At 67.2% G+C, this 113,558-nt stretch carries 101 protein-coding genes (2 of these 101 running past the window's edge); 62 read left to right on the forward strand and 39 right to left on the reverse strand.

The features are described 5' to 3' along the window. From AC24R4_RS02535 to AC24R4_RS02590, 12 genes are all read left to right on the forward strand, one after another. A protein-coding gene (locus tag AC24R4_RS02535; protein WP_487522150.1) for a glycoside hydrolase family 18 protein crosses the window boundary here: on the forward strand, positions 1 to 376 show its end. It extends 2,357 nt beyond the left edge of the window; only the last 376 of its 2,733 coding nucleotides appear in the window; the start codon falls outside the window, past its left edge; its stop codon occupies positions 374 to 376. 107 nt (positions 377 to 483) lie between these two features. Continuing rightward, positions 484 to 924, forward strand: coding sequence for a type II secretion system major pseudopilin GspG (gene gspG / locus AC24R4_RS02540; protein WP_487522151.1), 441 nt, complete (start codon positions 484 to 486; stop codon positions 922 to 924). A gap of 9 nt (positions 925 to 933) precedes the next feature. Continuing rightward, positions 934 to 2,112 carry a type II secretion system F family protein gene (locus AC24R4_RS02545; RefSeq protein ID WP_487522152.1) on the forward strand — a complete coding sequence of 393 codons (1,179 nt, stop codon included), beginning with the start codon at positions 934 to 936 and terminating at the stop codon, positions 2,110 to 2,112. Beyond that, positions 2,109 to 3,806, forward strand: coding sequence for a GspE/PulE family protein (locus AC24R4_RS02550; protein ID WP_487522153.1), 1,698 nt, complete (start codon positions 2,109 to 2,111; stop codon positions 3,804 to 3,806). Before AC24R4_RS02545 ends, AC24R4_RS02550 begins: the two co-directional genes overlap by 4 nt. A 58-nt stretch (positions 3,807 to 3,864) precedes the next feature. Beyond that, positions 3,865 to 4,557: a hypothetical protein gene (locus tag AC24R4_RS02555; RefSeq protein WP_487522154.1), complete on the forward strand. Its 693-nt coding sequence runs from the start codon at positions 3,865 to 3,867 to the stop codon at positions 4,555 to 4,557. Further along, positions 4,554 to 5,072, forward strand: a complete 519-nt coding sequence (locus tag AC24R4_RS02560) for a hypothetical protein (RefSeq protein WP_487522155.1) — start codon at positions 4,554 to 4,556, stop codon at positions 5,070 to 5,072. The genes AC24R4_RS02555 and AC24R4_RS02560 overlap by 4 nt, the downstream gene beginning before the upstream one ends. Beyond that, positions 5,069 to 5,590: a hypothetical protein gene (locus AC24R4_RS02565; protein ID WP_487522156.1), complete on the forward strand. Its 522-nt coding sequence runs from the start codon at positions 5,069 to 5,071 to the stop codon at positions 5,588 to 5,590. The genes AC24R4_RS02560 and AC24R4_RS02565 overlap by 4 nt, the downstream gene beginning before the upstream one ends. Next, positions 5,587 to 6,114: a hypothetical protein gene (locus AC24R4_RS02570; RefSeq protein ID WP_487522157.1), complete on the forward strand. Its 528-nt coding sequence runs from the start codon at positions 5,587 to 5,589 to the stop codon at positions 6,112 to 6,114. The genes AC24R4_RS02565 and AC24R4_RS02570 overlap by 4 nt, the downstream gene beginning before the upstream one ends. A 27-nt stretch (positions 6,115 to 6,141) precedes the next feature. Then, entirely contained in the window at positions 6,142 to 7,962 is a 1,821-nt protein-coding gene (locus AC24R4_RS02575; RefSeq protein ID WP_487522158.1) for a secretin N-terminal domain-containing protein, read from the forward strand. Further along, positions 7,959 to 8,465: a type II secretion system protein gene (locus tag AC24R4_RS02580; RefSeq protein ID WP_487522159.1), complete on the forward strand. Its 507-nt coding sequence runs from the start codon at positions 7,959 to 7,961 to the stop codon at positions 8,463 to 8,465. Before AC24R4_RS02575 ends, AC24R4_RS02580 begins: the two co-directional genes overlap by 4 nt. After that, on the forward strand, positions 8,466 to 8,885 hold the full coding sequence (locus AC24R4_RS02585) for a type II secretion system protein (protein WP_487522160.1): 420 nt from the start codon (positions 8,466 to 8,468) through the stop codon (positions 8,883 to 8,885). Beyond that, complete coding sequence (locus AC24R4_RS02590; RefSeq protein ID WP_487522161.1) at positions 8,860 to 9,345, forward strand: type II secretion system protein; 486 nt, start codon at positions 8,860 to 8,862, stop codon at positions 9,343 to 9,345. The genes AC24R4_RS02585 and AC24R4_RS02590 overlap by 26 nt, the downstream gene beginning before the upstream one ends. A gap of 12 nt (positions 9,346 to 9,357) precedes the next feature. On the opposite strand, the gene AC24R4_RS02595 is transcribed toward AC24R4_RS02590, so the two are convergent. Next, positions 9,358 to 10,362 carry an L-threonine 3-dehydrogenase gene (locus AC24R4_RS02595; protein WP_400396226.1) on the reverse strand — a complete coding sequence of 335 codons (1,005 nt, stop codon included), beginning with the start codon at positions 10,360 to 10,362 and terminating at the stop codon, positions 9,358 to 9,360. Next, positions 10,359 to 11,561: a glycine C-acetyltransferase gene (gene kbl / locus AC24R4_RS02600; protein WP_400396227.1), complete on the reverse strand. Its 1,203-nt coding sequence runs from the start codon at positions 11,559 to 11,561 to the stop codon at positions 10,359 to 10,361. Before kbl ends, AC24R4_RS02595 begins: the two co-directional genes overlap by 4 nt. Before the next feature lie 98 nt (positions 11,562 to 11,659). Between kbl and AC24R4_RS02605 the strand changes: the two genes are divergently transcribed. Then, positions 11,660 to 12,262 carry a helix-turn-helix domain-containing protein gene (locus tag AC24R4_RS02605; RefSeq protein ID WP_487522162.1) on the forward strand — a complete coding sequence of 201 codons (603 nt, stop codon included), beginning with the start codon at positions 11,660 to 11,662 and terminating at the stop codon, positions 12,260 to 12,262. A gap of 43 nt (positions 12,263 to 12,305) precedes the next feature. On the opposite strand, the gene AC24R4_RS02610 is transcribed toward AC24R4_RS02605, so the two are convergent. Genes AC24R4_RS02610 through AC24R4_RS02620 form a run of 3 tightly spaced genes read right to left on the reverse strand, consistent with a single transcriptional unit; the run spans position 12,306 to position 14,740 of the window. Beyond that, complete coding sequence (locus AC24R4_RS02610; RefSeq protein WP_153948028.1) at positions 12,306 to 12,941, reverse strand: flavin reductase family protein; 636 nt, start codon at positions 12,939 to 12,941, stop codon at positions 12,306 to 12,308. A gap of 22 nt (positions 12,942 to 12,963) precedes the next feature. Continuing rightward, entirely contained in the window at positions 12,964 to 13,728 is a 765-nt protein-coding gene (locus tag AC24R4_RS02615) for a GntR family transcriptional regulator (RefSeq protein WP_487522163.1), read from the reverse strand. 31 nt (positions 13,729 to 13,759) lie between these two features. After that, positions 13,760 to 14,740, reverse strand: a complete 981-nt coding sequence (locus AC24R4_RS02620) for a polysaccharide deacetylase family protein (protein ID WP_487522164.1) — start codon at positions 14,738 to 14,740, stop codon at positions 13,760 to 13,762. A gap of 236 nt (positions 14,741 to 14,976) precedes the next feature. Between AC24R4_RS02620 and AC24R4_RS02625 the strand changes: the two genes are divergently transcribed. From AC24R4_RS02625 to AC24R4_RS02645, 5 genes are all read left to right on the forward strand, one after another. After that, the gene (locus AC24R4_RS02625) at positions 14,977 to 16,152 is read left to right on the forward strand and encodes an ABC transporter substrate-binding protein (RefSeq protein WP_400393793.1); all 1,176 of its coding nucleotides are present in this window, start codon (positions 14,977 to 14,979) and stop codon (positions 16,150 to 16,152) included. A gap of 80 nt (positions 16,153 to 16,232) precedes the next feature. Then, positions 16,233 to 17,111 carry a branched-chain amino acid ABC transporter permease gene (locus tag AC24R4_RS02630; protein WP_400393795.1) on the forward strand — a complete coding sequence of 293 codons (879 nt, stop codon included), beginning with the start codon at positions 16,233 to 16,235 and terminating at the stop codon, positions 17,109 to 17,111. Next, positions 17,108 to 19,720 carry a branched-chain amino acid ABC transporter ATP-binding protein/permease gene (locus AC24R4_RS02635; RefSeq protein WP_400393797.1) on the forward strand — a complete coding sequence of 871 codons (2,613 nt, stop codon included), beginning with the start codon at positions 17,108 to 17,110 and terminating at the stop codon, positions 19,718 to 19,720. The genes AC24R4_RS02630 and AC24R4_RS02635 overlap by 4 nt, the downstream gene beginning before the upstream one ends. Next, positions 19,717 to 21,306 (forward strand): gamma-glutamyltransferase, encoded by a 1,590-nt coding sequence (ggt, locus tag AC24R4_RS02640; RefSeq protein ID WP_400393799.1) that lies wholly within the window; start codon positions 19,717 to 19,719, stop codon positions 21,304 to 21,306. Before AC24R4_RS02635 ends, ggt begins: the two co-directional genes overlap by 4 nt. A gap of 292 nt (positions 21,307 to 21,598) precedes the next feature. Further along, entirely contained in the window at positions 21,599 to 21,823 is a 225-nt protein-coding gene (locus AC24R4_RS02645) for a hypothetical protein (RefSeq protein ID WP_249641007.1), read from the forward strand. Here AC24R4_RS02645 and AC24R4_RS02650 read toward each other — a convergent pair. Continuing rightward, positions 21,820 to 23,247: a cytochrome-c peroxidase gene (locus AC24R4_RS02650; RefSeq protein WP_487522165.1), complete on the reverse strand. Its 1,428-nt coding sequence runs from the start codon at positions 23,245 to 23,247 to the stop codon at positions 21,820 to 21,822. The genes AC24R4_RS02645 and AC24R4_RS02650 overlap by 4 nt on opposite strands. 252 nt (positions 23,248 to 23,499) lie before the next feature. On the opposite strand from AC24R4_RS02650, the gene acpA reads away from it, so the two are divergent. The 6 genes from acpA (at position 23,500) to AC24R4_RS02680 (ending at position 29,996) form a co-directional block, all read left to right on the forward strand. Then, entirely contained in the window at positions 23,500 to 25,623 is a 2,124-nt protein-coding gene (gene acpA, locus AC24R4_RS02655; RefSeq protein ID WP_400395742.1) for an acid phosphatase, read from the forward strand. 159 nt (positions 25,624 to 25,782) lie between these two features. Then, entirely contained in the window at positions 25,783 to 27,213 is a 1,431-nt protein-coding gene (locus AC24R4_RS02660; RefSeq protein WP_400395744.1) for an MFS transporter, read from the forward strand. Between the two features lie 232 nt (positions 27,214 to 27,445). Next, positions 27,446 to 27,739 carry a helix-turn-helix domain-containing protein gene (locus AC24R4_RS02665; protein ID WP_487522166.1) on the forward strand — a complete coding sequence of 98 codons (294 nt, stop codon included), beginning with the start codon at positions 27,446 to 27,448 and terminating at the stop codon, positions 27,737 to 27,739. Further along, positions 27,736 to 29,043, forward strand: coding sequence for a type II toxin-antitoxin system HipA family toxin (locus AC24R4_RS02670; RefSeq protein WP_153948036.1), 1,308 nt, complete (start codon positions 27,736 to 27,738; stop codon positions 29,041 to 29,043). The genes AC24R4_RS02665 and AC24R4_RS02670 overlap by 4 nt, the downstream gene beginning before the upstream one ends. A gap of 126 nt (positions 29,044 to 29,169) precedes the next feature. Continuing rightward, on the forward strand, positions 29,170 to 29,604 hold the full coding sequence (locus AC24R4_RS02675; RefSeq protein WP_487522167.1) for a hypothetical protein: 435 nt from the start codon (positions 29,170 to 29,172) through the stop codon (positions 29,602 to 29,604). After that, positions 29,601 to 29,996 carry a type II toxin-antitoxin system VapC family toxin gene (locus tag AC24R4_RS02680; protein WP_487522168.1) on the forward strand — a complete coding sequence of 132 codons (396 nt, stop codon included), beginning with the start codon at positions 29,601 to 29,603 and terminating at the stop codon, positions 29,994 to 29,996. Before AC24R4_RS02675 ends, AC24R4_RS02680 begins: the two co-directional genes overlap by 4 nt. Positions 29,997 to 30,010: 14 nt before the next feature. Here AC24R4_RS02680 and AC24R4_RS02685 read toward each other — a convergent pair whose 3' ends face one another. After that, positions 30,011 to 30,730, reverse strand: coding sequence for an SDR family NAD(P)-dependent oxidoreductase (locus tag AC24R4_RS02685; RefSeq protein WP_487522169.1), 720 nt, complete (start codon positions 30,728 to 30,730; stop codon positions 30,011 to 30,013). A 205-nt stretch (positions 30,731 to 30,935) separates the two neighbouring features. On the opposite strand from AC24R4_RS02685, the gene AC24R4_RS02690 reads away from it, so the two are divergent. Further along, a complete protein-coding gene (locus tag AC24R4_RS02690) occupies positions 30,936 to 31,802 on the forward strand; it encodes an EamA family transporter (protein ID WP_400397465.1) in 867 nt (288 codons plus the stop codon). A gap of 38 nt (positions 31,803 to 31,840) precedes the next feature. On the opposite strand, the gene AC24R4_RS02695 is transcribed toward AC24R4_RS02690, so the two are convergent. Beyond that, entirely contained in the window at positions 31,841 to 32,464 is a 624-nt protein-coding gene (locus AC24R4_RS02695) for an N-acetyltransferase family protein (protein WP_487522170.1), read from the reverse strand. Positions 32,465 to 32,552: 88 nt separating this feature from the next. On the opposite strand from AC24R4_RS02695, the gene AC24R4_RS02700 reads away from it, so the two are divergent. From AC24R4_RS02700 to AC24R4_RS02740, 9 genes are all read left to right on the forward strand, one after another. After that, positions 32,553 to 33,038 carry a winged helix-turn-helix transcriptional regulator gene (locus tag AC24R4_RS02700; protein ID WP_400394337.1) on the forward strand — a complete coding sequence of 162 codons (486 nt, stop codon included), beginning with the start codon at positions 32,553 to 32,555 and terminating at the stop codon, positions 33,036 to 33,038. Positions 33,039 to 33,373: 335 nt separating this feature from the next. Continuing rightward, positions 33,374 to 34,687: an MFS transporter gene (locus AC24R4_RS02705; protein ID WP_400394335.1), complete on the forward strand. Its 1,314-nt coding sequence runs from the start codon at positions 33,374 to 33,376 to the stop codon at positions 34,685 to 34,687. A gap of 47 nt (positions 34,688 to 34,734) precedes the next feature. After that, positions 34,735 to 37,296, forward strand: coding sequence for a nitrite reductase large subunit NirB (gene nirB, locus AC24R4_RS02710; protein ID WP_400394333.1), 2,562 nt, complete (start codon positions 34,735 to 34,737; stop codon positions 37,294 to 37,296). 15 nt (positions 37,297 to 37,311) lie between these two features. Further along, complete coding sequence (gene nirD, locus AC24R4_RS02715; protein ID WP_400394331.1) at positions 37,312 to 37,710, forward strand: nitrite reductase small subunit NirD; 399 nt, start codon at positions 37,312 to 37,314, stop codon at positions 37,708 to 37,710. Between the two features lie 74 nt (positions 37,711 to 37,784). Next, the gene (locus AC24R4_RS02720; protein WP_400394329.1) at positions 37,785 to 39,044 is read left to right on the forward strand and encodes an NAD(P)/FAD-dependent oxidoreductase; all 1,260 of its coding nucleotides are present in this window, start codon (positions 37,785 to 37,787) and stop codon (positions 39,042 to 39,044) included. A 46-nt stretch (positions 39,045 to 39,090) separates the two neighbouring features. Then, on the forward strand, positions 39,091 to 41,838 hold the full coding sequence (locus tag AC24R4_RS02725; protein ID WP_487522171.1) for a molybdopterin-dependent oxidoreductase: 2,748 nt from the start codon (positions 39,091 to 39,093) through the stop codon (positions 41,836 to 41,838). 154 nt (positions 41,839 to 41,992) lie between these two features. Then, a complete protein-coding gene (locus AC24R4_RS02730) occupies positions 41,993 to 42,619 on the forward strand; it encodes a helix-turn-helix transcriptional regulator (RefSeq protein WP_153948046.1) in 627 nt (208 codons plus the stop codon). Further along, positions 42,609 to 43,586: an ornithine cyclodeaminase family protein gene (locus AC24R4_RS02735; protein WP_400395351.1), complete on the forward strand. Its 978-nt coding sequence runs from the start codon at positions 42,609 to 42,611 to the stop codon at positions 43,584 to 43,586. The genes AC24R4_RS02730 and AC24R4_RS02735 overlap by 11 nt, the downstream gene beginning before the upstream one ends. 48 nt (positions 43,587 to 43,634) lie before the next feature. Further along, positions 43,635 to 44,603 (forward strand): threo-3-hydroxy-L-aspartate ammonia-lyase, encoded by a 969-nt coding sequence (locus AC24R4_RS02740; protein ID WP_487522172.1) that lies wholly within the window; start codon positions 43,635 to 43,637, stop codon positions 44,601 to 44,603. Between the two features lie 128 nt (positions 44,604 to 44,731). On the opposite strand, the gene mdtD is transcribed toward AC24R4_RS02740, so the two are convergent. The 4 genes from mdtD to AC24R4_RS02760 all read right to left on the reverse strand — a co-directional run bounded on the left by mdtD (position 44,732) and on the right by AC24R4_RS02760 (position 51,427). Further along, positions 44,732 to 46,138: a multidrug transporter subunit MdtD gene (gene mdtD / locus AC24R4_RS02745; RefSeq protein ID WP_487522173.1), complete on the reverse strand. Its 1,407-nt coding sequence runs from the start codon at positions 46,136 to 46,138 to the stop codon at positions 44,732 to 44,734. 132 nt (positions 46,139 to 46,270) lie between these two features. Continuing rightward, positions 46,271 to 48,301, reverse strand: coding sequence for a TonB-dependent receptor family protein (locus tag AC24R4_RS02750; protein WP_400395774.1), 2,031 nt, complete (start codon positions 48,299 to 48,301; stop codon positions 46,271 to 46,273). A 233-nt stretch (positions 48,302 to 48,534) separates the two neighbouring features. Next, the gene (locus AC24R4_RS02755; RefSeq protein ID WP_487522174.1) at positions 48,535 to 49,593 is read right to left on the reverse strand and encodes a bifunctional UDP-4-keto-pentose/UDP-xylose synthase; all 1,059 of its coding nucleotides are present in this window, start codon (positions 49,591 to 49,593) and stop codon (positions 48,535 to 48,537) included. Between the two features lie 70 nt (positions 49,594 to 49,663). Continuing rightward, positions 49,664 to 51,427, reverse strand: a complete 1,764-nt coding sequence (locus AC24R4_RS02760) for a glycosyltransferase family 39 protein (protein WP_487522175.1) — start codon at positions 51,425 to 51,427, stop codon at positions 49,664 to 49,666. A gap of 220 nt (positions 51,428 to 51,647) precedes the next feature. Here AC24R4_RS02760 and AC24R4_RS02765 point away from each other — a divergent pair, with 220 nt between their 5' ends. Genes AC24R4_RS02765 through AC24R4_RS02780 form a run of 4 tightly spaced genes read left to right on the forward strand, consistent with a single transcriptional unit; the run spans position 51,648 to position 55,649 of the window. Further along, complete coding sequence (locus tag AC24R4_RS02765) at positions 51,648 to 52,373, forward strand: response regulator (protein WP_400397106.1); 726 nt, start codon at positions 51,648 to 51,650, stop codon at positions 52,371 to 52,373. After that, entirely contained in the window at positions 52,370 to 53,755 is a 1,386-nt protein-coding gene (locus tag AC24R4_RS02770) for an ATP-binding protein (RefSeq protein ID WP_487522176.1), read from the forward strand. Before AC24R4_RS02765 ends, AC24R4_RS02770 begins: the two co-directional genes overlap by 4 nt. Continuing rightward, positions 53,752 to 54,942 carry a chromate efflux transporter gene (gene chrA, locus AC24R4_RS02775; RefSeq protein ID WP_487522177.1) on the forward strand — a complete coding sequence of 397 codons (1,191 nt, stop codon included), beginning with the start codon at positions 53,752 to 53,754 and terminating at the stop codon, positions 54,940 to 54,942. Before AC24R4_RS02770 ends, chrA begins: the two co-directional genes overlap by 4 nt. Then, the gene (locus AC24R4_RS02780; RefSeq protein WP_487522178.1) at positions 54,939 to 55,649 is read left to right on the forward strand and encodes a DUF2459 domain-containing protein; all 711 of its coding nucleotides are present in this window, start codon (positions 54,939 to 54,941) and stop codon (positions 55,647 to 55,649) included. The genes chrA and AC24R4_RS02780 overlap by 4 nt, the downstream gene beginning before the upstream one ends. Here AC24R4_RS02780 and AC24R4_RS02785 read toward each other — a convergent pair. Further along, entirely contained in the window at positions 55,646 to 55,825 is a 180-nt protein-coding gene (locus AC24R4_RS02785; RefSeq protein ID WP_487522179.1) for a hypothetical protein, read from the reverse strand. The genes AC24R4_RS02780 and AC24R4_RS02785 overlap by 4 nt on opposite strands. A 168-nt stretch (positions 55,826 to 55,993) precedes the next feature. Beyond that, positions 55,994 to 58,204 carry a catalase/peroxidase HPI gene (gene katG / locus AC24R4_RS02790; protein WP_487522970.1) on the reverse strand — a complete coding sequence of 737 codons (2,211 nt, stop codon included), beginning with the start codon at positions 58,202 to 58,204 and terminating at the stop codon, positions 55,994 to 55,996. An 821-nt stretch (positions 58,205 to 59,025) separates the two neighbouring features. On the opposite strand from katG, the gene AC24R4_RS02795 reads away from it, so the two are divergent. Further along, entirely contained in the window at positions 59,026 to 59,358 is a 333-nt protein-coding gene (locus tag AC24R4_RS02795; protein ID WP_153948824.1) for a hypothetical protein, read from the forward strand. Between the two features lie 156 nt (positions 59,359 to 59,514). On the opposite strand, the gene AC24R4_RS02800 is transcribed toward AC24R4_RS02795, so the two are convergent. After that, positions 59,515 to 60,594, reverse strand: a complete 1,080-nt coding sequence (locus AC24R4_RS02800) for a porin (RefSeq protein ID WP_400395708.1) — start codon at positions 60,592 to 60,594, stop codon at positions 59,515 to 59,517. A gap of 318 nt (positions 60,595 to 60,912) precedes the next feature. On the opposite strand from AC24R4_RS02800, the gene AC24R4_RS02805 reads away from it, so the two are divergent. Continuing rightward, positions 60,913 to 63,381: a penicillin-binding protein 1A gene (locus AC24R4_RS02805; protein ID WP_487522180.1), complete on the forward strand. Its 2,469-nt coding sequence runs from the start codon at positions 60,913 to 60,915 to the stop codon at positions 63,379 to 63,381. 57 nt (positions 63,382 to 63,438) lie between these two features. Here the strand turns inward: AC24R4_RS02805 and AC24R4_RS02810 are convergent, their stop codons facing one another. Beyond that, entirely contained in the window at positions 63,439 to 64,230 is a 792-nt protein-coding gene (locus tag AC24R4_RS02810; protein ID WP_487522181.1) for an EAL domain-containing protein, read from the reverse strand. A 233-nt stretch (positions 64,231 to 64,463) separates the two neighbouring features. Between AC24R4_RS02810 and AC24R4_RS02815 the strand changes: the two genes are divergently transcribed. Further along, positions 64,464 to 65,435: a bifunctional helix-turn-helix transcriptional regulator/GNAT family N-acetyltransferase gene (locus AC24R4_RS02815; RefSeq protein ID WP_487522182.1), complete on the forward strand. Its 972-nt coding sequence runs from the start codon at positions 64,464 to 64,466 to the stop codon at positions 65,433 to 65,435. Positions 65,436 to 65,453: 18 nt separating this feature from the next. Here AC24R4_RS02815 and AC24R4_RS02820 read toward each other — a convergent pair whose 3' ends face one another. Both AC24R4_RS02820 and AC24R4_RS02825 read right to left on the reverse strand, forming a co-directional pair. Beyond that, positions 65,454 to 66,758: a DUF1501 domain-containing protein gene (locus AC24R4_RS02820; RefSeq protein WP_400396379.1), complete on the reverse strand. Its 1,305-nt coding sequence runs from the start codon at positions 66,756 to 66,758 to the stop codon at positions 65,454 to 65,456. A gap of 36 nt (positions 66,759 to 66,794) precedes the next feature. After that, a complete protein-coding gene (locus AC24R4_RS02825) occupies positions 66,795 to 68,393 on the reverse strand; it encodes a DUF1800 domain-containing protein (RefSeq protein WP_487522183.1) in 1,599 nt (532 codons plus the stop codon). A gap of 231 nt (positions 68,394 to 68,624) precedes the next feature. Here AC24R4_RS02825 and AC24R4_RS02830 point away from each other — a divergent pair, with 231 nt between their 5' ends. The 11 genes from AC24R4_RS02830 to AC24R4_RS02880 all read left to right on the forward strand — a co-directional run bounded on the left by AC24R4_RS02830 (position 68,625) and on the right by AC24R4_RS02880 (position 80,258). Beyond that, a complete protein-coding gene (locus AC24R4_RS02830) occupies positions 68,625 to 69,008 on the forward strand; it encodes a nuclear transport factor 2 family protein (protein WP_400394595.1) in 384 nt (127 codons plus the stop codon). A 203-nt stretch (positions 69,009 to 69,211) separates the two neighbouring features. Further along, positions 69,212 to 70,300 (forward strand): substrate-binding domain-containing protein, encoded by a 1,089-nt coding sequence (locus AC24R4_RS02835; protein WP_400394594.1) that lies wholly within the window; start codon positions 69,212 to 69,214, stop codon positions 70,298 to 70,300. A 47-nt stretch (positions 70,301 to 70,347) separates the two neighbouring features. Continuing rightward, positions 70,348 to 71,382 (forward strand): ABC transporter substrate-binding protein, encoded by a 1,035-nt coding sequence (locus AC24R4_RS02840; RefSeq protein WP_400394592.1) that lies wholly within the window; start codon positions 70,348 to 70,350, stop codon positions 71,380 to 71,382. Positions 71,383 to 71,404: 22 nt separating this feature from the next. Then, a complete protein-coding gene (locus AC24R4_RS02845; RefSeq protein WP_400394591.1) occupies positions 71,405 to 72,223 on the forward strand; it encodes an ABC transporter permease in 819 nt (272 codons plus the stop codon). A gap of 10 nt (positions 72,224 to 72,233) precedes the next feature. Next, positions 72,234 to 73,136, forward strand: coding sequence for an ABC transporter permease (locus tag AC24R4_RS02850; RefSeq protein ID WP_400394590.1), 903 nt, complete (start codon positions 72,234 to 72,236; stop codon positions 73,134 to 73,136). Continuing rightward, entirely contained in the window at positions 73,129 to 74,187 is a 1,059-nt protein-coding gene (locus AC24R4_RS02855) for an ABC transporter ATP-binding protein (protein WP_400394588.1), read from the forward strand. Before AC24R4_RS02850 ends, AC24R4_RS02855 begins: the two co-directional genes overlap by 8 nt. Then, entirely contained in the window at positions 74,184 to 75,038 is an 855-nt protein-coding gene (locus tag AC24R4_RS02860) for a phosphodiesterase (RefSeq protein WP_400394586.1), read from the forward strand. The genes AC24R4_RS02855 and AC24R4_RS02860 overlap by 4 nt, the downstream gene beginning before the upstream one ends. Before the next feature lie 111 nt (positions 75,039 to 75,149). After that, positions 75,150 to 75,845: a dipeptidase PepE gene (gene pepE, locus AC24R4_RS02865; protein WP_487522184.1), complete on the forward strand. Its 696-nt coding sequence runs from the start codon at positions 75,150 to 75,152 to the stop codon at positions 75,843 to 75,845. 279 nt (positions 75,846 to 76,124) lie between these two features. Beyond that, positions 76,125 to 76,781: a response regulator transcription factor gene (locus tag AC24R4_RS02870; RefSeq protein WP_400395126.1), complete on the forward strand. Its 657-nt coding sequence runs from the start codon at positions 76,125 to 76,127 to the stop codon at positions 76,779 to 76,781. A gap of 34 nt (positions 76,782 to 76,815) precedes the next feature. Then, entirely contained in the window at positions 76,816 to 78,573 is a 1,758-nt protein-coding gene (locus AC24R4_RS02875) for an ATP-binding response regulator (protein ID WP_400395128.1), read from the forward strand. A gap of 233 nt (positions 78,574 to 78,806) precedes the next feature. Further along, positions 78,807 to 80,258 carry an aldehyde dehydrogenase family protein gene (locus tag AC24R4_RS02880; RefSeq protein ID WP_400395130.1) on the forward strand — a complete coding sequence of 484 codons (1,452 nt, stop codon included), beginning with the start codon at positions 78,807 to 78,809 and terminating at the stop codon, positions 80,256 to 80,258. An 88-nt stretch (positions 80,259 to 80,346) separates the two neighbouring features. Here AC24R4_RS02880 and AC24R4_RS02885 read toward each other — a convergent pair whose 3' ends face one another. Further along, complete coding sequence (locus AC24R4_RS02885; RefSeq protein WP_194946553.1) at positions 80,347 to 80,514, reverse strand: hypothetical protein; 168 nt, start codon at positions 80,512 to 80,514, stop codon at positions 80,347 to 80,349. 349 nt (positions 80,515 to 80,863) lie between these two features. On the opposite strand from AC24R4_RS02885, the gene AC24R4_RS02890 reads away from it, so the two are divergent. Next, positions 80,864 to 81,346: a cupin domain-containing protein gene (locus tag AC24R4_RS02890; protein ID WP_487522185.1), complete on the forward strand. Its 483-nt coding sequence runs from the start codon at positions 80,864 to 80,866 to the stop codon at positions 81,344 to 81,346. A gap of 136 nt (positions 81,347 to 81,482) precedes the next feature. Here AC24R4_RS02890 and AC24R4_RS02895 read toward each other — a convergent pair whose 3' ends face one another. The 10 genes from AC24R4_RS02895 to AC24R4_RS02940 all read right to left on the reverse strand — a co-directional run bounded on the left by AC24R4_RS02895 (position 81,483) and on the right by AC24R4_RS02940 (position 93,649). Then, the gene (locus AC24R4_RS02895) at positions 81,483 to 82,598 is read right to left on the reverse strand and encodes an NADH:flavin oxidoreductase/NADH oxidase (protein WP_400397449.1); all 1,116 of its coding nucleotides are present in this window, start codon (positions 82,596 to 82,598) and stop codon (positions 81,483 to 81,485) included. Between the two features lie 129 nt (positions 82,599 to 82,727). After that, positions 82,728 to 84,242 carry a DUF1254 domain-containing protein gene (locus AC24R4_RS02900; protein ID WP_487522186.1) on the reverse strand — a complete coding sequence of 505 codons (1,515 nt, stop codon included), beginning with the start codon at positions 84,240 to 84,242 and terminating at the stop codon, positions 82,728 to 82,730. Positions 84,243 to 84,355: 113 nt separating this feature from the next. Continuing rightward, positions 84,356 to 84,994, reverse strand: coding sequence for a CDP-alcohol phosphatidyltransferase family protein (locus AC24R4_RS02905; RefSeq protein WP_400396852.1), 639 nt, complete (start codon positions 84,992 to 84,994; stop codon positions 84,356 to 84,358). A gap of 69 nt (positions 84,995 to 85,063) precedes the next feature. Continuing rightward, positions 85,064 to 85,354: an antibiotic biosynthesis monooxygenase family protein gene (locus tag AC24R4_RS02910; protein ID WP_400396850.1), complete on the reverse strand. Its 291-nt coding sequence runs from the start codon at positions 85,352 to 85,354 to the stop codon at positions 85,064 to 85,066. 114 nt (positions 85,355 to 85,468) lie between these two features. Further along, on the reverse strand, positions 85,469 to 85,930 hold the full coding sequence (locus AC24R4_RS02915) for a DUF2127 domain-containing protein (protein ID WP_400396848.1): 462 nt from the start codon (positions 85,928 to 85,930) through the stop codon (positions 85,469 to 85,471). A gap of 41 nt (positions 85,931 to 85,971) precedes the next feature. Continuing rightward, on the reverse strand, positions 85,972 to 86,367 hold the full coding sequence (locus AC24R4_RS02920; RefSeq protein WP_487522187.1) for a hypothetical protein: 396 nt from the start codon (positions 86,365 to 86,367) through the stop codon (positions 85,972 to 85,974). 148 nt (positions 86,368 to 86,515) lie between these two features. Beyond that, complete coding sequence (locus tag AC24R4_RS02925) at positions 86,516 to 88,000, reverse strand: efflux transporter outer membrane subunit (protein ID WP_400393541.1); 1,485 nt, start codon at positions 87,998 to 88,000, stop codon at positions 86,516 to 86,518. 11 nt (positions 88,001 to 88,011) lie between these two features. Further along, a complete protein-coding gene (locus AC24R4_RS02930; protein WP_400393540.1) occupies positions 88,012 to 91,203 on the reverse strand; it encodes an efflux RND transporter permease subunit in 3,192 nt (1,063 codons plus the stop codon). A 103-nt stretch (positions 91,204 to 91,306) separates the two neighbouring features. Continuing rightward, positions 91,307 to 92,545 carry an efflux RND transporter periplasmic adaptor subunit gene (locus AC24R4_RS02935; RefSeq protein ID WP_400393539.1) on the reverse strand — a complete coding sequence of 413 codons (1,239 nt, stop codon included), beginning with the start codon at positions 92,543 to 92,545 and terminating at the stop codon, positions 91,307 to 91,309. Between the two features lie 228 nt (positions 92,546 to 92,773). Continuing rightward, a complete protein-coding gene (locus AC24R4_RS02940) occupies positions 92,774 to 93,649 on the reverse strand; it encodes an alpha/beta hydrolase (protein WP_153948798.1) in 876 nt (291 codons plus the stop codon). Between the two features lie 369 nt (positions 93,650 to 94,018). Between AC24R4_RS02940 and AC24R4_RS02945 the strand changes: the two genes are divergently transcribed. Beyond that, entirely contained in the window at positions 94,019 to 94,945 is a 927-nt protein-coding gene (locus tag AC24R4_RS02945; protein ID WP_400393538.1) for a LysR family transcriptional regulator, read from the forward strand. A gap of 55 nt (positions 94,946 to 95,000) precedes the next feature. On the opposite strand, the gene AC24R4_RS02950 is transcribed toward AC24R4_RS02945, so the two are convergent. Then, complete coding sequence (locus tag AC24R4_RS02950; protein ID WP_400393537.1) at positions 95,001 to 96,278, reverse strand: M20/M25/M40 family metallo-hydrolase; 1,278 nt, start codon at positions 96,276 to 96,278, stop codon at positions 95,001 to 95,003. A gap of 108 nt (positions 96,279 to 96,386) precedes the next feature. Between AC24R4_RS02950 and AC24R4_RS02955 the strand changes: the two genes are divergently transcribed. Then, positions 96,387 to 97,454 carry a GlxA family transcriptional regulator gene (locus AC24R4_RS02955; protein ID WP_487522971.1) on the forward strand — a complete coding sequence of 356 codons (1,068 nt, stop codon included), beginning with the start codon at positions 96,387 to 96,389 and terminating at the stop codon, positions 97,452 to 97,454. 3 nt (positions 97,455 to 97,457) lie between these two features. Here the strand turns inward: AC24R4_RS02955 and AC24R4_RS02960 are convergent, their stop codons facing one another. Beyond that, entirely contained in the window at positions 97,458 to 98,189 is a 732-nt protein-coding gene (locus tag AC24R4_RS02960) for a BON domain-containing protein (protein WP_400397156.1), read from the reverse strand. Between the two features lie 432 nt (positions 98,190 to 98,621). Between AC24R4_RS02960 and AC24R4_RS02965 the strand changes: the two genes are divergently transcribed. Next, entirely contained in the window at positions 98,622 to 99,287 is a 666-nt protein-coding gene (locus AC24R4_RS02965) for an SOS response-associated peptidase (protein WP_487522188.1), read from the forward strand. Positions 99,288 to 99,302: 15 nt separating this feature from the next. Here AC24R4_RS02965 and AC24R4_RS02970 read toward each other — a convergent pair whose 3' ends face one another. After that, on the reverse strand, positions 99,303 to 101,423 hold the full coding sequence (locus AC24R4_RS02970) for a TonB-dependent receptor family protein (protein ID WP_487522189.1): 2,121 nt from the start codon (positions 101,421 to 101,423) through the stop codon (positions 99,303 to 99,305). 314 nt (positions 101,424 to 101,737) lie between these two features. On the opposite strand from AC24R4_RS02970, the gene AC24R4_RS02975 reads away from it, so the two are divergent. Together AC24R4_RS02975 and AC24R4_RS02980 are read left to right on the forward strand one after the other, a co-directional pair. Next, complete coding sequence (locus AC24R4_RS02975) at positions 101,738 to 101,908, forward strand: hypothetical protein (RefSeq protein ID WP_487522190.1); 171 nt, start codon at positions 101,738 to 101,740, stop codon at positions 101,906 to 101,908. A 113-nt stretch (positions 101,909 to 102,021) separates the two neighbouring features. Then, a complete protein-coding gene (locus tag AC24R4_RS02980; RefSeq protein WP_487522191.1) occupies positions 102,022 to 103,104 on the forward strand; it encodes a calcium:cation antiporter in 1,083 nt (360 codons plus the stop codon). A 96-nt stretch (positions 103,105 to 103,200) separates the two neighbouring features. Here the strand turns inward: AC24R4_RS02980 and AC24R4_RS02985 are convergent, their stop codons facing one another. The 3 genes from AC24R4_RS02985 to AC24R4_RS02995 are packed head-to-tail and all read right to left on the reverse strand — an operon-like array spanning position 103,201 to position 105,676. Next, positions 103,201 to 104,193 carry a tripartite tricarboxylate transporter substrate binding protein gene (locus AC24R4_RS02985; protein WP_400395314.1) on the reverse strand — a complete coding sequence of 331 codons (993 nt, stop codon included), beginning with the start codon at positions 104,191 to 104,193 and terminating at the stop codon, positions 103,201 to 103,203. A gap of 29 nt (positions 104,194 to 104,222) precedes the next feature. After that, positions 104,223 to 104,501 carry a muconolactone Delta-isomerase gene (catC, locus tag AC24R4_RS02990; RefSeq protein ID WP_400395312.1) on the reverse strand — a complete coding sequence of 93 codons (279 nt, stop codon included), beginning with the start codon at positions 104,499 to 104,501 and terminating at the stop codon, positions 104,223 to 104,225. A gap of 50 nt (positions 104,502 to 104,551) precedes the next feature. Next, a complete protein-coding gene (locus tag AC24R4_RS02995; protein ID WP_400395310.1) occupies positions 104,552 to 105,676 on the reverse strand; it encodes a muconate/chloromuconate family cycloisomerase in 1,125 nt (374 codons plus the stop codon). Between the two features lie 122 nt (positions 105,677 to 105,798). On the opposite strand from AC24R4_RS02995, the gene AC24R4_RS03000 reads away from it, so the two are divergent. After that, positions 105,799 to 106,680 (forward strand): LysR family transcriptional regulator, encoded by an 882-nt coding sequence (locus AC24R4_RS03000; RefSeq protein WP_400395308.1) that lies wholly within the window; start codon positions 105,799 to 105,801, stop codon positions 106,678 to 106,680. Positions 106,681 to 106,695: 15 nt separating this feature from the next. On the opposite strand, the gene AC24R4_RS03005 is transcribed toward AC24R4_RS03000, so the two are convergent. Next, on the reverse strand, positions 106,696 to 107,838 hold the full coding sequence (locus tag AC24R4_RS03005; protein WP_400395307.1) for an OpgC domain-containing protein: 1,143 nt from the start codon (positions 107,836 to 107,838) through the stop codon (positions 106,696 to 106,698). A gap of 323 nt (positions 107,839 to 108,161) precedes the next feature. On the opposite strand from AC24R4_RS03005, the gene AC24R4_RS03010 reads away from it, so the two are divergent. Beyond that, positions 108,162 to 108,734, forward strand: coding sequence for an FkbM family methyltransferase (locus tag AC24R4_RS03010; RefSeq protein ID WP_487522192.1), 573 nt, complete (start codon positions 108,162 to 108,164; stop codon positions 108,732 to 108,734). Positions 108,735 to 108,748: 14 nt separating this feature from the next. On the opposite strand, the gene AC24R4_RS03015 is transcribed toward AC24R4_RS03010, so the two are convergent. Both AC24R4_RS03015 and AC24R4_RS03020 read right to left on the reverse strand, forming a co-directional pair. Further along, positions 108,749 to 109,324 carry a TetR/AcrR family transcriptional regulator gene (locus AC24R4_RS03015; RefSeq protein ID WP_487522193.1) on the reverse strand — a complete coding sequence of 192 codons (576 nt, stop codon included), beginning with the start codon at positions 109,322 to 109,324 and terminating at the stop codon, positions 108,749 to 108,751. An 83-nt stretch (positions 109,325 to 109,407) separates the two neighbouring features. Next, positions 109,408 to 110,259, reverse strand: coding sequence for a class II glutamine amidotransferase (locus tag AC24R4_RS03020; protein ID WP_153948784.1), 852 nt, complete (start codon positions 110,257 to 110,259; stop codon positions 109,408 to 109,410). A gap of 244 nt (positions 110,260 to 110,503) precedes the next feature. On the opposite strand from AC24R4_RS03020, the gene clsB reads away from it, so the two are divergent. Together clsB and AC24R4_RS03030 are read left to right on the forward strand one after the other, a co-directional pair. After that, complete coding sequence (clsB, locus tag AC24R4_RS03025) at positions 110,504 to 111,745, forward strand: cardiolipin synthase ClsB (RefSeq protein ID WP_487522194.1); 1,242 nt, start codon at positions 110,504 to 110,506, stop codon at positions 111,743 to 111,745. After that, entirely contained in the window at positions 111,742 to 112,719 is a 978-nt protein-coding gene (locus AC24R4_RS03030; RefSeq protein ID WP_487522195.1) for a lysylphosphatidylglycerol synthase domain-containing protein, read from the forward strand. The genes clsB and AC24R4_RS03030 overlap by 4 nt, the downstream gene beginning before the upstream one ends. A 57-nt stretch (positions 112,720 to 112,776) precedes the next feature. Here the strand turns inward: AC24R4_RS03030 and AC24R4_RS03035 are convergent, their stop codons facing one another. After that, positions 112,777 to 113,558, reverse strand: the 3' portion of a protein-coding gene (locus AC24R4_RS03035; protein ID WP_487522196.1) for a dihydrolipoyl dehydrogenase. It continues 625 nt past the right edge of the window; 782 of the gene's 1,407 nt are visible here — the last part of the coding sequence; the start codon falls outside the window, past its right edge; the stop codon is at positions 112,777 to 112,779.

Raw genomic sequence — 113,558 nt, forward strand, 5'->3', positions numbered from 1 at the left:
GAACGCGTACGAGCTCAACATCCCGCAGGAAAAACAGGTCTTCGGCGTGCCATTCCATGGCCACGGCTGGACGTCGGTCAAGCCAGGGCGCCGCAACGGCCTGTGGATGGCCGGTGCCCCGGTCCGCAACGGACAGGGCCAGCGCGACTATCGCGACATCAAGCGCATGCCGAACGGCAAGCTGTTCTCCGATGCCGCGTCCCAGGCCGCCTGGCGCTATGACGGCTGGACCTTCTGGTCCTACGACACCCCGGCCATCGTCAAGGCCAAGGTCGAAGCCGTGCGCAAGACCAGGGCTGCCGGCATGTATGCCAGCGACCTTGGCGCGGACGACAAGGCCGAGCTGTTCAACGTCATGGAACCCATCAAACGCTGATCCGGCGTATTGCCCGAGGCGAATCGCCACAAGCGGTTCGCCTCACCCGCCGTCGTGGCCGTCCCAACACATGGCCTCGGCGGCGCCCCGATTCTTCCGAGTTGTCCATGTCCTCGCTTTCGCATATCGCATCCCGCCGCCGCCCACAGGGTGGCTTCACGCTCCTGGAACTGCTGGTGGTCCTGCTGATCATCGCCATGCTGGCGGGCTTCGTCGGCCCCAGGCTGTTCCGCGAACTCGACAAGGCCAAGGTCAAGACCGCGTCCGGACAACTGAAGGCGCTGGGCGACGCGCTGGACCGTTACCGGCTCGACACCGGACATTTCCCCTCGACGGAAGCCGGCCTGACCGCGCTTGTCGAACCGCCGGCGGAAGCCGGCAACCGTTGGCACGGGCCTTACCTGACGCGCGACATCCCTGCCGATCCGTGGGGACAGCCCTACCAGTACCGGCAGCCCGGCAGCGACGGCAAGGATTACGACCTGTTTTCCCATGGTGCCGATGGCAAGCCCGGCGGCACCGGCTACGCCAGCGACATAGCGTGGTGAGGGTGTCCGATGCAGTACCGTCTTACCGTGGCCCGAAGCGGCCAGATCCACGACCTCCGGATATTCGCGCCCTCCGCCGCCGATGCCCGGCGGCAAGCGCAGACGGATGGCGGCCACGTACTGGCATGCCGCCGCATCGTGATGCTGCGCCGGCAAGCACCGTTCGGCATCGCCCTGTTCACGCAGGAACTGATTGCCCTGCTGCGCGCCGGGCTGTCGCTGGTCGAGTCCGTCGAGGCCTTGCGTGACAAGACCGGTGGTGCGTCGGAGACCGCCACCCGCACCGTGCTCGATCAGATCGTCGCCGGCCTCTATCGGGGCTTGCCGCTTTCCGGCGTGCTGGCAGGCATGCCCGGCCACTTCCCGACGCTGTACGTGGCCACGGTCGCGTCGGCCGAGCGCACCGGCCATCTTGCCGACGCGCTGGCGCGCTATCACCACTACCAGGCACGCCTTGGCGCTGTCCGCCGGAAGGTCGCCAGCGCCTTGATCTACCCCGCCGTGGTCATAGCGATCGGTGCGGGCATCATGGCGTTTCTGCTGTTCTTCGTGATTCCGCGATTCAGCCAGGTCTACGCATCGATGCGTGAACTGCCCGCGACCGCACGCTGGCTCCTGTGGTGGGGCCAAACCGTCGATGCGCACGGCGGCGCGATGGCGGTGGGGTCGGTGGCCACGACCCTGGGGCTGGTTGTCGTCGCCCGGCGATTACAACTGGCGCGCCGGATTGCGGCACTGAGCTGGCACGTCCCCCGCCTCCACGCGTTCCAGCACCTGCTGGCGCTGACCCGGCTGTACCGGACCACCGGCCTGCTGCTGGCCGGCGGCATGGCCGCCATCCCCGCGCTGCGGCTGGCCGCACCGCTTCTGCCCCGGCACTTGCACGGCGCCATGTCGCAGGCCATTGCCGAGATCGAGGCCGGCAAGCCGATGGCCGACACCCTGGCCCGGCACGGGTTGACCACACCCGTGGCCGAACGGCTGCTACGCGTGGGCGAACGCAGCGGCGAACTGCCCGAGATGTGCGAACGCGCCGCGCAATTCTGCGACGAGGCCATCGACCGGGCCATCGACACCGCCACCAAACTGGTGGAACCGGTACTGATGCTCGTGGTTGGCGCCCTGGTCGGCGGCATCGTCTTCCTGCTTTACATGCCGATCTTCGAGCTTGCCGGGAGCATGCAATGACACCGCACGCGCCAGCCTCCCCACCCGCGCCGAGCCTGCAGGCGCTACAGGCCTTGCGCGATGCCGAGCCCGGACGCGACCTGCAGGACGTGGTTGCGCAGGCCAGCGGCCTGCCGCCGGACGCCTGCGCCGCGCACGTCGCCACCCTGCTCGGCTTGCCGCTGGTCGATGCCGTGGCCCTGGCCGCCGCCGTGCCACGCTTCGACCTGTTTCCCTATGCCGATGCCGTCGCCGGCGGCTGCGTGCTGGCGCAACTCGAACCGGCGTCGCCCGCCCTGACATTGGTTCTGACCGATCCCACGCGCCTGGCCGTGCGTCAGCATGTCGCCCGGCGACTGGCGCTGGCCGGCCTGTCCTGCGCCGAATGCCTGGGCGCCACAGATCTCGTGCGCGCGATGCTCGACAGGCATGGCGAACGCCAGCGGGCGCTCGATCATGTCGCCACGGCGCCCGGGCCGGATGCGGACGCGTTGCCCGACGCCGGCATCTCGCTGGCCAGCCTGGCGCAGGACACCAGCCCGGTGGTCCGGCTGGTCAACTCCACGCTTTACGATGCATTGCGCATGGCCGCGTCGGACATTCATCTCGAAACCCGGCAAGACGCGCTGGCCGTCAGATACCGCATCGACGGGGTGCTGCTCGATGCCGCCACCGCGGCCGGCATCGATATCGCCGAACAGGCCATATCCCGCCTCAAGGTCATGGCAGAGCTGGACATCGCCGAGCGCCGCGTTCCGCAGGATGGCCGCTTCAAGGCAACCGTGGACGGCCGCGAGATCGATTTCCGGGTGTCGATCATGCCGTCGATCCACGGCGAGGATGCCGTGCTGCGTGTGCTCGACAAGCGGGGCGGCAACGCGGCCGGCGGCCGCCTGAGCCTGGACCGGCTCGGCCATGACGCCCAGGCCGTGGCCGCCATCCGTGCGCTGGCCGCCATGCCGCACGGCCTGCTGCTGGTGACGGGCCCCACGGGTTCGGGCAAGTCCACCACGCTCTACGCCACGCTGTCCGAACTCGACACGGGCGCCGAAAAGATCATCACGATCGAGGACCCCGTCGAGTATGAACTGCCGGGCGTGCTGCAGATTCCGGTCAACGACCGCAAGGGCCTGACCTTCGCGCGCGGGCTGCGCTCGATCCTGCGGCATGACCCCGACAAGATCCTCGTGGGGGAGATCCGCGATGGGGAAACCGCCAGCATCGCCGTCCAGGCCGCGCTGACCGGCCACCTGGTACTGACCAGCGTCCACGCCAATGGCGCGTTCTCGGTGGTCGACCGATTCCTGCACATGGGCATCCCGCCCCACAGCCTGGTGGAATCGCTGATCGGCATCGTGGCCCAGCAACTGGTCCGGACGATCTGCTCCGATTGCGGGGAATCCTTTCGGCCGGGCGCCGAACTGCTGGCGCGCTCGGGTCTGGCGGCTTCATCGGTATCCAATTGGCGCCTGCGCGCCGGCCGGGGCTGTGGCGCCTGCCACGGCACCGGATATCGCGGGCGCCGTGCGGTGGCCGAAGTCTTGCGCATCGACGATGCCCTGCGCGACGCCATCCTCGGACAAGCGCCCTCGGGCGAACAACGTGCCCTGGCGCGCGCGGGCGGTTTTGCCTCGCTGCGACAGTCCACGCTGGCCCTGGTGGCCCAGGGCGTCACCACCCTACAGGAGGCAAACCGTGTCACGTTTGTCGAATAAACATGGGCTCTGGATTCTGCGTGACGCCGTCTTCCTGTGCGCCGAAGGCGGCAAGGCCATGCATCAAGCACCGACCCGCTTCCGCGAAACGACCGGCATCGAAGACGCTCTGCAGGCCACCGACGCACTGCTTGCGCCGCTGTCGGGCCACCACGTCACGGTGCGGCTGGGTTTTCCGTGGACGCGGCATGTCGTCGTGCCCTGGCATCCGCGCCTGGTTTCCGAAGCCGAATGGATGGCATGGGCAGGCGCGGCCAGCGAAGAACCGGGTGGCGAGACGGGAACGATTGCTGGCGACGGCCGCGGCAAACCGCCGCATATCGCCTTGACGCCAGCCCGCCATGGCGCGCCGCGCCTGGCCATCATCGGCAGTACGCCACTACTGGCTGCCCTGATCGCGCAGTGCCAATCGCATCGCGTGCACCTGACCGCCGCGACGTCCACCTTCGCCTATGCGCTGCACCGTTATCGACGCGAGCTGGCAGTCACGGGCTGCGCGCTGGCGATGCATGAACGCGGCATGCTGACATGCGCCTTGCGAGATGGACCTTCCATCACGGCAATGACCACGGTGGCCGCGCAGGCCGACGTATCGCCACAAATCCATGCCGTGCTGCGCTGCCTGGCGCTGTCGGCGTCGGCGCCGGCGCCCGACACGGTCGCCCTGATGGGCGACGCGGCAGCGCCGGACGACCGCATCCACTGGCTGGGCGACCATCTGTGCGCCACCGGCGAAGGCGGCCCGGCATGATGGCGCGGCCGCCGAATCTTCTGGCTGCAACGCGGTGCGGCTGGTTGCACCGGGCGTCGCTCGGCGCCGGCCTGTTCGCATTCGGCATCGGCGTTGCCACCTGGGCGATGTACGAACACCGCGCCCTCGCGTCGGTGCGCGCCGAACGGGTTGCCATGGATGCCGAAAGCGCCACGCTGCGCCGCAAGCTGGCTGCCCGGCCCACGGCCAAGGCGGGCCAGCAGGCTGACGCTGCCGCCAGACAGGCGGACAAGCTGGTGCCGACGTTGGCCTGGCTGGAGCAAAGCTGGGCCGAAGACGTGGCGATCGCCCGCCTTGACGTGGACGGCGCGGCGCGCACGCAGCGGATCGAACTGGAAGCCGAGCATGCCGATGCACTGCTGACGCTGGTCGACCGCCTGTCGGCCACGCCTGCCGTCGGCCCCGTATCGCTGACCCGCCAGCGGCAAGGCGACCACGCCGTCGAGGCCGAGCTTCGGCTGCGTTGGCAGGCTAGGCAGGAGACCGCGCGATGAACCGCATCGTCTGGATGCTCCGCCGCTGGCGGCACACATTGGGATGGCTGGGCGCGGCCGGCATCGCGCTTGCCCTGGGGAGCGTCGTGGCTGTCGTCACGCATATCCGGCCGGAACGCCTGGCGCAAATGGCCGCATTGCAGCAGGAGACTGGGCAAGTCGCCACGTTGAAGCGCGAACTGGCGACGAGGGCGATGCCGGCTCGCCAGCACCCCCTGCCCGACGCCTCCACGTACACCGAATTCCTGCGCGCCCACGCGGCGTTGGCCACGGCCCGCTCGATCGTCCTGACGGAGATCGACTACACCTCCCGCGCCGAAGCCGGCCAGCGGCTGCTGCGCCATACGATGCGCTACACCATCGAAGGCCGCTACCCCGAACTGCGCGACTACCTCGCAACGTTGGAGGAGATCGCTGGCGTGCGGATCGAATCGATATCGTTCCTGCGCCAGTCCGACGCCAGCCGGACGGTCAACGCGCTGGTGCAGATCAGCTACCTCGTGGAGACCGGACCATGAAGATTTCCCGGTCCCTGCAGTACTTGCTGGTGGCCACGGTCTGCGCATCGCTCTATGCCGCCTGGATTGGCCGGTCCGATGAAGCCGCCAGTGCGACGGATGCCGCAATACGCCAGCCGCTACCGGCAAGCGCCCCGCAAACGCCGTCCGACCACATAGCCGAAACGCCAGAACCGCGCCGATCCGTGGACCTGTTCGCGCCGCCAGGCTGGCGACTTGGCGCGATGACGCCTTCGCTGGAGCCATATGCCGAAGCCGACCCGGCGCGGGCGGCGGAATCGGCGCGCGTCACGGCGCGTGCCGCCCTTGAAGCCAGCGCAATCTGGCGCGACACCCGGGGAGTGATGGTCGTGCTCACGCTCGGGGAGGCCGCCCGCATCGCCTGCGAGCAGTGCGCGACACCGGGCCGGCTACGTCCCGGTGAACGCTGGAAGGGATACCGGCTCGACGCCATCGACGCGTCGGGTGCCACCGTGACCGATTTGTCGACAGGAAACCGCTTGCATCTGGGCGTACCCACCTGACGCCCCAGACACCAGGAGAGTCTTACCTTGAATGTCCCCATGCAGTTGAGCGCCATGGTTTTCAGCGCGCTCTTGCTCAGCGGCTGCGCGGCCTTGCCCGGCCGGGCGCCAGTTGCCGCACCGAACCCCGGCGCGTCGCTCGCAAAGGCCGCCGCCGACGCCGCCGCGGCGCCGGACGATGTCGCCAGCCAGCTTCGCTATCGCGTGGAGCGCGAACAGCGCATCTGGACGCTCGTCCAGCAAGGCGCCGCGCAGCTCGATCTCGGGAACGTGGATGCCGCGGCCGCGTCGTTTGCCGAAGCCCTGTCCATCGATCCCGCCAACGCGCGTGCGCTGGAAGGCGCCCGGCGTGCCGCCAGTGCGCAGCCGATGGCTGCGGCCGTCGCAGCGGCACGGGCACAGGCCGACGCCAACCCGGCCGGCGCCATCGACACGCTGGACGACGCGCTGGCCACCGATGCCCGGCACGCCCAGGCACGCGCCTTGCGCGACGAACTGGTGGTGACGCAGGAACGCCAGCGTGGCCGCCCGGCGCGCACACTGGCCGCGTCGCTGCGCCAGCCCATTTCCGTACAGTTTCGCGACCAGCCACTGGCCACGGTACTGACCACCATCTCCACGCTGTCGAAGCTCAGCTTTGTGCTGGACAAGGACGTGCCGCAGGACCTGCGCGCCACGGTGTCCGCCAACGACACCTCGGTGGAGGCCATCGTTGACCTGGTGCTGGCCACCAACCACCTCGACAAGAAGATTCTCAACGACACAACGCTGCTGATTTACCCAAAGGTGGCCGACAAGCAGCAGCAATACCGCGATCTGACCACGCGCACGTTCTACCTGAGCAATGCCGATCCCAAGCAGGTAATGAGCATGATCAAGCAGATCGTGAAGACGAAAGACGTCTATGTGGACGAACGGCTAGGCATGCTGGTGGTCCGGGACACCCCCGAAGCCGTGGAAGTGGCCGAGCGGCTGGTGATCGCCCATGACCTGCCGCAATCCGAGGTGATGTTCGATGTGCAGATTCTCGAAGTCAACAACGCCGACGCCCTGAACCTTGGCATTCGTTATCCGTCCAGCATCTCGGCATCGGTCGCGGGCGCCGCCGGCAAGGCCGGCACGCTGACATGGAACGAACTGCGGCATCTGAACGGCGACAAGGTCGGCGTCAATCTTGGCGATCCGGTGGTCACGGCCAACCTGGCGCGCGAGACGGGCCAGGGGCAACTGCTGGCCAATCCTCGCATTCGCGTCAAGAATCGGGAAAAAGCCAAAATCATGATTGGCGACCGGCTGCCCGTGGTGACGACTGTCAACGGCAATGGCGTGGTCACCGAATCGGTCAGCTACCAGGACGTGGGCCTGCAGCTCGATGTCACGCCGACGCTGTCGCAGGACGGCGAGATCAGCGTCAAGGTGGCGCTGGAAGTGTCGAATGTCGTCAGCACGATCAAGACCCAGACCGGGCTGATGGCCTACCAGATCGGCACGCGCAAGGCCGAGACCAACATGACCGCCCGGGACGGCGAAACCCAGGTGCTGGCCGGACTGCTCAACCGCAATGCGCAGTCGCGCGGCCACGCCATACCGGGACTTGGCGATATTCCGATTCTCGATCGTGTCTTCGGCACCCGCGAGACCAAGACGACCACCACCGAACTGGTGCTGTTGATCACACCGCGCATCGTGCGCAATCTTCCCGTGCCGGCCGCGCACGTCACCGCGTTCAATAGCGGGCCCCAGGGCGCGATCACCACCGCCCCGCTGGTGCTGCAGCCTGCGCCCGCCGCCGCCCAGCCCGCGCGCGCGCCCGCCAAGCCGGTGCCGTCCTTCGAGTTCAGTCAATGAGACGCGCCGCAACACGCCTCGGCGCATCGGCGCGCAGGCGCGCAGGCTTCACGCTGATCGAAGTGCTGGTGACGCTGACGCTGCTGGCCACGCTGGCCATGATCGCGTGGCCGCTGGCCCGCATTGCCGCGCAGCAGAATCGCGAGGCCGAACTGCGCCGGGCGTTGTGGCAGATCCGTGAGGCGATCGACGCCCACAAGGCTGCCATGGACGGCGGTCGCCTGACGCGCATGGTCGGGGCCAGCGGTTATCCACCCACGCTGGCCGCGCTGGTCGAAGGCGTGACCGATATCCGCAACCCGGCCGGCGCCAAGCTCTATTTTCTGCGTCGCATCCCGCGCGATCCGATGTGCGGCTGCCCCGGCACCCCCGACGCGGATACCTGGGGCCTGCGCGCCTACGCAAGCCCGCCCGATGCGCCCGAAGCCGGTGACGACGTCTTCGACGTCTATTCGACATCGGTGGATGTCGGCACTAATGGCGTGCGTTACAAGGACTGGTAGATGGGACGTCGTATTTTCGCCAACGAACGCCGGGCCGGCTTTACGCTGATCGAACTGCTGGTAGTGCTGGCCATCATGGCCGCGTTGATGACGCTGGTCGTGCCGCGCTATGCCACCCAGACCGACCGCGCCGAAGAGGTGGTGTTGCGCCACAACCTGCTGGCGATGCGCGAGGCGATCGACCGGTTCCACGCCGATCACGGCGATTACCCGCCGTCGCTGGAGGCGCTGGTGGCGCAGTCGTATCTGCGCCAGATTCCGGTAGACCCCATCCTGCGTAGTACCACGGCCTGGCGGGTGGTTCCGCCGCCGATGTCGGACAGTACGGCCTACGGCCGCCCGGCACCCGAAGGCGTTTTCGATGTCCGCAGTACCGCGCCCGGCCAGACCCGCGATGGCACGCCGTTCGAGGATCTCTAGCACCGGCCGCCCGGCCGGCTTTGCATTGGTGTTGTGCCTGGCGGCCGTGGCGGTGACCGGCATCTACCTGATGAAAGTCGGCGATGTCTGGCAGACCCGCGCCCAGCGCGAGCGCGAGTTCGAGCTGCGCCACGTTGGGCGGGAGATCCAGGTGGCCATCCGGCGATATGTCGAGAACGGCGACGGCAGCTACCCGCGTACGCTCGACGACCTTGTGGACGATCAGCGCGGCAGCGAGCCACGCCGTTGGCTGCGTCGCGCCTGGCGCGATCCCATGACCGGCGGCGACTGGCAATATCTTCCGGCGCCCGGCGACGGTTTCCTGGGTGTCCACAGCACGTCGCCCCTTCGCCCGCTGAGGCAGTACAGCCATGCGGCCGAGGACGCCGCCTTTGCCCAGGCCGGCAGCTATGCGGACTGGCGTTTCGCCTGGTGGCCCGGACAGTCGAGCAGCGACTGAACCAGCCCGCCCTTATCCCGCAGCCGCCGCAGCAGCAGCCGCCACGGCCACCGTGCCGGCCGTTGCCCGCAGGTTCCGCAGCATGTCGTCGACCATCTCCTGCAGGCCGTAACGCGGCTGCCAGCCCCAATCCTGCCGGGCGGCGCTGTCATCGATCGAATCGGGCCAGCCCTGCGCGATGGCCTGCCGGTAATCGGCTTCGTAGCGGATCTCGAAGCCCGGTTCGCGCTGGCGGATGGCTTCGGCAATCTCGGCCGGCGTGAAGCTCATGCCGGCCAGGTTGTAGCTGCCGCGCTCGCGCACCGCTTCGCGCGGGGCTTCCATCAGCTCCAGCGTGGCGCGGATGGCGTCGGGCATGTACATCATCGGCAGGCGCTCGTCGGCATGGAGAAAGCACGTGTAGGGCTCGCCGCGCACGGCGTAGTGGAAGATGTCCACCGCATAGTCGGTGGTGCCGCCGCCGGGCGGCGTCTTGTGCGAGATCAGGCCCGGATAGCGCACGCTGCGCACGTCCACGCCGTGATGTTCGAAGTACCAGCGGCACCAGCCCTCGCCGGCCTGCTTGGAGATCCCGTAGACCGTGGTGGGCTCCATCACGGTCTTCTGCGGGGTATTCACCCGCGGCGTGGTGGGCCCGAACGCGGCAATCGAACTGGGCCAGAACACGCGCTGGATGCCATGATGGCGCGCGGCCTCCAGCACGTTCAGCAGGCCCGTCATGTTCAGGTTCCAGGCCCATTGCGGCGCCTTTTCGCCCGTGGCGGACAGCGCCGCCGCCAGCAGGTAGATCTGCGTGATGCCGTGTCGCTCGATCACCGTGGTCAGCTCGCCCCGGTCGGTGACATTGAGCATTTCGTGGGCGATGTGCACGTGGCGTCCGGTGGGCACCACATCGGACGTCACCACCTGCTCGCGGCCGTAACGCTCGGCCAGGGCCAGCGCCAGTTCCGAACCCAGTTGCCCGTTGGCGCCGATGATCAGGATCTTCGGCACCGTGTTGTTTGCGGCATCGTTCATGGAATCAGTCCCAGCTCGCGCCCGGCCTGGGCAAATGCGTCCAGTGCCGGACGCAAGGTACTTTCATCATGGATGGCGCTCATCTGCACGCGGATGCGCGCCTGCCCCTTCGGCACCACGGGGTAGAAGAAGCCCACCACGTAGACGCCCAGTTCCAGCAGGCGATCGGCCAGCTTCTGGGCCTTTTCGGCGTCGTACACCATGATCGGCACGATCGGATGGTCGCCGGGCTTGATGTCGTAGCCAAGCTTGACGATGCCTTCGCGGAAGAACGTCGTGTTCCGCTCCAGCCTGTCGCGCAGTTCGGTACTGGCTTCGAGCAGGTCCAGCACGGCAATGCTGCCGCCCACGATGGCTGGCGCGACGGTATTCGAGAACAGGTACGGCCGGGAACGCTGGCGGAGCAGCTCGATCACTTCCTTGCGGCCGGAGGTGAAGCCGCCCGATGCCCCGCCCAGCGCCTTGCCGAGCGTGCCGGTGATGATGTCGATCTTGCCGAACACGCCGCGCGCCTCGTGCGTGCCGCGGCCGCGCTGGCCCATGAAGCCGGTGGCGTGGCATTCGTCGATGCCCAGCAGCGCGCCGTGCTCGTCGCAAATCTTGCGGATCTCGTCCAGCCGCGCCACCGTGCCGTCCATCGAGAACACGCCGTCGCTGAACACGAGCTTGAAGCGCGCGCCCTCGGCGTCGGCCTGCTTCAGTTGCGCGCGGAGGTCGTCCAGGTCGTTGTGCTTGTAGCGGTAGCGGCGCGCTTTCGACAGGCGGATGCCGTCGATGATCGACGCATGGTTCAGTTCGTCGCTGATCACGGCGTCTTCGGGGCCCAGCAGCGTTTCGAACAGGCCGCCGTTGGCATCGAAGGCCGAACCGTAGAGGATCGTGTCCTCGGTGCCCAGAAACCGGGCCAGGCGGCCTTCCAGTTCCTTGTGCAGGTCCTGCGTGCCGCAGATGAAGCGCACCGACGACAGGCCGTAGCCATGCGTGCGCAACGCGGCGTGGGCGGCCTCCATCACCTTCGGGTGCGACGACAAGCCAAGATAGTTGTTGGCGCACAGGTTGATGACTTCGCGCCCGTCCGCCGTGCGGATGGTGGCGCCCTGCGGCGTGGCGATGATGCGCTCGCGCTTGTACAGCCCCGCGGCGCGGATGGCATCGACTTCGGCGCGGATCGATGCATAAAAAGCCTCGGCACTCGACATGGCCAGACTCCCGGTGGTAGTGTCTCGGATCGTTCGATCGATAAATCGAACGTGTTCTATATATCGAACGTGACGTGTACTATAACGAACAGATGTCGATGACGCAACCCTCACCCGCCAAGCCGCCCGCGGCCGTCGATGGCCCGCCGGCGGTAGGCAGCGCCCTGCAGGCGCTGCGGCAGAGCCAGCAACTGTCGCTGGACGACCTGTCGCGCCGCGCCGGTGTCTCCAAGTCTATGCTGTCGCAGATCGAACGGAACCTGGCCAATCCCACCGTGGCGGTGCTGTGGCGGCTGGCCAATGCGCTCGGTGTGAGCCTGACGGATTTTCTCGCCCAGGGGTCCGAATCGGCCCCGGCGCCCGCCGTGACGGTGGTTCAGGCGCACGCGGTGCCGGCGCTGAAGAGCCCGGACGGGCGCTGCGAACTGCGCATCCTGGGTCCAATCGACCTGGCCGGACGCTTTGAATGGTATGAACTGACGATCCAGCCCGGCGGCGTGCTGGCGTCCGAACCGCACGAGACGGGCACGCAAGAGCACTTGTCGGTGCTGGCCGGGGCCATGACCGTGCGGTCAGCCGGCGATGAAAAGAAACTGAAGCATGGCGAAACCGCGCGTTACGGCGCCGATGTGACCCATGCCATTGCCAATCCGGGCAAGAGCGTGGCGACGGCGCTGCTGGTCGTCGTGCATCCGGGGTAAGCCGCCGGAGGTAGAAGTCCTGGATCAGAAGGTGCCGCCGGGTTCACATTTCGTCGATCGCGGTTGACGCGGTGACCACGCCGGCGTCCTTCTCCAGCGAGAAGCGGTCGCGCGTGGTCACATAGAAGCTGGCGCCGAAGCGGCCCACGGGGAAATACTCCTGCAGCCGCACGCGCCAGCGTTCGGTATCGATCAGTCCGTCGCGCGCATGCAGGCGCAGCACGCGGCCGATGAAGATCTGGCGGCTTTCCGTCTCCAGCGTTTCCCAGAGCCGGCATTCGAACGCCACCGGCGCCTCGGCGATGCGCGGGGGGGCCACGTCGGTGCAGGCAGCGGCCGTCAGCCCCACGTGGGCCAGTTCGCTCATGTCCGGCGGCAGGCGTTCGCCACAGCGATGCATTTTCTCGGCCATCGCCTCGTCGCTCAGGTGCACGACGAATTCCTGCGTCCGCACGATATTGGCCGCCGTATCCTTCAGCGAGCCGTCGCCCAGGCGGTTCACGCTGATCATCACGATCGGTGGTTCCTCGCCCAGCATGTTGAACATCGAGAACGGCGCCGCATTGGCTGTGCCGTCGGGCCCCAGCGTGGTGACCAGCGCGATCGGTCGCGGCACGATCAGGCTGGCCATGAGCTTGTAACGCTGATATTCGGTGATCGCGGTGAAATCAATTTCCATCGTGTTCCTTGGGTATTCCGGCTTAACGCCCGGGCAGGCCCAGCATTTGTGCCAGGCTCTTTTCGCCCTGCATGCGCGACGTTTCGATGCGCTGTTCCAGTTCGCGCAGGTGGGCCTCCATCAGCGTCACCGCGCCCACGGCGTCACGCGCCTCGATGCAGGCGACGATGGCGGCGTGCTCGTCGTGCTCGCAGGGGGCGTGACCCGGCGGCTCGTAAAGCCCCACGATCAGGGAGCAGCGCGAAACCAGTTCGGTCAGGTAGCGTTGCAGCACCGGATTGCGCGCCAGCGCGGCAATCCGCAGGTGGAAGCCACTGGCCAGCCGCGCCCACGAAGGCTGGTCAAAGCGGTGCATCGCGTCGTGCTCGTCGGCCAGTTGCCGGCGCAGTTCGCGCAGGTCGTCCGGCGTCACGCGCTCGACGGCCAGTTCCACCAGCACCCGCTCCATCGCCCGCCGCGCCTCGAAAATCTGGCTGGTTTCCTCGGGCGTCGGCTCGGCGATCACCGCGCCCTTGTTGGGCCGCAGCGCCACGATGCCGTCGTGCGCGAGCTTTTCCAGCACTCGCCGCACCACGGCCCGACCCACGCCAAACAGCGTGCATAGCTCGGGTTCGGGCAGCTTGGTGCCCGGGGTCAGCCGATGGTTCAGCACGCCGTCGAAGATCGCCTGGTAGATGCGGGTGTCGGCGTCCTGCCGCTCATCCGGGGCGTCCGGGGCGTCCGAAGTCGCCGGCGGACGCGGTTCCTCCGCCCTCGGGGCGGCTTTCCTTGCAGCTTTGGTTGACATGGCGTCGGTCAGGGAAACAATGCCCATGATGTTAGCGCGCGGCGGCACTGGCGCTATCCGGCGCCATGGGCACCTGGGCGTCCATGGCGTCGCAGATCGCGCCTGGTGTCGTCAGCCAGACCTCGCCGTGAGACCGTCGCGCGGCAATGTGTGCCAGCGCCCGGCGCAGATGCCTGAGCCGGTACGGCTGCCCCACCAGATACGGATGCAGCGCGATGCCCATCACCAGTGGTTGCGGGTGGTGCGGATGGTTGGCCTGCAGCAGCATTTCATCGAACTGGTCGATGATCATGTCGGCGAATGCCGCGCCGTCCAGCTGGCGGGCGATGATCATCGGAATGTCGTTGAGCTCCTGCGGGTACGGGATCGACCAGAGCGCCCCGCCGTTGCGCGTCTGCATGCGCACCGGCCGGTCGTCGTGGGCCCAGTTCAAGGTGTACCGGTAGCCGGCTTCGGCCAGCAGGTCGGGCGTGACCAGCGTTTCGGAAATCCAGGGCGACAGCCAGCCACCGGGCGCCCGCCCGCTGTGTTCGCGGATGCGGTCGCGGCAGTGCACTAGCAGCGCACGCTCGCCAGCCTCGTCGAATTCGCTCTGGCGGTGCGCATTCGTATGGCCATGGCCGATCAGTTCGTCGCCACGCGCCAGGCACGCATCGAGCACCGCCGGGCAATGATCGTAGAGGGCCGTGTTCAGGATCACGCCGGTGGGCATGTCCAGCTGATCGAACAGTTCCAGGCAGCGCCATACCCCCACGCGGTTGCCGTACTCGCGCCAGCTGTAGTTCAGCACGTCCGGCTGCGGCGATACAGGGCCCAGGTTCGCGCCCAGCCCCTCGCCAAACGCGAAGTGCTCGATATTGAAGCCGAGATAGACGGCCAGGCGCGCGCCATTGGGCCAGTGGAAGCCATCGGCGTCGGTGATCGGGCGGTACGGAAAACGGCCGTGATGGCGCAACGGACCGAACGACGGCGCCGCCGCCTGCGCCGCCAGCGGACTCGGATTGAAGGTCATGAACGCGTGCCTTTCTTCTGGTTGGTGCATCCGCCCCCGGAACCGGCACCGCCTTCGTGCGCGATGCCCCGATTCCGATCGTATGCATGGATGTCACGTAATCGTTTGCAAATTGCAGGCCAGATCGTCTACGTATGGAAACGCCGGTTGTCCGGGACTTTCCGGGTGATTCGTCAACGCGGTGGCACGGCTCTTGCGAGACAACCCGCCGACACCCACCCATCCGGAGATCTGCCATGTTTCGTCCCCAACGCCGTGCACTGATCGCTGCCGCTGCGGCCGCCTGCGCCATGAGCGCCCTGCCCGCGCATGCCGCCGACACCATCAAGATCGGCCTGATCACGGCGCTGTCGGGCCAGTCCGCCCGGGCCGGCGAATCGCTGACGCGCGGCATGACCATCGCCATCGACGAAATCAATGCCAGGGGCGGCCTGCTGGGCGGCCGCAAGCTCGAGCTGGTGCGCCGCGACGACGAAGGCAACCCGGCCAAGGGTGTGCTGGCCGCGCGCGAACTGATCTACAAGGAGAAGGTGGCCGTGCTGTTCGGCGGGCTGGACACGCCGGTCTCGATGGCCATCGTGCCGATCGCCAATCAGGAAAAGGTGCCGTTCATGGGCCCTTGGGCCGCCGGCACGCCGATCACCCACAACGGCGCGAATCCGAACTTCGCGTTCCGCGTCTCGGCCGTGGACGAGGTGGTGGACAAGGCGATGCTGCAGTACGCGCAGAAGGCGTTCAACGCCAGCAAGCCGGGCCTGATCCTGGTGAATAACCCGTGGGGCGAATCGAACGAGAAAGGCATCGTGGCCGCGATGGCCGCCAAGGGCGGCAAGCCGGTGGGCGTGGAGAAATTCGAGGCCAACGACGTGGATGTGGTGCCCCAGCTCGGCCGCCTGAAGGCCGCCGGCGCCGACGTGCTGCTGATGGTGGGCAACGTCGGCCCGTCGGCACAGGTGGTCAAGTCGCTCGACCGCATGGGCTGGAAGGTGCCGGTGGTGTCGCATTGGGGCCCGGCCGGCGGCCGCTTCACGGAACTGGCGGGACCGAACGCGAAGAACGTCCACTTCGTGCAGACCTACAGCTTTTTCGGCACGCCGTCGCCGGTCAGCACGCGCGTGGTCAACGACCTGAAGGCCAGGTACAGCGACGTGAAGGGCCCGGACGACATCACGCCGGCCGTGGGCGTGGCCAACGCCTACGACGCCACGCAGCTGGCCGCGCTGGCCATCGCCAAGGCCGGCAGCACCAAGGGCGACGCGGTGCGAGAGGGCTTCTACAAGATCGACCGCTACGAGGGCCTGATCAAGACCTACGTGAAGCCGTTCTCGCCCCAGCAGCATGACGCGCTGACCGAGAACGACTACGTCTGGGCCCAGTTCATCGACAACCGGATCGTGCCCGTGAAGCCGTAAACGCGCGTTGCCGGGCGATGGTTGCGCCCCCCTTCCGCCATGCGGCCGCGGGGCGAGCACGTAAATAGAAGGACATCACCATGTTATGGATATCCGCCCTCATCAGCGGGCTGGGCCTGGGCAGCATGTACGGGCTGATGGCGCTGGGGTTTCACATCACCTACGCAGTCTCTGCCACGGTCAATTTCGCGCAGGGCAGCTCGATGATGCTGGGCGCCGTGCTCACGTACACGTTTGCGCAGACGCTGGGCTGGCCGATGCCGCTGGCCATCGTGCTGGCACTGGCGCTGTGCGCGCTGTACGGCCTGGCCGTGGAATTCCTGGCCGTGCGGCCGTTTGCCAGCCGGGGCTCGAACGCCTGGCTGATGGCCACCGTGGCGCTGGGCATCGTGCTCGATAACATGGTGATGCTGTGGTTCGGCACCGAGCCGCGCAGCCTGCCGTCACCGCTGGCCGCGCAGTCGGTACAGCTGGGCAGTTCGGGCGTTGGCGTATATCCGCTGCAGCTGGTGATTCCGGTGGTCGGGCTGGTGCTGGCCGCCGTGCTGCACGTGGTCCTGCGCAAGTCGCGCTGGGGCGTGGCCATGCTCGCCGTGGTACAGAACCGCGATGCGGCGCGCCTGATGGGCATTCCGATCCGTCGCACCATCGCCGGCGCGTTCGCGCTGTCGACGCTGCTGGCCGGTATCGCCGGCGTGCTGATTGCCCCGCTGTTCAATGTGCAGGCCGACATGGGCACCGTCTTCGGTCTCAAGGCGTTCGCCGTGGCCATTCTTGGCGGGCTGTCCAGCGCCTGGGGCGTGATGGTGGCCGGCCTGATCTTCGGCGTGGCCGAGGCGCTGGTGACCGCATCGCTCGGTTCCAGCTACACGCAGATCATCACCTTTGCCCTGGTCATCGCGCTGCTGGCGCTGCGCCCCGATGGGCTGTTCGGACGCGCGGAGGTACGCAAGGTATGAGCGAAGGAACAAGCCAGGGCATGAGCAAGACCATGACATCCACGGTATCCACCGCACCGCCGGCCAACCCGGCACGCCCCGCCGCGCCATGGCTGGGCCTGGGTTCGCCGCTGCAGATTGCCGCCATGTGCGCGGTGCTGGCCGCGGCCGCAGGCCTGACCCTGACGCTGAACGGCTATTTCGTATTCGTGATCGCGGGCGTGGCAATGCTGGCCATCTGCGGCGTGGGCCTGAACCTGCTGCTCGGGCTGACCGGCCAGGTGTCGTTCGGCCACGTTGGCTTCTATGCGATCGGGGCCTACGCGGTGGCCATCCTGACCGGCCAGGCGGGCTGGAGCTTCTGGGCCGCATGGCCGGTGGGCGCTCTGGTGGCCGCCGCGCTGGGCGGCCTGCTGGCGCTGCCCGCGCTACGCGTCAAGGGACCCGGACTGGCGATGGTAACGATCGCCTTCGGCTTCATCGTCGAGCACGGCGCCGTGGAATGGCGTGGGCTGACGGGCGGCCAGAACGGCCTGATGGGCATCGCGCAACCGTCGCTGCCCGGTGTGGACGGCGGCGAGCGTGCACTGGCGCTGATCGCCATCGCGGTACTCGGGCTCGCGCTGGCCGCCTATGCGCGCATTGCGCGCGGCAGCTGGGGCGCCGCCATGCGCGCGGTGCGCGACAGCGAGACCGCGGCCGCGTCGATCGGCGTCAATCCGCTGGTCGTGAAGACGGTCGGCTTCGCGTTTTCGGCGGCGCTGGCCGGCCTGGCGGGCGGCCTGTTCGCACCGCTGCAGGGCATGGTGACGCCGGGCATGTTCTCGTTCCTGCAGTCGATCCTGTTCGTGCTCGTGGTGATGATCGGCGGTGCCGGCACAGTAGCCGGGCCCGTCGCGGGCGCGGTCGTGGTGGGCCTGCTGCCTGAAATCCTGTCGAGCCTGGAAAACCTGCGCCTGCTCTGTTTTGGCGTGCTGCTGCTGGTCGTGCTCTGGGTGGCGCCCAGCGGCATGGTGGGGGTGGTGACGACGGCATTCCGCCGCCTGCATCCTGTCAGGCCGGCCGGCCACGACGCCGTGGCTGGCGCCATGCTGCCGCAGCGCCAGGCGGCGCAGCGCCGGGGGCTGTCGGCGCTGGGCCTGTCGATGGTGTTCGGCGGCGTGCGCGCCGTTGACGATCTGTCGTTCGACTTGCCGCCGGGCCACGTGACCAGCCTGATCGGGCCGAACGGCGCCGGCAAATCGACCGTGCTCAACATGCTGTCCGGCTACTATCGCCCGCGCTCGGGCGGCCGCCGGCTGGGCGCGGACGCGCTGCCCGCGCGCGGCGCCTGCCACAGCGCGCGCCATGGCATCTCGCGCACCTACCAGACCACGCAGCTGTTCACCGGCATGAGCGCGGCCGACAACGTGGCCATCGCCCTCACGCGCGGCAAGCTCGGCACACTGCTCGGCATCGCGGGCTTCACGGCCCCGGCGGTGCGCAACGAAGCCCGCGCCTTGCTGGCCGCCTGCGGCTATACCGGCGACCCCGATGCCAGCGCGGCCGACCTGGCCCACGTGGATCGCCGCCTGGTGGAAATTGCCCGGGCGCTGGCCACGCGGCCGGCCGTGCTGCTGCTGGACGAACCCGCAGCGGGGCTGTCCCGCGAGGACAAGGCCACGCTGGGCCGGCTGCTGCGGCGGATTGCCGACAGTGGCATCGCGGTCGGCCTGGTCGAGCATGACATGTCGCTGGTGATGGAGGTGTCCGACAGCATCGTGGTGATCGACGCGGGTCAGCACCTGTGCGCCGGTACGCCCGACGCAGTACGCGCCGATCCGGCCGTGCGCCGCGCCTATCTGGGCGAAGCGTCGGGGGTCCCGGTGCGGCGGCGCGGCCGGGCGGTGGGCAATGCCGTGCCGCCGGAAGTGCTGGGTGTCAGCGCACTGCGTGCCGGCTACGGCGCGGCGCCGGTGCTGCACGATGTGGACCTGCAAGTCCGCGAAGGCGAGATGGTGGCGCTGCTGGGTGCCAATGGCGCGGGCAAATCCACGCTGATGCGTGCGCTGTCGGGGCTGCATCGTCCCGTACAGGGCGGCATGACGTTCGACGGCACCGATCTGGCCCGGCTCGACGCGGCGAAGATTGCCGAAATGGGCGTGGTACTGGTGCCGGAAGGCCGGCAGGTATTCCCCGAGCTGTCGGTGCTCGACAACCTGCGGCTGGGCGCCTTCCCTTCGGGGCGCATCTCGCGTGCCGAAACCCTGCGCCGCATCGAGGCCATGTTCGCGCGCTGGCCCCGCCTGCGCGAGCGCCAGCACCAGCGTGCGGGCCTGCTGTCCGGCGGCGAGCAGCAGATGCTGGCCGTGGCGCGCGGGCTGATGTCGAATCCGTCGGTGCTGCTGCTCGACGAGCCGTCGCTGGGCCTGGCGCCGAAGGTCATCGAGGAACTGTTCGCGTCGCTGGACGCGCTGCGCGAGGCATCGATCACCATCCTGCTGGTGGACCAGATGGCGGCGCTGGCCCTGTCGCTGGCCGACCGCGCCTACGTGCTCGAAGAAGGCCGCGTGGTGGCCAGCGGCGACGCCGAGGCACTGGCCCAGGACCCGGCGCTGGTACAGGCCTACCTGGGTGGGCAGCACGCATGAAGCATCTGGCCACTTCCAGCGCGGGCATGGTCACCAGCCCGCATGCATTGGCAAGCGAAGCCGGCCTGGAGATCCTGCGCGCGGGCGGCAATGCCATCGAGGCCGCCATCGCCATTGGCGCCACGCTGTCCGTCACCTATCCGCACTTCACGGGCCTGGGCGGCGACGCTTTCTGGATCGTCAGCGATCAGGCCGGCAACGTGCGCGCGCTCTCCGGCATCGGGCAGGCCGCGGCCACACTGCCCGACTACGGCGCTGTGATCCCCACGCGCGGCGCAGCCTCGGCCATCACGTCGGCGGCCACGGTCGACACCTGGGACCGTGCGTTCGCCATCAGCCGCGACCAGTGGGGCAGCCAGCAATCGTGGAAACAACTGTTCCAACGCGCCATCGCGCTGGCACAGGAAGGCTTCGACGTCACGCCGTCACAGCGATTCTGGCAAGCCTTCCGGCAGGAAGAACTATCGGACTGGCCCGGCTTTGCCGACGTCTTCATGCCCGACGGACGCCTGCCCCGGCAAGGCGACCGGCTGCGGCAGCCGGCCCTGGCCCGCAGCCTTGATCGCATCGCGAACTTCGGTTCGCGCGAATTCTACGAAGGCGAACTGGCCGAGCGCATCGTCGCCGGGCTGCGTGCCGCCGGGTCGCCACTCAGGCTGCAGGACCTGGCCCGCACGGCCGCGCGCGACGAAGCGCCACTGCGCGTGCCATATCGCGGCGGCGAACTGCTGAGCCTGGCCCCACCGACGCAGGGCGTGACCACGCTGCAGATCATGGGCATCCTGGAACGCTTCGACGTGGCCAGCATTCCCGAGGGCAGCGCGGACTACTACCACCTGCTGGTGGAAGCCGTGAAACAGGCGTTTATCGAGCGCAACCGGCACGTGGCGGACCCCGAGTTCGCCGCCGTGCCCGTCGATGCGATGCTGTCGCCGGCGCGGCTGTCGGCGTTGGCCGCTCATATCGATATGCGTCACGCGATGCCCTGGCCGCATGTCTATCAGCATGGCGATACGGTCTTTCTTTCGGCCGTCGACCGTCAGGGCCGCTGCGTGAGCGTGCTGCAGACCGTGTATTTCGATTGGGGCAGCGGCGTGGTGGCGGGCGACACCGGCATCCTGTGGCACAACCGGGGCGCCGCATTCAGCACCGATCCCACCCATCACAACGCGATGCAACCGGGCAAGCGCCCTTTCCATACGCTGAATCCGGGCATGTATCTGCGCGACGGCAAGCCGCGGCTGACGTATGGCACGCAGGGTGCCGACGGCCAGCCCCAGACGCTTGCCGCCGTACTGACACGGCTGATCGACTACGGGATGGATCCGATGCAGGCGCTGTCCCGGCCCCGGTTTCTGCTCGGACGCACGTTCTCCGACACGCGCGACAGCCTCAAGATCGAGGCCGATGCGGGCGACGATGTGATCGCCACGCTGTCAACCCGCGGTCACGAAGTCAGCGTGATCGACGCGCAGAGCCCGTTGGCGGGCCATCCGGGCGCCATCGCGTTGTACGACGACGGACGTTGCGCGGGCGCGCACGATCCGCGCAGCGACGGCATCGCCATGGGGCTGCAAGGGGCATAGACACGGGATCGGAAACGTCAGGCATCATCTGGGCATCCGGGAGAAAACGGCAACGCCGCGCGTGACGCGCACAGGAAGGCCCTGCGTTCTGTAGCGGTTTTGTATCGGGCAGGAACCCCTACCGCGCATGCCCGTCCAATGCCTTAACTGTCGACTGGCCGTCACGATGCGATGCAGCGTGCAAGCGCCGGCGCGATGGTCCACAATCCCGTCGGAGGAACGCACCGCTCACAGCGGCCCCGCGTTCCCCATGTCCCCAGCAACCGCTCCCCTTACGCCCAAGGAGAACACCGTGCTGAGCCCACATGAACTTGCCACGCTGATGTTGATCGGCAATGGTCCACATACCCGCGACGATACGTCAAGCATCGCCGCACGCGAAATCGACCCCGTCGATCTCGATGCACTGATCACCCGCCAACTGGTGATCCTGGAATCCGAACAGGGCAAACGTCCCTGCCCGCAAATCACCGCGCATGGCCGCTCGATGCTGGCCGCGGTGGGCCGCCTGAACTAGCGGCCCTCTCCCTTCCATTGCTGCCCGCCGCCGATGCGGCGTGATGTTTCGCGTGAGGCCGCCATCGTCAGGGTTGCGGCCGGGGCCTGATAGCCATCGGTCAGCGTCTTCAGGAACGCGATCACATCGCGCATTTCCCCCTCGGTCATCCGGGGCTTGTCGCCCGGCTTGCCGCCAAACGGCGCTTCCATGTTGATGTTCGCGTGATACTGCGCCGGCAGGTCGTCGAACTTCCGCACCCTGCCGTCCGCGCCGCGCGGATACCACTTCTGCGGCTTCACATCGCGCTCGGCGTAGAAGTGCAGCACCTCGTCCAGCGAATGGAAGATGCCGTTGTGGAAAAAGGCGTGGCGCAGTGCCACGTTGCGCAATGACGGGGTACGGAACAGGCCGCAGTAGTCCGCCCGGTCCTTGAGGTCGGTCCGGTCCGGGCCGCACAGTCCCATGTCGAAGAATGCCGGATCGGCATTGCCCGCCAGCTTGCGATTGCGCGGCACGCCCACGGCGATAAAGCCGAAATCCGAGAACGCGGGGAATGCGCCTTCCCGGACATCGCCCGGGTGGCAGGCGGCGCAATTGCCCTTGTCCGGATCATTGAACACGCGCAGGCCGCGCAGTTCCGCCGCATCGAGCTTCGCCTGGCCGCGCAGCACCGCATCGTACTTGCTGGTATAGGGATAGAACTCCGAAGGCGTCTGCTGGAAGGCCTCCAGCGCCATCAGCACCGCGCTGAAGGCGGTGTCCTCGTCGTCCAGCACGTCCTGCCCCAGCACCTTGCGGAAGGTTTCGGCGTGCGGTCCGTTGCGGATGCGCTCGACCACCACCCGTGGCTCGCCGTTGGCCATCTCGTGCGCGGACAGCAGCGGGATGCGGGCCTGATCGTGCGTCGATCCGGCCCGGCCGTCCCAGTTGTGGCCGCCGGTCGGTCCCTGGTCCTCGGCGTCGTTGCCGTCGTTCTCGTGATAGTGGTCGGTGTAGGCGGGGACGTTCTGCACATAGCGCAGCGACGGCGCCGCCCGCACGCCGGTGCGCGTCATGTCCGCACCGCCCAGCTGCACCGACAGGTCGTTCGGCGGCCCATAGGCATGCGCGGGGCTGTGGCAAGTGGCACACGACTGCTTGCCCGACGCCGACAGCGCCGGATCGAAGAACAACGCCTTGCCCAGCGCATTGAGCCGCGCGATGTCGGGATGCCGCTCGGCAATCATCGCGTAGAACGGCTTCGGACCGGCGGCCCGGGGCACGCTGGCCGCTGCCGCCTGCGGGGCCGGGGTGTTCCCGATGGCCGTTGCCGGCGCGGCATCCTGTTGCCCGCACCCCGTCATCAGGCTGGCCAGCAGCACGATCAGCAGGCTGCCCGCCACGCGCAACCAGGTGAAGAGCGACGGGAACGCGGCGTTCCACAACAGCGGCGGCAAGCTCATGACGGAATGATGGCGGCGGGATGACGATGGATGGCGCAAGAGGCTATGCCGGACGGATGACATCCACGTGACACTTCACGAAAACGACACGCCGGCCACTGACAACGCGGCGCGCTGCGGGTGCATCGGATTTCCCTGCGCCTCATCATCAATCTGACACATGGCAGGCCCACACTCGCGGCGCACCCAGGCAGTACCCACAAGCTTCATCGCAGCACCGCAGTCATCCCACCTATAAGAAAGAGGAAAGCCATGAGCCGTAATACCCGTCTGTGGCCGCTGGCCGCATTGGCCGCCGCATGCCTGTCCGCCTGTGGCGGCAGCGATTCCGGCAGCAGCGCCGCCACCCCCGCCGCCACCACGTCGGGCGTCGTCACCGGCAGCTACTTCGAGCATGCCAAGGTCTGTATCGACGCCAACAACAACGGCGCGTGCGACAGCAGCGAGGCCTCGGCCTTCACCGACGCTAAGGGCGCCTTTACCGTGAATGGCCAGGGCCCCGTGGTGGCCGAAATCGGCACGGATGCGTTCCGTAACGACGACGCCGGTGGCCATGCCGCCGTGACGCGCAAGCTGGTATTCCGCGCGCCGGCCAGCGCCAATGGCGTGGTCAGCGCCATCTCCACCGAACTGACCGCGCTGATGGACGGCAACGGCGGCAACCTCGACGCCGCCCGCAGCCAGCTGGCGGATCGCCTTGGTGTGGCCGCGGACAAGCTGCTGGAAGACCACAACAAGGAAACGGACGGCAAGATCAAGGCTGCGTTGCAGGGCGAGATCGAGCAGGCCATCGACCTGATCGCCAACGCGGTGGCCGCCGGCGGCAACATCGCCACCGCCATCAAGAACGGCGTGGCCCAGCGCGTGGCCATGAACAACATCAAGACCGTGGTGGTGATCTACGCCGAAAACCGCGGCTTCGACAACCTCTACGGCCTGTTCCCCGGCGCCAATGGCATTCCGGATGTGAACCCGAGCGCCGTCGGCACTGTGACCCCGCAAAAGGACTTCGACAATTCGACGCTGGCGTCGCTGCCGCCGACCTGGGGTGGTTTCACTGCCGCGGGCCAGTCCGTGACGCTGCCTGAAGTCAATACGGTGGGCTGGGCCAACAAGCCGTTCCGCATCGACGATCCGTTGGGCGTCAATGGCACGGGCGTGGTGGTGAACCAGAACGTGGTCACCCGCGACCTGGTCCACAAGTTCTACCAGAACCAGATGCAGATCAATGGCGGCAAGAACGACAAGTTCGCGGCCTTCTCGGACGCCGGCGGCCTCACCATGGGCTACTACGACGGCAGCGGCATGGCGATGTGGAAGATGGCCAAGGATTTCGTGCTGGCCGACAACTTCTTCATGGGCGCGTTCGGTGGTTCGTTCCTGAACCACCAGTACCTGGTCTGCGCCTGCGTGCCGACCTACCCGAACGCGGATACGTCAGTGGCAGCGAAATCGATCGCGGCCGTGGCCGCTGACGGCAAGAGCCTGCAGCTGACCGGCACCAGCTCCGCGAGCATCCTGTCCGCCCGAGCTTCGTACGTGAACGACGGCGCCATTACGCCGAAGGACCCGGCCACCGGCCTGTTCTACGCCGTGAACACGATGCAGCCGGCCTTCCAGCCAAGCGGCAACGCGCCGGCCTCGACCGATGCCACCAAGCTGCTGGCCGATCCGAACGCCGCCAGCACCCTGCCGCCGCAAACCCAGGACACCATCGCCACCTATCTCGACAAGCGCGGCGTGGACTGGGCCTGGTACGCGGGCGCATGGAAGACCGTGTCGGCCGATCGCACCAAGATCTACAACAACACGACGCCGAACTTCCAGGCCCACCACCAGCCGTTCAACTTCTTCGCCGCGTTCAGCCCGGTTGACCATGCCGACTACCGCACGGCCCACCTGAAGGATTTCGACAGCCAGTTCCTGGCCGATGCCGCCGCGGGCAAGCTGCCGGCCGTGACGTTCTACAAGCCGCAGGGCAACCTGAACCAGCACCCCGGTTACGCCAACGTGGCCGACGGCGACGCCCACATCGTCGACGTGATCCAGCAGCTGCAGAAGAGCCCGCAGTACAAGAACATGCTGATCGTGGTGACCTACGACGAAAACGGCGGCTTCTACGATCACGCTCCGGTGCCGACCGCCGATCGCTGGGGTCCGGGCACGCGTATTCCGGCGATCATCGTGTCGCCGTTCGCCAGGAAGGGCTTCGTGGACCATACGCAGTACGATACGGCATCGATCCTGCGCTTCATCACGCGCCGCTTTGCCCTGCCGACGCTGCCGGGCCTGAAGCTGCGTGACGACGCGCTGGTGGCCAATGGCAAGCCGGCCATGGGCGATCTGACCAACGCGCTGGCGTTCCCGGCGCAGTAAGACAGGCATCCGCCGACGGCAAGGGGCGGCCCGCGCAACGGGCCGCCCTTTTTTTCGTGGCGGACGCTGGCGGGGCGGCGTCGGCGGATCGCCGACAGGCAGCCGATTCCGGAGTGGCTATAGTCTTGTGAGTGCCATCCCAGCGCCAAGGAGCCCGTCATCGCCGCCTGGCATTCCGATATCCCCGCCCGCCTGGACCGCCTGCCGTGGTCCGCCTGGCACTGGCGCGTCGCCATCGCCCTGGGCATCGCCTGGTTGCTCGACGGCCTGGAGGTGACCCTGGTGGGCGCCGTCGGCGCTGTCCTGTCGCGGCCCGACACCCTGGGGCTCGATGCCACGCAGGTAGGCTGGTCCGGCTCCATCTATATATCAGGGGCGGTCATCGGCGCGCTGCTGTTTGGCCGCCTGGCCGACCGGCTGGGCCGCAAGAAACTGTTCCTGGCCACGCTGGCGGTCTATATGGCGGCCACCCTGGCCACGGCCTTCTCTCCCAATTTCGCGTTCTTCGCCGTCTGCCGGTTCCTGACCGGACTGGGCATCGGCGGCGAATACGCGGCCATCAACTCGGCCATCGACGAACTGATACCGGCCCGCGTGCGCGGACGCGTGAATCTGGCCATCAACGGCAGCTTCTGGATCGGCGCGGCACTGGGCGCCGGCCTGAGCCTGGTGCTGCTGGACCCGCGCGTATTCGGCCCGGTATGGGGCTGGCGCGTCTGCTTTGCGCTGGGCGCGGTCCTGGCCGTGGCGATCGTCCTGATCCGGCGGCATGTGCCGGAAAGCCCGCGCTGGCTGACGACACACGGCCGTCACGACGAAGCCGCGCGCGTGATTGCCAGCATCGAATCGGAAGTGGCGCGGCGGCATGGCGGGTTGCCGACCCTGGACGCAGCCGCCACGGTGGCCTACGCCGGCAAACCCGTTCCGGCGCTGGGCGAGATCATGCGCCTGCTGCTGCGCCGCTACCGCACGCGCAGTGTCGTCACGTTCGCGCTGATGGTGGCGCAGGCGTTCTTCTACAACGCGATCTTTTTCACCTACTCGCTGGTGCTGACCCGGTTCCAGGGCGTGCCCGAGGAACGCGTGGCGCTCTATATCTTCCCGTTCGCGCTGGGCAACGCGCTGGGCCCGCTGGTGCTGGGCCCGCTGTTCGACCGGATCGGACGGCGCAGGATGATCGCCGTCACCTATGTGCTGTCGGGCGTCGGCCTGGCCGCCACCGGCTGGGCGTTCATGCAGGGCTGGCTCGATGCACGCGCCCAGGCCCTGTGCTGGTCCGCCGTATTCTTCCTGGCGTCGGCCGCGGCAAGCTCCGCCTATCTGACCGCCAGCGAAGTCTTCCCGCTGGAGATGCGCGCCCTGGCGATTTCGGTGTTCTACGCCGTGGGCACGGGCACGGGCGGCTTCGTCGCACCCGTGCTGTTCGGCATGCTGATCGAAACCGGCAGCCGGGGCGCGGTGGCCGTTGGCTACGGCATCGGCGCCGCGCTCGTGATCGTGGCCGGCCTGCTGGCGCTCCGCTTCGGCGTGGATGCCGAGAGGCGTGCGCTGGAGGATATCGCGCCGCCGCTGGGGGCGGAACGCGATTGACGACACCCCGGCATTTTTGAGAACCGTCCCATTTCCATGACGGTATCCGGCCGGCAGACTGTCCTTGACCGCGCAATCCCGTGCGCCTTTTTGCCCATGATGGCGACGCGCAGTCCGAACTTGTGCTCACCACCTCTTATTCAATGGCATATCATTAAGCAAAATAATATGCTTTTGCATATTTTCTGCCGCTTCACTATGATAGTAAATATTGAATCCGTCTCCCCTCGTCATGTCAGCCTTCATCCCTCAGCTACGTTCGCTTCGAAAACTGCGAGACCTGTCGCTGGCTGACATCGGGCGCACCATCGGCATGGCGGGCTCCAACCTCTCCGTCGCCTTGAGCGGCAAGCAGGATGTGCGCGCCTCGACACTCGATGCGATTGCCTCTGCGCTGGACGCCGAGTGGGTGCTGGTGCCCAAGGAGCATCTGGCGGAGGTTCGGCAGACGCTGGCCGGCAAGGCTGCCGGACCCGACAGGGGCGCCCCGACTTCCGTCGATTTGCTGCTCGGGGATGAGACATGAGCGACGAACTCCGGCCGCGCTATCTGTCCGTGCACTTGCACGGCGTACTCTGTGGCTACCTCTGCGAAGCAGGGCGAACCACGCGCTTCGTGCCGGGCGAGCAGTTTCGCGGCGATCCCGGCCGGCCGACGCTCAGTCTGTCGCTGACCATCCCCGGCAATGAACCGTTGACTGGCACCATCCTGTCGAATCCGTTCCACCCCGCGGTCTACAACGTCGGCGGCGAACTTCCCCCCTACTTTGCCGGGCTGCTGCCCGAGGGCGAACTGCGCAAGCGGCTGGAAGCCACGCGTCACCATCCGGATGATCGCGACGACTTCGGCGTGCTGGCGGCGGCCGGCGAAGACCTGCCCGGGGCCTTGACCGTGCGCCCGGCCAATCTGGACACCTTGCCCGATCATGTCCGCACCATCGGGGTGACGGGTGGCGCGGACAACCTCGAGATCGCCGTCGTGGAAGGCGCGACCGAAGGTGCCGCCTCGGTGTCCGGCGTGCAGAACAAGCTGGCGCTGTCTACCGCGCACGCAGGCCGGCGCTACACCATGCCTACCCACGGGCGGCTGTCCGACCTGATCGCCAAGCTGCCGGCACGCAACGACGACAGCCAGATCTATAACGAATATGTGTCGATGCAACTGGCCCAGGCAGCCGGCGTGGCGGTGGCCGTGTGCCGGCCGCAGCCGCTGGCGGCCATCGATGTGCCGGGCCTGGCCGATGCGTTGGGCGCGGACCTGCACTTCCTGGCAGTGGACCGCTTCGATCGCGAGCCCGGCGGCCGGGTCCATGCCGAGGACGGCTGCCAGATCCTGACGCGCATGCCGGCACGCAAGTACGCCGGCAACGACGCCTACGTGGCCATCGTCCGGCTGCTGGACCGGCTGAGCGTACGCGGCATCGAAGACGTCCGGCAGTTCTTCATGCGGCAAGCCGTCCATACGCTGCTGGGCAACAGCGACGCTCACCTGAAGAACTTCTCGTTCCTCTATCGCAATGGCACGATGCCCGAGCTGTCGCCGGCCTATGACATCGTCAGCGTGGCCGCCCTGCCGGGCTTCGCGGCTTTCGGACAGAACGTCGCCATCGATCTTCTGCAACGCAGCCAGACACTGGAAACCTACCGGGACTTCGCGCGCGAAGCCCGGATTGCCGAGCGCATCGCCGTCGCCGCCGTGAAGGACGCCGTGACCATGGCCCAGGAACGGTGGCCCGCGCTGCTCGATTCGCTGCCGACGCCAGTGGCGATGAAGTCCGTGGTGCTCGAACGACTGCGCACCCTGCCGCTGGCATTGCTGCGCCGGCGATAACCGGGTACCACAATGCGGGACGCATTTTGAGACACGTCCCATTTTTTTCTGCTTGACGGCGGCCCAGAATGGTTGCGTCAGGCGCGAATCGCGCCGGCTTAACCAGACAATAGAGGGGTCAATCTCATGCAATATCAAGCAGAGCAGCATGTTGCGTTGAAGGACGTGGGGGCTGTGACGACGGACTACCCGCACGACGCGCAGTCGCGTGAAAGAGAGAAGGACGCCGATCCGGCAACCACATTGGGACTACGGAAACTGGCACCCGGCGAAACCTGCTCGATCATGGATTTGAAGGGGTGCCTTGCTGGCCGCAGGCCCCCGCCAAGCCGGCGAGACATCGCGCAAGCCGTGGACGACGCCGAGTCACCTGACATGCACGATGCCGATCCAACAACGACACTTGGCCTCCCCCCTCTCGCTCCGGGGCAAACTTGCTCCATCATGGACTTGAAAGGATGCCTGGCGGGCCGCAGGCAGGGCTCGCCCCTGACGGACGACGAAATCGAAGCGGCCATTGATGCCGAAGTCTGCGCAAGGTATCTCCGGAGCTTTGCATGATCGGGCTGGATACCAACATTCTCGTCCGGTTCTTTACCCGGGACGATCCCATCCTGACTGCCAAAGCAGACATGTTAATGGCGTCGCTTTCACGAAACGCTCCGGGTTACGTTGCCATTGCTGTACTGGTGGAACTGATCCGTGTCATGAGGAGAATCCGTGGAGCAACGCGATCTGAAGTGGCCCGGGTTCTTGAATGGCTGTTGAAAAGCCGGGAGTTGGTCATCGAGTCCCATGCCATCGTGGAATCGGCGTTTCTCCTATTCAGGGAGACGTCGGCAGATTTCCCCGACTGCCTGATCCAGCGAACCTGCCAGAGCGCCGGCTGCCATCACACGGCCACCTTCGACCGCAAGGCCGCCCGTGCCATCGGCATGAGGCTGGCGCTATGAGGCAAGGCGGACGCTCAACTCAGGCCGTCCAGCACCAGATGCTGTCCGTGCATGGCCTCTGCCCCGTCCGATGCCAGGAATGCCACCGCCCGCGCGGCGGCGCCGGTGGATACCCACTGCGCCGGATCGGCCGACGGCATGGCGTGGCGGTTGGCGGGCGTATCGAGAATGCTGGGGGCAATGCTGTTGACGTTGATGCCCGAGCTTCTGACTTCGTGCGACAGGCTTTCCACCAGCCGCTGCAGCGCGCTCTTGGAAGCGGTATAGGCGCCCATCGCGGCCGCGCCGCTGGCGGCACCGCGCGCGGAAACGGCCACGACCTTGCCGCTGCGCTGAAACATCATGGCCGGAATGAAATGGCCCGTGACGGCGACGAACGACCAGGCGTTCAGGTCCATCATGCGCTGCCAGGATTCGCGGCTCAAGGCGTGGGTGGGCTCGCCCATCTCGAAGCCGCCGGCCACGTGCACCAGCACATCGACCGTGCCGAACGCGTCGAGGATGGCGGCCGCCACGGGGGCCATCGCCGTATCGGAGGTCACGTCGGCCGCGTGCAGCAGCGTGCCGCCGTGGTCGGGCTCGGGGTGCGCAAACACGCTCTGCAGGTGCTGCAGGTTGTGGTCGATCAGCGCCAGCCGTGCGCCCTCTCCGGCGAACCGGCTGGCCACGGCGCGACCCAGCGCGCCGGCGGCGCCGGTAATGACGACATGACGACGGGGTGCCTTGGCTTCCATGGTGAACTCCGGCAAAAACGGTCCTTCCACCATAGTGCCTTGACCGGGACTCCGCCAGCGCCGGTCCGGGCGCTGACTCGCAGCCCGGCCCGGCGCGCCCAACTGTACAGCAAGCGGCACCGGCATCTGTGTATGGCCGCCCGGCCGATGTTCGGGCAAGATGCCGCACCGCCCCTAGCCGGGCCTACCGTACCAGGACAAGGAAGTGCCCCTCACCCGCATCAAGCAGAGCGAAACCCTGCTGGCCGTGCTGGCCCTGATCGGCTCCATGGCGTCGCTATGCGTCGGGACATCGTTTGCCAAGAGCCTGTTCGGCGCCATTGGCGCCCAGGGCACGGTTGCGCTGCGCGTCGGCTTTGCGGCGTTGATCCTGATCGCGGTCTGGCGGCCGTGGCGCTTCCCGTTGTCGGGCAAGCATGCCCGCGCCATTGCGCTATATGGGGCGGCACTGGGAGCCACGAACCTGCTGTTCTATATGTCGCTGCGCACCATCCCGCTGGGGTTGGCGATCGCCATCGAATTCACGGGCCCACTGGCCGTTGCGGTGTTGTCGTCCCGCAAGGCCATCGATTTTCTCTGGATTGCCTGCGCTGTGGCTGGCCTTGTCCTGCTGCTGCCGCTGGGCGAGGCCGCGACCCATCTGGATCCGGTGGGTATTGGCTATGCGTTGGCGGCCGGCGTGGGCTGGGCGCTCTATATTGTGTTCGGCCAGATGGCAGGCAACGCGCATGGCGGCCAGGCGACTTCGCTGGGCATGACCATGGCGGCGCTGGTTGCGCTGCCTTTCGGCCTTGGCCATGCCGGCACGCAGATCTTCAGCCCCGGGCTGCTGCTCTCCGGTCTGGCGGTCGGCCTGATGTCGAGCGCGATTCCCTATTCGCTGGAGATGGTGGCACTGAAGCGGCTGCCGCGCAGGACCTTTGGCATTCTGCTGAGTCTGGAGCCGGCCATGGGTGCCCTGGCGGGCCTGGCATTCCTGCACGAACAGCTCACGGCCATCCAGTGGGTGGCCATTGCCGCCATCATCACGGCGTCGATTGGCTGTACGGCGACATCGCGCGGCAAGCACTGACGGCCTGTCAAACCGCCCGTCGTGGGCTCGAACGCGGGCTAGTTGTCCGCGAACCAGTCGCGCGGCAGCCAATGCGCGCGTTGTGGCCGGTGCGCGCGGTCCTGCGCCTCGACCAGCGACAGGCTGACCTCATGCAGAAAGCTGTCCTCCGGATTGCGACGTGCGGCAAATCCGCAATCGCGCATGATGGCAAGCATGCGCCGGTTCTCGCTCAGCACGTCGCCACGCATACCCTGGAGCCGGCGGGTCCTCGCAATCTGTTGCAGCCGTTGGATCAACCGCCGGCCCAACCCCTGCCCTTGCCAGTCGTCCGCCACCACCACGGCCAGTTCCGCCACGTTGTCGGCATTCACCACGTATTCGGCGTTGGCGACGATCGATTCGCCACCATCCTCGGCGTGCACGGTCACCACTATGGCGGCGTCCCGGTGCGGATGGTGGGCGACAAAGCCTTGGATGATGTCGTCCGACACCCGGCCTCCGGTCAGAAACCGGTAGTAACGGCTCTCACGCGACAGGCCATCCACAAATGCGCGCAGCCCTGCCTGGTCCGCTGCCCGTACCGCACGCACCGTCACCTGTTGGCCACCGCGTGCTGTCCACCGTTCTTCGGTAATCCGCGAACCCGTGCTGCTGTCGCCTGCGTCGTCGCCATCGCTCATGGCCCACCCCTGACTTCATCTTCTGTAGGCAGAACTATAGTCGAAACCCTGACTTTTTCAAATGAAGTTAGAGTGCTATCCTCAAATCATGAATACGTCACTGCCGCCGCCTGTGTCGCCCGAGGCCTTCGCGCAATGCTCGATCGCGGCCACGCTATCGCTGATCGGCGAAAAGTGGACAATTCTTATCTTGCGCGACGTGTTTTCGGGGGTCCAACGTTTCGATGACTTTCTGGAGCGGCTCCAGTGCTCGCCCGCCGTGCTGTCGGCGCGGCTGAAGACGCTGACGGAAGCCGGGCTGCTGCGCAAGGTTAGCTACAAGACGCCAGGCGAGCGCGAGCGCTTTGCCTACCGCCCGACCCGTGCCGCCGTGGAGCTGTTGCCGGTGATCGTCGGCCTGATGCAGTGGGGCGATGCCCATATGAAGGCCGAAGGCCAGGGGCCGGCGGAGATCCGCTCGCGGGTCAACGGACTCAAGGTGCGCGCCGCACTGATCGACGAAGCCGATCAACTGGTCTCCCCTTCCGACATGCAGCTGATTTCCCTGCTGCCCCAGCCCGAAAAGGCCGACTGACCCCAAGACCCTGCGGCCTGCGCACGCACCGGCGCCGCACATTGCACCGCACCATAGCCGTGCGTCCGCCCAACTCTGGCGCCGCACCATGATGCGGATTAGTGCATCATACGGCACTATCTAGCGCATTTTCCCTTCTCGAAGTCTCCAAACCACCACTTGGTGGGGCTGGCATATCGCTTGCGATAGGAAGCGTGGGCCGGTCAACGGCGATCTGCCCACCCCACACAGCACGACTGCTATCCGTAGGTAGCAGCCGTCAGGACAACGGCGTCCCCAGAACTGGCTCATCAGCGCCAGCCTCTCGGGACGCCTTTTGTTTTTGGAGCCCAAGAATGAACGGCAAAGCCACCCGGATCGATCTGCTAAGTCTGAAGACCCCGCAGATGCGCGCCTTCCACCTGACCTGGATGGCGTTCTTCGTCTGTTTCTTCGCCTGGTTTGCCTGCGCGCCGCTGATGCCGGTGCTCAAGGGCGAGTTTGGCCTGACCGCCGGCCAGATTGCCAATATCAATATCGCCGCCGTGGCCGTGACCATCCTGGTGCGTCTGGTGATCGGCCCGATGTGCGACCGCTTCGGTCCGCGCAAGACGTACACCGGCCTGCTGGCCATCGGTGCGATGCCGGTGATCGGCGTGGCGTTTGCCCAGAACTACGAGACCTTCCTGTTTTTCCGCCTGCTGATTGGGGCGGTGGGTGCGAGCTTCGTCATCACGCAGTACCACACGTCGGTGATGTTCGCGTCGAACGTGGTGGGCACCGCCAATGCGGCGTCGGCCGGCTGGGGTAACGCGGGCGGCGGCGCCGCACAGGGCGCGATGCCGCTGCTGCTGGCCGCCGTACTGTTCCTGGGCGTGGACCACGCCATGGGCTGGCGCGTGGCGCTGATCGTGCCGGGCGTGCTGATGCTGATCATGGCCGTCGTCTACTGGCGCTTCACGCAGGACTGCCCCGAAGGCAACTTCTCGGACCTGCGCGCCCGCGGCATCGCCGTGAGCGGCGGCAAGGGCGGTGGCGGCTGGGCCAGCTTCCGCGCGGCCAGCGCAAACTACCGCGTCTGGATGCTGTTCATCACGTACGGCGCATGCTTCGGCGTGGAAATTTTCATCCACAACGTGGCCGCCACCTACTACGTCGACCACTTCGGCCTGTCGCTGTCCGCCGCCGGCATGGCCGCTGCCAGCTTCGGCCTGCTGGCGCTGTTCGCCCGGGCATTGGGCGGCTACGTGTCGGATCGCGTGGCCCGCCACCGTGGTCTCGACGCGCGGTCGATCGTGCTGTTCGTCTTCATTCTGGGCGAAGGCCTGGGCCTGCTGGCATTTGCGCATGCCGCGGGCGTGGTCACCGCCGTCGCCGCCATGCTGACGTTCGGCCTGTTCACCCACATGGCCTGCGGCGCCACCTACGCGCTGGTGCCGTTCATCGACCGCAAGGCGCTGGGCGGCGTGGCCGGGATCATCGGCGCTGGCGGCAACGTCGGCGCGGTGGCCGCGGGCTTCCTGATGAAAGGCCTGGGCGACCTGCAGCAGACGCTGACGTACCTGGGCGTGGCCGCCACGCTGGCCGCGCTGTGCGCCATCGCCGTGCGCTTCAGCGCCGAGCACAAGGCGCAGGAACAAGCCCTGTACGACAGCGCGCTGGCCAACTGATCGACGCCAACAAACCACGTTACGACTCTCCGGACAAGGAAAGCATCATGAAGATCATCATCGTCGGGCACGGCATGGTCGGCCACAAGTTCCTGGAATGCCTGGCAGAGGCCGGCGCACAAGACCTGGAAGTGACGGTGCTCTGCGAGGAGCCGCGCCCCGCCTACGATCGCGTCCACCTGTCGGAGTTCTTCGCCGGCAAGTCGGCCGATGACCTGTCGCTGGTGCCGGCGGGCTTCTTCGACCAGCACAACAACATGCTGCTGCGCCTGAATGCCAAGGCCACGGCCATCGATACGGCCGCGAAGACGGTCACCACGTCCACCGGCGAAACGCTGCCCTACGACAAGCTGGTGCTGGCCACCGGCTCGTACCCGTTCGTGCCGCCGCTGCCGGGCAAGGACCGCAAGGACACCTTCGTCTACCGCACCATCGAAGACCTGGAGGCGATGCTGGAATGCGGCCGCCGCGCCCGGTCGGGCGTGGTCATCGGCGGCGGCCTGCTGGGGCTGGAGTGCGCCAAGGCGCTGCGCGACATGAACCTGGACACCCACGTGGTGGAGTTCGCCCCGCGCCTGATGGCCGTGCAGGTCGACGACGGCGGCGGCCGCATGCTGCGCCAGAAGATCGAAGACCTCGGCGTGAAGGCGCACACGGGCAAGAACACCGTGGAGATCGTCGATGGCGTGGACGGCACGCACCGCATGAACTTTACCGATGGCACGCATCTGGACACCGACATGATCGTGTTCTCGGCCGGGATTCGTCCGCGTGACGAACTGGCCCGCGACAGCGGCCTGGCCATTGGTCCGCGCGGCGGCATCGTGATCGACGACAACTGCCTGACCTCGCACCCGGACGTCTACGCCATCGGCGAATGCGCGCTGTGGGACGGCAAGATCTACGGCCTGGTGGCCCCGGGCTACGATATGGCCCGCGTGGCCGCCCGCCATCTGCGGGGCGAGGCCGCCCGGTTCACCGGCGCCGACATGAGCACCAAGCTCAAGCTGATGGGCGTGGACGTGGCCAGCATCGGCGACCCGCACGGCAATGCGCCGGGCAGCCGCTCGTACCAGTTCACCGACGAGCGCAAGCAGGTCTACAAGAAGCTGGTGGTGTCCGATTGCGGCAAGTACCTGCTCGGCGGCGTGCTGGTGGGCGATGCCGCCGAATACGGCACGCTGCTGCAGATGATGCTGAACCGCATCGAGCTGCCCGAATCGCCGGAATTCCTGATCCTGCCGTCGTCGGATGGACAGGCCCGGCCGGCACTGGGCGCCGACGCGCTGCCCGACACGGCCCAGATCTGCTCGTGCAACAACGTCAGCAAGGGCCAGATCTGCGCGGCCGTGACCGATGGCGCCACCAGCATCGGCGCGCTGAAGTCGTGCACCAAGGCCGGCACGGCCTGCGGCGGCTGCGTGCCGCTGGTCACGCAGATCATGAAGGCCGAGATGAAGAAACAGGGCATGGCCGTGAACAACCATGTCTGCGAGCACTTCCCGTACTCGCGCCAGGAGCTGTACCACCTGGTGCGCGTGGGCAAGATCAAGACCTTCGACGACCTGCTGGCCGCGCATGGCAAGGGGCTGGGCTGCGACATCTGCAAGCCCACCGTGGGCAGCATCCTGGCATCGTGCTGGAACGAATTCGTGCTCAAGGAAGAACATGCGAGCCTGCAGGATTCGAACGACTACTTCCTTGCCAATATCCAGAAGGACGGCACCTATTCCGTGGTGCCGCGCATGCCCGGCGGCGAAGTCACGCCAGACGGCCTGATCGCCGTGGGCCACGTGGCCAAGAAGTACGGTCTGTACACCAAGATCACCGGCGGCGCGCGGGTGGACATGTTCGGCGCCCGCCTGGAAGAACTGCCGCTGATCTGGGAAGAACTGGTGGCGGCCGGGTTCGAATCCGGCCACGCCTACGGCAAGTCGCTGCGCACGGTGAAGTCGTGCGTGGGCTCCACGTGGTGCCGCTACGGCGTGGACGACTCGGTCGGCCTGGCCATCGACATCGAAAACCGCTACAAGGGCCTGCGCGCGCCGCACAAGATCAAGTTTGGCGTATCGGGCTGCACCCGCGAGTGCGCCGAAGCCCAGGGCAAGGACGTGGGCATCATCGCCACCGAAAAGGGCTGGAACCTCTACGTCTGCGGCAACGGCGGCATGAAGCCGCGCCACGCCGAACTGCTGGCCGGCGACCTGGACCGCGACACGCTGATCCGCTACGTCGACCGCTTCCTGATGTTCTACGTACGCACCGCCGACCGCCTGCAACGCACCAGCACCTGGCGCGACAACCTCGAAGGCGGCCTGGACTACCTGAAGGCCGTGGTCATCGACGACAAGCTGGGCATCGGCGCCGAACTGGAAGCCGAAATGCAGCACGTGGTGGACACCTACGAGGACGAGTGGAAGAAAGCCATCACCGACCCGGAAACCCGCAAGCGATTCCGCCACTTCGTCAACAGCGACCTGCGCGACGACAACCTGGTCTTCCTGGAAGCGCGCGGCCAGATCCGCCCCGCCACGCCGGAGGAACGGAACTTGCAGCGTTCCCGCCTGAGCCACATTCCCGTGGTCGCCGTGCCCGCAAAAGCAGCCTGACACAAGGAGAACGTGATGAGCCAAACCCACCATCCCGAAACCTGGACCGCGATTTGCACCTTGCGCGATATCGTGCCCAATACTGGTGTCTGCGCACTGGTCGACAGGCAGCAGGTAGCGGTCTTCCGCGTCGGCCGCGGCGAAGCGGTCTACGCCATCGCCAATTTCGACCCCAATTCGCAGGCCAACGTGCTGTCGCGCGGGCTGGTCGGCAGCCTCGGCGAGCGCGTGGTGGTGGCGTCGCCGATCTACAAGCATCACTTCGACCTGCGCACCGGCGAGTGCCTGGAGGCGCCCGAGCACTCGGTCAACGCCTACGCCGCGCGCGTCTATGACGGCAAGGTCTGGGTGGCCGCCTCGGTCGTCCAGCGCGAGGCCGAGGCGGGCAAGGTCGAGGAAGAAATGGCCGCCTGACCCGCAGCCCAGCTGCCAACACGCCAACACGTCCACACGCCCACACGTCATTACGCCAACAGGCCCCCAGGAAGATGATGTCCACGACGCCCCCCGCCTCGTCTCCCGCCACCCCGGCCAAGCCACGGCTGGTGGTGGTTGGCAACGGCATGGCCGCCATGCGCACGGTCGAGGAACTGCTGAAGCTCGCGCCGGACCTGTACGACATCACGGTGTTCGGCGCCGAGCCGCACGGCAACTACAACCGCATCCTGCTGAGCCCGGTGCTCGCCGGCGAAAAGACCGTCGACGACATCATGCTCAACACGCGCGACTGGTACGCGCAAAACGGCATCGAACTGCTGGCCGGCGACCCCGTGGTGGCCATCGACCGGCCGCGCCGCACCGTGCGCTCGGCTTCCGGCAAGGCCGTCCACTACGACCGCCTGCTGCTGGCCACGGGCTCCAGGCCGTTCATCATTCCGGTACCCGGTCATACGCTGGACGGCGTGATCGCCTTCCGCGACATCCAGGACGTGGAAACCATGCTGCACGCCGCGCGCAACCATCGCCACGCGGTGGTGATCGGCGGCGGCCTGCTGGGTCTGGAGGCCGCCAATGGCCTCATGCGGCAAGGCATGGATGTCACCGTGGTGCATCTGGCCGACAGCCTGATGGAGCGCCAGCTGGACAAACCCGCCGCCGACCTGCTCAAGCTGGCGCTCGAACGCAAGGGCCTGCGCTTTCTGCTAAGCGCCCAGACGGCCGGCATTCTTGGCCAGGACCGCGTGGCCGGCGTGCTGTTCAAGGACGGCACGCGGATTCCGGCCGATCTGGTGGTGATGACCGCCGGCGTGCGCCCCAATATCGAGCTGGCCGCCGGCGCCGGCCTGCGTTGCGAGCGCGCCATCGTGGTGGACGACACGCTGCAGACCTTCGATCCGCGCATCTACGCCGTGGGCGAATGCGTGCAGCACCGCAATGCCACGTTTGGCCTGGTGGCCCCGATCTGGGACCAGGCCCGCGTCTGCGCCGCGCATCTGGCCGGCGCCGGGCATCGGCGCTACGTGCAGCAGGCCACGGCCACCAAGCTCAAGGTGACGGGTGTGGACCTGTACTCGGCCGGCGATTTCATCGGCGCCGAAGGCAGCGAGGACCTCGTCCTGCGCGATCCGCGCCGCGGTGTCTACAAGCGCCTGGTCCTGCAGGACGGCCGGCTGGTCGGCGCCGTGCTGTATGGCGACGTGAAGGATGGCCCGTGGTATTTCGACCTGATCCAGTCCGGCAAGCCCGTGGCCGCGCTGCGTCAGCGCCTGCTGTTTGGCCAGGCGCAATGCGAGGCCCTGGCGGCCTGACACAAGCTCCCCGGCCCGCGCCGCCCCCGACCGAAGAGAGTCTGCCGTGAACCTGTCCGATATTGCCGTGGTTGCCACCACCTCCACCAAGACGGTCTCCACCACCTGCCCGTACTGCGGCGTGGGCTGCGGCGTACGCGCCACCGCGCGCGCCGACGGCCAGGTGGATGTACAAGGCGATGCCGACCACGCGTCGAACCATGGCCGCCTGTGCGTCAAGGGCTCGGCGCTGGGCGACACGGTCAGCCTGGACGGCCGCCTGCTCCATCCCCAACTGCGCGATGCCGACGGATCGCTGCGTCGCGTGAGCTGGGACCAGGCGCTCGACAAGGTGGCCAGCGGCTTTGCCGACGTCATCGCCAGGCACGGCCCCGACGCCGTGGCCCTGTACGTGTCGGGCCAGATCCTGACCGAGGACTACTACATCGCCAACAAGCTGATGAAGGGCTTTATCGGTTCGGCCAACATCGACACCAATTCGCGGCTGTGCATGTCGTCGGCCGTGGCCGGCCACAAGCGCGCGTTTGGCGAAGACCTGGTGCCGTGCAGCTACGAAGACCTGGAACAGGCCGATCTGGTGGTGCTGGTGGGCTCGAACACGGCCTGGTGCCATCCGATCCTGTTCCAGCGCCTGACCCGCGCCAAGGAAGCACGGCCCGACATGAAGATCGTGGCCATCGATCCGCGCCGCACCGCCACCTGCGAACTGGCCGACCTGCACCTGCCGCTGCGCCCCGGCACTGACGTACGGCTGTTCAACGGCCTGCTTGGCTACCTGGCGCGCCACGGCCACACCGATGCGGCCTTTGTCGATGCCCATACGGCCGGCCTGGACGACGCGCTGGCCGTGGCCAACGCCGATGGCGCCGATGCCGCGGACCTGACCGCCCTGGCCCGTGCCTGCAAGCTCGATCCGCAGGACCTGCAGGCGTTCTTCGCACTGTTCGCCGGTACGCAAAAGGTCGTCACGGCGTTCTCGATGGGTGTGAACCAGTCGTCGGCGGGCACCGACAAGGTCAACAGCATCATCAACTGCCATCTGCTGACCGGCCGCATCGGCCGTCCGGGCATGGGTCCGTTCTCGCTGACCGGGCAGCCCAACGCCATGGGCGGGCGCGAAGTGGGCGGGCTGGCCAATATGCTGGCCGCGCACATGGAACTGGCCAACCCGGTGCATCGCGACATCGTGCAGGACTTCTGGCAGTCGCCGCACATGGCCGACAAGGCCGGCCTCAAGGCCGTGGACCTGTTCAACGCCATCGAGGCCGGCCAGGTCAAGGCCGTGTGGGTCATCGCCACCAACCCGGTGGTCAGCCTGCCCGACGCGGACCAGGCACGCCGTGCGCTGGCCAGGTGCGAACTGGTGGTGTCGTCGGACATCGTCACGCACACCGATACCAATGACGCCGCGCACGTGCTGCTGCCCGCGCTGGGCTGGGGCGAGAAGGACGGCACGGTCACCAACTCCGAGCGCCGCATTTCGCGCCAGCGCGCCTTCCTGCCGGCCCCCGGCGAGGCCCGCGCCGACTGGGACATCCTGTGCGACGTGGCCCGCCGCATGGGTTTTGCCGGCTTCGACTACCAGACCCCGCACGAGATCTTCGACGAACACGCGCGGCTCTCGGCGTGGCGAAACGGCGATGCCAGCGACCGCGACGCGCCGCGCATGTTCGATATCGGCGGTCTGGTCGGGCTGACCCAGGACGAATACGACGCCTTCGCGCCGGTGCAATGGCCGTACCGCGCCGCCACGCCGGGTGGTACCGAGCGCCTGTTCGAGGACGGCCGCTATGCGTTTGCCGATGGCCGCGCCCGTTTCGTGCCGACCGCGGCCCGCGCGCCGGCCCACGCGGCCGACGACGAATTCCCGCTGATCCTGAACACGGGCCGCGTGCGCGACCAGTGGCACACCATGACGCGCACCGGCAAGGCCGCGCGGCTGTCCGACCACCTGCCCGAGCCGTTCGTCGACATGCACCCGCAGGACGCGCTGCTGTGCGGCGTGGGCGAAGGCAAGCTCGCCCGCGTGACCAGCCGCTGGGGCGCCATGGTGGCCCGGGTGCGGTTTGGCGGGGGCATTGCGCGGGGCAGCGTGTTCGTGCCGATTCACTGGAACGATCAGTTCAGTTCCGATGCGCGCGTGGGCGCCGTGGTCAATCCGGTGGTCGATCCGGTCTCGGGCGAGCCCGAGTTCAAGCACACGCCGGTGCGCGTGGAGGAATTCCGAGTCTCGTGGCACGGCTTCGTGCTGAGCCGCAACGCGCTGCCAGCCGATTCGCTGACCTACTGGACGCGCATCCAGGGCAAGCAGTTTCAGCGTTACGAATTCGCCGGCCGGGAAACCGTCGCTGACCGCGCCGCCTGGGCGCGGGCCCTGCTGGGCGTGCACGACCCCGACGCGGACTGGCTTGAATACGAAGACCGCTCGGCCGGGGTCTATCACGCGGGGTTCGTGGTCAACGACCGGCTGGAAGCGTGCGTCTACGTGTCCACGCGGGCCGATCTGCCGTCGCGCGCCTGGCTTTCGCAACTGTTCGGGCAGGATCGGCTGGAAGACCCCGACCGTATCGGCCTGCTGCTGGGCCAGCCGATGGAGAAGACCGCCGATGCCGGCCCCACGGTGTGCGCCTGCTTCGGCGTGGGCCGCAATACGATCTGCGACGCCGTGCGCAAGCACGACCTCAAGACGCCGGCCGACATCACCGCCTGCGTGAAGGCCGGCGGCAACTGCGGGTCTTGCGTGCCGGAACTGCGCAAGCTGCTGGCGGAGATCCGGATCGCCGAAGCCGCCTGAGCGCCTTCGCGAATCGGGGCGATATCGGCGATATCGGCGGATGGCGCGGCAGCCCATGCGGCTCCCGCGCCATTTTTGCGCCCACTTCTTGACATTTAGTCCAGCACTATACAAACTGTCCAGCATCGAATTTCCTCGAATTCCATCGCCCGAGATGATGCAACGTACGCCCGAGCAGCGTCTGCTGCTGGACCAGCTCAAGCAGATTGCCGATGGCCTGGGCCAGACGCTGGCGCCGTTCTGCGAGGTCGTGGTGCACGACCTGCTGGAGCCTGGCCAGTCGATCCTGGCCATCCACAACAACCTGTCGGGCCGCGCCGTGGGCGATCCCACCACGGAGCTGGGCGAAGCCCGCATCACGGACCCCGACTATCCGCAGGTGCTGGCCAACTACGCGAACCAGTTTGCCGATGGCCGCCTGGCCAAGAGCACGTCCATCGGCATCAAGGACAGCAGCGGCCGCTACATCGCCGCGCTGTGCATGAACGTGGATCTGACGCTGTTCCGCAGCCTGCAGATGGCCATGGGCCAGTTCGTGCAGACCGCCGCGGACGGGCCCGAGGAAACGCTCGACCCCGCCAGCACCGAAGTGCTGCGCTCGCGCATCGACGCCTTCGCAGCGCGGCTGGCCACCACGCCCCGCGCGCTGAAGACCGACGAGCGGCGCGCGCTGCTGGCCGAACTCAAGGCGTCCGGCCTGCTGGAAGTGCGCCGGGCCATGGAAACCATCGCGGCACACCTGGGCGTGTCGCGCGCAACCGTCTACAGCTATGCACGCTAATTCCGCCGCGCAGTTGCTACTGCTCGACAAGCACGCCGTGGAAGCGGCGCTGGTCCCCGACGATGTCCTGGCCGCCGTGCGCGAGGCCTTTATCCTGCACAGCCATCGCGAGGGACGCGTCTTTCCGCTGATCCGCGAAAAGCTGGCGACCGGCGGTGTGTTCGGCATCAAGGCCGGCGACGTCGGCCGGCAGAATCTGCTCGGCTTCAAGGCTGCGGGATTCTGGCCCGGCAACCGCGAGCGCGGCGGCGAGCCGCACCAGGCCACCATCGTGCTGATCGATCCGGCGACCGGACGGCCCGTGTGCATACTCGACGGCAACGCGATCACCACGGCGCGCACCGGCGCCGCCGGCGGCATCGGGCTACAGGCCCTGGCACGGCCCGACAGCCGCCGCGTATGCGTGTTCGGCACCGGCGTACAGGCGCGCGTGCAGCTGTCCTATGCGCTGGCGCTGCTGCCATCGCTGACCGACGTGCGCTATGTGAGCGCCAGCGGCGCGCCCAGCGCCAGCTTCGAAGCCGAATTCGCCGGGCGCTGCCAGATCGCGCTGGCCACCGACCGCAATGCCGCCGTGGCCCAGAGCGATGTCGTGATCACGGCCACGACCGGTGGCGGCGCCCTGTTCGACGCCGCCGCCGTGCAACCCGGCACCCACCTGACCTGCGTGGGCGCCGACACCAGCGGCAAGCGCGAACTGCCCGAAGGCGTGCTGGAACGCGCCCGCATCGTGGCCGACGACCTGCAACAGGCGCGCAGCATCGGCGAGTGCCAGTGGGCGCCCGACCTGCACTGCATCGAGATCGGCGACCTGCTGACCGGCGCCGCCACGTTCCAGCGGCAGGCCGAAGACATCACCGTATTCGACATGACCGGCCTGGCGCTGCAAGACCTGACCGTCGCCCGCTTCCTGCATGAACGGGCCGTGGCCGATGGCACCGGCACGCGCCTGGCCTGGCCCTGGTAAGCCCCTTCCATCCCTTTCCAGACCCTGCATCCCGCACTCGATACCACCATGACGACCCTGCAACTGCCCACCTACGCCGACGTCGAGGCCGCTGCCAAGCGGCTGGAAGGCTACGCCAACCGCACCCCGGTCAACACCTCGCGCACGCTCGACGAGCGGCTTGGCGCCAAAGTGTTCTTCAAGTGCGAGAACTTCCAGCGCATGGGCGCCTTCAAGTTCCGTGGCGCGTTCAACGCGCTGTCGAAGTTCACGCCCGCGCAGCGCAAGGGCGGCGTGGTCGCCTTCTCGTCGGGCAACCACGCGCAGGGCATCGCGCTGTCGGCAAGGCTGCTGGGCATGCCGGCTACCATCGTGATGCCGCAGGACGCGCCGGCGCTGAAGGTGGCCGCCACCAAGGGCTATGGCGCCACCGTGGTGATGTACGACCGCTACAAGGAAGACCGCGAGGCCATCGGCCGCGACCTGGCCGAGAAGCACGGCATGACGCTGATTCCGCCGTACGACCATCCCGATGTGATGGCCGGCCAGGGCACCGCCGCCCGGGAACTGTTCGACGAAGTGGGTCCGCTCGACGTGCTGCTGGCCCCGCTGGGCGGTGGCGGGCTGCTGTCCGGCACGGCGCTGGCCACGCGCGCGCTGGCGCCGCAGTGCCGGCTGTACGGCGTGGAGCCCGAGGCCGGCAACGACGGCCAGCAGTCGTTCCGCAGCGGTGCGATCGTGCATATCGACACGCCCAAGACCATTGCCGACGGCGCGCAGACGCAGCACCTGGGCCAGTACACATTCCCGATCATCCGGCGCGACGTCAACGACATCCTGACCGCGTCGGACGCGCAACTGGTGGAGGCCATGCGCTTCTTCGCCGAGCGCATGAAGATGATCGTCGAGCCGACCGGCGCCCTGGGCCTGGCGGCCGCCCTGCAGATCAAGGATCAGCTCAAGGGCAAGCGCGTGGGCATCCTCATCAGCGGCGGCAACGTCGATATCTCGTGGTTCTGCGAGCTGATGGGGCGTTGACATACCGATGGCGCCGACTTGCCGCCATGTGAACGGCTGACCCTCTCCCCCGCCCCTCTCCCCCGCCCTCTCCCCCGCCCCGCTCCCACAAGGGGGAGCGGGGCGAAAACCGGGGCCTTGCAGTCGCCCTATACCTCTTCCGACGGCTGCGCCCTGGCCACCACGACCTTCTCGGGATCGAGCTGCATGAAGATCCAGGCCGAGGCCGAGGTGATCAGCCCCACGCAGATGAAGGTGGCGTGGAAGGCCGGCAGCACGTCGAAGTGATGGGAGCCGATGCCGGCCTGGAACGTGGCCAGCAGCGCGCCGGCCGATGTCACGGCCAGGCTCATCGACAGCATCTGCACCATCGACAGCATGCTGTTGCCGCTGCTGGCGTTGACCCCGCTCAGGTCCTTGAGCGTGACGGTGTTCATGGCCGTGAACTGGACGGAATTGACCGCGCCGAAGATCGCCATCTGGACGATCACCAGCGGCAGCGGCCGGTCCGGCGAGATCAGCGCGAACGACGCCATCACCAGCCCCACCAGGAACGTATTGGTGACCAGCACCTTGCGGTAGCCGAACTGCTCGATCAGCCGCGTGGCCAGGCGCTTGGACGCCATGCCGGCCACCGTCACCGGCACCATCATCAGGCCGGCATTGAACGGCGAATACCCCAGGCTGACCTGCAGCGTCAGCGGAATCAGGAATGGCATGGCGCCGTTGCCGATCCGCGCGAACAGGTTGCCCAACAGGCCCACGCTGAAGGTATGGATGTCAAACAGCTTGAGCGGAAACAACGGCATCTTGCTGCGCCGCGCATGCAGCACGTAGGCCGACAGCGCCGCCATGCTGGCGATCAGCAGGATCAGCACCGTGGCGTGCTGGAACCCCATGCCCGCCAGCCCGTCCAGCGAAAAGGACAGCGTCACCATGGCGATGGCCAGGAATGCGTAGCCCGCGATATCGAAGCGTCCCATGCCCGGCAGCCGCGCGTTGGGCATGTATTTCACCGTGGCAATCGCGCCCATCACCCCCACCGGCACGTTGATCAGGAAAATCCAGTGCCAGGAAAACGTCTGCGTGATCCAGCCGCCCAGCGTCGGCCCGATCAGCGGCCCGATCATGCCGGGGATCGCCACGAAACTCAGCGCCTGCAGATACTGCTCGCGCGGAAACGTCCGCAGCACCGACAGCCGGCCCACCGGCAGCAGCATCGCGCCGCCCGCCCCCTGCACCACGCGGGCGGCGGACAGCATCGGCAGCGTGGGGGCCCAGGCGCACAGCAGCGACCCCAGCACGAACAGCCCGATGGCGGTCTGGAATATCGTGCGCGTACCGAAGCGGTCGGCCAGCCAGCCCGATGCCGGGATGATCACGGCCATCGTCAGCGAATAGGCGATGACCACCGACTGCATGCGCAGCGGGCTCTCGCCCAGGCTGCGCGCCATCGACGGCAAGGCGGTGTTGACGATCGTGGAGTCGAGCGTCTGCATGAAGAATCCCACCGCCACCACCCAGAGCATGATGCGCAGCTTGGGGTCCTGGGGCATGGCGGCGGATTCGGCGGGAGGCGTGGCGAGAGACATGGCAGCGGCACGCTGATCGTGGCTAAAACCGCCACCTTAGGCGTGTGACGCGGCGTTGGCAAGTCAGGCCGGCGCAGATCGCGCAATCCGGGGGCATCACATCGACGCGCGCAGGCCCACGAAGAACCGCCGCCCCGGCGCTGGCTCGTAGTACCTGCCGTTCGCTTCATTGACGATGACCGATCCGATGTAGTGCCGGTCGGCCACGTTGTCGATGCGCCCGAACACGTACCACTGCGTGGCGCCGGTCTTGAACGTGTAGCCGGTCTTCAGGTTGAAGACGAAATATCCCGGCGCGGCCTGCGTATTCAGATCGTCCGCGTAGACCTTGCTGTCGGCCCTGGCCTCCACGCCCACCATCCACTGACCCCAGGGCTTGTAGGTCAGCTCTGCCCCGAAGCTGTGGCGCGCCGTGCCCGGCAGCCGGTTGCCGGCCGCCACGGTGGCGCCCTGCGCGTTGACGAACGCGTCTCCGAAATAGGCATCGAGGTAGGTGTACGCGAGCCCGGCGGCCAGCCGGCGGGCCGGGCCGAATGCGCCGCGCCAGCCCAGTTCCAGCCCGCGCCGGCGTACGCCGTCCACGTTCTGGTAGACCGTGCGGCCGTTGTTGTTCGACTGCGGCACGATCTCGCTGTGGCTGTCCGCATCGAACAGTGCCGCATCGATCCGCTGGCCATCCGATTCCCATTTCACGCCGATCTCGCCCTGCCGGCTGGTCGAGGCCTGCAGCCCCAGGTTGGCACCGACGCCGTTCGGGCCGTAGGCCACCTCGGTCAGCGTGGGCGTCTCGAAGCCGCGGCCCAGGTTGGCGTAGACGTTGAGGGTCTCCATCGCATGCCAGACCACGCCCAGCACCGGACTCAGGTTGCGATAGGTGGACGTGCCGCTGTCGTCGGGGCTGGCCGCCGTCACGTAGTGGTCGTCGATCCGCAGCCGCACCATGCTGGCGCGCAGGCCGCCCACGATTTCCCAGGCCGGATGCACGGTCCAGTTGAACTGCGCGTAGGCGCCGTAGTCCGCCGCCTCGTTGGTCTCGTCGCGCCGCAGCGCGCCCTGCTGCCCGTTGTCGTTGACATAGCCGTGCCGCGCGTCGCGCATGCCGTTGACTTCGAGCCCGGCCGTCCACTGCAGCGGCAGGCCGTTGGCCGTGGTCTTGCGCGTCCACGACAGCGCGCCGCCGCCATAGGTGCGATCCAGATCCACAATGCCGCCCGCCGAACTAGGCGCCGCTCCGCTGAAGCCCAATCGCTGGGTCAGTTGCCGGCCACCGCCGTACAGGCGGAAGTTCAGGCTGTCGTGATCGGTGAGCCGATGCTCGACCACCACGCCGGCCTGGGTCTGCTCCACGTCCTTGCCGGTATCGAACTGGGTGGCCGCCGCAATCGCCTGGCGCGGGTTGGCGTCGGCCTGGGCGCGCGTCAGGCCGAGCGGGTCTTCGGCCAGCGGCTGGTTGAAATAGTTGAACTGGCCCGTGATCCGGGTGGCCGTGCTGGGCTGCGCCACGACCTTGGCGTTGAGCTGGTAGCGCTTGGCCGCGCTGTGGTCGCGGTAGCCGTCGGTCTGGTAGGTCCAGGCATCGAGCGTGCCGCCCAGCCGGTCGTTGCCGCCCGCCAGCGAAACGCCCGCCTGCCACTGCCCGTCCGAGCCAAAGCCGGTCGAGGCCCGTCCGGTGAACCCGCTCTTCGGCGGATCGGGCGTAAATACCTGCACCACCCCGCCCGACGCGTTGCCGTACATCTGGGCGAACGGCCCGCGCAGTACTTCGATGCGGCTGGCATTGGCCAGGTCGAAGGTCGATGCCTGGCCCTGGCCGTCGGGCATGGTCGCCGGAATGCCGTCGATAAACAGCCGCACGCCGCGCACGCCGAAGGTCGAGCGGCTGCCAAAGCCGCGCACGGCAATCTGCAAATCCTGGGAATAGTTCTGGCGGTCGCGCACGGCGATGCCGGGGCTGGTCAGGGTCAGTTCGGACAGGTTGACCAGCGGCGAGGTGGCCGTGAAGGGATCGACCGGGATGCTGTCGATGGCCGCGGGGGCGTCGAAGCGCCGTTGCTCGTTGCGGCTGGCGCTGACCACCACATCGGGCAAGGTGGCCTCTTCGGCGGCAGCCGGCGCACCAGACGCCATGGCCAAGGCCAATGGCCCCACGAGCCAGACGGCTGCGCGGGGGCGCGAAAAAAGGGAACGGGCGGAAGTCTGGGTCCTGCCGGCAGCGTGCATGGGGGCGCGTCCCGAAGATAGACACCTCGCACGCGCGAATCGCGCGTGACGCCTAGTCTACCCTCAGTGGACATGCCGCCGCCGTCGGCCGGATTCCGACAGCGCCGCCCCGGGGGGGGCGGCAGTTGGGCCGGCGACGGTCAGTTGTTGCTGTCGACCAGCGTACGGGCGTCCACCACCTTGTCGCGGTAGGCCTCGAAGATGCGGCGCAGCGCCTGCTCCATCGTCACCTCGGGCTTCCAGCCCAGTTCGTCGATCGTGTTGTCGATCTTCGGCACGCGGTGCTGCACGTCCTGGTAGCCCTTGCCGTAGAACTCGCCCGACGACGTCTCCACGATCTTCGTCTTGCGCGCTTCCTCGGCGTACTCCGGATAATCGGCCGCCATCTTCAGCATCATCTCGGCCAGCTCGCGCACCGAGTGGATGTTCTTCGGGTTGCCGATGTTGAAGATCTTGCCGCTGGCCACGCCATCCTTGTTCTCGATGATCTGCATCAGCGCCGAGATGCCGTCCGAGATATCGGCAAACGCACGCTTCTGCGCGCCGCCATCGACCAGCTTGATCGGCTCGCCGCGCACGATATGGCCCAGGAACTGCGTCACCACGCGCGACGACCCTTCCTTCGATTCGAATATCGAGTCCAGCCCCGCGCCGATCCAGTTGAACGGGCGGAACAGCGTGTAGTTCAGGCCCTGCTCCATCCCGTAGGCGTGGATCACGCGGTCCATCAACTGCTTGGAGCAGGCGTAGATCCAGCGCGGCTTGTTGATCGGGCCGTAGATCAGCGGCGAGGCCTCGGGGTCGAACTCCTCGTCGGCGCACATGCCGTAGACCTCGGAGGTCGACGGGAACACCAGGTGCTTGCCGTACTTCACGGCGCTGCGCACGATCGGCAGGTTGGCCTCGAAATCGAGCTCGAACACGCGCAGCGGGTTGCGCACGTACGTGGCCGGCGTGGCGATGGCCACCAGCGGCAGGATCACGTCGCACTTGCGGATGTTGTACTCCACCCACTCCTTGTTGATGGTGATGTCACCCTCGGAGAAGTGCATGCGCGGATGGTTCACCAGGTCGCCCAGGCGGTCCGACGACATGTCCATGCCGTAGACCTCCCACTGCGTGGTTTCCAGGATGCGGCGCGTCAGATGGTGGCCGATGAAGCCGTTGACGCCAAGAATCAGGACTCGCTTTTGGTGCATGGATCGGGGATCTTTCAAAACGAAAAAGGGCCGCGCGGTGTCGGCCAAAACGGGTAGTTCGAAGGTCGGTCTAGCGCGCCTGTGGCGGCGGCGCAGCCGGGACGTTGGTCACCACCACACGGCGCCAGTCGCGCGCCACAACGTAGAGTGGAAGGCCTGGCGACAGTTCCAGGTAGGTCTGGGGCGACATGACCGCCATCGCGGGCTCGCCCTGCTTCCAGACCGTTGCGAAGGCCGCCATGTCGGGCACCCATCGCTGCGGTTCCACCGTGGTGCCGAATGTCAGTTCGTCCGCCGCACCGACCATCGTCAGCGGATGGCCCAGGTAGAACGGCAGTGTGTGATCCAGCATGTTGACGCCGTACAGCTTCATGCCCGGCGTCAGCCGCTGGTGGATCTGCGGCACCAGGTCGGCACCCGATGCCGGGCCGCCCACCGTCTCGTGGCCCAGCAGCGCGGCGGTGAATCCCATGTACATGCCCAGCGCGTAGACGGCCACGCTGGGCAGCACGCCACGGCGCTGCAGCAGCATGCGTGCGGCAAGGATGGCCAGCAGCATCACGACGAAGGCCACGGCGACCCAGACGGCATAGGCGCGGTAGAACGCATTGGGCGTGTGGTTGGCGTTGAGCGTGGCCACGATCGGGCTGGCCAGCAATCCGCAGATCGCAACGATAGCCATGGCCCGCAGCTGGCGGCCCCAGGCGCGCGCATCCATGCGGTCGAGCGCCACGCCGGCCAGGATGCCCAGCGCCGGGAACACCGGCACGATGTAGCCGGGCAGCTTCGAGCGCGACAGGCTGAAGAACACGAAGATGGCGATGGCCCAGATGCCGGCCATCAGCGCCGGACGGAAGCGTGCGCGCGTGGTGGCATCCTCGGCCGGGGCCGCGCTGCGCATGGCGGTCCACAGCCGGGGGAACAGGCCGGCCCAGGGCAGGAAGCCCGCCAGCACCAGCGGCACGAAGTACACGATCGGGCCGCCGCGCGAATGCACGCCGGACGTATACCGCTGCCAGTGCTCGTGGATAAAGAAGAAGTTCAGGAACTCGGGATTGCGCTCGGACACCAGGTAGAACCACGGCACGGCGACCACCAGCATCGTGACCGCGCCGGCCATCAAGTGCAGCCTGCGCCACAATCCCCAATCGCGCGTGACCAGCGTATAGACCACCAGCACCAGCCCGGGCAACGCGATGCCCACCAGCCCCTTGGTCAGGATGGCCACGCCCATCGCCGCCCAGCACGCGACCATCCAGCCCAGCCGGCTAGCTGGCGAGGCGCCCGGGTGCTGGGCCACCAGCATGCAGGCCAGGATGCACGACATCACGCCAGCCAGCGTCATGTCGAGCGTGTTGAAATGCGCGGCCACGCTCCACATCGGCGCGGCCAGCAATGCCAGCCCCGCGAACGCGGCGGCACGCGGGCCGAACCAGCGCCAGGTGGCCAGCATCGACATGCCGATGCCGAGCAGGCCGGCCAGCGCCACGGTCAGGCGCGCCTGCCATTCGCCCACGCCGAACAGCGCGTAGGTCACGGCGGTCGCCCACATATGGAATGGCGGCTTTTCGAAATACTTCAGCGCGTTGTAGCGGATCGTGACCCAGTCGCCCGTGGCCAGCATCTCGCGCGAGATCTCCGCGTAGCGCCCTTCGTCGGGGCCCACCAGGTGCCGCAGGCCCAGCGTACCGAACCACACCAGCAGCGCCACGGCCACGAACAGCGCCGTCCAGCCGGCCACGGCAGACACGCGCAAGCCAGCCGGCAGCGAAACCGTACGCGCGCGGTCAGCCGCTTCGTGCGTGATGCGTTGCTTACTGGGAGGAAGGTGCATGTCGTGTCCGGATAGGGGCCGCCGAAGTCGCGTTTGTGCCTTATCCGTCCCGCACGCGTATTGATCTCGGAGCATCGAGCGCGCAGATTAGGGAATCTGCCTTAACTTCAGATTAAGCGTGCACCTGGCCCGCCGCGATGCTACGCTTGGACCGCTCCAAGTGCATCATGCGTCCCGTCTTACTCGATACCAATAAACAGCCGTTTCAAGCAGTTTGCTCATGAGAATACTTATCGTTGAAGACGACCCCATGCTGGGCGATGGCATGCAGCGCGGCCTGAAGTTGATGGGCCACGCCGTGGACTGGTTCCGTACCGGGGCCGATGCCGACCGCGCCATTGCCGCCATGCACTACGACGCGGTGCTGCTGGATCTGGGCCTGCCCGACCAGGACGGGGTGACGCTGCTCTCGCGCTGGCGCAACCAGGGCCGCCCGACGCCGGTGGTGGTGCTGACCGCCCGCGACGCCGTGCAAAGCCGCATCAGCGGGCTGGATGCCGGCGCCGACGACTACCTGATCAAACCCGTGGATCTGGACGAACTGGCTGCCCGCCTGCGCGCCGTCACACGCCGGTCGGCGGGCATGCCGGAGCCGGTGTGGCGCCACGGCCCGCTCGAATACCACCCGGCCGCGCGGCTGGCCGTCTGGCAAGGCAAGTCGGTGGACCTGACCAGCCGCGAATCGATGCTGCTGGAACTGCTGCTGGCGCACCCCAACCGCGTGCTGACGCGCGAATTCCTGCGCGACAAGCTTTACGAGTGGGAAAAAGGCTCCGAGAGCAACACGCTCGAAGTGCATATCCACCACCTGCGGCGCAAGATCCATCCCGGCATCGTGCGCACGCTGCGCGGTGCCGGCTACACGCTCGGCACGCTCGACGCGCTGGAAACCCCCTCGACCGACACCGACACCGGCAGCGGCAACGGCACCGGGGACGATGCATGACCCTGCAGCGGCGGCTGATACTGGTCGTGCTGGCATCGGTGGCATTTGCCTGGGTCCTCACCAGCGTCATGATCTTCCTGAACGCGCGCATGGAGATCAACGAGTTCTATGACACCGCCATGGTGCGCATGGCGCAGCAGATGCAGGCGGTGCTGCCGTTGATCAGCACCGGCGCGGTACCGCCGCACCCGCAGCCAGACGGCATGGTGCCCGGCGATACCGACCTGGGCGACCTCGGCGCCGCCGGGCTTGGCGACATGGCGATCGCCACCTGGCGCGGCACCGGCCAGCCCTTCCGCATCGATCCCGACGGCGACCGCCTGCCGCGCCTGCCCGGCGTGCGCGGCTTTACCGACCAGCAGATCGATGGCGTGCCATGGCGCCTTTACTATCTGGATGGGCCCGCGGCCGGCTGGCGCGTCTGCGTGGGCCAGATCATGGCCGAGCGCGAGGAACTGGTGTGGTCGTACCTCCAGGCGCAGGTGCTGCCCTGGGTGGTGGGGCTGCCGCTGCTGACCACGCTGCTCGTGTGGGGCATCCGCCGGATGCTGCATCCGATGCTGGCGCTGTCGCACACCATCGCCACGCGGGCCCCGGGCGATCCCACGCCGATCTCGCTGCACGATGCGCCGCCCGAACTGGCGCCGCTGGTGCAAGCGATGAACCGCCTGCTGGACCGCGTATCGGCGCTGCTCGAACACGAACGCCGGCTGACCGCCGATGCCGCGCACGAAATGCGCACGCCGCTGGCCGCGCTGAAGGCGCAGTGGGACGTGGCCCGCCGCTCCGCCGACCCGGCCGAGCGTGCCCAGGCCGCCATCAACGTCGAAGCCGGCATCGACCGCCTGAGCCATCTGGTATCGCAACTGCTGACGATGAGCCGGCTGGAGGACGAGAACGGCCCGCCGTCGTGCAGCGCCGTGAACTGGCGCGATGTGTCGCAGCATGTGCTCTCCGACTGCCTCCTGCTGGCCGAACGCCGCCACGTCGACATGGAGATCGTCTGGCCGCGCCCCGACGTCAAACCCATCGACGTGTGCGGCGACCCCACGCTGCTTGGCACCATGTTGCGCAACCTGATGGACAACGCGCTGCGCTACAGCCCCGCCGGGTCTACCGTCACGCTGACCTTCGCGCCCGATTGCATCGTGGTGGCCGACCGCGGCCCCGGCGTGCAGCCGGACCAGCTGGCGCGGCTGGGCAGCCGCTTCTTCCGGGGCGGCTCGCAGCATGAACAGGGCACCGGGCTGGGCATTTCCATCGCGCGGCGCATTGCCGAACTGCACGGACTGTCGATCGACCTGGCCAACCGGCCGGCGTCGGAAGGCACCGGGCTGGTGGCGACCATCCGCATGAACAACCCCAGGGCCAGCCAGGCATGAGCGCCGCGTGGGAAGTATTTGTGGTGTTCCTGCGCCTGGGCCTGACGTCGTTCGGCGGCCCGGTGGCACACCTGGGGTATTTTCGCGAGGCGTTCGTGGCGCAGCGCCGCTGGCTCAGCGAACACGCCTATGCCGATATCGTGGCGCTGTGCCAGTTCCTGCCGGGTCCGGCCAGCAGCCAGGTAGGCATGGTGGTCGGCCTGTCACGCGCCGGCTACCTGGGCGCGCTGGCGGCGTGGATCGGCTTCACGCTGCCTTCCGCCGTGGCGCTGATCCTGTTTGCGCTGGGCCTGTCGCGCTATGGCAATCTCATGCCGGCCGGCGCGCTGCATGGGCTCAAGGTGGCGGCGGTGGCCGTGGTGGCGCAGGCAGTCTGGGGCATGGCCCGGTCGCTCTGCCCCGACGCACCGCGCATCACGCTGATGGCGCTGGCCGCCGTGGCGGTCAGCCTGGTGCCGTCGCCGGCGTGCCAGCTCGGCGTGATGGTGGTGGCCGGCCTGATTGGCGCGCGCCGCTTCCGCAGCGGCGCGGCCGTGCCGCACGAACCGCTGTCCGTGCCGGTCGGCCATGGCGTGGCGCTGCTGTGCCTGTCCGCCTTTGCGGTGTTGCTGGTGGGATTGCCGTTTGCCGCACGCGCCTCCGGCGATCACGCGGTGGCCCTGTTCGATGCCTTCTACCGTGCCGGGGCGCTGGTCTTCGGCGGCGGTCACGTCGTGCTGCCGCTGCTGCAGGCGGCCGTGGTGCCGCCAGGCTGGGTGGACAACGATACGTTCCTGGCCGGCTACGGCGCGGCGCAGGCGGTGCCGGGGCCGCTCTTCACGTTCGCCGCCTTCCTGGGCGCCGCCGGTACGCTGGCGCCCAACGGCTGGGCCGGCGGCGCGCTCTGCCTGGTGGCCATCTTCGCGCCGTCGTTCCTGCTGGTCTTCGGCGCGCTGCCCTTCTGGGAACGGCTGCGCCGCCATGGCGCCACGCGTGCCGCGCTGGCCGGTGTCAACGCGGCGGTGGTGGGGCTGCTGCTGGCGGCCTTGTATCACCCGGTCTGGACCAGCGCCGTGCTGGCGCCGGCGGATTTCGCGCTGGCCCTGCTGGCGCTGGTTGCGCTGGCCGTCTGGCGCGTGCCGCCATGGGCCGTGGTGCTGGCGTGCGCGCTGGCCGGCTGGGGGCTGCAGGCGGCCGGCATCGCATGAGACCGGAATCGATGGCGCACCGTGGCGGCCGCCTGACCATGCCCGGCCGCCTGCGCATCGCCCTGACCCGCGCGGCCACCACCCTGGCCACCACCCTGCTCATATACGGCTGCGCCACGGCACCGGCGGCCATGGCAGCGCCACCGGTCACCGCCATCTCGGTGGTCGAGCGCGACTGGCACACCGACCTCTGCATCCGCAGCGTCGATGCCGATGCGCAGCTCCTGCGCGTGACCCGGGGCTATGACGGATCCACCTATCTCTGTTTTGGCTTTGGCGACCGCCACTACCTGATCACCGGAGACCGCGGTCCGCTGACGCTGCTGTCGGCCCTGCTACCCGGCGATGGCGCGATCCTGCTGACGATCCTGCGCGATACCCCGGCCGCCGCGTTCGGCGCGGACAATGTGGTGGACCTGGAACTGGACGAAGACGGCATCGGCCGCCTGCGCGCATTCCTGAACCGGACGATCCAGGAAAACGACGCCGGCGAGCCGCTGGGGCTGGGCAATGGCCCCTATCCCGGCGGACTCTACTTCGGCGCCACGGCGCGCTACAACGGCTTCTATACCTGCAATACGTGGACGGCCGACGCGTTGCGCGAAGCGGGCATCCCGATACACGGCCCGGTGCTGTTCGCCGAGGGCGTCATGCGACAGGTGCGGGATCTGGCCGCCGCGCGACAGGGCGCACGGCCGGCGCCCTAGCAGGGGCCGGGGCTGCAGACGGTGGTTGCGCTGCCGGCAGGCGTGACCACGGTGGACGATTGCGGCGGATTGGGATCGCTGCTGCTGATCGATACGCAGCCGGCAAGGCTGAACGGCAGCAGGAGGACGGCGATGCGGGCGATCACGGCGATCGCGGCGATTCGGCTCGGTGTCATGGCTGGCTCCCCCGCGTGCAGGGGCACGCGACAGAGCCAGTATAGATAGCCACGTTCAGATTGCGACACCTGCCGCAAGGCGTCCGTGCCGGGCGGGCCGTTGCGACCCGCCCGGTCAGCGCCTCAGTGGGCCCGTCAGGGCCCGGTCAGGGGCTGGTCAGGGGCCGATCACAGCCCGGCCGCCGCCGCCTTGTCGAAGCGATCGAGGTTCATGACCTTGACCCAGGCCTTGGCAAAGTCCTGCACGAACTTTTCCTTGCTGTCGTCAGAGCCATAGACTTCCGCGACGGCACGCAGCTCCGCATTCGACCCGAAGATCAGGTCCACCGGGGTAGCCTGCCACTTGACCTTGCCGGTGGCGCGGTCGCGGCCCTCATACATCCCCTGCTCGGTCGAGGACTTCGACCACTTGGTGGACATGTCGAGCAGATTGACGAAGAAGTCGTTGCTCAGCGTGCCGGGCCGGTCGGTGAACACACCGTGGCGCGTGGCGCCGGCATTGGCGCCCAGCGCCCGCATGCCGCCAACCAGCACGGTCATCTCGGGCACCCTCAGGTTCAGGTAGCTCGCGCGCTCGACCAGCATGTCCGCCGGCGAGCGGGGGCTCTGCTTGCCATAGTAGTTGCGGAAGCCGTCGGCCACCGGCTCAAGCACGGCGAAGGACTGCACGCTGGTCTGTTCCGCCGTGGCGTCCATGCGGCCCGGCGTGAACGGCACATTCACCTTGTAACCGCCCTTTTTGGCCGCGTCTTCCACGGCCGCCGTCCCGCCCAGCACGATAAGGTCAGCCAGCGACACCTTCTTGCCGCTGCCCTTCTGCGCCGCATTGAAGTCCTTCTGGATGGCTTCCAGACGATTCAGCACCTTGGCAAGCTCGGCCGGGTCGTTGACCCCCCAATCCTTCTGCGGCGCCAGGCGAATGCGCGCACCGTTGGCGCCACCGCGCATATCCGTCACCCGGAAGGTCGCGGCCGACGCCCAGGCGGTACGGACCAGCTCGGGGATGGTCAGGCCCGACGACAGGATGGTGGTCTTCAGGCTGGCCACGTCCTTGTCGTCCACCAGCTTGTGATCGACCGGAGGAATCGGGTCCTGCCAGATCAGGTCTTCCTTGGGCACATCAGGCCCGAGGTAGCGCGACTTCGGCCCCAGGTCGCGATGCATGAGCTTGAACCACGCCCTGGCGAACGCGTCCTCGAATTCCTTCGGATTCTCGAGGAATCGCTTCGAGATCTTGTGGTACTCGGGGTCCATCTTCAGCGCGATGTCCGTGGTGAACATCATCAGCTTGTGCCGCTTCTTCGGATCATGGGCATCCGGCACGAAATTGGCGCTGGCGTTGTTCTTGGGCACCCACTGGATCGCGCCGCCCGGACCCTTGGTCGTTTCCCAGTCGAAGCTGTAGAGCCACGTCAGGAATTCGTGGGTCCAACGCGTCGGATTGGTCGACCACGCGCCTTCCAGGCCACTGCCGACGGTGTCCACGCCGTGTCCCGTGCCACATTTGCTGACCCAGCCCAGCCCCTGCTCTTCCAGCCCGGCGGCAGCCGGCTCCTTGCCCACGCAGCCGGCCGGCTTGTGCGCGCCGTGCGCCTTGCCGAAGGTGTGTCCGCCGGCGATCAGCGCCACCGTGTCCACATCGTCCATGCTCATGCGGCCAAAGGTCTCGCGGATCTCCTTGGCTGATGCCAGCGGGTCGGGCTTGCCTGCGGGGCCTTCGGGATTGACGTAGATGAGCCCCATCTCGGTTGCCGCGTAGGGCTTCTTCAGGGCGCCCTTCGCATCCTGGCGCTGATGGGCGAGCATTTTCTTTTCCGGGCCCCAGTTCACCATCTCGGCTTCCCAGTCGTCCACGCGCCCGCCGGCGTAGCCGAACGTCTTGAAGCCCATTTCTTCCAGCGCCACGTTGCCTGCCAGCACCATGAGGTCGCCCCAGGAGATCTTCTGGCCGTACTTCTGCTTGACCGGCCACAGCAGGCGCCGCGCCTTGTCCAGGCCGACGTTGTCCGGCCAGCTGTTGAGCGGCTCGAAGCGCTGCTGGGCGCCCGAAGCGCCGCCCCGGCCATCGAAGACGCGATAGACGCCCGCGCCGTGCCAGGCCATGCGGATAAAAAACGGCCCATAGTTGCCGAAGTCAGCCGGCCACCAGGGCTGGGACGTCTTCATGACCCCGGCGATGTCCCGCTTGACCGCCTCGATATCGAGCGTCTTGAATGCCTCCGCATAATTGAAGGCCTTGCCCATGGGATCGGATTCCGCCGAATTGAAACGCAGGGGCTGCAGGTCGAGTTGCTCTGGCCACCAGAAACTATTCGGCGTCACATCCGTACTCGCCACCAGCGGATTGGTGTACAGCGCGGCAGATACGGCCACCGCCATGACGGAAAGTTTTAAAGTTTTTCCGATGTTCATGGAATCAATACCTCCTTGTAGTTGGTTACAAAAGCCGCTGCCGTAATGCAAGTGAATGGAAATGCAAAATGGGGATATCTCGGCCTTGCTCGCGGGGCTTCCTGCGCGCGTTTGGCAGATATTCACTTATCAGGGAATACCGACCGGGCGCGGGCGGCAGCAAGCGTTTTGCACTCTACGTGGACGGTTATCCCGGGAAAATTCAATTGTTTCAATTGGCTTGATTAGCCAAGTCAATTGGAATACCGCGTCGCCATGCGAATGGCATGGCCGCGGAATATGCCGAGGCCCGATAAATACGCGCATTGCGGGGGGAATCGATGTGGCGGGGACATGCGCCGGACATACCGGATGCCTTCCCATTACGGGACGGCATGGCGATCTCAACGAATTAAAATACCGTCGTTATATTGACGATAATCAAATGTCGCCGCGCCTTCGGGATGTCGCCGTTGGGGAGGCCGGAAAGAAATAGAGCCGTCCTGACGGACGGCTCGGATCCCCGCGTACTTCACTGCAACGCCGCCGTTCCTTCACTGGTGTCTCTGCGGACTGCCATGTGATCCACCGGAACAGTGCGGCTGCCGGCCCGCGGCGACCCCTCCGGTCGCATAGGCGTTCCCAACGTGTTCAGTCGGGCCGACGAGATGACATTCTCGCCATGAAATGTTTCGGAAATAAGAACAGGGTGCGGCGCCACCAGCACAATTGCGCGAATGGCCAGGCAAGCGCAACTTCCGGGATCGCCGCCGATCACTAGAATGAATCGACCTCAACGGGGAGTCGACATGAAACATGATCCAGCCGTCGCAACAGAGACCACGGCAGAGGGGCTTGCGGCCCTGATCTATCACATTGCCCATGGCGCCAGCCAAGGCCAGCTGGACCCCGAGTTCGTGCGCAAGCTGTGCAAGCGCGTGGACAAGGAAATCGAGGCCATGGAGGACACCGACAAGCTTGCGGCGCCGGACCGCGAGCGCCTGCACCACGCCGTGCAGACACTGCGTGCCACGGCCGATGCCGAGGAAGGCGCCTTGCTGACACGGGCGCTGGACCGGCTGCGTTCGGTCGATGCCCAGGCCGACCGGGCAAACCGTCCCGCCGAGGGCGCCGCAACCTGAAGCGGACGCGGGTGCACAGGCACGCGCCCCGGACGCAGGACACCGATGCCGCGCACCCCCGAAGCAGAACGCCCCTCCTCCCGCCAAGCCGGGTGAGGGGCGTTTGTTATCCGGCAGGCGCGGGGGGAAAGGCCCCGTCTGCCGGTTGTCTCCTGCTTAGAAGCGGTGACGGATACCGACCACGGCGCCGGTCTGGTTGGCACCCGGGGTGACCGGAGCCGAGCTGCTCATCGACAGTGCCGACGCATCCTTGTTCTTCGTGTACGCGACGTTCAGGTAGACGTCGGTACGCTTCGAGAACGAGTAGTCGGCCGACAGCACGAACATCCACGGATCATTGCCGCTGTTGTGCGCGTCCTGGTAGTAGGCGGCGCCCGTCAGCGACAGGGCCGGCGTCACGCGATACAGACCACCCAGCCAGTACACGTTGTTGCGCGACGAAGCCGTGGTGGGCGAGGCGATGCCGTCGTCACGCATCCAGCGGTAACCGGCGAACAGCTTCGCCACGCCCAGGTCGTACGAACCGCCCAGGGCCAGGCGCTTCACGGCGCGGTCGGCAACGTTGGCGGCATTGCCCTGGTACTGGTCGTAGGCGGTGCCCACCGAGAACGCGCCGGCGGTATAGGCCAGGCCAGCGCCGAAGTTGCGGCCGATGCGATAGTTGCCCGGCACTTCCGTGCTGCCCGACACGGTCGAATCGCGGCCCGTGCTGTAGAAGGCGGTACCCGTCAGGCCACCGAACTTGCCCGTGTACTTGATGGCATTGTCGGCGCGGCCGTTGAAGGCCGAGTCAACCGAATTCAGCGAGTACTTCGGGCCCACGCCCATCGGGTCGTAGGCGCCGAACAGGTCATACAGCGCGTTTTGCTGGCGACCCAGGGTGACCGCGCCGAAGTTGCCTTGCAGGCCAACGAACGCCTGGCGGCCAAACAGGCGGCTGCCCTGGCCCGACGTGCCGGTATCGATGTCGAAGCCCGATTCCAGGGTGAAGATGGCCTTCAGGCCGCCACCGAGGTCTTCGGCGCCACGCAGGCCCCAGCGCGAGCCGGACATGTTGCCCGAGCTCACCATCGCCTTGCTGCCCGTGGCGGCCGGTGCGGTGCCCGAGTGGTTGGCGAATTCGATGCCGGCGTCGGCAATGCCGTACAGCGTCACGGAGGTGTTGGACTGGGCCGATGCCACGCCGGACATCGCGCAGGTACCCGCTGCCGCCAGCGCAAATAGTGCTTTCTTCACTGTGAGTTCTCGTATTTATCAAGACATTGAGATGCTTCCCCGTCACTATTTCAGAACGGGGCTACGAGATACGTACTGCCGCTTTCCGAAACGATGACCCGTGGGGGCAGGCGAATTGTTTCAATGAAATATGAAACCCATGTGTCTGTTGCGACGCGGCAACGGATTGGGACACCCCACTTTGGTGGGACATTTGGCGGATGGCAGCGAAGAATGCGGGTTTTCCCCACCCACCTTCAGGTAGGATGCACACTTTTCCGTGAAAGGCATTTGACAGGTCCGTGACGGTGCGCACCGGCCCTGCCTCGCCTTGCGTCAATGCGCCTGGATTCATACAAGACCTATATCGCCCCACGGCTGGCCCAGCTCAGGCAGCGCCTGCGCCGGCCCAGCCGACGCACCGTCCTGCTGGCCCTGGCCGCGCTTCCGGCGCTGTTGCTGCTCTACCTGCTGCTGCTGATCCCGTTTACGCCCGGCATCAGCGACATCCGCAAGGCCAAGTCCGAGCAGCCGGCCCAGGTGCTGTCGGCCGACGGCAAGGAACTGGCCGTCTACCGCTGGGCCAACCGCGACTGGGTCAAGCTGGCCGACATCTCGCCCAACGTCGTCAACGCGCTGATCGCCACCGAGGATCACCGCTTCTACCAGCACTTCGGGCTGGACTGGCGCCGCACCGCATCGGCGGCGCTGCACACGTTCTCGGGCGACCGCCAGGGTGGCTCGACCATCACCCAGCAGCTGGCGCGCAACCGCTATCCGGACGAGATCGGCCGGGCCCCCACGCTGACGCGCAAGCTCAAGGAGGCCGTCACGGCGCTGAAGATCGAGGCGCTGTACTCCAAGGACGAGATCCTGGAGACGTACCTGAACACGGTGCCGTTCCTGTACAACGCGTTCGGCATCGAGATGGCCGCGCGCACCTATTTCGACAAGTCCGCCCGCCAGCTCGACGTGCTGGAAGCCGCCACGCTGATCGGCATGCTCAAGGGCAACAGCTACTACAACCCGGTACTGAACCCGCAGCGCGCGCTGGAACGCCGCAATATCGTGCTGGCGCAGATGGTCAAGCGCGGCAAGCTCGACGCCGCCCGCTACGAGGTGCTGGCCAGGCGCCCGCTGCGCATCGACTTCGAGCGGCAGGTCGAGGAGCCCGGCCCGGCCGCCCACTTCGCGCAGCAGCTGCGCAAGTGGCTGATCTCGTGGGCCGACAGCAACGACTACAACCTGTATACCGACGGCCTGGTCATCCATACGACGATCGATGCCCGCCTGCAGGCCATGGCCAACCAGGCGCTGGCACGCCAGGCCAACCAGCTGCAGTCGATTGCCAATGCCGCCTGGGCGCCGCGCGCCGGCTGGGCCGAAAGCCGCGGCCTGGTGCAGCAGTTCGTGCGCGAAACGCCCGAATACCGCGCCGCCGTGGCCGGCGGCCAGACCGATGCCGATGCGCTGAACCACCTGATGCGCGACAACGCGTTCATGCAGACCCTGCGCCAGAACAAGACCCGCGTGCAGGCCGGCTTCATGGCGCTGGACCCGGCCACCGGCGAAATCCGCGCCTGGGTGGGCAGCCGCGATTTCACCGTGGACGCGTTCGACCACGTGGCCCAGGCCCGCCGCCAGCCCGGTTCCACGTTCAAGCCATTCGTCTATGGCGCCGCATTCGCGCGCGGACAGAGCCCCGACGAGACCTTCATCGACCAGCCCGTGGAAATCAAGCTGGCCGGCGGCGAGATCTGGCGGCCGACCGACGAAACGGCGCCCACCGGCCGCGCGATGAGCCTGCGCGACGGCCTGGTCTATTCCAAGAACACCATCACGGCGCAACTGGTGCAGAACCTGGGCGCCGACCGCGTGGCCCGCCTGGCCCGCGCCATGGGCGTGCGCGACAGCAAACTGGAGGAAGTGCCATCGCTGGCGCTGGGCACGAGCCCCGTCACGCTCAAGGAGATGGTCAGCGCCTACGGCACGATCGCCAACGGCGGCCAGTACATCGCGCCGTCGATGATCACCCGCATCACGGACCGCGACGGCAAGGAACTGGCCCGCTTCCGGCCCGCGTCGCCCGAGCGCGCACTATCGGCCACGGCCAACGAAACGCTGCTCGACGTGATGCGCGACGTGGTGGATCGCGGCACCGGCACGGCCATCCGCACCCGCTACGGCATTCGCGCCGATGTGGCCGGCAAGACCGGCACGACCCAGGACAACGCCGACGGCTGGTTCATCCTGATGCACCCGCAACTGGTGGCCGGTGCGTGGGTAGGCTTCAACGACAGCCGCGTGACGCTGCGCAGCGACTATTGGGGCCAGGGCGCGCACAGCGCGCTGCCCATCGTGGGCGACTTCTACCAGCGGGCCCTGCGCGCACGCATCGTGGACGCGCGCGCGCGGTTTGCCGAAGTCGACGAGAAAACCTGGTATTCGGGGCTGACCGCTACGGTACGCGGCTGGTATCAGAAGCTGTTTGCGTCGGACCGCAAGGACGACAGCGCGCCACTGCCGCGCCCGGCACCGCGCCGGCCGGTCTTGCCGGCCACGGACGCCGACGCCATGCCGCCGGCCTCGGCGCCCGCCACGGCCGCATCGGCAGACAACGGCCTGGCGCTGGACCCCGGTGAAGTGGTGGAGGCCGTGCCCCCTGGCGGCCATGAGATGGCAGCATCGAGCGAACCGTCGGCGGCACCGCCGGTGCCTGCTCAGGCACCGATGCCGGCACCCTTCCCGGCGCCCACCCCGGCGCCATCCTCCACGCCCGTGCCAGCCTCGGCCCCGGCGGCGCTCTGACCTGCGCCACTCCCCCGCACGGCAAGCGGTAGCGCAAAGAAGACCATCCGCCCCGTGTTACCTGGCAATCCTCAGCCGGCCGCGATGCAGCGCGCGCAGGGCCGCATCGGACAACGACAGCGGCGGTTCCGGCGACGGGCGGGCCAGCAGGTAGCCCTGGGCCAGGTCGATACCCATGTCGCGGCACACCAGCAGATCGTCCACGCGTTCGAGGCCTTCGGCAATCAGCCGCGTGCCGGCCGTGCGGGCCAGCTTGCATAGCCCCTGCAGCGCCTCGCGCTGGAACTGCGACGACGCCACGCCGTCAATGATGACGCGCGCGATCTTCACGTAATCGGGTTGCAGGGCGATCCACTGTCCCAGGCCGGCGTGTCCGGTGCCGTAGTCGTCCAGCGCGAATTGCGCGCCGCGGCTGCGAATCGAATACACGGCCTTGGCCAGCGTATCCAGCGGCCCCAGCGGCGCCTGCTCGGTCAGCTCCAGCACAATGCGCTCGGATTGCAGCCCCTGGGCCTGCAGAAAGGTCCGAACCTCATCGCGCGTGTCCTCGATATTGCGCAGCGAATCGGCGCTGTAGTTCAGGAACAGCTTGCCGGGCAGGTCGAATTCCATGAACGCCCGGATCGAGATGCGGGCCGCCAGCCGTTCGAGTTCCACGTGCTTGCCCTCGCGTGCCGCTTCGGCGAACAGCGCGATCGGGCTCTCCAGCGGCGTGCCCATCGGGCCGCGGATCAGTGCCTCGTATCCAAACACCTCGCCCGTGACGAGCGAGCCGATCGGCTGGAAAACCGGCCGCAGCAGTTGTTGTTCGAGGCAATCGGCAATGGATGGCGTCAGGGGTCGCGACAAGGCTTGCACTCAAACTGGCTAGGAATCGTGTTGTACGAATCATATGGTGGGCAGGTGCCACGCCCACTGTTGAGATAACGGCACTTCCCGGACCGACTTGAGGCGTTGCACGTACTGCTTTGGGAGGGTGATCCAACCCCGCAGCAGCCCCTTTGACAAGGTTGCGTATCGCAACTAATATTGCTTGCGTGTCGCAACCAATGCGGCAGCTTGACCGCCGGCCGGAGGCCACCATGGACCTGATCGAAGCACCCGCCCAGTCCCGCGACGGGACCATCCTCGAACTGCGTGATTTCTCGCGCCGCCTGGTGCGCGAACTGGGCTTCATGCGCGCCACGCTGGCCGATAGTGACCTGGCGCCTTCGGCCGTACACGCGGTGCTGGAAATCGGCATGACGCCCGGCATCAGTGCCAAGGACCTGGGCCAGGTCCTGCGGCTGGACAAATCGAACACCAGCCGGCAGGTGGCGCGACTGGAAGCCGCCGGGTTCCTGCATCGCCGAATCTCCAGCGAGGATGCGCGTGCCACGGAGCTGTTCCTGACGCCGAAAGGGAAAAAGCTGCGGGAGAAGATCGACCAGTTCGCGACCGACCAGGTATCCAATGCGTTGCGCCGCATGCTCCCGTCCGACCAGCAGGCGCTGCTGCGGTCCCTGGCGCTCTATGCCGACGCGCTGGCGCAGGACAACGCCGCCAAGGCCGCCGCAGGCACGCTCGACAGTCTGCCCATCGTCGAAGGCTACCGGCCCGGGTGCATCGGCGATATCGCGAGCCTGCACGGGCGTTTCTATGCCGAGCACTGGGGATTCGGCGCCTTCTTCGAAAAGCGGGTGGCCACCGAACTGGCCGAGTTTGCCGCCACGCTGCCGGCACCGGGCAAGGCGCTGTGGCTGTACCACGACGACGGCCGCACGCTGGCGTCTCTGGCCATCGACGGCGACCCGGCGCTGGGGACGGCCCATCTGCGCTGGTTTATCGTCGACGACGCGCTGCGCGGTTCAGGCGTGGGCCGGCAGTTGATGGCCAACGCGATGCAGTTCGTGGACGCGCACGCGTTTGACGAGACCTGGCTCTGGACCTTCAAGGGCCTCGATTCGGCCCGGCATCTCTATGAGTCGTTCGGCTTTGTGCTGACCAGCGAGGCGGCTGGCACCCAATGGGGCAGCGAGGTAACCGAGCAACGCTTCAGCCGTCGCAAGCCCTGATCGACGCCACGCCCTGCCCTACACCAGCCCGATATCGCTTGGCCGGCTGCCCGGAAAGACCTGCGCCAGGCGGCTGTCGTCCAGCCCGTACAGCCTGCGGAACAGGCCGCCCAGCACCGCGCGGTAGTCGTTGAGCACCGGATAGTCGCGGTTCTGGTTCAAGGCTGACGGGGCAATCGCGACCTGCTCCCCCACCATGCGCCCGCCCCGCACGTTGCCGCCGGCCACCCAGTAGACCGTGCCGTGCCCGTGGTCGGTGCCGCGCGTGCCGTTCTCGCGGAAGGTGCGCCCGAATTCGGAGATGGCCACCACGGTGGTGTTGCGCCACGCCGGCCCCATTTCCTCCGAAAACCCGGCAATGCCGCGGCCCAGGTTGTCCAGCAGGTTGGCCAGTTGCCCTTGCGCGCCGCCCTGGTTGACATGCGTGTCCCAGCCGCCCACGTCGATAAAGCCGAGGTTGAATTTATCGCGCATCAGCCCGGCCATGCGGCGCGCTTCCTGCTCGAAACCGCGTGCCGTCAGCGCACGCCGGTTGGCTGCCTGCATTTCCTGCATGCGCCCGGACATGGTGTCGCCCGCCGCGCCCGTGCTGGCCGCGCGCATGGCCGCCTCGTGCTTGCGCATCGCCTCGGCCTGTTCGGCCACGGTCTGGCGCAGATCGAAACCTTCCGCAATCAGCGACTCGAAGCGCGTGCCCTTGTACATCTGCGCAAGTGTTTGCGTCTGGCGGGCATCGAACGGCGCGCGGCCGGTGCCCTTGAGCGACACGTTGGGCACGTTGGCCGCGCCGGACAGCACCATCGGCAGGCCATCGGTGAAGGCCACCGGCGCCGCCTGCCCGCCCATGGCCTGCGTCAGCCGGTTCAGGAAGCCGCTGCCTTTGGGTGCGCCTGCGCCATGGCCGTCGCCGGCCAGCCCCGCCTCGATCCCGTCCTGGGTTTCGAAGTGACTGCGCGACATGTCGCTGGTGCCCGCGAACGGCACGAACGCCAACTGCTGGCGCTGCCACATCGGCAGCATCGTGGCGCCCAGCGCCGGATGCAGGGCCCAGCCATCGACGCCCAGCGACAGCGCGGCTGCCGGGTCGGGCGCGGCACCCTGCGCCACCGGCGGCCGGATGGCGATATTGGGTCGCGACGCGTAGTAGAAATCGCTGCCGGACGGCACCAGCACGTTGGCCGCATCGTAGCCGCCGCGCAGGAATACCAGCAAGAAGCGCGCATCGGCCTGGGCCGGCAGCGCGAACACGCGCGATGTCACGGTCGGCAGCGTCAGCGCGAGCCCCGCGCCGCCCATCGTCCTGAGCCAGTGGCGTCGATTCATGGTTGCCCCTATCGTTGGATGGCCGGTGCCGGTGCCCTACCGCTGCATCCATTCCGGCGAACTGAGCAGCACGGCATTCCATTCCTGCTGCGACCCCGCCTGGGCCAGCGCCTGGCGCGTGGCCGTGCCCAGCGTGCCCTCGATGGTGTCGTAGAACATGCGGTTGTTCGGCATCGGGAATCCGCGTTGCGCGCCGGGCTGACCGCTCTCGTCCGAGAACAGCCCGGCCGGCCCGCTGCCGATCGTGCGCGCGATCTCGAAACGCTTGACCAGCTGCCCCGAACTGGCCCATGCGCTCTCGGTCAGCGGATAGCCGTCGGGCGCCACATGGCCATACAGCGGCTCGCCAAGCTGGTTCAGCCAGTTGATCATCGGACGCAGGTTCGACACCGGCCGGCCGTCGTAGGCCAGCCGCATCGACGACACCACGAAGACCATCGGGTCCTTGAATTTGCGCGCGCCCTCGGCAGCCGACTGGTCGAACCAGTGCGACAGGAACATCGTGCGCAGCACCGCGCCGATATCGCCGTCGGTGCGCGTGAACGTGGCGGCCATCTGCGTCACCAGCTGCGGCGGCGGGTTGTCAGACACGAAATACGTGGCCAGCCTGGCCGACACAAAGCGCGCCGTGGCCGGGTCGCGCGCCAGGATCGACACGGCCTGCTCCACCTCGGCAAACCCGCGCGGCGCGATGGTCTGGCCCAGCAGCGTCTTGGCGCCGAAGTCGTGGCGGTTCGGATTGAACTCGAACAGGCCGTCGCTGCGGTACATGGCCGCGCGTTCGGCCGACAGCCGCGGCGGCTCGCCCCGCGCGTTGATGCCGAGTCCGGTCAGCACGCGCGCCAGTTCCTGCACGTCCTGCTGGGTATAGCGCGACCCGCTCGGGCCGCCGGCCACGCCGAGGGTATGCAGTTCCATCAGCTCGCGCGCGTAGTTCTCGTTGATGCGATTGGCCGCGCTCTGGGCGTTGTCCAGGTATTCGAGCATGGCCGGCGACGTGACCGTAGCCATCAGCAGGTCGCGGAACTTGCCCAGCGCATGCGGCCGGATCGCGCGTGACTCGAAATCGGCCAGCGCGTAGCGCACCTGCCCTTTCTCGGCGTAGACGTTGAAATGGTTCAGCCAGAACCACGTCATCTGCTCGCGCAGTTGCGCCGGGGAATAGAGCGCGCGCAGCAGATGGCGGCGGCCGGTATCGATCACGAGCTCGCGCCCCTGGCGGTTCAGCGCCTCGCGGGCCTGCTGTTTTTCGGTCTCGTCAGTCAGCGCCTGGATACGCTGCCGCTCGGCGCGCACGGCCTGCGTCCGCTGCAGCGCATCGGCCTGGCTGAGCGGCAACGCGGCAATGGCCTGGGCCAACTGGGGCGGATCGGCCAGCGGCATGCGGATCTGCTCGTCGAGATAACGCTGCCGCCCGATCGCTTGCAGGCGCTGCACGCTGGCCTGGTCGGCGCCAAAGCTGACCGTGTTGAGCCAGCGCAGGTCGGCCGCCGACAGCTTGCCATGGTGCGTTGCATCATCGGCCGCCGTCGACGCACAGGCGGCCAGCGCCGCCGATAGCGCAAGCCCTGCCAGCCAGGCCAGCCAGCCGGGTATGCGCCATTGCCGCAGCCTGCCGATCCGTGGGGGTTCCATAGGCCCGTTCCTTTGTCCTGTGCGCACATCGCGTGCCGGAATGCCGGTTTGACGTCCGGCGCGCCAGTTGGTTGACCGGGCCGCCCTCGCCGTCTGTTACGAAAATTTTCCCCGCCCCGGTCCGAGGCACAGTCCAGATCCATTTTGCATACAATTTACGGATACAATGAACGGCCGCACCGGCCCGGGCGCACCGGGCCCGCCCAACCCGCATCCATACGGAGGACAGACATGACCGCGCACGCCGCCACATTGCAGCACATTCCCGCCCTGGCACCGCTGGAGCAGTACCTGGAAGCCCATCGCACGGGCAAGGCCGAGTTCATCTTCCAGGCGTTCCACGCCGACGCCCGCATCATGTCGTTCCGCGACGGCGCGCTGCATTCGCTGACGGTGGACGAGTTCTCGAAGCGTTTCCAGGGCCAGCCGCAGCCGGACGAGGCCCAGCGCCGTCGCCATATCGCCAGCTTCGACGTGGTGGGCAACGCCGCCACGGCCAAGATCGTGCTCGACTATCCCGAGGTGACGTTCACCGACTACATGAACCTGCTGCAGATCGACGGCGTGTGGAAGATCGCCAACAAGACGTTCAGCGCCGCGCCCAAGACCAGGTAAGGCCGCCCCGGCCCGATCGGATCGCCCCCCGCCCTGTCATCGTGCCGTCACAGAGGCCCGTGACAATGCGCGACGATGACAGGCGCGGGAGCCTGCGCAGCCCGCTTTGCGGCAGCGCAGCGCAAATATTCCTTGACGCCTGATTTTCCGGCACTTCAATGAAAACGTTTTCATCCTGAAGTGCGCCATCCGATGAGGAATGCATGCCAACATCCCGCCGCGCCGTCCTGCCGCCCCGCCTGGCTTCCGCCGAACCTGGCCAGGGGGTCACGCTGGCCGACGTGGCGCTGGCCGCCAAGGTGTCGCTGGCCACTGCATCACGCGTCTTCAGCCATCCGCAGCTGGTGCGCGAAGCCACCGCCCAGCGCGTGCACGAGGCCGCGCGCCGGCTGTCGTTCCGCCCCAACCTGCTGGGCGCCAAGTTGCGCGCGCAACGCACCCGTATCGTCGGCGTCATGCTGCCCACGCTGGACAACGCCGTGTTTGCCGAATGCTGGCGCGGAATTGAAGAATCGGCCATGGAGGCAGGCTACTCCCTGATGCTGGTCACCAGCAACTACGATCCGGCCCGCGAACGCGCGCGCATCGAATATCTGTTGCGTCACCGCGTCGATGGCATGGTGCTGACCGTGGCCGACGCCTGCGACAGCACCGTGCTGGACCAGCTCGACCGCGAATCGGTGCCCTACGTGCTGGCATACAACCAGGTGTCGGGCGACGGCATGCAGCGCGGCCGGCATTCGGTGTCGGTGGACAACCAGACCAGCGCCTGCGAGGGCGTCAACGCGCTGATCGCGGCCGGCCATCGGCGCATCGCGGTGATTTCGGGGGCCTTCACCGCGTCCGACCGCGCCCGCCAACGCTTTGCCGGCTATGCCGATGCCATGCGCGCCCACGGCCTGCCGGTACGCGACCCGGTCAACCTGCCGTCCCACACGGCCAGCAACGCGCCCCAGATCCAGGCGCTGATGGCCCAGCCCGACGCCCCCACCGCGTTCTTCTGCACCAACGACCTGCTTGCCATCGGCGTGATTTCCGATCTCAAGCGCCTGGGGCTGCGCGTGCCGCGCGATGTCTCGGTCCTGGGCTACGACGGTATCGCCCTTGGCGCGCTGGTGGAGCCGCCGCTGGCCACCGTTGTCCAGCCCAATGCCAACATTGGCACGCAGGCCATCACGCAATTGCTGCACCGGCTCGATGTGGGCTCGGCGGGCGCCGATGGCAACGCCATGCTGCTGCCGCATGCATTACGTATCGAGGGCACCGTCAGCGCGCCCGCAGTGCCTGTCTGATCCAACCACCGACTGACTGACCGACCGACCTAACCAGGGAGCCTTACATGTCGACGCAATCCTTCTGGCGCCGTCCGCTGCGCTGGCTGGCCACCGCCGCCGCTGTCGCCACCACCTTTGCCGCCTTCAGCCACGGCGCCGCCGCGCAGACCGCCATCTGCTACAACTGCCCGCCGGAATGGGCCGACTGGGCCGCGCAGATCCGCGCGATCAAGGAAAAGACCGGCGTCACCGTGCCGTTCGACAACAAGAACTCGGGCCAGTCGCTGGCGCAGCTGGTGGCCGAAAAGGCCGCCCCGGTGGCCGACGTGACCTACCTGGGCGTGACCTTCGGCATCCAGGCCAAGGCCGACGGCGTGACCCAGCCATACAAGCCGGCCCACTGGAACGACATCCCCGACGGCCTGAAAGATCCGCAAGGCAACTGGTTCGCCATCCATTCCGGCACGCTGGGCTTCATGGTCAACGTCGACGCGCTGCGCGGCAAGCCCGTGCCGCAGTCGTGGGCCGACCTGCTCAAGCCCGAATACAAGGGCCTGGTGGGCTACCTCGATCCGGCCAGCGCGTTCGTGGGCTATGTGGGCGCCGTGGCCGTGAACCAGGCCATGGGCGGCTCGCTGGACAACTTCGGGCCGGCCTTCAAGTACTTCCGCGACCTGCAGAAGAACCAGCCCATCGTGCCGAAGCAGACCGCCTATGCGCGCGTGCTGTCCGGCGAGATCCCCATCCTGCTGGACTACGACTTCAACGCCTACCGCGCCAGGTACAAGGATCGCGCCAACGTGGCCTTCGTGATTCCGAAGGAAGGCACGCTGGTGGTGCCTTACGTGATGAGCCTGGTCAACAACGCGCCGCACGCCGCCGAAGGCCGCAAGGTGCTGGACTTCGTGCTGTCCGACCAGGGCCAGGCGCTGTGGGCCAACGCCTACCTGCGTCCGGTGCGCAACGTGCCAATGCCGGCCGAAGTGCAGTCGCGCTTCCTGCCCGCCGCCGACTATGCCCGCGCCAGGCCGGTGGACTTCGGCAAGATGGCCCAGTCGCAGAAGGCCTTCAGCGACCAGTACCTGAAGGAAGTGCGCTAAGCCACCGGCCCGCACCCGCACCATGACCCAGCGATCTCCCGCCCTCTTCCTGTTCGCGCTGCCCGCGCTGCTCGTGTTTCTGGCGTTTTTCTGCCTGCCGATGGCGCGGCTGATCGAAGTCAGCCTGACCGGCCGGGACGGCGCGGGAGTCTACTGGACCGTGCTGACCAGCGCCCGCTATCTGCACAGCCTGATGGTCACGGTGGTGCTGTCCGCGCTGGTCACGCTGGCCACGCTGGCAATCGCCGGCATCGCGGGCACCTTCCTGCAGCGCCACCCGGTGCCGGGCAAGCCGGTGCTGGTGGCCATGCTGACCTTTCCGCTGGCGTTCCCGGGCGTGGTGATCGGCTTCATGGTCATCATGCTCGGGGGCCGCAACGGCCTGCTGGCCAGCATCGGCGATGTGCTGGCGGGCGAGCGATGGACGTTTGCCTACGGGCTGGCCGGCCTGTTCGTCGGCTATCTCTATTTTTCGATTCCGCGCGTGATCCTGACCGTCATGGCCGCCGTGGAAAAGCTCGACCCGTCGCTGGAGGAAGCGGCGCGCTCGCTGGGCGCCAGCCCGTGGCGCGCGGTGCGCGACGTGATGCTGCCCGCGCTGATGCCGGCCATGCTGTCCAGCGGGGCGATCTGCTTTGCCACCAGCATGGGCGCGTTCGGCACCGCCTTCACGCTGGCCACGCAGCTCGACGTGCTGCCGCTGACGATCTACAACGAGTTCACCAACTACGCCAACTTCGGCATGGCCGCCGCGCTGTCGATCCTGCTTGGCGTGGTCACCTGGGCCTTGCTGGCGCTGGCGCGCTGGTACTCCGGCGACACCGTCGCCGCCACCGCCTGAGGACCGCCGCATGCGCACCGTCCAACCCCGCCGCGCCGGCTACTGGCTGCAGCTGACGCTGACCCTGCTGGTCTGCGCCTTCATGACCGTGCCCGTGGTGCTGTCCGTGCTGGCCGGCCTGACCAACAACATCTTCGTGGGCCTGTCGAGCGGGCTGACCACGCGCTGGCTCGAAGAAGTCTGGTCGCTCTATCGCAACACCATCTTCCTGTCGCTGGGCATCGCACTGGCCTGCCTGGCCTGCACGCTGGTGATCGGCGTGCCCGCCGCGTACTACATGGCGCTGCGGCGCAACCGCGTGACGCGCCTGATCGAGGAACTGCTGATGCTGCCCGTGGCGCTGCCCGGGCTGGCCACGGCGCTGGGCCTGATCCTGCTCTACGGCAGCTGGCAAGGCCTGCGCACGAGCTGGGTGTTCATCCTGATCGGCCATGTGGTCTTCACGCTGCCGTTCATGGTGCGGGCGGTGCTGGCCATCCTGGCGGCCATCGATATCCGCACGCTGGAAGATGCCGCCGCCAGCCTGGGCGCCACGCGCCTGCAGCGCTTCTTCACCGTGGTGCTGCCGAACTGCCGCCAGGGCATCCTGGCCGGCGCGCTGATGGTGGTGACGCTGTCCGTGGGCGAGTTCAACCTGACCTGGATGCTGCACACCCCCACCACGCAGACGCTGCCCGTGGGCCTGGCCGACAGCTACGCGTCGATGCGGCTCGAAATCGGGTCGGCCTACACCATCGTGTTCTTCGTCATGATCATTCCGATGCTGGTGGTCATGCAGGCCGCCAGCGCGCTGGGGGCCCGCGCACGGCGCCATGCACCGGTTGCCGAACCTGCCCCGGACGCGCCCGTGGGCTTGCCACAGACCGTCCCCACCCCCAACGCCTCCACCGTTCCAGGAAGCCGCCATGCATGAGCCCACTCCCATCCGCCTGCGCCAGTGCGCCAAGACGTTCGCAGACGGCACACTGGCGCTGCAGCCGCTGGACCTGGATATCGGCGCCGGTGAAACCGTGGTGCTGCTGGGGCCGTCGGGCTGCGGCAAGACCACCACGCTGCGCATCATCGCCGGGCTGGAGCAGCCCGATGCCGGCGGCGAGGTCTGGTTTGGCGACACGCGCGTGACCGACCAGCCCATCGAGCAGCGCGGGGTGGGCATGGTGTTCCAGAACTACGCGCTGTTTCCGAACATGAGCGTGTCCGAGAACATCGCCTATGGCCTGCGCGTACGGCGCGTGGACAGCGCCGCGCGCCGCCGCCGCGTGGACGAGATGCTGGCGATGATGCACCTGGAACCGTTTGCCGACCGCCGCATCGAGCAGCTGTCCGGCGGCCAGCGCCAGCGTGTGGCGCTGGCGCGCGCCATCGCCGTGCAGCCGCGCGTGCTGCTGCTGGACGAGCCGCTGACCGCGCTCGATGCCAAGCTGCGCGATGCGCTGCGTGCCGATATCAACCAGCTGCTGCGCAGCCTGCATATCACCGCCGTGTACGTCACGCACGACCAGGCCGAGGCCATGGCGCTGGGCGACCGCATCATCGTGATGGACAAGGGCCGCATCGCCCAGGCCGGCACGCCGCAGGACATCTACCGCGCCCCGGCCAACGCGTTCGTGGCCGACTTCATCGGCACCATGAACCACCTGCCGGGCACGGCCGAAGCGGGCCGCTGGCGCGTGCCCGGCGGCACCGTGCCGATGGGGCCGCCCGACGATGCGCCGACGACGGCAACCGCGCGCCTGATGTTCCGGCCCGAGGACGTGGCGCTGGTGCACGCCGACGATGCCCATGTGGAAGGCACGGTCGTCACGGCGCTGTTCCTGGGCAACCACACCCGCCTGCTGGTGGATGTGGGCGCCACCGCGCCGCTGATCGTCGATACCGCCCGCCGCGATGCCTGGGCGGCCGGCACGCGCGTGGGCCTGCGCATCGACACCCAACACCTGATCACGCTTGGCCAAGCCGTATGACCCTCGCAAACCCGGCGCCCTACCTGGTGGCGCAACTGACCGATCTGCACATCAAGGCCGGTGGCAAGCTGTCCTACCGCATGGTGGACACGGCCGGCGCGCTGCACGCGGCCATCGACACGCTGCTGGCGGCCCCGCAACTGCCCGACCTGGTGGTGGTCACCGGCGACCTGGTGGACTTCGGCGATATCCACGAATACCGCTTCCTGCGTGACATCCTGCAGCGCCTGCCGGTGCCGGTGAAGCTGCTGCCCGGCAACCACGACCACCGCACGTCGCTGCGCAGCGTATTTGCCGATCACGACTATCTGTTTGCCAATGGCGACGGCGAGGCGCCGGTGCACTACGCCATCGATGCCGGCCCGCTGCGGCTGGTGGGCTTCGACTGCACCGTGCCCGGCAAGCCGGGCGGCCGTGCCGAGCCCGACGGGCTGGCCTGGCTCGATGCCACGCTGTCCGCCGCGCCGCAGCAGCCCACGCTGGTCATGCTGCACCATCCGCCGTTCCATACCGGCATCGGCCACATGGACGTGCAGGGGCTGGACAACGCGGCGGCCCTGGAAGCGGTCATCGCCCGGCATCCGCAGGTGGAACGCGTGATCTGCGGCCATCTGCACCGGCAGATCACGCGCCGCTTTGGCGGCACCATCGCCATGACCGCGCCCGGTCCGGCGCATCAGGTGGCGCTGGACCTGGACCCCCACGCGCCTTCGTGCTTCCGCATGGAGCCGCCGGGCTACCTGCTGCACTGGTGGCACCCGCAACATGGCCTGGTCACGCATCTGGCGGCCATTGGCGACCACGGGGCGCGGCACCCCTTCTTCGACGCGGACGGCAAGCTGATCGACTGACGGCGGCGGCACACGCCTGATGCGCGTGCCGCCGCCATTGGCGTACCATTGTCGGCTTCTTTCGATTTACGGACCGATGTTCCGCCAGGCGGAACGCCGCGACACCCCCACATGGACCTGCTTCTGCTCAGCAACTCGACCTCGGACGAGGGCTACCTCGTTCACGCTGCCCAAGCCATCGCCGAACTGGCCGATGGCCGTACCGACGCTCTGTTCGTGCCTTACGCGGGCGTGACGCGCGACTGGGACAGCTACGCCGCCCAGGTACGCGAGGCCTTCGCGCGGGTCGGCATCGCGGTGCGGTCGCTGCACGAGCAGGCCGATACGCTGGCTGCAGTCAACGCCGCCACGCTGATCGTGGTGGGCGGCGGCAATACCTTCCGCCTGCTGCAGCTGCTGCGCCAGCAAGGCCTGCTGGCGCCGATGGCCGCCCGCGTGCGCAGCGGCGCCGCGCGCTATATCGGCTGGAGCGCCGGGTCCAACCTGGCCACGCCGACCATCCGCACGACCAACGACATGCCGGTGGTGGACCCGGGCGGCTTCGACGCGCTCGGGCTGGTGCCGTTCCAGATCAACCCGCACTACTACAACCTGGAAATCGAAGGCTTCCGGGGCGAGACACGCGACCAGCGGCTGGCCGAATTCACCACGCTGTCGCCGGACACCCCGGTGCTGGGCCTGCCCGAAGGCGACTGGGTGCGCGTGTCGGGTGATCGTCACGTGCTGCATGGTCCACATGCGGCGCGCTGGTTCCTCGATGCCACGACCTGGGACGTGACGGCCGGGCCGCTGTCGATCCCGGTTTGACGCAGGCGGCCGGGCCCGGAGCCAGACAAAAAAATACCCGCAGCCGGGAGGAGCGGGTATCAGAAGTGGTATGGACAAGTCGCGGAATTCGTCCACGGCAAAATGCTGGCATCGCACCACTGCGCTGCCAATAATCTTTCCGGACTAGAGGCCGATATCCATGGCATGGCTGGCGCTGCCGTACCCCCCGGCACGCCCCCAATGCTGGCGATGGACAACGCGCGTCGAATCCAGTCCAATCGATCCCCATGTCGCCCCCTGCACTTTGTGCGTGTTTCCATGTCGCGTGCCCGACTCCTGCTGATCGATGACCACACCCTGTTTCGCACGGGGCTCAAGCTGCTGCTGGCCGACAGCCCCAGCGTGGCGTCGATCATCGAGGCCGGATCGGTCATGGAGGCCGTGCAGGCCCACGCCAGCCAGCCCGTGGACATCCTGCTGCTGGATATCCAGATGCCGGGCCTGAACGGCATCGAAGGCATCAAGGTCCTGCGCCGGCACTTTGCCGCGGCGCGCATCCTGATTGTCTCGGGTACGTCGCATATCGACGCCATCCCGGCCGAATCGCGGCGCGAGATCGCCGGCTTCCTGCCGAAGTCGGCCGATGCGGTGGACATCGAACGCGCCATTGCCAGTTGCCTGTCGGGCGGCACGCATTTCCCGACCGATGGCAGCGGCTATGGCCCCGGCGCGGGCCGTCCCCCCGCCGGCGCTGGCCCGGCCTACGAACCGAGCCAGCTCACGCCGCGCCAGCTGGAGGTGCTGACGCAATTGAGCCTGGGGCGATCGAACAAGGTCATTGCCTACCACCTGGGGCTGTCCGAAAACACCGTGCGCGTGCACGTGGCGGCCATCCTCGACCACCTTGGCGTGGTCAGCCGCGTGGAGGCCATCCTCGAAGCGCAGCGGCGCGGGCTGGTGCAGACGCATCGCTGACCGCCAGCTCAACCCGCCCGCCCGCCGCGCGACCATGGCGTTGCCCTTCCTTCCGCACTACGACGAGCCGCGGCTGCTGTCCGCGCAGATGGAACTGATCGACCAGAGCTTCGGCATGGCCATGCTGGGCTGTGCGCTGGCGGCGATCATCCTGGGCACCGGGCTGTCGCTGACCGATGGCCACCCCGGCGCGCTGCCGTGGGCGGCGGCGATGGCGGTGGTCTGCGCCGCCGCCCACTTTGGCCGGTTGGCCATGCGCGACCGGCTGACCGAGGCGCGCTCCGGCCTGTATGCGCGCGGCATGACCGCGATGCTGGTGCTGATCGGCAGCCTGTGGGGGCTGGCGGGCTGGCTCTATCTCGATATCCGCTCGCCCGCCGTGGTGATCTGCGTGCTGTCGCTGATTGCCGGCATGAGCGCGGCCGCGCTGGCCGTGTTCTCGGCTTGCCTGCCTGTGGCGGTGGGCTTTTTCATCCCGGCCATCGTGCCGGTCTGGGCGGCCTTCATCGTCACGCACGATATTGCCTACCTGCCGATGTTCCTGGCCACGCCGCTGTACCTGTTCGTGCTGATCGTGTTCGCGCGCAACTACTCGCGCATGGCGCGGCATTCGCTGACGCTGCGCTTCGAGAACGTCGAGCTGATCTCGCAGTTGCGCGACCAGACCGCGCGCGCCGGCCAGGCCCAGCGCGAGGCCGAGCAGGCCAACCGGGCCAAATCGGTGTTCCTGGCGTCGGCCAGCCATGACCTGCGCCAGCCGCTGCATGCGCTCGGGCTGTTCCTGGTGTCGCTGGGCCGCACGCCGCTGGACGCGCGGCAGCGCCAGCTGCTGGACCATATCGAGGCATCGTCCGGCGCGGCGCGCGAAATGCTGAACACGCTGCTCGATTTTTCCAAGCTCGATGCCGGCGTGGTCACGCCGCGGCCCCGGCCCTTCCGGCTGCAGCCGCTGCTGCACAAGCTCGAAAACGAGTTCGCCCCGCAGGCCAACGCGCGCGGACTGGTCTATCGCACGCGCGATACCACGGCCACCGCCTTTGGCGATCCCACGCTGACCGAACTGATCCTGCGCAACCTGATCGCCAACGCCATCCGCTATACGCGCACGGGCGGCGTGCTGGTGGCGTGTCGCAAGCGGCGCTTCCATATGTCGATCGAAGTCTGGGATACCGGCATCGGCATCCCGGCCACCCAGCATCGGGCGATCTTTCGGGAGTTCCATCAACTGGGGAATCCCGAGCGCGACCAGCGCAAGGGGCTGGGCCTGGGGCTGGCCATCGTGGACGGCCTGGCGCGGACGATGCACACCTCGGTGACGCTGGCATCGGTGCCGGACCGGGGCTCGGTGTTCCGCGTGCGCCTGCCGCTGGCGTGGACGGCGCCCGAGGAATCGATCCTGCCCGGTGCCGCCACGCGGCTGGATGGGCTGCGCGTGCTGGTGATCGACGATGATCCGGCCATCCGCGAGGCCATGTCCGGCCTGCTCACGGTCTGGAACTGCCCGAACCGCGCCGCCGAAACCGAGGAAGAGGCGCTGGCCTTGCTTGCGGACTTCACGCCGGACCTGATCCTGGCCGACTATCGCCTGCGCGGCCACCGCACGGGACTGGAGGCGATTGCCGCCATCCGCGAGCGCACGGGCCGCAATCTGCCCGCCATCGTCATCACGGGCGACACAGCCGCCGACCGCCTGCGTAACGTCCACGCCGGCGGCACCGCCCTGCTGCACAAGCCCGTGGTGCCGGGCGAACTGCACGCCGCCATCGGCGCCCTGCTGAACGACGCCAGCTGAAAGCGCCGGCCTGCCCCGGGGCCGTCGGTGGGCGCTGCCACACCTGATGGCATGGCGTCGCACGATAAGCCCCTCCGTCATTCATGCATTAATCGTATGAATGAATCATTCCTATTAATTGGACTTAGGTCTGACGCCCGCCCACACTCCAGAAACAAAGCGGGCTGATTGTTGTGATGCTTCGGCCACCGCGCCCGTCATTCCAGAACCACGACACAAGCGAGGAGCCTGTGATGACCGCCTCACGTCCCGACCTGCCCCGGCATGACCTGCTGATCGACGGCAAGCGCCTGCCGCCCGGCACTGGCGAGTATTCCACCGACATCAATCCGGCCACTGAAGCGCCCATTGCGCTGGTGGCGCAAGGCAGCGCCGCCGACGTGGACACCGCGGTCCAGGCCGCCCGCACGGCGTTGAAAGGCTGGGCCGGCATGCGCGCGGCAGACCGCGCCCGCATCCTGAACCGCTTTGCCGACCTGCTCGAAGCCCATGCCGAGGAACTGGTGACGCTGGAAAGCCAGGACGCCGGCAAGCCGCTGGCCTCGGTACGCCGCCAGGACATGCCGGCCGTGATCGACACGGTGCGCTACTACGCGGGCTGGTGCGACAAGATCCACGGCAGCGTGATCCCGGCCCGCCCTGACGCGCTGACCTATACGGTGCGCGAACCCGTGGGCGTGGTGGCCGCCATCGTGCCGTGGAATTTCCCGCTGATGATCGGCATGTGGAAGATCGCCCCGGCGCTGGCCTGCGGCTGCACGCTGATCGTGAAGCCCGCCGAGATCACGCCGTTGACCGCACTGCGGGTGGCCGAACTGGCGCTCGAAGCGGGCGTGCCGCCCGGCGTGTTCAACGTGGTGACCGGCAAGGGCAGCGTGGTGGGCAACGCCATGGTGGCGCACCCGAGCATCGACAAGGTGACCTTTACCGGATCGCCCGGCGTGGGCCGCGGCATCATGCAGGGCGCGGCGGCCAACTTCAAGCGCGTGACGCTGGAACTGGGCGGCAAGTCGGCCAACGTGATCTTTGCCGATGCCAACCTGGACGCCGCCACGCGCGCGGCCGCCTCGGGCATCTTCTTCAACGCGGGGCAGGTGTGCTCGGCCGGTTCGCGCATCCTGGCGCAGCGCCAGGTGTATGACGAAGTGGTCGAGCGGCTGTCCGCGCGCGCCAGGGCCATCCGCGTGGGCGACCCGGCCGCACCCGACACCACCATGGGGCCGCTGGTATCGGCCGCGCAGATGAAGACCGTGCTCGACTACGTCGACATCGGCAGGCAGGAAGGCGCCAGCGCGGTAACGGGCGGCGTGCGCGTGGGCGAGCGCGGCTTCTTCGTCGAGCCCACCGTGTTTGCCAACGTGGCGCACGAGATGCGCATTTCGCAGGAGGAAATCTTCGGCCCGGTGGCCAGCGTGATCCCGTTCGACGATGAGGAAGACGCCGTGCGCATTGCCAACGGCACCGCGTTCAGCCTGGCCGCCGGCGTGTGGAGCGCGGACATCCAGCGCGTACACAAGGTGGCCGGCGAACTGCGTGCCGGGACGGTCTGGATCAACACCTATGGGTACACCGACGTGCGCCTGCCGTGGGGCGGCGCGGGAGACTCCGGCCTGGGCCGCGAGCATGGCGACGCCGCCATCGAGAACTTCACGGAACCGAAGGCGATCTGGTTGTCGCTGCGCTAGGCGTCAACGGGCATGGCCGCCACGGCGGTCCGGCGCAACGGCGCATCCCCGCCAAGGCCTGGCGGGGTTTTCATTTGCGCGGCGGCGATCAGCCGATCATGCGCATCGGCAGCAGCGCATACACGAGCGTCAGCGCGCCCACGATGGCTGGCGACACGTACTTCAGCGCAAGGCTCTGCGACTGCACGCCCAGATAGGCGTACATGCAGACAAGGATCATGGCGCAGGCAAAAACGAGCCCGTCATAGACTTGCATGGTTGGTGTCTCCCAGAGTTCGTTCTTCGACTACTTCTGTGATGACGGGCGTGCTTTCGGGGCGCCCGGGTACTGCCCACTGCAATCTATTTGCGCCGATGGTCGCGCCATCGATGGGGCGCGGCAATCATGGTAATCCCTTCGTTATTGGCGTTTGAACGATGTTGCAATGCGGGATGCCGGGCGATATCGATACCGCCTTGCGCGGCCGCGGAAGTCAAGGAGGAAAGTCCCGATGCCCGGACCCTGGCGCGGGATGCCGATCCCGGTGAGACAATGCTGCGCGGCATGGCCAGCCAGCCGCGTTGCCGCAGTGCCATGACCGCCAATACAAGAAAGGGAGACAACCATGCATCGACTTGCCGTGCTTGCCGCCGTCCCGGCCGCTTTCGTTGCCACGTTTGCCGCCGGCTTCCTGACGGCTCACGTGGACTTGCCGCTGGCCCACGCGCAGACGCCGCCGTCCGCGCTGACGCCGCAGATCATCAAGAACCTGGCTGCGATGAGCAACGACGACATCGGCCCGCAGGTGCCCAACATGGGCACGCTACGCAGCAAGGGGCTGGTGAACACGCCGAGCGGCACGATTGCCGTGCAGTCGGGCAATGTGCCCAAGCACTATCACACCAGCGCCGACGAGATCCAGTATGTGATTGCGGGCACCGGCACCTTCTGGCTCGGCAACGAACAGCACCAGGTGGGGCCCGGCGACCTCATCATCATTCCGAAAGGTGCGGCGCACGCAGGCTCGATCGCGGCCAGCGGCGAGTTCCGGTCGCTGGCCATCAAGCTGCCACCGCAGGCCCCGAACGATACCCACCTGCTGCCCTGACCCCTGACAGCGGGTTCAGGCCGGGTCCGGATCAAGCCGCCGGCTTTCGCGATTCCTGCGCCGAACCTCGCGAAAGGGACACATCGGGACACCTCGGGGACACCTTGGGGACACCTCGCCCCGCGCCGCCCGGCGCTTACCGCTGCCCGAAATGCGCGCTGCGGAAGAGTTGCTCCAGCCCGCGCGGCTGCGAGCGCCAGTACTGCTTCGGCGCATCGACCTGCGCGCCAAGCTTTGCCGCTGCGTGCCACGGCCAGCGCGGGTCATACAGCATGGCCCGCGCAATCGAGATCATGTCGGCCTCGTTGTTGGCGATGATCGCCTCGGCCTGCTCCGGTTCGGTGATCAGGCCCACGGCCAGCGTCGGCAGCCCCACTTCAGCCTTCACGCGCTGGGCATAGGGCACCTGGTAGCCCGGCCCCAGCTTGATGGCCTGCTGCGGCGACACGCCGCCGGTGCTCACATGCACGGCCGCGCAGCCGCGCGCCTTGAGCGCCTGCGACAACGCAATCGTGCCGTCGATATCCCAGCCGTTCGGCACCCAGTCGGTGGCCGACACACGCATCCACACCGGACGCTCGGCCGGAAACGCCTCGCGCACGGCATCGAACACTTCCAGCGGAAACCGCATGCGGTTCTCCAGGCTGCCGCCGTACTCGTCGGTGCGGTGGTTGGCGATCGGCGACAGGAACTGGTGCAGCAGGTAGCCATGCGCACCGTGTACCTCGATGCCCTGCACGCCGATCCGTGCCGCACGCTTTGCCGCGGCCACGAAATCGTCGCGGATCTTCTGCATGCCGGCGCGGTCGAGCGCCGTGGGCGGCACCTCGTCCGCCGCATGGGGGACGGCCGATGGCGCCACGGTCTGCCAGCCGGTCGGGGCATCGGGACGAATCTGCGCGCCGCCATCCCACGGGGCCTGGCTCGACGCCTTGCGCCCCGCGTGGCCCAGCTGCACCGCCACGGCAATCGGCGAATAGCGGCGCACCGCATCGAGCACGCGGCCCAGCGCCGCTTCGTTGGCATCGCTGTAGAGGCCCAGGTCGGCCGGCGAGATGCGCCCTTCCGGCGACACCGCCGTGGCCTCCACGATCATCAGGCCCGCACCGGACAGCGCCAGGCTGCCCAGGTGGATCATGTGCCAGTCGGTGGCCGAGCCCGCTTCCGCCGAGTACTGGCACATGGGCGCAATGGCGATGCGGTTGGCGAGCGCAAGATTGCCGATCTGGTACGGATCGAAGAGATGAGGCATGGGGAGTTTCCTTGAAGTCCAGGGGCTCCCTGCGCGGGAGCGGGCAACGTCCCGGGGATTGTAGACGCCGCCCGCAAACCTTGCTGACCCCGCCTCCGTTGTGGAATTTCCCGCCTTGTCAGCCCGGGTTCACGAGGCCTCGACGATATCGTCGAGCTTCCACTGCTTGTCGAACCACGGCTGCAGCGGGCCGTAGAGCCGGAAGATCGTGAACCAGCTCTTGCCCGGAATGGTCTGGATCCAGTTGGCCTGCTTGCCGGCTGGCGGCTGCGGACCGAAGTACAGGTCGGCGGAGCCGTCGGCATTCTTCACCAGCGACTTCTCGCTGGACAGGCTCGGGAACTGCTGGTCCGTCTGCAGCATCGAGCGGGTCTGCGTGTCGTACACCACCACCGACCAGAAGTCCTTGACCGGCACGTTGGGCGGCACGTGCAGGCGATAGGTCTTGGCCCCATCCAGCGGGTTGCCGGCGGCGTCGAGGTTCGATGCCGCGTACTGCGAGCCGATGCCGGGCATCGCCACGGCCATCGCCGGCGTGTCGATCGTGGCGGCGTAGAAGAACAGCGTGCGCGCGTCGAAGTTGCGGGCGCCGTTGTCCAGCCATTCATAGCTGCCGCCGATGAACGGCGTGGTCCAGCGGCGGTCCGGGAAGATCAGCGTACGCGGGTCACGATTGCGGAAGTCGATGGCACGGGCCGTTGCGTTGCCCACCGCCACGCTGTCGGTCAGGATCTGCTTCATGCGTGCATCGGGCGCGAACGGCTTGCCCTTCTGCATGCCGATGGCCGTGAAGATGCCGGTCATGTCGGGACCGTACGCGCCGGCCGGCTCTTCCTGGATGATCTGGTTGACCTCTTCATAGAACCGGAAGTTGTTGGCATGGACCGTATTCATGACCTTGCCCGACAGGTTGATGAACTTCGTCTCCGGCGGCCGTGCCGCGTCAGCCAGCCGGTAGACCCTGAGCCCGGCCTTCAGGCTGGCCACGCCGGGCCGCGGGTCGCCACGCTGCATGAACGCCCGGCCGAACAGCAGGTTGCCGTACGTCGGGCTTTTGACGATGTAGTAGCCGCTGGCCGGCAGCTGGCCCGTGTAGCCGGGCGGCACGAACAGGTACTTGCCGCCCTTGCCCTTGTCCGGCCCCGCGTTGCCCATGTCCGTGACATAGCGGAACCAGAAATCGTCGACCACGCCGAGGATGTTCGGCGGGGTTTCCACCACCACCGGGCCGTCCTTGAGATCCATCCAGTTCCAGAAGTAGATGGTCTCGCTGTTCAGCGTCAGGTAGATCGACTTCGAATCCATCAGCTGCTCGTACACGCCCACGGTGCTGTCCACCGCGCCCACGCTGCGCAAGCCGGTGCGGATGGCCACCATCGACGCCCCCGGCACGCCATTCAGGAACGCCTCGACCCCGCGCGCGAAGTCGATGTTGTCAAAGACCTTCTGGGCCGTCGCGGCCGTCGGCACGCCGTCGAAAAACTCCAGCCTGCCAATGCGGGTATCGACCGACGCCGGCGTAGTAATCTCCGGCGGAATCGGCGTGGTCATCTTGTAGGAAGACGGTGCCTGCGACGCACACCCGGCAAGCCCGGCGGCAAGCAGCGCCAGGCTGCCCAGCCTGATGGCAACGGAATTCGGCATGAAAACGGCTCCTCGACGGTTCGGATACGCGCCGAACATAGCGCAGCCGCCTCAAGCCGTCGATTCAAAGTCTTCGCAGCCGATCTAAAAGATTTCGATGCCAACTCGCCTGTTCAGAACTTCGGAATCCGCAGCGTCTTGCTGATCATCAGCGAGCCGCTCAGCACGAACAGCAGCGACATCGGGTGGAACGTGCCCGGGCCGATGGCCATCGCGCCGGCTGGCAGGGCGTCGCCGATCAGGCCATGCGAGGCGCACCAGGCCAGGATGCCGGTGAGCACCACGCTGGTGGGAATGGGCGTGCCTTCGAAGTATTTGACCTTGCCCAAGGCCGAGCCTTCGGCCAGGGTCTCGGCCGTGACGTTGAAGCGGGCCAGGCGGCTGACCCCGCAGCAGACAAAGTAGATCAGCGCGGCAAGGTCCCAGCCGCCGCGCATGCCGGCGGCGAAAGCCAGGGTGGCCGGGCCGACGCCGAACGAGATGATGTCCGACAGGGAATCCAGCTCACGGCCCAGCGCCGAATGGGCGTGGCGCCAGCGCGCGATGCGGCCGTCCAGCACATCGAAGATGAACGCGGCCGGCGCCAGCGCCGCCGCGATATAGAAATGCCTGAGCGACGGCTCGGCGACGAAATACATCGCGTAGAACACCGAGCCCATGCCGCATGCCGCATTGGCCAGCGTGAAGAAATCCGCCAGCTGCAGGTCGCGCAGCATCGAAAAATGCCGGGGGCGCTGCTGAGGGGTCGACATGCGGCGGGCTCCTTTGGCGCATCGGCGCCTGCGTCAGGTGCGTGGGCGGTCAGTCGCGATCGGGGCCGCTCAGAGCACCGTGTTGACGTGATGGACGGCCGGCGGCGCGGCAAAGCAGTCGCTGACCAGCGTGCGCCATTGCTGGAATTCGTCCGACTCGCGGAAATGGACCATATGGTCTTCCACGGTTTCCCAGGCCACCACCAGCGTGTACTGCGACGGCTGTTCGATCGACCGCTGCAGATTCAGGCCATGGCAGCCCCTGGACCGCAGGAACAGCGGCTTGGCCTTGGCCACGTTGGCCTCGAACTGCGCTTCCATGCCGGGCTTGATCGTGATCTGTGCAATTTCGTGAATCATGATGGGTCTCTAGGGCGGTTGATATCGGTGGCTGTCTGACAGCACCGCGTGGCAGGCGGCCGCACGCCAGGCGCGCGGCATCGCGTCTACCTTAGCAGATTTGGGCTGCCCGGCTTACTTGACCGTGTGGCGCGCCAGGCTTTGCACCAGGTAGACCACCACCAGCGCGTTGGCCACCGCCAACCCCACATGGATCCACGTGGGATGCCGGACGGCCTCGTACACTTCCACCGGAATGTAGATCCCGCCGGACCAGACGCCAAGCCAGTTACCCCAGGCACGCCCGAACCACAGTCCGTAGGCCTCCGCGAAGCGCATCAGCGCGTACACCGCAGCCGACCCGCCGATGGCCCACAGCCGGCCGTCGCTGGGATGGGACAGCAGTGCCAGGAAGACCTTCGGATAGTGGCTGGCGGGATTCAGGTGGAAACGGCCGACAATGGCTTCGGCCAGCGCCTGGGCGTCGGCGTGCAGCAACGCCACCAGGCCCAGCCCGGCCAGAATCACCAGGGCGCCCTTGGCGGCTTCGAACAGGGCAATGCTCTTGAGGCCAATTCCTTGGCTGACGTGCGCCATGACGGGGTCGTGAAAATCAGCGAAGTCGCCATTGTGCAACATCAACGTGCCTGGCGCTCCACCATCGGCCCGTTGGCGTCGATGCCGCCGCCCGCCTCGAGCGGCCCGTTGACCGTCAGCGGGCCATCGACATAGAGATCGCCGTGCACCACCATCGATCCCTGCACGGTCAGCGGCCCATGAAAGACCTTGAGCAGCGACCGCTCCATCGGCGGCGGATACCCGCGGCCGGGCGTCGCGAACCACGCAGCGGTCAGCGGACCGTTGGCGTAGACATGGCCGTCCACGCTCAGGGTGCCGTTCACCGTGGCCGGTCCTTTCACCCGTGCCGAGCCGCCGACGGCGATGGAGCCGGTGACGGACTGCGCGCCACAGACGACGGGCAGCAAGGTGCCGAGCAGGACAACCGCGACGGCCATCCGGCGAAGGATTCGCATATCGGCCCTCCCTAAAACAGAACTGGCGCGATCTTTCCAGTGTAGTGACCTGGAAACATCGCGCCAGCCATGTTTGTGACCGATTGTGTTTACCCCCCTCTCCCGCCTGCGAGAGAGGGTGGCTACCACGGCGGCAGGCGAACCTGCCTCAGTTCTTCGCCACCGCCTCCGGCAACGGGCCCCAGCCGCCGCCCAGGCTGCGCACCAGCGCCACCGTCGCCGCCGCGCGCAGGCCGGCCACCGCGTTGGCATCGCGCTGCGACTGCAGCACGGTGCGGTCCGCGTCGATCACCGTCAGGTAATCGACGGCGCCCGCGTCGTAGCGGCTGCGGGATATGCGCTGGGCACGCCTGGCGCCAGCCAGTGCGCCGTCGAGCGCCGTGGCCTGCTGGCTGAGCCAGCGCACATCGGCCAGGCTGTCTTCGACCTCGCGGAAGGCCACCAGCACGGTCTGCTGGTAGCGCGCCACGCTTTCCTCGTGGGCGGCGCGGGCGCCGGCCAGGTTCGAGCCGTTGCGGCCACCGTCAAAGATGGTTTGCGCCACCGTCGTGCCCACCAGCGGCCCGAGCATCCATGTCCGCGACGACCACTTGAACAGGTTCGACAGGTCCGAAGACTCGAAGCCGAACAGCGCCGTCAGCGAGATGCGCGGGAAGAACGCGGCCTTTGCAATGCCGATCCGCGCATTGGCGGCCGCCATCTGGCGCTCCGCCGCAGCGATGTCGGGGCGGCGCTCCAGCAGTTCCGACGGCAGCCCCGCCGGCACCGCCACCGGCGCCGTGTCGAACGGCCTGGCGGCCAGCCCGAACTGCGACGGGGCCACGCCGGTCAGCACCGCCAGCGCATGCTCCTGGTTGGCACGGCGACGCTCGATGCTGGCCAGGTCGGCACGCGCCGTGCCCAGTTCCGATTCGGCGCGGGCCGGGTCCAGGTCGGTCGTCTCGCCCGCCTCGTAACGCTTGCGCAGCAGCGACAGCGAATCCTCGCGCAACTTGATCGTCGCGTTCAGCAGTTCACGGTCGCTGTCGAGCGTACGCAGGGCGAAGTATGCCTGCGCCACATCGGCCTGCAGCGCGAGCTGCACCGAGCGGTACAGGTCCTCGGCGCCCTTCTCTTCGGCGCGGGCAGCGTTCACGCTGCTGGCCACGCGACCGAACAGGTCGAGCTCGTAATTGGCGAACAGTCGCGCCTTGTACACGGTCTGCGGCGACACGCGGGTGCCATCGGGCAGGCCCTGCGACGCGGCCGACGGCTGCGTACGCGTCGGGTCGAAGCCCGCGCTCAGCTGCGGATACATGTCCGCCTCGGTGGCGCCCGTGAACGCCCGCGCCTGCTTCAGGCGGGCTGCGGCTGCGGCCAGGTCCTGGTTATGCGCGTTGGCGGCGTCGATCAGCCGGTCCAGTTCGGCGTCGCCGAACACGCGCCACCAGTCGCCACGCTGCTGGCCTTCGGCCGGCGTGGCGGTCTTCCACTGCGCGCCTTCGGTGGCGGCTGCATCGGCCTCCTTGAAGGTGGCGGCGGTGGGCGTCTCGGGCACCTTGTAGGTCGGTGCCAGCGAGCAGCCCGCCAGCACCAGCGCGGCGGCCAGGGCACCCAGCCTGGGCAGGTACTGCTTCATCACGATGTTGTTCATGTCTTTCACCATCACTCTGCGGACGGCACGGCGTGCGAAGCCGGCACATCCGTCGCAACCGCTTCACGGCGCTGCTTGCGGGTGGCCAGCAGGCGCAGTGCCACGTAGAACACCGGCGTCAGGAACAGGCCGAAGAACGTCACGCCCAGCATCCCCGCGAACACCGCCACGCCCATGGCATGGCGCATTTCCGCACCGGCGCCGGTCGAGACCACCAGCGGCACCACGCCCATGATGAACGCGAACGACGTCATCAGGATCGGGCGCAGACGCAGGCGGCTGGCTTCGATCGCGGCCTGCACCACGGTGCGGCCCTGGTGTTCCAGTTCCCGGGCGAACTCCACGATCAGGATCGCGTTCTTTGCGGACAACCCCACCAGCACGATGAAACCGATCTGCGTGAAGATGTTGTTGTCGCCACGCGTCAGCCAGACACCGGTCATGGCGGCCAGCAGGCTCATCGGCACGATCAGGATCACCGCCAGCGGCAGCGTCAGGCTTTCGTACTGGGCGGCCAGCACCAGGAACACCAGCAGCACGCACAGCGGGAAGATCCACACCCCGGCGTTACCGGCCAGGATGTCCTGGTACGTCAGCTCGGTCCACTCGAAGCCAATGCCCTTGGGCAGCGTTTCGGCGGCAATGCGCTCGGCAGCGGCCTGGGCCTGGCCCGACGAGAAGCCCGGGGCCGGGCCACCGTTCATGTCGGCGGCCGTAAAGCCGTTGTAGCGCGTGACGCTATCCGGACCGAAGCCCTGCTTGACCTTCACCAGCGACGACAGCGGCACCATTTCGCCGGAACTGCTGCGCGCCTTCAGCTGCAGGATGTCCTCGGCATGCTGGCGGAACTGCGCATCGGCCTGCACCTTGACCTGATACGTACGACCGAACTTGTTGAAGTCGTTCACGTACGACGAGCCAAGGTAGGTCTGCAGCGTCTCGAACACGTCGGTCACCGGCACGCCCAGCTGCTTGGCCTTGGTACGGTCAAGCTGCACGTCCAGCTGTGGCACGTTCACCTGGTAGTTGCTGAAGATGCCAGCCAGTTCCGGGGTCGCGCGGGCCTTGGTCATGAACGCGTTGGTGGCGCTGAACAATTCGTCGTAACCCAGCGCCGCACGGTCCTCGATCATCATCTTGAACCCGCCGATCGTGCCCAGGCCCTGTACCGGCGGCGGCGGGAACACGGCGATGAACGCGTCCTGGATCGACCCGTACTGCTTGTTCAGGTCGGCGGCAATCGCGTTGCCGGACAGCTCCTTGCTCTTGCGCTTGTCGAACGGATCGAGCGTGACGAACACGATGCCGGCGCTCGGGCTGTTGGTGAAGCCGTTGATCGACAGGCCCGGGAAGGCCACGGCCGATTCCACGCCCGGATGCTTGAGCGCGATATCCGACATGCGGCGGATCACGTCTTCGGTACGATCCAGCGTGGCGCCGTCAGGCAGCTTGGCAAAGCTCACCAGGTACTGCTTGTCCTGCGCCGGCACGAAGCCCTTCGGCACCATCTGGAACACGCCCCAGGTGGCCACCAGCATCACGGCGTAGACGCCGAACACCGAACCCTTGCGGCGGATCACGCCCTTCACGCCGCGGCCATAGTTGTCCGAGCTGCGGCCGAAGAAGCGGTTGAAGCGGGCGAAGAAGCCACCGAAGACACGGTCCATGCCGCGCGTCAGCCAGTCCTTGGGCGCGTCGTGGCCCTTGAGCAGCAGCGCGGACAGGGCCGGGGACAGCGTCAGCGAGTTGAACGCCGAGATGATCGTCGAGATCGAGATCGTCAGCGCGAACTGCTTGTAGAACTGGCCGGTCAGGCCCGTCATGAACGCCAGCGGCACGAACACGGCGATCAGCGTCAGGGCGATGGCGATGATCGGGCCGGACACTTCGCGCATGGCCTTGTAGGTGGCTTCCTTCGGCGACAGCCCTTCCTCGATGTTCCGCTCGACGTTTTCCACCACCACGATCGCATCGTCCACCACGATACCGATCGCCAGCACCAGGCCGAACAGGCTCAGCGCGTTGATCGAGAAGCCGAACGCATGCATCAGGCCGAACGTACCGACGATGGACACCGGCACCGCCAGCAGCGGGATGATCGATGCGCGCCACGTCTGCAGGAACAGGATCACCACCAGCACCACCAGCGCGATGGCCTCGAACAGCGTGTGGACCACGGCCTCGATCGAGTGGCGCACGAACTGCGTCGGGTCATAGACGATGCTGTAGTCCACGCCTTCCGGCATGTTGGCCTTCAGCTCGGCCATGGTCTTGCGCACGTCGTTCGAGATCTGGATCGCGTTGGAGCCCGGCGACTGGAAGATCGGCAGCGCCACGGCGGACTTGTTGTCCAGCAGCGAGCGCAGCGCGTATTCCGACGCACCGAGCTCGATGCGCGCGATGTCCTTCAGGTACGTCACCACGCCGTCGGGCGAAGTCTTGACGATGATGTCGCCAAACTCCTCCACGGTCTGCAGACGGCCCTGGGCGTTCACCGACAGCTGCAGGTCGGTGCCCGGCAGCGACGGCGACTGGCCGATCACGCCGGCCGCCACCTGCACGTTCTGCTCGCGGATGGCGCGCACCACGTCGGACGCGGCCAGGCCGCGCTCGGCGATCTTCTCCGGGTTCACCCAGACACGCATCGAGTAGTCGCCCGAGCCGAACATCTGCACCTGACCCACGCCCTGGATCCGCGCCAGGCGGTCCTTCACGTTGATCAGCGCATAGTTACGCAGGTACGTCATGTCGTAGCGGTCGTTCGGCGACACCAGGTGGACCACCATGGTCAGGTCAGGCGAGCTCTTGACCGTGGTGATGCCCAGCCGGCGCACGTCCTCGGGCAGGCGCGGCTCGGCCTGCGAGACACGGTTCTGCACCAGCTGCTGGGCCTTGTCCGGGTCGGTGCCCAGCTTGAAGGTCACCGTCAGCGTCAGGTTGCCGTCGCTGTTGGCCTGCGAGTTCATGTAGAGCATGTCCTCGACGCCGTTGATCTGTTCCTCCAGCGGCGTGGCCACGGTCTCGGCGATCACCTTCGGGTTGGCGCCCGGAAACTGCGCGCGCACCACCACCGAGGGCGGTACCACTTCCGGGTACTCCGAGATCGGTAACTTGAACATCGAGATGGCGCCGATCAGGAAGATCAGCACCGACAGCACGCCCGCGAAAATGGGGCGATCGATAAAGAATTTCGAGAGATTCATCTTGGTCTCGGCGAAAGCAGTCCCCCTGGCCGTCCGCTCGTCGAGCGGACGCCATGTACTGCTGCAGGGGGAATTTCAGTTCGGTGTGGCTTCGGGCGGGCGCTCAGCTCACCTTGGCCTTGCCGGCCTTGCCCTCTTCCGCGGCCTGCTTGCGGTCGGGGGTGGTGCCGCGCGGCTCAAGCTCGCTGCGATAGGCCATGGCCACGGCCTTCGGTGCCACGGTGTCGCCCGGGCGCACGCGCATCAGGCCGTTCACGACGATGTTCTCGCCCGGTTGCAGCCCCTTGCGGATCACGCGCAGCCCTTCGTACGTCGGTCCCAGCTCGACTTCCCGATACACGAGCTTGTTGGCCTTGTCGACCACGAGCACGAACTTCTTGCCCTGGTCGGTACCGATGGCGCGATCGTTGACCAGCACGGCCGGGTGCGGCGAGCCGCCGCCGAGCTTGACCTTGGCGTACAGGCCCGGCAGCAGGCGGCCATCCTCGTTGTCGAACACGGCGCGCACGCGGATGGTGCCGCTACGCGTATCGAGCCGGTTGTCGATCGAATGGATCTTGCCCTTGTGCGGATTGCCGTCCTCGTTGGCCAGGCCCAGGAACACCGGCAGGTCGTTCTTGCCGCCGCTGGCGCCCGGCGCCGTGTAGCGCAGGTAGCTCTGCTCGTCGACATCGAAGCTGGCATACACCGGCGAGACCGACACGACCGACGTCAGCGGCGGCGACGCGGCGCCCGCGGCCACCAGGTTGCCCACGGTGATTTCCGCACGCGACACCTTGCCCGAGACCGGTGCAACGATGCGCGTGTAGCTCAGGTTCAGCTTTGCCACTTCCAGCGCCGCCTGCGCGCCGCGCACGTCCGCCGACATCTCGCTGGCGGCGTTGATGCGCTCGTCGAACTCGCGGCGCGAGATCGCGTTGTCGTCCAGCAGGCGCTGCGCACGGGCCTTCTCGGTCTGTGCATGCGATGCACGGACCTGCGCAGCGGCCAGCGCCGCTTCGGCGCGTGCCACTTCGGCGGCGTACGGGCGCGGATCGATCGTGAACAGGGGGTCGCCCTTCTTCACGATGGAGCCTTCCCGGAAATGCACCGTTTCGATGGTGCCGGAAACGCGCGGACGGATCTCCACGCGGTCCACGGCTTCGATGCGGCCCGAGAACTCATCCCATTCGGTGATGGTCTGGCCCACCGCGGCCGACACTTCCACGGCCGGCGCCGGGGGCGGCGTATTGGCCTGTGCTTCCCCGCCGTGCCAGGGTTGCAGTACCGAGGTTGCCACGCCCGCCCCAAGAATTGCCACGATGGCAAAGGCGATCAGCGTGCGTCGAGACTTGTCATTCATCTTTCTTCACTCCGTGTTTTCGTCGGGTTTCTTCAACTGGAAAAGCAAAAATTCAGGCCGAACGCTGCCCGCCCGCCCAGGGGGCCGGAAAAACGGGAACAACAAGGGGTCCTCCGTCCCGGATGGGACAGAAGCAAGCCACTACAGGGGTGCCAGCCTCAAAGGGCGCTGGCGGGAGAATCCGGCACCGTTACAGCATTCACGGCGCCGGCCGGCGTTCGGACCGGATTACGAGGCGTCGTCGGCCTTGGCGAAACTTTCGCGCAGGAACCGCGCACCTTCTTTGACCCATGCCTGACACATCTCATGGGACTGTTCCACCCCGTCGCCACAGGCGCCGGGCATAATCAGGGCCCTGGCCGGGATGCCGGCCTTGGACAATTTGGCGGCGAAGGCTTCGCCTTCCGCGCGCAGGGCATCTTTTTCCGCCACCTGCACCAGCGTCGGCGGCAGTCCCGCCAGCCGCGAAGCCAGCGCCGGGGCCGCATACGGGTGCACGCTGGCGGCCGGCGTCGGCAGGTAGTCGCGATAGTTGCACGCCAGCTTGCGCAGCATTTCCATCGGCACCTGCCCGCCGGACGACGCGTGCTGCAGGCACGGATCAGTCACCGGCCGGATCAGCCACTGGCCCGCCGGCTGCGGCAGGCCACGGTCACGCAGCATCTGCGCCGTGGCGATGGCCAGGTTGCCACCGGCTTCCTCGCCCACCAGCGCAAAGCGCAGTTTGTCGACCTTGAGCTTGCGGGCCTGCTTGAGCACCCACGACACCGTGTTCACGGCGTCCTCGGGCGCTGCCGGGAACGGATTTTCGGGCGCCAGCGAGTAATCCGGCGTCACCACCACGGCCGGGACCGACTCCGCCAGATCCCGCACCAGTTCCTTCGCGGCTTCGACCCCGCCGTCGACAAAGCCGCCGGCATGCAGGTAGAGCATCCACGGCAACAATGGCGCACCGGCGCTCACAGGCCAATAACCTGCGGGGTAACCCACGCAGACCTTCATTTCGCGCTCGCCGCTGGCCACCACGTGCTGGATCACGATTGCCTCGCCCTGTTCTGCGGCCGGTTGTACGGCGGAACTACGGGGAGTCGTGGTCTTGGTCATGGTTGGCACGGCGGCCGGCAAAGACCGTCGATTACTGTATTGCGATGCAGCGAATTATGGTGATTGACAACGATGGGATAAAGCGACCTATTGCCAATGCACTGTTTCTGCGTTGGAATAATCATCGAAGTGAACCCACACGGCTTGAAATGGATACCTGAAATGTGATTCACTCCGGTCCTTCGGCATCTGCGCACTTGGGGAAACAGCGCAAACGCCGGCGCCCCACCCTCCACCCGTCCCCGCTCCGGCCGCCACTGGCGGACCGCCGGCAGCAAATCCAGGCCGCGCACTTGACATGCAGCGGACCCATACCGCCAGACATCCTTCGGAACGTAGCCCGGTCTTACTCCTTTCGAAAGCAACATCATGGATCGTCTTGTCTCAATGCAGGCATTCACTCGGGTGGTGGATGTCGGCAGCTTTGCGCGCGCGGCGGAGTCGCTGGACCTGCCCAAGGCCACCCTCACCCGCCTGATACAAAACCTGGAAACCCACCTTGGCGTCAAGCTGCTGCACCGGACCACGCGCCGAATCAGCGTGACCACCGATGGCGCGGCCTACTACGAACGCTGCGTGCGCATCCTGGCGGATGTGGAGGAAGCGGAGCAGTCGCTGACACGCCACAATAACTCGCCGCGTGGCACGCTGGCCGTGGATACCACCAGCGGCCTCGCGCAGCTGGTGTTGATGCCTCAACTTCACGACTTCTTCAATGCCTATCCCGAACTGAAGCTGGAACTGACCATCAACGGCAAGCCCATCGACCTGCTCAAGGAAGGCGTGGACGTGGTGCTGCGCGTGGGTGCGCTCGACGAGGCCATGGTGGCACGGCGCATCGGACAGGTGAAGCTGGCGTTCTATGCGTCGCCGATCTACCTGCGGCGTTTTGGCACACCGCACGACCTGACCGAGCTGTCGCAGCACAAGGCCATCAACTTCCTGTCCAACCGTACCGGACGCGAAACGCCGTGGACGCTGATCCGTGGCGGCGAGAGCACCGAAGTGCTGCTGCCCTCGGTGATCTCGACCAACGATGCCGACGTATACCTGGGCTGCGCCGTGGAAGGCCATGGCATTGCACGCATCTCGCGCGCCATGGCCGAGCCGTATATCCAGAGCGGCCGGCTCGTCGAGGTCATGACCGACTGGCAGACCGACGAGCTGCCGATCTCTGCGATGTATCCGCAGAACCGGCACCTGTCGGCCAAGGTCCGCGTGTTCGTGAACTGGGCCGCGGAGATCTTTTCGCGGCATCCGCACTTCGGCGCCGCGCCGCAGCAGCTGGCGGCCTGATGTCCTGCCCCTCTCCCGCGTGCATGGTCCGCGCGGGAGGGGACATCCCCCAACTTCAGTGCTTCCCGATCTCCTGCAGCATCCGCGTCATCAGGTACAGGCGCGGCACGATCGAATCGAGCTCCACGTATTCGTCGCGTGCGTGATAGCCGAAGCCTGACAGGCCAAAGCTTTCCAGCACCACCGCCTTGCCCGAACGCCCTGCAAAGCCCGCATCGGTGCCGCCGCCGGTGCCCGGCATCAGGATCAGCGACCGGCCGTCCATCTCCGCATAGATCTGCTGGGCCCGCGCGGCCAGTTCCTTCGAGCGCGTATCGGCCACGAAAGCCGGGCGCCCTTCTTCCATCGCAATCGTGGTCTTCGTGTCGGGAATCAGATGGCCCGCATCGACCTTCTGCTGCAACGCCGCCTGCAGCTTCTGCGCGGCGCCGCCGGCGGTCACGCGCACATCGCCCACGGCGGTGGCTGTCTCCGGAATCTGGTTCAGCGGGCCGGTGGTCCTGGCCTGCGTCCAGTTCATCTGCGCGCCCGGTATTGTCTTGGCCAGGTCGCGCGTTTCCTGCATCTGGTAGGCCAGTTCCAGCAGCGCGTTGCGGCCCAGTTCGGGCGCCGCGCCGGCATGCGATGACCGGCCCTTGACCTGCATCGTCGCCGTGGCGGTGCCGGCGGCCGCCAACAGCAGCGATTCCGATTTCGCCACTGACTTCGCCACGTTGGGCTCGCACGACAGCACCACATCGTGCTGCGCGGCCAGCGTGGCAATGGTCTCGCCCGAGCCGAGCGAGCCGATTTCCTCGTCCGGGTTCAGCAGCACCGTGATCTGCGCGTAGTCCTTCCAGCCCTGCGCCTTGAGGATTTCCAGCGAATGCAGGATCACGGCCAGGCCGCCCTTGTCGTCGGCGATGCCCGGGCCATAGAGCCGGTTGCCGTCCTCGCGGATCGGCTGCGACGCCAGGATACCTGCCGGGTACACCGTGTCCATATGGCCGATCAGCATGATGCGGCGCTTGCCCGTGCCGGTCAGCGTGGCCTTGACCATCGGCGCGGCACTGGTGGTCAGGGGCAGCCGCTCCACCTTCGCGCCCAGCGCCTGCAGCCGCTGCGACGTGTAGTCGGCCATGCGCGCCAGCCCCTGCATGTCGGCGCTGCCCGATTCGATCGTCACCATGTCCTTGAGCGACTGCACCACGGCGGGCTGCGCGGCGCGCGCGGCATCGAGCAGCGCCTGGTCGGGTCCGGCGGCCAGCGCGGCACCGCAGGCCATTGCGGCAGCCAGGGCGATGGCGGTGGCCCCAGCCGTGGCGCGGGCAAGGCGGCGAAGGGAAAGCGGCATGCGGGTCTCCTGTTCTCTGTTGTCGTTGGAGCTCCAATGTATCGCTTGCGCTATCCCGGGGGGAGGTTCAATATCGCCAATCCCGATGCCAATCCCGCCATGCGCCCCATGCCCCCGCCCGCCGCGCCCCTGCACGTCAAGCTGCTCTGGTTGCCCGATGCCATGCCTGGCACGCTGTTCGGCGCGCTCGATGTCCTGCGTACCGCCGCGGGCGTGGCGCGGTTGCAGCAGCCGGGCGCGCCGGCCCGGCTGACGTGGGAGATCATCGGCGCCAGCGGACGCGCCCTGCCCGACCCGCTGCCCGGCCTGTCCACATCGCGCCGGGGCGCACCGCGCCAGGCCCAGGTGCTAATCGTGGTGCCGGGACTGATGGCGGCCAGCGCGCCCCATCTGGGCGAACTGGCCGCCGCGGATACCGCCACGCAACGCCTGCTGGCCCGGCATATGGATGCCGGGGGCTGGGTGGCGTCGATCTACACCGGGATGGCTTACCCACTGTTGCTGGGGCAGCTCGATGGCGCGCGCTGCGGCGCGCCTTGGATGTTCCAGAGCTGGTTCGCGCAACGCTTTCCGGCGTGCGACCTGTCATCGGACGAACCGATGGGACTGCACGGGCAGGTCTTTCATTGCGTGGCGCCGGCCCTGCAGACCGAATTCATGCTGCGCGTGCTGGGCCATCTGCACGATCCCGACCTGGCGCAGGCAGTGGCCCGCCTGCTGCTCTACCAGCCCGAACGCCAGCAGTGGGTGCCCGAGCTGGTTTCGCAGCGTTGGCTTGGCAAGACCGCCGACAGCCCGGTCTATCGCGCCATCGGCTGGCTGCAGGCGCATGTCGGCGAGCCTTACCGGCTGGCGGCCGTGGCGCGCGCCGCAGCCGTCAGCGAACGGACGCTGCTACGCCATTTCCGCCAGGTGACCGGACGCACCCCACTGGATTACCTGCACCGCCTGCGCGTGGAGCGCGCACGCATGCTGCTGGAAGTCACGCTGCATGGCACGCAGGCGATTGCCGAGGCCTGCGGCTACAGCGATGCCGCCGCCTTCCGGCGCCTGTTCCAGCGAACCATGCAGATGTCGATGTCGGAATACCGCTCGCGCTTTGCGCTGCGCACGCGGCGCCGCTACTGGCGCGTGGAAGACCAGGCAGCGCGCGTCGATGCCGGCATCGTTGACTAGATGTCAGCTACTCAGGGCGATATGGTTGATGACGTCCTCCACGCCTTGCACGTACCATGCATCGCGCTCCACCTGCTTGCGCGCCCCGTCGCTGGACGCATAGCCGTCGAGCGTCACGACCCGTCCCTCGGTACGCACGCGGATGCGCGCGGCATCCACGAACGGGTCGGTTTCCAGCACCAGTTGTAACGCCTCGCTCAGTTCCTCGTCGCTGTCGGCCTCGGCCGGCGCCACCACGATGTCGTTGATCACGTTACGACAGCCGCGCGACCACCACGCCAGCACGCCGGCCAGGCGCATGTGCGACAGGCTGATCACCTGGCCGCTCAGCATGACCGCGCCGTCATGGACCGCCACCTCCATCCAGCCGCTGCGCTCGCCCACGGCTTCGCGCACCGGCTCGACTTGCCCCTTCACCTTCGCGCAGATCTTGCAGTTACGGAAGTCGATCGCATTGAGCAGCCGATCGCAAACGGCCGCGCGCAGATCGCCATCGCCCACTATCGGGCCGGCATGGGCGATGCGCAGGTGATCGATCACGGTGGAAACGCCGTCCAGACGGCGCAACCGGGCCGTGGCGCGCGTCTTGTCCATGACGTCGGCCACTTCGCCCTCCAGAATCAGGGCCCCGTCGGAAAGTCGCAGGTGAATGGTGGGATGGATCTGGTGGCCCTGATATGGCACATGCGCCAACGCGGCTCGCGCCTGCGTCAGCACCGCTTCGCTACTCAGCATGATATGTGTCTCCCCATTTGACGTGGAGATGGGTGGGAAGCGCGCCCCTGCCTGCAAGCACGCGTGGCGCGGTGCGGCCGTTTTGCCCACGTGGTGCCGCGCCACACAGGCATTATAGGAAGCGCCCCGGCAAAGTCGCCGTCCGTCGGGCCACCCCTGCGCCTGTGTTTCAAACGTCCGTTGCCCGCCCGTAGCGGCATTGGCGTCACATGCCGCATCGCCCGGCGTCACGGGGGGCTTTTGAGCCGTGCTGGCGGCGATCCCGGACAAGTGCGCCGCCCGACACCGTCCGGCCATTCAGCCGGACGGCGTCCGCGGCGCTTCCGTCCGGCACAACGTCCGGCGGCACGAACGCGCCGCCGATGACCGCGTATTGACGGCCAGCGCCGCCATGCCGACCATAGGCGGCAGAACCGCACCCCCGGAGCCCCCATGTGCGTCAACTACGCCCCCGTCCAGAAACGCATCCTGCGCGAAATCTTTGGCGTGGAGCCTCCGCCGGGGCTGTATCCCGAGGAGACATGGCCCGACTATGCCGCGCCCATCGTGCGCCAGAAGACGGGCGAAGCGGCCTGGGAAAGCGTGCTGGCATCGTTCAGCATGGTGCCCAAGGCGACCATCCCGCCCGGCACGCGCTACTACCCCACCGCCAACGCGCGTGTGGAGACCATCGGGAAGCTGTCGTCCTTTGCCAGGTTCTGGAAGTCGTGCCAGCTGGCGCTGGTGCCGGCCACGGCGTTCTACGAGCCGAACTACGAAAGCGGCAAGGCGGTGCGGTGGAAGATCGGCCTGCCGGGCGGCGAGCCCTTTGCGATTGCCGGGCTGTGGCGGGCGTGGCCCGGTGGCGCCGTGTCGTTCACGATGCCGACGGTCAATGCCGACCATCATCCGCTGATGCAGCGGTTTCACAAACCCGGGGACGAGAAGCGCGGCGTGGTGATCCTGCCACGCGAAGACTGGGACGAATGGCTGAACTGCCGCGATCCCGAGGTGGCCAGGACGCTGCTGCGCCTGCTGCCCGCCGAGACACTGGTGGCGGAGCCGGCCCCGTTGCCGCCGCGCGGGACGACAAAGGGGCCGCCGCCACCTTCGGACTAGCCGTTCCGGCGACGCTCAGAACGCGGCGCGGGCCTGAATGTAGACCATGCGCGGCGCGCCCACCAGGCGGCCGGCATTGCTGTCGGTGGTACGCGTGTAGAACCGCTTGTCGAACAGGTTGTTGATGCCGACGGTGATGTCGGTGTTCTTGCGCTGCGGCAGCTTGAACATGGCCTGGATATTCCACGTACGGAAGCCCGGGATCAGGCCGTTGCTGCCGTCCGCGCTCTCGGCCACGGTGTTGGCCAGATCCGCGTATTGCTTGCTCTGGTGCGTGGTGGAGACGTTGAACGTCCAGCTGCGCCAGTCGTAGCGTGCGCCGATCGTGTCCGTGGTGCGCGAGTAGAACGGCACGTCCAGGCCGGCCGTGGTGCCCGACTTCTGGATGGCGCGCGTGTACGTGTAGTTGGCGTACAGGTTCAGGCCGCCCAGCACGCTGGCACGGTCGAACGTGTAGTCGATGGCCGCTTCCACGCCGTCGTGATCGGTCGCACCGATGTTCTGGAACGTGGCCGGGAACAGCCCTGGCACCTGCAGGATCTGGTTGTCGAACTTGATCTTGAACGCGGTCAGCTCGCCCTTGATGCGGCTGTCCGTCCAGCGGGTACCCACTTCGAACGTCTTGGCCACTTCAGGCTGCAGCGGATTGTTCGGCGTCTGCGAATTGAGCTGCGTGTTCTGCACCGGGCCGAACGACGTGCTGTAGTCGGCAAACACCGTCCAGGCGCTGTTCACCAGATAAGACACGTTGACCGACGGCAGCGCCTTGTTGTTAAGGCTTTCCCACTGCGTCGCGGTATTGCGCTGCTGGCGGGACGTGTCGATATGCTCGAAGCGCACGCCCGGCACGATGCGCCAGTTGCCGTAGGCGATGCGGTCGTCGATGTAGACGGCGTGGGCGTCGGTGGCATTGTCGAACGTGGTGGTCGGACCGTTCACGCCGGTCTGGCGGTTCGTGCTGAACTGGTTGTCGTCACCGCGTTCGCGGATGTAGCGGTAGCCGACCGTCACGTCATGGGTGGTCGGGCCCACGCCGAAACGCTGCGTGAAGCGCGGCTCGATGCCGAACGTCGTGTAGTTCCGCGGCTGGTGCGCGATCACGGTGGCGCTCTGCTGCAGCGTGCTCTGGCGGTAGCTTTCGTTGAAGAACGTGCGGATCTCGAATTCCTGGTTCGCGGAAATCGTGTTCACGTAGCCCAGGTCGAACCCGTAGCGGTTGCCGCTCCAGTAGTCGTCGGGGCGCGTGTTCTGGAACGGATTGGCGTTGTACTGCGCCACGCTCAGACCGCCCGGCGTCTTCGACTTGACGTCGTAGTACGACAACTTGCCGTAGACCTGCGACGTCGGCGTGATGTCGTAGGCGAACTTCACGGCCAGGTCGTTGACGTTGTCGTCGCTGCCCTGGCGCCATTCGCGGCCCGTCATGCCCGAGTACAGCAGCGCGATGCCCAGGCCGCTGTCGAGCGTGGTGCCCACGAACGCGTTGTACTGGGTGTTCTTGCCGCCACCTTCGGTGTAGATGTTCTCGCGCACCGACGCCTCGCCGCTGAACACGCCCGGAATCGGCTTGGTGTTGAAATTGATGATGCCGCCCACGTTCTGCGGGCCGTAACGCACGGCGCCACCGCTGCGCACCACGTCGATCGATTCGATGTTGCCCAGGCTGACCGGGGCAAACGACAGCTGGGGCTGGCCGTACGGCGCCACGGCCATCGGGATGCCGTCGAGCAGCACCGTGGAGCGCGGCGTGTAGCGGCCCGACAGGCCCCGCACGCCGATATTGAGCGACACGGCGCTGCCGGCCGTGCCGGAGTTGTCGGTCGCCTGCACGCCGGGGATGCGGCGCATGACGTCGCCAATGCTCTGGGCGCCGCTCTGTTCGATCTGCTGCTCGCTGACCACCGTGCGCGCGCCCGGGAAGGTCTTCACGCTGTTCTGCAGCCCGGTGCCGAGCCAGTTTCCGGAAACCTGCACCGTTTCGAGCATCTTTTCCGTCTCACCGACCTGCACCGGTCCGGCGGCGTCCTGGGCGGCCGCCCATTGCGGCGTCAGGCACAGCATCGAGACAGCCAGCGCCGTGGCGCACGGGGCAAAGTGGGGCGCGGCGAATGGCAGTCCGCGACGGCTCGAATTCATGGTCTTCCCTTGTAACAAGACACTGACAAAGGCCACGAATGTAAGTGATAACGGTTCTCGTTTGTAGTCCCACTGGGAAAAGACGCGCTTAATGTATGCCGATCACGACAATGTGTTGCCCATAGACGACATTTTGTCGAACTCCACACACGTTGAGCCCTCAAGACATCGCTGTCGCACCACCGATCCCGGATCGGCGCACCCCGCGTTTGGGTGATTCCAGCGCCCCACCGATAGAGGGTGGGCGCCTTATCGGCCCGCACCCATACTGACCGGCCACCGGCCAGAAGAGCCGGACCAACCTGGGTCAGAACATGCACGCAGTCTCGTTTGTCGGATACGCGCTCGCGTTTCTGGCGGTGATCATCATCGCCGCCCGCTGGATCTATCGAAATCACCCGGCCCTGCGGGACACCGATCCGCCGCCCCCCGAACGCCGCGAAGATGGCGCCGGCGCGCCGCGCGGCGGCCCGTCGCGCGACTGATCCGCGCACGCGGCGGGAACTGCCGCGCCCTGTCGTTGCCTGAACCTCTTGCGCCCGCGCCACGCGGCGTGCACGCTCGCGCCTGTGAGCCACAAGAACAAAGGGAACAAGACATGGCAACTGCCAACAAACTGCCGGCCTGGACCATCTGGTCCCCGCTGGCCGCCTGGGCCGCCTTCGGCCTGGGCCTTGCAATGACGGGGCAGGCCTGGCTGATCGCACTGATGTCGATCGCATTGGCCGGTGCGGTGTTTTCGGCCGTCCATCATGCCGAGGTGGTGGCTCACAAGGTTGGCGAACCGTTCGGCACGCTGGTGCTGGCCATTGCGGTGACCGTGATCGAGGTGGCGCTGATCGTATCGGTCATGCTGTCGTCCGGGCCGGAAAAAGCCGGCCTGGCGCGCGACACGGTGTTCGCGGCGGTCATGATCATCTGCAACGGCATTGTCGGCATCTGCCTGTTCGTGGGCGCGCTGCACCATCGCGAGCAGGCCTTCCAGGCGCCAGGCGCCAATGCAGCCATGGCCATCCTGGTCACCCTGCTCGGGCTGACGATGGTGCTGCCGAACTTCACCAGCACCACGCCGGGGCCTGTCCTGTCATCGTCCCAGCTGGCGTTCTCCGGCGTGATGTCGCTGCTGCTCTACGGCTGCTTCGTCTTCGTGCAGACCGTGCGGCATCGCGACTACTTCCTGGTAGACGGCAGCAACGACGAAAACGTCCATGCGCCGCCGCCGCCCACGCGCGTGGCGGTGGCCAGCGGCGTGCTGCTGGTGGTCTGCCTGGTGGCCGTGGTGGCATTGGCCAAGCTGCTGTCGCCGTCGGTGGAAAAGGCCGTTGCGGACGCCGGGTTGCCGGCAGCCGTGGTCGGGGTGGTCATCGCGGCACTGGTGCTGCTGCCCGAGGGGCTTGCCGCGCTGCGCGCCGCGCGGTCCGACCGCATCCAGACCAGCCTGAACCTGGCGCTAGGGTCGGCCCTGGCCAGTATCGGCCTGACCATTCCGACGGTGGCCATCGTGTTCATCACCATCGGGCAGCCGCTGGAACTGGGCTTGAGCGCCAAGGAAATGGTGCTGCTGTTCCTGACGATGATCGTCGCGTCGCTGACGCTTGGCATGGGCCGCACGACTATCCTCCAGGGCGTGGTCCACATGGTGATCTTCGCGGCCTACCTGTTCCTGACAATCGTGCCGTAGCGGCCCGGCCCGACTTCCGCCTCGCCCTTCCATGGGCGAGGGGAAAAAACATAATCAGGTCAGCGCCGCCAGCGGCAATCGGTCGCCGCCGTCCGCTCAGTCGGCATGGATGCCCCGTTCGCGGATCAGCGTGCCCCACTTGACCGTTTCCTTGGCCAGGTGGTCCTTCAGCTGCGCCGGCGTGCTGCCGATCGGCTCCGCGCCGATGCCGGCCAGCCGCTGCTGCACGGACGGCTTCTTCAGCGATTCGAGCATGGCGCGGTTCAACGTGTCGATCACCGCCTGCGGGGTCTTGGCCGGCACGAACGCGGCAAACCACGGCGACAGCTCATAGCCCGGCACGCCCGCCTCGGCCACCGTCGGCACATTGGGCAGCGCAGACGACCGCTTGCTGGTGGTCACCGCAATCGGCGTCAGCTTGCCGCTGTCGATATGGGGCTTGGCGGACGTGATGCTGTCGAACATGTAGTCCACCTGTCCGCCCAGCAGATCGGTCATGGCCGGGCCCGAACCCTTGTACGGGATATGCAGCAGGTCCACGTGCGCCATCGACGTGAACAGCTCGCCGGCCAGGTGGATCGACGTGCCGTTGCCGGCCGACGCATAGGTGTATTTGCCGGGCCGGGCCTTGGCGCTGGCGATGACCTCGGCCACAGTCTTCTGCGGATTCTTCGCCTTGTTGGCCACCAGCACGTTGGGCACCACGGCCAGCAGCGACACCGGCGCGAAATCCTTGATCGGGTCGTAGCTGAGCTTGCCGTACAGCGCCGGATTCACGGCCATGCCGTTGGCCACGATGATCAGCGTGTAGCCGTCGGCCGGCGAGCGCGCCACCATCTCGGCGCCGATATTGCCGCCGGCGCCGGGGCGGTTCTCGACCACGATGGCCTGGCCCAGCGACTTCGACATGTCTTCGCCCAGCGTGCGCGCGATGTTGTCCATCGCACCGCCCGCGGGGAACGGCACCACCCAGCGGATCGGATGGTCGGGATAGGCGGCGTGCGCCGGGGCGGCTGCGGCAAACAGCAGCGATGCGGAAATGGCAAATGCGGCCGGCACGCGGGCCGGCCGTTGCAGCAAGGACTTCATGTCTCCGTTCCTTCTTTTCTGGTTGCCGATCAGCGGATCGACGACGGGTGCTTTGCCAGCGGGGTGACGTGGATCTTCATGTACGGGAACAGCGGCAGGCTGGCCAGCAGCGTGTGCAGTTCGTCGTTCGATTCCACATCGAACACGCTGTAGTTGGCGTACTCGCCCACCACGCGGTACAGCGCCTGCCACTTGCCCTGGCGCTGCAGGTCCTGCGAATAGGCCTTTTCGCGGGCCTTGATTTCGTCGGCCGTGGCGGCCGGCAGGTCGTGCGGGATCTGCACGTCCATCCTGACGAGGAACAACATGGGATGTGTCTCCGGATTGAATGCGTAATCGGAATGGCTGGCTGACCGCCTCAGCCGGCCTTGCGGCGATAGTGGCGCAGCTTGTCTTCGTCGATGGCCAGGCCCAGCCCCGGACCCTTCGGCAGGTGCAGCGCAAAGTCCTTGAACACCGGGCGGTCCACCACGATGTCGTCCTTCACCAGCAGCGGACCGAACAGCTCGGTGCCCCATGCCAGTTGCGGCAGCGTGCAGAAGCCGTGCGCGGCGGCGATGGTGCCCACGGCGCCTTCGAGCATGGTGCCGCCATAGAGCGCGATGCCGGCCGCGTCGCCCACGGCCGCCGTGCGCAGCATGCCGAAGATGCCGCCCGACTTGGCGATCTTCAGCGCGAACACGTCGGCTGCGCCCAGGCGGGCCAGTTCCATCGCGTCCTCTGGGCCGGTCACGGCTTCGTCGGCCATGATCGGCACCACGAAGCGCGCCGCCAGCCGGGCCAGCGCGGTGCGATGCTCGCGCGGGGTGGGCTGCTCGATCAGATCGATGCCGGCGGCTTCCAGCATGGCGATGCCGGTCGCGGCATCGGCTTCGTTCCAGGCCTGGTTGACGTCCACGGTCACGCGGGCCCGGTCGCCCAGCGCACGCTTGATGGCCGACACGTGGGCCACGTCGTCGCGCACGCTGCGGCGGCCGATCTTGAGCTTGAACGTGTTGTGCCGGCGTTCTTCCAGGAAACGCTCGGCTTCCTCGATGTCGCGGCCGGTGTCGCCGCTGGCCAGGGTCCAGAGCACCGGCAGCGTGTCGCGCACGGCGCCGCCCAGCAGCGTGACCAGCGGCACGCCCAGGCGCTTGCCCTGGGCGTCGAGCAGGGCCGACTCCAGCGCCGACTTGGCGAACCGGTTGCCGCGCGCCACCTTGTTCAGGCGCGCCATCGCGCCATGCACGTTGGTGGCGTCCTGCCCCGCCAGCGCAGGGCCCAGGTAGGTGTCGATCGTCAGCTTGATGCCCTCGGGGCTTTCGTCACCATACGACAGGCCGCCGATGGTGGTGGCCTCGCCGATGCCCTCCACGCCGTCGCTGCAACGCAGGCGCACGATGACCAGCGTCTGCTGCTGCATCGTGGCCATGGCCAGCTGGTGGGCCCGGATGGTCGGCAGGTCCACCAGGATGGCCTCGATCGAAGAAATTGTGGCAGTCATACCTTTTCCATGCTCAAGTACGCGTTGCACCGAGTATGGACCTTGACCTGACTGGCGTCCAAGACCGAAGATGTCTTGATCCATACCTAATGGGTATGCCTTGACCTATCCCCTTATCCGCCATGGAACTCCGCCACCTCCGCTATTTCCAGACCGTCGCGCAGGAACTGAATGTGACGCGTGCGGCAGAAAAGCTGCATATGGCCCAGCCGCCGCTGTCGCGGCAGATCCGTCAGTTCGAGGAAGAAGTGGGCGTGGCGCTGTTCGACCGCGTGGGCCGTGGCCTGAAGCTGACGGAGGCGGGCCGCTTCCTGCTGGAGCAATCGCTGCAACTGACGCAACGGCTGGAAGAAACGCTGGAAGGCACGCGCCGCATCGGCCGCAACGAAAAACGCTGGTTCGGCATCGGCTTTGTGCCGTCGGTGCTTTATGGCGTGCTGCCGGAGCTGATCCGCGAATTGCGCGGCGATGACAGCGAGGTGGAAGTCGGGCTGACGGAAATGATCACGGTCCAGCAGCTTGAGGCGCTCAAGTCCGGCCGCATCGACCTGGCGTTCGGCCGGCTCACCTTCAACGACACGGCCATCGTCCAGCAGGTGGTGATGGCCGAGACACTGGTCGCCGCCATGCCGGTCAGCGCCCCGCCCCCGGCCGCGCCGTTCGATGCGGCCGATCTGGCGCGCCAGCCGCTGATCCTCTATCCCGCCCGACCGCGCCCCAGCTACGCCGATCACGTGCTGTCGCTGTTCCGCGCGCAGGGCCTGCAACCGCGCGTGGTGCAGGAAGCCAACGAACTGCAGACCGCGCTGGGCCTCGTGGCGGCGGGCCTGGGCATCACGCTGGTGCCGTCGTCGGTGCAGCGGCTACATCGCGACGACGTGCGCTACGTGCCCATCGACGCCCCCGGCTTCATCTCGCCCGTGATCATGAGCTACCGCGCCGGCGATACCTCGCCGCACCTGGCGCGCGCCATTGCCTGGGTGCGCAGCCAGGCCCGCCCGTAGCCGGCGAAACAGGGCCTAGGCCGACACCATCTTCGACCTGGCCGCGACCTTCCGGGCTTCCTTGCGGCGGCCATACCAGCCGCCCACCAGCAGCAGCACCGCCACCGCGACAAGGTCGCCCGTCAGGGCCACGGGCCGCGTCGGGCGCCCACCCGCGAAGCCATAGGTCAGACCTTCGATGCCCACCGACACCACGGCGCCCAGCACGAAGCAGAACAGGCTGTGGCGGCCGATCTGCACCACCGGGCCCATGAAGCGGGCCATCCGCGCGATCCACCCGGCGCGCACGGCCAGGTACACCAGCCATGCCAGACCGAGGAAGCTGACCACGCGCAGCGCGGCCAGGCTCTGCTTGGGCAGCGGGAACGCCATCGTCGGGATCCACGCCGGGAGCCAGGACTCATACAGGTGCGGGCGCATCCACAGGTAGGCGGCGCCCATGCAGAGCAGCGCCACCACCACGGCGCCGGCCGTAAAGGCCCGGCGCACGATGGTCTGCTGCGGCAGGACGAAATCGGGACGCAGCCGCGCCAGCAGACCCAGGGCGAACATCAGCTGCCAGGCAAACGGGTTGAAGCTCCAGCCGCGCGGCTCGCTGCTGGGCAGCAGCGGCAGCAGCGTGGGCGACATGATCCAGAGCGCGACACTGCCGCAGATAAACGCCAGCGGCTGCGCGCGCGCCCAGCGGATGGCCAGCGGCGCGATGCCGATGAACACGGCGTACATCGGCAGCACATCGGACACGAAAGGCTGGCGCGCCAGCGCGAAGACCTGCAGCAGCGTGGCCAGCGGCTGCGCCATGAAATCGAGCGCCTCGGTCGCGCGCACGGCCGGCGCGGGGATCTTGCACATCGCCAGCACGAAGCCGAACAGCAGCATCAGCACGCCGGTCAGCACGAATGCCTTGTAGATCTCCCAGCTGCGGCGGCGCAGCCGCTTGCGCGCCGCGCTGGCACCGTCGCGCGCTTCCATGGCCAGATAGGCCGCGCCGGCCGAGCAGCCGGCCAGGAAGACGAACACCTCGGCGGCGTCGAAAAGCTGAAAATTCCGGATCGTGTAGTCGGCCAGCACACTGCCGTTGACATGATCGACCACGATGAACAGCAGCGCGATGCCGCGAATGAGGTCGATCTCGGTGCGCCGCTGATTGTTGTTCACTGCGTTCACAGGCGTACATCCCAAGGCTTGCCTGCGGCCCGGGAGGCGCCACGCGGCAATCACGGGTGGCATCTTACCGTGATCTCAGGGTTTACCTGTAAGAACAGTGTTTCGCAAAGTTACGATATGTGATAAACGCGGCAGCCGTTGATTTCAGCAAAACGGTCAGATATCTCGATGATTATTTCGTAGATTTTCTATTATCGAATAGCAGTTTTACGAAAACGGGATTCATCAAACCGCCGCATGGCGATTTCCACGGGAATCTTGCCTATAATTTGCGCTGCTTTTCTCATCCTTGTCCAGCAAAGGGGCGCGACACCATGAGCACGATTCCGCAATGGCTTCATGACGAGGTCAATGACTATTTTGTTGTCCCGATTCGGACGACCCCGCACACCGTGCTCGATATCGGCGCGAATATTGGCGCATTTGCACTGCGCGCCCACCGCGAATGGCCATCGGCTACCGTATTCTGCTATGAACCCATGCCCTTCAACGTGGAAAAGCTGCGTGAAAACGTCGATGGCGCCTGGTGCCATATTTCGCCCAGCGCAGTGCGCGCCACAGCCGGCGAGGACGATATTCATGTCGGGGACATGTTTGTCACGGGCGGATTTTCAAAAGGCGCCCGCATGACAAACCAGACCATTCGCGTCCAATGTGTGGCGGCCAGCGGCCTGCCATCCTGCGATCTGGTGAAAATCGATACCGAGGGATCGGAAGTCGAGATTCTGTCGCATCTGAATCTCGAAAATACCAAGGTCATTATGCTCGAGCATCACAGCCTGCGCGATGCCGAAACCATCAGACGAATGCTCAGCCCCGTTTATGACTTGGTGCATGACGAAACCTCGCGCGAGGTGGGTACCGAGGTGTATTTCCGGCGTGGCTAAGGTGTTTTAAGTCATCATGACCCGGTAAATGCCGCATGCAACCGGGCAAGCGTGTGCCGCCCCGCGCGCACCACGGCTGCGTCATGGGTGGTTTGCGCGCGCACGATCATCCCCTCGATACAGATAATCGCCTCTTCGGCGACCGCCTCGGGCTGGTCCAGTCCCAGTTCCCTGGCGATACCTCGGACAAAACCCTGCAACGACGCCTTGTGCGACACGGCCTGCTCCAGTAACCGGGGATCGTCGCCGGCACCGCCGCCCGATTCCGCCACCATATTGATAAAGGCGCAGCCGCGAAAATCCTCGCCCTCGAACCACTCGCCCAGCGTATCGGCCATCACGTCCAGATTGGGCCGCGCTGCCAACCGGCGTCGCACACCCGCTTCAAACCACGCCATCCAGCCGTCGTGCCGGCGCTGCAGATATTCGAAGATCAGATCGTTCTTCGACGCAAAGTGCCGATATAACGACATTTTGGCCACGCCCGATTCCGCAATGATGCGGTCGATGCCGGTGGCACGGTAGCCATCGCGATAAAACAGGCGTGCGGCGGTGTCGAGAATGCGGTCGCGAGCGGAAGGGGTGGCCATGGCGAGGTACGGGCTTCAGCGAAAAACACTGCCATTATAGTAGACAGGTCTGTCTCCGAGGCAGCGTACTCGCCTCGGTCCAGTCACCCCGCCCCGTCCCGATCGGGCAACCTCGGCGTGAAACAACGCTGCTGGATATCGCCGCGCCGCGCCACCAGCATGGTCGATTCCGGGATTTCTTCCCACACGCCTTGCACGTCGATCAGCGGCTCGGACAGCACGAGGAAGGCATCGTCCCCGGCCGCGATGATGCGCGGGTCATCGGGATAGAGCGCCCGCAACTGGCGAAACGACGTACTGTGGAACAGCGACCGCGAATCGCGTTCGCTTGAATAGCGCGCCGCCACGATCTGCTGCCCGTCGGTCACGCAGACGGTCATGTTGATGGGGTGCTCGATATCGTGGCGATGCCCGACCGACTCGATCAGCCCCACCATCTGCTCCAGCGCCCCCTGCGGATCGCGCTCCAGGCCGAATGTCAGTGCCAGGAAGAACATCACCTCGGAATCGGTCGAGCCCTCGATCCACCGGAATAGGTGTGGCGCCACGGACATCATCAGGTCGCGCCGCACCAGCGGGTAGTCGCGGATGAGCCCGTTGTGGGCAAACAGCCAGCGGCCAAACCGGAACGGGTGACAGTTGGTTTCCTGGGTCGGCGTGCCCGTAGCGGCCCGTATATGTGCCACGAACAGCGGCGCCCGTACCGCCCGCGCCGCCTCGCGCAGGTTGGTGTCGCTCCAGGCCGGGTGCAGGCACCGATAGCGGAACGGCAGCTCGGAATGCCGCCCGTACCAGCCGACCCCGAAGCCGTCGCCATTGGTCGTGGTATGGCCGAGCCGGGAATTCAGGCTCTGGTCGATCAGCGAATGCTCGGGCTGAAACAGGACTGCCTCCATCGGAACGGAACGGCCCGAATAGGCCAGCCAGCGGCACATGATGCCTCCTCCAGTCTGTCAGTGCGGGATATCCACTTCAGCATAGCAAGTGGTCCGCCAGGATGCTGTTACGGCGCAATTCGGGGGCCGGCCTGTGGCAATTCCTACATTGGCTGCCGGAGATCGCGTTTCGATTCGGCCATGCCACGCGCCCCGAATATATCCAATACATCACGCTTCGCGGCCACTGGCGCGCTGCCCGCCCCCGATCGTTCGCGGGCACCATTCGTGCTACATGCCCGACATGGAGCACGCATGGACCACCGGAAACCGCCTGCAGTTGCTGGAAAACGGCGACGAATACTTCCCGCGCCTGATCGCGGCCATCGGGGCGGCGCGCCATAGCGTGCTGCTGGAAACGTTCATCCTGTTCGAGGACGACGTCGGGAGGCAGCTCGCCGATGCGCTGGCGGCGGCCGCGCGCCGTGGCGTCGCGGTCGGCATGACCGTGGACGGCTTCGGCTCGGCCGACCTGTCGCCCGACTACCTTGCGAGGCTGGCCGAAGCCGGCGTCGTGGTGCGCGTGTTCGCGCCCGGGCGCCGGCTGCTGGGCAAGCGGACCAACCTCTTCCGGCGACTGCATCGCAAACTGGTCGCCATCGACGGCGAACTGGCCTTCGTGGGTGGCATCAACCTGTCCGTCGAGCATCTGGTGCAGGCCAGCCCGTCCGCCAAGCAGGACTATGCCGTCGAGGTTCAAGGCCCGGCTGCCCGCATCATTCATGAATTCATGCGCGAAGCCAGCGGCGACCGGCCCGCCAGGCAGCCTCGCGCACCCATCCGGCGGGCGCCCCCGCCCCACCCCACCGATCGTGCCGCGCCCGGCTCCGTGCTCTTTGTCACACGCGACAACCAGGCACACCGCAATGACATCGAGCAGCAATATCTGGCGGCCATTCGCGCGGCGCGACACCAGATCGTGATCGCCAATGCCTATTTCCTGCCGGGGTACCGGCTGCTACAGGCGATCTGCAACGCCGCGCAGCGGGGTGTCGATGTGCGCCTGGTGCTGCAGGGCCGGCCAGACATGCTGTGGGTCAAGCGCACCGTGGACATGCTGTACGCGCACCTGCGCGAATCGGGCGTGCGTATTTTCGAATACTGCGAGCGGCCCAACCACAGCAAGGTGGCCGTGGTGGACGATGACTGGGCCACCGTGGGATCGAGCAACCTCGACCCGCTGAGCCTGTCGCTGAACCTTGAAGCCAACCTCGTGATCCGCGACACCGCGTTCGTGGCATCGCTGCGGGACAACCTGCGCAACCTGATGGCCGCGCGCTGCTCCGAGGTCGGCGCCGCATCGACGCCGCGCGGTGCGTGGTGGCATGGCATGGCCACGCCGCTGATCTTCCATTTCCTGCGCAAGTTTCCGGCATGGGCCGGCTGGCTGCCGGCCCACACGCCGAAAATCGTCTCGCCGGTGCCAGTACCCGACACGCCATCGGCGGAGCCAATGGTGCGCCAGACACAGCAGGACGGCCCATGACCACCGCCGCCAACCTGCGCCGCAGCCTGCGGCGCAATGTCCGATGGTCCATCGTCAAGCGCGTGGCGGGGCTGGTGTTCGTGGCGCTGGTGATCTACCTGATTTACCGGAGCCTCAGTGGCGTCGATTGGGCGCAGGTCCTGCAGGCGCTGAAGCAGTACGACGCGGCAACGCTGCTGCCGGTCCTCGGGCTGGCCTGCGTCAGCTTCTCGCTGCATGCCTCGTTCGACCTGCTGGGGCGCCGCTACACCGGGCATCACCTGTCCACGCCACGCGTCATGCTGATTGCCTTCATCGCCTATGTCTTCAACCTCAACGTCGGGGCGATGGTGGGCGGGCTGGGCATGCGGCTGCGGCTCTATTCGCGCGCCAATGTCAGCGGGTCCCAGGTGGCGGGCATCTACACCATCGCCATCATCACCAACTGGACGGGCTACATGCTGCTGGCCGGCGCGGTGCTGACGCTGGCGCCCCCGCCGCTGCCGGCGGACTGGGGTATCACGCCATGGATGCTCCGCGCCGTGGGCGCGGCCATGCTGGCGTGCGGCCTGTTGTACTGGCTGGCCTGCGCCAGGGCCAGGACGCGCAGCGTGCGGTTCGGCCGGCATGTGTTCCGGCTCCCCGGCTTCCGCTTTGCGCTGCTGCAGAACGTGCTGTCGATCACCAACTGGATCGTGCTGGCGTGCATCATCGATCTGCTGTTGCCCAAGGCGGTCAGCCTGCCCCAGGCGCTGGCCGCCCTGCTGGTGGGTGCGGTGGCGGGCGCGCTGGCGCACATCCCGGCCGGCATCGGCGTGCTGGAAAGCGTATTCGTGGTGCTGCTGCGCCCCGTTGCGCCGGAGCACATCGTGGTGGCCGCCCTGATCGCCTACCGCGCGCTGTACTACCTGCTGCCCATGGTATTTGCCACGTCGGCCTATGCCTGGATGGAACTGCGCGGCGCGCGGGCCGCCCGCCGCGCGCAGGCTGGATAGGAAAAAGGCAGGCAGCGCGCCTGCGCCACCTCCCCTTCCGTCATCGATCGGCAGGCCTCAGGCTGCCACCTTCAGTTGCGTCAGCTTGGCCTCCGCATCGCGCAGCGCGGTACGCAGGCCCTCTTCGACCACCGGGTGATAGAACGGCATGGCCAGCATCTGCGAGATGGTCAGGTTCTGCTGGTACGCCCAGGCCAGCAAATGCGCGATATTCTCGGCGCGCGGGCCGATCCATTCGGCACCCAGGAAGCGGCCGGTGGCCCGGTCGGCATAGATATGCATCAGCCCCCGGTTCTTCAGCATCACACGGCTGCGGCCCTGATCCTCGAAGCTGACCTCACCGGTCACGAAGCGACCCTGGATCAGGTCCGCATGGCGCTTGCCCACCATGGCGATCTGCGGATCGGAAAACACCACGGCAATCGGCGCGCGGCGCGCCAGCGGACGCAGGTTCGGCCAGTGCGCGGCGTTCTCGCCGGCGATCCGGCCCTCGTCGGCGGCCTCGTGCAGCAGCGGCAGCACGTTGTTGGCGTCGCCGGCAATGAACACCGCGGCATCGCCACACTGCAGCGTGACCGGATCGAACACCGGCACGCCACGGGCGTCCAGTGCCAGCGCCGTGTTTTCCAACGCCAGGTTGTCGACGTTCGGCCGACGTCCCGTGGCAGCCAGCACGTATGCAAAACGCTCGGTCACCGGCTTGCCGTCCTCGCCCCGGAACGTGATCACCGCTTCGTCGCCCTCGCGGCGCATATCGGTCACGTTGGCATCGGGCAGCAACGGGAATTCCGCATCGAACGTCCTGGCCGCGTAATCCCGGATTTCGGGATCGGACAACG

This window comes from Cupriavidus sp. CER-90, assembly GCF_057652055.1.

What these genes read in the sequence shown, in the direction of transcription:
- gspG (WP_487522151.1), top strand. Translation starts at nt 484, where the DNA reads ATGTCCTCGCTTTCGCATATCGCATCCCGCCGCCGCCCACAGGGTGGC.
- AC24R4_RS02545 (WP_487522152.1), top strand. Translation starts at nt 934, where the DNA reads ATGCAGTACCGTCTTACCGTGGCCCGAAGCGGCCAGATCCACGACCTC.
- AC24R4_RS02550 (WP_487522153.1), top strand. Translation starts at nt 2,109, where the DNA reads ATGACACCGCACGCGCCAGCCTCCCCACCCGCGCCGAGCCTGCAGGCG.
- AC24R4_RS02555 (WP_487522154.1), top strand. Translation starts at nt 3,865, where the DNA reads ATGCATCAAGCACCGACCCGCTTCCGCGAAACGACCGGCATCGAAGAC.
- AC24R4_RS02560 (WP_487522155.1), top strand. Translation starts at nt 4,554, where the DNA reads ATGATGGCGCGGCCGCCGAATCTTCTGGCTGCAACGCGGTGCGGCTGG.
- AC24R4_RS02565 (WP_487522156.1), top strand. Translation starts at nt 5,069, where the DNA reads ATGAACCGCATCGTCTGGATGCTCCGCCGCTGGCGGCACACATTGGGA.
- AC24R4_RS02570 (WP_487522157.1), top strand. Translation starts at nt 5,587, where the DNA reads ATGAAGATTTCCCGGTCCCTGCAGTACTTGCTGGTGGCCACGGTCTGC.
- AC24R4_RS02580 (WP_487522159.1), top strand. Translation starts at nt 7,959, where the DNA reads ATGAGACGCGCCGCAACACGCCTCGGCGCATCGGCGCGCAGGCGCGCA.
- AC24R4_RS02585 (WP_487522160.1), top strand. Translation starts at nt 8,466, where the DNA reads ATGGGACGTCGTATTTTCGCCAACGAACGCCGGGCCGGCTTTACGCTG.
- AC24R4_RS02590 (WP_487522161.1), top strand. Translation starts at nt 8,860, where the DNA reads ATGGCACGCCGTTCGAGGATCTCTAGCACCGGCCGCCCGGCCGGCTTT.
- AC24R4_RS02595 (WP_400396226.1), bottom strand. Translation starts at nt 10,362, where the DNA reads ATGAACGATGCCGCAAACAACACGGTGCCGAAGATCCTGATCATCGGC.
- kbl (WP_400396227.1), bottom strand. Translation starts at nt 11,561, where the DNA reads ATGTCGAGTGCCGAGGCTTTTTATGCATCGATCCGCGCCGAAGTCGAT.
- AC24R4_RS02605 (WP_487522162.1), top strand. Translation starts at nt 11,660, where the DNA reads ATGACGCAACCCTCACCCGCCAAGCCGCCCGCGGCCGTCGATGGCCCG.
- AC24R4_RS02610 (WP_153948028.1), bottom strand. Translation starts at nt 12,941, where the DNA reads ATGGAAATTGATTTCACCGCGATCACCGAATATCAGCGTTACAAGCTC.
- AC24R4_RS02615 (WP_487522163.1), bottom strand. Translation starts at nt 13,728, where the DNA reads ATGTCAACCAAAGCTGCAAGGAAAGCCGCCCCGAGGGCGGAGGAACCG.
- AC24R4_RS02620 (WP_487522164.1), bottom strand. Translation starts at nt 14,740, where the DNA reads ATGACCTTCAATCCGAGTCCGCTGGCGGCGCAGGCGGCGGCGCCGTCG.
- AC24R4_RS02625 (WP_400393793.1), top strand. Translation starts at nt 14,977, where the DNA reads ATGTTTCGTCCCCAACGCCGTGCACTGATCGCTGCCGCTGCGGCCGCC.
- AC24R4_RS02630 (WP_400393795.1), top strand. Translation starts at nt 16,233, where the DNA reads ATGTTATGGATATCCGCCCTCATCAGCGGGCTGGGCCTGGGCAGCATG.
- AC24R4_RS02635 (WP_400393797.1), top strand. Translation starts at nt 17,108, where the DNA reads ATGAGCGAAGGAACAAGCCAGGGCATGAGCAAGACCATGACATCCACG.
- ggt (WP_400393799.1), top strand. Translation starts at nt 19,717, where the DNA reads ATGAAGCATCTGGCCACTTCCAGCGCGGGCATGGTCACCAGCCCGCAT.
- AC24R4_RS02650 (WP_487522165.1), bottom strand. Translation starts at nt 23,247, where the DNA reads ATGAGCTTGCCGCCGCTGTTGTGGAACGCCGCGTTCCCGTCGCTCTTC.
- acpA (WP_400395742.1), top strand. Translation starts at nt 23,500, where the DNA reads ATGAGCCGTAATACCCGTCTGTGGCCGCTGGCCGCATTGGCCGCCGCA.
- AC24R4_RS02665 (WP_487522166.1), top strand. Translation starts at nt 27,446, where the DNA reads ATGTCAGCCTTCATCCCTCAGCTACGTTCGCTTCGAAAACTGCGAGAC.
- AC24R4_RS02670 (WP_153948036.1), top strand. Translation starts at nt 27,736, where the DNA reads ATGAGCGACGAACTCCGGCCGCGCTATCTGTCCGTGCACTTGCACGGC.
- AC24R4_RS02675 (WP_487522167.1), top strand. Translation starts at nt 29,170, where the DNA reads ATGCAATATCAAGCAGAGCAGCATGTTGCGTTGAAGGACGTGGGGGCT.
- AC24R4_RS02680 (WP_487522168.1), top strand. Translation starts at nt 29,601, where the DNA reads ATGATCGGGCTGGATACCAACATTCTCGTCCGGTTCTTTACCCGGGAC.
- AC24R4_RS02685 (WP_487522169.1), bottom strand. Translation starts at nt 30,730, where the DNA reads ATGGAAGCCAAGGCACCCCGTCGTCATGTCGTCATTACCGGCGCCGCC.
- AC24R4_RS02695 (WP_487522170.1), bottom strand. Translation starts at nt 32,464, where the DNA reads ATGAGCGATGGCGACGACGCAGGCGACAGCAGCACGGGTTCGCGGATT.
- AC24R4_RS02700 (WP_400394337.1), top strand. Translation starts at nt 32,553, where the DNA reads ATGAATACGTCACTGCCGCCGCCTGTGTCGCCCGAGGCCTTCGCGCAA.
- AC24R4_RS02705 (WP_400394335.1), top strand. Translation starts at nt 33,374, where the DNA reads ATGAACGGCAAAGCCACCCGGATCGATCTGCTAAGTCTGAAGACCCCG.
- nirB (WP_400394333.1), top strand. Translation starts at nt 34,735, where the DNA reads ATGAAGATCATCATCGTCGGGCACGGCATGGTCGGCCACAAGTTCCTG.
- nirD (WP_400394331.1), top strand. Translation starts at nt 37,312, where the DNA reads ATGAGCCAAACCCACCATCCCGAAACCTGGACCGCGATTTGCACCTTG.
- AC24R4_RS02720 (WP_400394329.1), top strand. Translation starts at nt 37,785, where the DNA reads ATGATGTCCACGACGCCCCCCGCCTCGTCTCCCGCCACCCCGGCCAAG.
- AC24R4_RS02730 (WP_153948046.1), top strand. Translation starts at nt 41,993, where the DNA reads ATGATGCAACGTACGCCCGAGCAGCGTCTGCTGCTGGACCAGCTCAAG.
- AC24R4_RS02735 (WP_400395351.1), top strand. Translation starts at nt 42,609, where the DNA reads ATGCACGCTAATTCCGCCGCGCAGTTGCTACTGCTCGACAAGCACGCC.
- AC24R4_RS02740 (WP_487522172.1), top strand. Translation starts at nt 43,635, where the DNA reads ATGACGACCCTGCAACTGCCCACCTACGCCGACGTCGAGGCCGCTGCC.
- mdtD (WP_487522173.1), bottom strand. Translation starts at nt 46,138, where the DNA reads ATGCCCCAGGACCCCAAGCTGCGCATCATGCTCTGGGTGGTGGCGGTG.
- AC24R4_RS02750 (WP_400395774.1), bottom strand. Translation starts at nt 48,301, where the DNA reads ATGGCGTCTGGTGCGCCGGCTGCCGCCGAAGAGGCCACCTTGCCCGAT.
- AC24R4_RS02755 (WP_487522174.1), bottom strand. Translation starts at nt 49,593, where the DNA reads ATGCACCAAAAGCGAGTCCTGATTCTTGGCGTCAACGGCTTCATCGGC.
- AC24R4_RS02760 (WP_487522175.1), bottom strand. Translation starts at nt 51,427, where the DNA reads ATGCACCTTCCTCCCAGTAAGCAACGCATCACGCACGAAGCGGCTGAC.
- AC24R4_RS02765 (WP_400397106.1), top strand. Translation starts at nt 51,648, where the DNA reads ATGAGAATACTTATCGTTGAAGACGACCCCATGCTGGGCGATGGCATG.
- AC24R4_RS02770 (WP_487522176.1), top strand. Translation starts at nt 52,370, where the DNA reads ATGACCCTGCAGCGGCGGCTGATACTGGTCGTGCTGGCATCGGTGGCA.
- chrA (WP_487522177.1), top strand. Translation starts at nt 53,752, where the DNA reads ATGAGCGCCGCGTGGGAAGTATTTGTGGTGTTCCTGCGCCTGGGCCTG.
- AC24R4_RS02780 (WP_487522178.1), top strand. Translation starts at nt 54,939, where the DNA reads ATGAGACCGGAATCGATGGCGCACCGTGGCGGCCGCCTGACCATGCCC.
- AC24R4_RS02785 (WP_487522179.1), bottom strand. Translation starts at nt 55,825, where the DNA reads ATGACACCGAGCCGAATCGCCGCGATCGCCGTGATCGCCCGCATCGCC.
- katG (WP_487522970.1), bottom strand. Translation starts at nt 58,204, where the DNA reads ATGGCGGTGGCCGTATCTGCCGCGCTGTACACCAATCCGCTGGTGGCG.
- AC24R4_RS02795 (WP_153948824.1), top strand. Translation starts at nt 59,026, where the DNA reads ATGAAACATGATCCAGCCGTCGCAACAGAGACCACGGCAGAGGGGCTT.
- AC24R4_RS02805 (WP_487522180.1), top strand. Translation starts at nt 60,913, where the DNA reads ATGCGCCTGGATTCATACAAGACCTATATCGCCCCACGGCTGGCCCAG.
- AC24R4_RS02815 (WP_487522182.1), top strand. Translation starts at nt 64,464, where the DNA reads ATGGACCTGATCGAAGCACCCGCCCAGTCCCGCGACGGGACCATCCTC.
- AC24R4_RS02820 (WP_400396379.1), bottom strand. Translation starts at nt 66,758, where the DNA reads ATGAATCGACGCCACTGGCTCAGGACGATGGGCGGCGCGGGGCTCGCG.
- AC24R4_RS02825 (WP_487522183.1), bottom strand. Translation starts at nt 68,393, where the DNA reads ATGGAACCCCCACGGATCGGCAGGCTGCGGCAATGGCGCATACCCGGC.
- AC24R4_RS02830 (WP_400394595.1), top strand. Translation starts at nt 68,625, where the DNA reads ATGACCGCGCACGCCGCCACATTGCAGCACATTCCCGCCCTGGCACCG.
- AC24R4_RS02835 (WP_400394594.1), top strand. Translation starts at nt 69,212, where the DNA reads ATGCCAACATCCCGCCGCGCCGTCCTGCCGCCCCGCCTGGCTTCCGCC.
- AC24R4_RS02840 (WP_400394592.1), top strand. Translation starts at nt 70,348, where the DNA reads ATGTCGACGCAATCCTTCTGGCGCCGTCCGCTGCGCTGGCTGGCCACC.
- AC24R4_RS02845 (WP_400394591.1), top strand. Translation starts at nt 71,405, where the DNA reads ATGACCCAGCGATCTCCCGCCCTCTTCCTGTTCGCGCTGCCCGCGCTG.
- AC24R4_RS02850 (WP_400394590.1), top strand. Translation starts at nt 72,234, where the DNA reads ATGCGCACCGTCCAACCCCGCCGCGCCGGCTACTGGCTGCAGCTGACG.
- AC24R4_RS02855 (WP_400394588.1), top strand. Translation starts at nt 73,129, where the DNA reads ATGCATGAGCCCACTCCCATCCGCCTGCGCCAGTGCGCCAAGACGTTC.
- AC24R4_RS02860 (WP_400394586.1), top strand. Translation starts at nt 74,184, where the DNA reads ATGACCCTCGCAAACCCGGCGCCCTACCTGGTGGCGCAACTGACCGAT.
- pepE (WP_487522184.1), top strand. Translation starts at nt 75,150, where the DNA reads ATGGACCTGCTTCTGCTCAGCAACTCGACCTCGGACGAGGGCTACCTC.
- AC24R4_RS02870 (WP_400395126.1), top strand. Translation starts at nt 76,125, where the DNA reads ATGTCGCGTGCCCGACTCCTGCTGATCGATGACCACACCCTGTTTCGC.
- AC24R4_RS02875 (WP_400395128.1), top strand. Translation starts at nt 76,816, where the DNA reads ATGGCGTTGCCCTTCCTTCCGCACTACGACGAGCCGCGGCTGCTGTCC.
- AC24R4_RS02880 (WP_400395130.1), top strand. Translation starts at nt 78,807, where the DNA reads ATGACCGCCTCACGTCCCGACCTGCCCCGGCATGACCTGCTGATCGAC.
- AC24R4_RS02885 (WP_194946553.1), bottom strand. Translation starts at nt 80,514, where the DNA reads ATGCAAGTCTATGACGGGCTCGTTTTTGCCTGCGCCATGATCCTTGTC.
- AC24R4_RS02890 (WP_487522185.1), top strand. Translation starts at nt 80,864, where the DNA reads ATGCATCGACTTGCCGTGCTTGCCGCCGTCCCGGCCGCTTTCGTTGCC.
- AC24R4_RS02895 (WP_400397449.1), bottom strand. Translation starts at nt 82,598, where the DNA reads ATGCCTCATCTCTTCGATCCGTACCAGATCGGCAATCTTGCGCTCGCC.
- AC24R4_RS02900 (WP_487522186.1), bottom strand. Translation starts at nt 84,242, where the DNA reads ATGCCGAATTCCGTTGCCATCAGGCTGGGCAGCCTGGCGCTGCTTGCC.
- AC24R4_RS02905 (WP_400396852.1), bottom strand. Translation starts at nt 84,994, where the DNA reads ATGTCGACCCCTCAGCAGCGCCCCCGGCATTTTTCGATGCTGCGCGAC.
- AC24R4_RS02910 (WP_400396850.1), bottom strand. Translation starts at nt 85,354, where the DNA reads ATGATTCACGAAATTGCACAGATCACGATCAAGCCCGGCATGGAAGCG.
- AC24R4_RS02915 (WP_400396848.1), bottom strand. Translation starts at nt 85,930, where the DNA reads ATGGCGCACGTCAGCCAAGGAATTGGCCTCAAGAGCATTGCCCTGTTC.
- AC24R4_RS02920 (WP_487522187.1), bottom strand. Translation starts at nt 86,367, where the DNA reads ATGCGAATCCTTCGCCGGATGGCCGTCGCGGTTGTCCTGCTCGGCACC.
- AC24R4_RS02925 (WP_400393541.1), bottom strand. Translation starts at nt 88,000, where the DNA reads ATGAACAACATCGTGATGAAGCAGTACCTGCCCAGGCTGGGTGCCCTG.
- AC24R4_RS02930 (WP_400393540.1), bottom strand. Translation starts at nt 91,203, where the DNA reads ATGAATCTCTCGAAATTCTTTATCGATCGCCCCATTTTCGCGGGCGTG.
- AC24R4_RS02935 (WP_400393539.1), bottom strand. Translation starts at nt 92,545, where the DNA reads ATGAATGACAAGTCTCGACGCACGCTGATCGCCTTTGCCATCGTGGCA.
- AC24R4_RS02940 (WP_153948798.1), bottom strand. Translation starts at nt 93,649, where the DNA reads ATGACCAAGACCACGACTCCCCGTAGTTCCGCCGTACAACCGGCCGCA.
- AC24R4_RS02945 (WP_400393538.1), top strand. Translation starts at nt 94,019, where the DNA reads ATGGATCGTCTTGTCTCAATGCAGGCATTCACTCGGGTGGTGGATGTC.
- AC24R4_RS02950 (WP_400393537.1), bottom strand. Translation starts at nt 96,278, where the DNA reads ATGCCGCTTTCCCTTCGCCGCCTTGCCCGCGCCACGGCTGGGGCCACC.
- AC24R4_RS02955 (WP_487522971.1), top strand. Translation starts at nt 96,387, where the DNA reads ATGCCCCCGCCCGCCGCGCCCCTGCACGTCAAGCTGCTCTGGTTGCCC.
- AC24R4_RS02960 (WP_400397156.1), bottom strand. Translation starts at nt 98,189, where the DNA reads ATGCTGAGTAGCGAAGCGGTGCTGACGCAGGCGCGAGCCGCGTTGGCG.
- AC24R4_RS02965 (WP_487522188.1), top strand. Translation starts at nt 98,622, where the DNA reads ATGTGCGTCAACTACGCCCCCGTCCAGAAACGCATCCTGCGCGAAATC.
- AC24R4_RS02970 (WP_487522189.1), bottom strand. Translation starts at nt 101,423, where the DNA reads ATGAATTCGAGCCGTCGCGGACTGCCATTCGCCGCGCCCCACTTTGCC.
- AC24R4_RS02975 (WP_487522190.1), top strand. Translation starts at nt 101,738, where the DNA reads ATGCACGCAGTCTCGTTTGTCGGATACGCGCTCGCGTTTCTGGCGGTG.
- AC24R4_RS02980 (WP_487522191.1), top strand. Translation starts at nt 102,022, where the DNA reads ATGGCAACTGCCAACAAACTGCCGGCCTGGACCATCTGGTCCCCGCTG.
- AC24R4_RS02985 (WP_400395314.1), bottom strand. Translation starts at nt 104,193, where the DNA reads ATGAAGTCCTTGCTGCAACGGCCGGCCCGCGTGCCGGCCGCATTTGCC.
- catC (WP_400395312.1), bottom strand. Translation starts at nt 104,501, where the DNA reads ATGTTGTTCCTCGTCAGGATGGACGTGCAGATCCCGCACGACCTGCCG.
- AC24R4_RS02995 (WP_400395310.1), bottom strand. Translation starts at nt 105,676, where the DNA reads ATGACTGCCACAATTTCTTCGATCGAGGCCATCCTGGTGGACCTGCCG.
- AC24R4_RS03000 (WP_400395308.1), top strand. Translation starts at nt 105,799, where the DNA reads ATGGAACTCCGCCACCTCCGCTATTTCCAGACCGTCGCGCAGGAACTG.
- AC24R4_RS03010 (WP_487522192.1), top strand. Translation starts at nt 108,162, where the DNA reads ATGAGCACGATTCCGCAATGGCTTCATGACGAGGTCAATGACTATTTT.
- AC24R4_RS03015 (WP_487522193.1), bottom strand. Translation starts at nt 109,324, where the DNA reads ATGGCCACCCCTTCCGCTCGCGACCGCATTCTCGACACCGCCGCACGC.
- AC24R4_RS03020 (WP_153948784.1), bottom strand. Translation starts at nt 110,259, where the DNA reads ATGTGCCGCTGGCTGGCCTATTCGGGCCGTTCCGTTCCGATGGAGGCA.
- clsB (WP_487522194.1), top strand. Translation starts at nt 110,504, where the DNA reads ATGGAGCACGCATGGACCACCGGAAACCGCCTGCAGTTGCTGGAAAAC.
- AC24R4_RS03030 (WP_487522195.1), top strand. Translation starts at nt 111,742, where the DNA reads ATGACCACCGCCGCCAACCTGCGCCGCAGCCTGCGGCGCAATGTCCGA.